The 94,521-nt window shown below is 69.6% G+C and carries 89 protein-coding genes, 4 tRNA genes, 1 rRNA gene and 2 riboswitches (1 of these 96 only partly in view); of the genes, 56 read left to right on the forward strand and 38 right to left on the reverse strand.

Features of this window, described 5'->3' with window-relative positions; genetic code table 11:
• The 4 genes from G9U51_RS07390 to G9U51_RS07405 form a co-directional block, all read right to left on the reverse strand.
• Positions 1-675, reverse strand: the 5' portion of a protein-coding gene (locus tag G9U51_RS07390) for a HelD family protein (RefSeq protein ID WP_166195424.1). Its footprint begins 1,419 nt before the window's first position; 675 of the gene's 2,094 nt are visible here — the first part of the coding sequence; the start codon lies at positions 673-675; its stop codon lies off the left edge, out of view.
• A 340-nt stretch (positions 676-1,015) separates the two neighbouring features.
• Positions 1,016-2,503: a S1C family serine protease gene (locus G9U51_RS07395; RefSeq protein WP_235945668.1), complete on the reverse strand. Its 1,488-nt coding sequence runs from the start codon at positions 2,501-2,503 to the stop codon at positions 1,016-1,018.
• 34 nt (positions 2,504-2,537) lie between these two features.
• Positions 2,538-4,094 carry a sensor histidine kinase gene (locus G9U51_RS07400; RefSeq protein ID WP_166195430.1) on the reverse strand — a complete coding sequence of 519 codons (1,557 nt, stop codon included), beginning with the start codon at positions 4,092-4,094 and terminating at the stop codon, positions 2,538-2,540.
• Positions 4,094-4,786: a response regulator transcription factor gene (locus tag G9U51_RS07405; protein WP_166195433.1), complete on the reverse strand. Its 693-nt coding sequence runs from the start codon at positions 4,784-4,786 to the stop codon at positions 4,094-4,096. Before G9U51_RS07405 ends, G9U51_RS07400 begins: the two co-directional genes overlap by 1 nt.
• 82 nt (positions 4,787-4,868) lie before the next feature.
• Here G9U51_RS07405 and G9U51_RS07410 point away from each other — a divergent pair, with 82 nt between their 5' ends.
• Positions 4,869-5,291, forward strand: a complete 423-nt coding sequence (locus G9U51_RS07410) for a MarR family transcriptional regulator (RefSeq protein WP_235945670.1) — start codon at positions 4,869-4,871, stop codon at positions 5,289-5,291.
• Positions 5,288-6,577 (forward strand): MFS transporter, encoded by a 1,290-nt coding sequence (locus G9U51_RS07415; RefSeq protein WP_166195436.1) that lies wholly within the window; start codon positions 5,288-5,290, stop codon positions 6,575-6,577. The genes G9U51_RS07410 and G9U51_RS07415 overlap by 4 nt, the downstream gene beginning before the upstream one ends.
• Positions 6,578-6,749: 172 nt before the next feature.
• On the opposite strand, the gene pepN is transcribed toward G9U51_RS07415, so the two are convergent.
• Together pepN and serC are read right to left on the reverse strand one after the other, a co-directional pair.
• Positions 6,750-9,344 (reverse strand): aminopeptidase N, encoded by a 2,595-nt coding sequence (gene pepN / locus G9U51_RS07420; protein WP_166195439.1) that lies wholly within the window; start codon positions 9,342-9,344, stop codon positions 6,750-6,752.
• A 44-nt stretch (positions 9,345-9,388) separates the two neighbouring features.
• Positions 9,389-10,477, reverse strand: a complete 1,089-nt coding sequence (gene serC / locus G9U51_RS07425; protein ID WP_166195706.1) for a phosphoserine transaminase — start codon at positions 10,475-10,477, stop codon at positions 9,389-9,391.
• A 49-nt stretch (positions 10,478-10,526) separates the two neighbouring features.
• Between serC and pdxH the strand changes: the two genes are divergently transcribed.
• The 4 genes from pdxH (at position 10,527) to G9U51_RS07445 (ending at position 15,654) form a co-directional block, all read left to right on the forward strand.
• Positions 10,527-11,204, forward strand: coding sequence for a pyridoxamine 5'-phosphate oxidase (gene pdxH, locus G9U51_RS07430; RefSeq protein ID WP_166195442.1), 678 nt, complete (start codon positions 10,527-10,529; stop codon positions 11,202-11,204).
• A gap of 558 nt (positions 11,205-11,762) precedes the next feature.
• Positions 11,763-12,461, forward strand: coding sequence for a metal-dependent transcriptional regulator (locus G9U51_RS07435; RefSeq protein ID WP_166195445.1), 699 nt, complete (start codon positions 11,763-11,765; stop codon positions 12,459-12,461).
• A gap of 129 nt (positions 12,462-12,590) precedes the next feature.
• Positions 12,591-12,763: riboswitch (cyclic di-AMP (ydaO/yuaA leader) on the forward strand.
• A gap of 2 nt (positions 12,764-12,765) precedes the next feature.
• The gene (locus G9U51_RS17800; protein ID WP_328823366.1) at positions 12,766-13,644 is read left to right on the forward strand and encodes a C40 family peptidase; all 879 of its coding nucleotides are present in this window, start codon (positions 12,766-12,768) and stop codon (positions 13,642-13,644) included.
• 108 nt (positions 13,645-13,752) lie between these two features.
• Positions 13,753-15,654, forward strand: coding sequence for a potassium transporter Kup (locus G9U51_RS07445; RefSeq protein ID WP_166195448.1), 1,902 nt, complete (start codon positions 13,753-13,755; stop codon positions 15,652-15,654).
• Between the two features lie 178 nt (positions 15,655-15,832).
• Here G9U51_RS07445 and G9U51_RS07450 read toward each other — a convergent pair whose 3' ends face one another.
• The 6 genes from G9U51_RS07450 to G9U51_RS07475 form a co-directional block, all read right to left on the reverse strand.
• Positions 15,833-16,141 (reverse strand): EthD family reductase, encoded by a 309-nt coding sequence (locus tag G9U51_RS07450; RefSeq protein ID WP_166195451.1) that lies wholly within the window; start codon positions 16,139-16,141, stop codon positions 15,833-15,835.
• Positions 16,142-16,215: 74 nt separating this feature from the next.
• Positions 16,216-18,024, reverse strand: coding sequence for an IucA/IucC family protein (locus G9U51_RS07455; RefSeq protein ID WP_166195455.1), 1,809 nt, complete (start codon positions 18,022-18,024; stop codon positions 16,216-16,218).
• Positions 18,021-18,587 (reverse strand): GNAT family N-acetyltransferase, encoded by a 567-nt coding sequence (locus G9U51_RS07460; RefSeq protein WP_166195458.1) that lies wholly within the window; start codon positions 18,585-18,587, stop codon positions 18,021-18,023. Before G9U51_RS07460 ends, G9U51_RS07455 begins: the two co-directional genes overlap by 4 nt.
• The gene (locus G9U51_RS07465) at positions 18,587-19,876 is read right to left on the reverse strand and encodes a lysine N(6)-hydroxylase/L-ornithine N(5)-oxygenase family protein (RefSeq protein ID WP_166195461.1); all 1,290 of its coding nucleotides are present in this window, start codon (positions 19,874-19,876) and stop codon (positions 18,587-18,589) included. The genes G9U51_RS07460 and G9U51_RS07465 overlap by 1 nt, the downstream gene beginning before the upstream one ends.
• A 10-nt stretch (positions 19,877-19,886) precedes the next feature.
• Complete coding sequence (locus G9U51_RS07470) at positions 19,887-21,338, reverse strand: pyridoxal phosphate-dependent decarboxylase family protein (RefSeq protein WP_166195464.1); 1,452 nt, start codon at positions 21,336-21,338, stop codon at positions 19,887-19,889.
• A gap of 161 nt (positions 21,339-21,499) precedes the next feature.
• Positions 21,500-22,270: a carbon-nitrogen hydrolase family protein gene (locus tag G9U51_RS07475; protein WP_166195467.1), complete on the reverse strand. Its 771-nt coding sequence runs from the start codon at positions 22,268-22,270 to the stop codon at positions 21,500-21,502.
• 133 nt (positions 22,271-22,403) lie between these two features.
• On the opposite strand from G9U51_RS07475, the gene G9U51_RS07480 reads away from it, so the two are divergent.
• Complete coding sequence (locus G9U51_RS07480; RefSeq protein ID WP_166195471.1) at positions 22,404-23,135, forward strand: PIG-L deacetylase family protein; 732 nt, start codon at positions 22,404-22,406, stop codon at positions 23,133-23,135.
• 52 nt (positions 23,136-23,187) lie between these two features.
• Here G9U51_RS07480 and G9U51_RS07485 read toward each other — a convergent pair whose 3' ends face one another.
• Positions 23,188-23,943 (reverse strand): SDR family oxidoreductase, encoded by a 756-nt coding sequence (locus G9U51_RS07485; protein ID WP_166195474.1) that lies wholly within the window; start codon positions 23,941-23,943, stop codon positions 23,188-23,190.
• 64 nt (positions 23,944-24,007) lie between these two features.
• On the opposite strand from G9U51_RS07485, the gene G9U51_RS07490 reads away from it, so the two are divergent.
• Positions 24,008-24,703, forward strand: a complete 696-nt coding sequence (locus G9U51_RS07490) for a TetR/AcrR family transcriptional regulator (protein WP_166195477.1) — start codon at positions 24,008-24,010, stop codon at positions 24,701-24,703.
• Between the two features lie 141 nt (positions 24,704-24,844).
• Positions 24,845-25,924: a protein kinase family protein gene (locus G9U51_RS07495; protein ID WP_166195480.1), complete on the forward strand. Its 1,080-nt coding sequence runs from the start codon at positions 24,845-24,847 to the stop codon at positions 25,922-25,924.
• A 60-nt stretch (positions 25,925-25,984) separates the two neighbouring features.
• On the opposite strand, the gene G9U51_RS07500 is transcribed toward G9U51_RS07495, so the two are convergent.
• The 4 genes from G9U51_RS07500 to G9U51_RS07515 form a co-directional block, all read right to left on the reverse strand.
• Positions 25,985-26,344: a hypothetical protein gene (locus tag G9U51_RS07500; RefSeq protein ID WP_166195482.1), complete on the reverse strand. Its 360-nt coding sequence runs from the start codon at positions 26,342-26,344 to the stop codon at positions 25,985-25,987.
• A 27-nt stretch (positions 26,345-26,371) separates the two neighbouring features.
• Positions 26,372-26,444, reverse strand: a tRNA-Arg gene (locus G9U51_RS07505).
• 41 nt (positions 26,445-26,485) lie between these two features.
• Positions 26,486-27,079: a GNAT family N-acetyltransferase gene (locus G9U51_RS07510; RefSeq protein WP_166195485.1), complete on the reverse strand. Its 594-nt coding sequence runs from the start codon at positions 27,077-27,079 to the stop codon at positions 26,486-26,488.
• Between the two features lie 58 nt (positions 27,080-27,137).
• Positions 27,138-28,388 (reverse strand): PTS transporter subunit EIIC, encoded by a 1,251-nt coding sequence (locus G9U51_RS07515; RefSeq protein ID WP_166195489.1) that lies wholly within the window; start codon positions 28,386-28,388, stop codon positions 27,138-27,140.
• A gap of 81 nt (positions 28,389-28,469) precedes the next feature.
• Here G9U51_RS07515 and G9U51_RS07520 point away from each other — a divergent pair, with 81 nt between their 5' ends.
• A complete protein-coding gene (locus G9U51_RS07520; RefSeq protein WP_166195492.1) occupies positions 28,470-28,700 on the forward strand; it encodes a glucose PTS transporter subunit EIIB in 231 nt (76 codons plus the stop codon).
• The gene (locus G9U51_RS07525) at positions 28,700-29,140 is read left to right on the forward strand and encodes a PTS sugar transporter subunit IIA (RefSeq protein ID WP_166195495.1); all 441 of its coding nucleotides are present in this window, start codon (positions 28,700-28,702) and stop codon (positions 29,138-29,140) included. Before G9U51_RS07520 ends, G9U51_RS07525 begins: the two co-directional genes overlap by 1 nt.
• 66 nt (positions 29,141-29,206) lie before the next feature.
• On the opposite strand, the gene G9U51_RS07530 is transcribed toward G9U51_RS07525, so the two are convergent.
• From G9U51_RS07530 to G9U51_RS07540, 3 genes are all read right to left on the reverse strand, one after another.
• Positions 29,207-29,860, reverse strand: a complete 654-nt coding sequence (locus G9U51_RS07530) for a DUF305 domain-containing protein (protein ID WP_166195498.1) — start codon at positions 29,858-29,860, stop codon at positions 29,207-29,209.
• A 55-nt stretch (positions 29,861-29,915) separates the two neighbouring features.
• Positions 29,916-30,944 (reverse strand): sensor histidine kinase, encoded by a 1,029-nt coding sequence (locus G9U51_RS07535; RefSeq protein ID WP_166195501.1) that lies wholly within the window; start codon positions 30,942-30,944, stop codon positions 29,916-29,918.
• Between the two features lie 149 nt (positions 30,945-31,093).
• On the reverse strand, positions 31,094-31,774 hold the full coding sequence (locus tag G9U51_RS07540; RefSeq protein WP_166195504.1) for a response regulator transcription factor: 681 nt from the start codon (positions 31,772-31,774) through the stop codon (positions 31,094-31,096).
• Positions 31,775-31,967: 193 nt separating this feature from the next.
• Between G9U51_RS07540 and G9U51_RS07545 the strand changes: the two genes are divergently transcribed.
• The 4 genes from G9U51_RS07545 (at position 31,968) to G9U51_RS07560 (ending at position 39,167) form a co-directional block, all read left to right on the forward strand.
• Positions 31,968-33,365: an AI-2E family transporter gene (locus G9U51_RS07545; protein WP_166195507.1), complete on the forward strand. Its 1,398-nt coding sequence runs from the start codon at positions 31,968-31,970 to the stop codon at positions 33,363-33,365.
• Between the two features lie 104 nt (positions 33,366-33,469).
• Positions 33,470-35,128: a substrate-binding and VWA domain-containing protein gene (locus tag G9U51_RS07550; protein WP_166195510.1), complete on the forward strand. Its 1,659-nt coding sequence runs from the start codon at positions 33,470-33,472 to the stop codon at positions 35,126-35,128.
• A gap of 9 nt (positions 35,129-35,137) precedes the next feature.
• A complete protein-coding gene (locus tag G9U51_RS07555) occupies positions 35,138-38,887 on the forward strand; it encodes an AAA family ATPase (protein WP_166195513.1) in 3,750 nt (1,249 codons plus the stop codon).
• On the forward strand, positions 38,874-39,167 hold the full coding sequence (locus G9U51_RS07560; RefSeq protein WP_166195516.1) for a hypothetical protein: 294 nt from the start codon (positions 38,874-38,876) through the stop codon (positions 39,165-39,167). Before G9U51_RS07555 ends, G9U51_RS07560 begins: the two co-directional genes overlap by 14 nt.
• A gap of 337 nt (positions 39,168-39,504) precedes the next feature.
• Here the strand turns inward: G9U51_RS07560 and G9U51_RS07565 are convergent, their stop codons facing one another.
• The 6 genes from G9U51_RS07565 to G9U51_RS07590 all read right to left on the reverse strand — a co-directional run bounded on the left by G9U51_RS07565 (position 39,505) and on the right by G9U51_RS07590 (position 44,116).
• Positions 39,505-39,876 carry an MscL family protein gene (locus G9U51_RS07565; RefSeq protein WP_166195519.1) on the reverse strand — a complete coding sequence of 124 codons (372 nt, stop codon included), beginning with the start codon at positions 39,874-39,876 and terminating at the stop codon, positions 39,505-39,507.
• Positions 39,877-39,976: 100 nt separating this feature from the next.
• Entirely contained in the window at positions 39,977-40,663 is a 687-nt protein-coding gene (locus G9U51_RS07570) for an SAF domain-containing protein (RefSeq protein ID WP_166195522.1), read from the reverse strand.
• A 30-nt stretch (positions 40,664-40,693) separates the two neighbouring features.
• The gene (locus G9U51_RS07575) at positions 40,694-41,515 is read right to left on the reverse strand and encodes an S-methyl-5'-thioadenosine phosphorylase (RefSeq protein WP_166195525.1); all 822 of its coding nucleotides are present in this window, start codon (positions 41,513-41,515) and stop codon (positions 40,694-40,696) included.
• Positions 41,516-41,613: 98 nt separating this feature from the next.
• Positions 41,614-41,931 carry an FmdB family zinc ribbon protein gene (locus G9U51_RS07580; RefSeq protein WP_166195528.1) on the reverse strand — a complete coding sequence of 106 codons (318 nt, stop codon included), beginning with the start codon at positions 41,929-41,931 and terminating at the stop codon, positions 41,614-41,616.
• Positions 41,932-41,942: 11 nt separating this feature from the next.
• On the reverse strand, positions 41,943-43,514 hold the full coding sequence (locus tag G9U51_RS07585) for a potassium/proton antiporter (RefSeq protein ID WP_166195531.1): 1,572 nt from the start codon (positions 43,512-43,514) through the stop codon (positions 41,943-41,945).
• Between the two features lie 32 nt (positions 43,515-43,546).
• Entirely contained in the window at positions 43,547-44,116 is a 570-nt protein-coding gene (locus tag G9U51_RS07590) for a 5-formyltetrahydrofolate cyclo-ligase (protein ID WP_166195534.1), read from the reverse strand.
• A gap of 71 nt (positions 44,117-44,187) precedes the next feature.
• Between G9U51_RS07590 and galU the strand changes: the two genes are divergently transcribed.
• From galU to G9U51_RS07645, 11 genes are all read left to right on the forward strand, one after another.
• The gene (galU, locus tag G9U51_RS07595) at positions 44,188-45,135 is read left to right on the forward strand and encodes a UTP--glucose-1-phosphate uridylyltransferase GalU (protein WP_166195537.1); all 948 of its coding nucleotides are present in this window, start codon (positions 44,188-44,190) and stop codon (positions 45,133-45,135) included.
• A complete protein-coding gene (locus G9U51_RS07600; protein ID WP_328823368.1) occupies positions 45,101-46,348 on the forward strand; it encodes a molybdopterin molybdotransferase MoeA in 1,248 nt (415 codons plus the stop codon). The genes galU and G9U51_RS07600 overlap by 35 nt, the downstream gene beginning before the upstream one ends.
• 44 nt (positions 46,349-46,392) lie before the next feature.
• Positions 46,393-46,824, forward strand: coding sequence for a cyclic pyranopterin monophosphate synthase MoaC (moaC, locus tag G9U51_RS07605; RefSeq protein WP_235945673.1), 432 nt, complete (start codon positions 46,393-46,395; stop codon positions 46,822-46,824).
• A complete protein-coding gene (locus G9U51_RS07610) occupies positions 46,817-47,311 on the forward strand; it encodes a MogA/MoaB family molybdenum cofactor biosynthesis protein (protein WP_166195544.1) in 495 nt (164 codons plus the stop codon). Before moaC ends, G9U51_RS07610 begins: the two co-directional genes overlap by 8 nt.
• Positions 47,308-47,919 (forward strand): GNAT family N-acetyltransferase, encoded by a 612-nt coding sequence (locus tag G9U51_RS07615; RefSeq protein ID WP_166195547.1) that lies wholly within the window; start codon positions 47,308-47,310, stop codon positions 47,917-47,919. Before G9U51_RS07610 ends, G9U51_RS07615 begins: the two co-directional genes overlap by 4 nt.
• A 182-nt stretch (positions 47,920-48,101) precedes the next feature.
• Complete coding sequence (locus tag G9U51_RS07620) at positions 48,102-49,430, forward strand: hypothetical protein (RefSeq protein ID WP_166195551.1); 1,329 nt, start codon at positions 48,102-48,104, stop codon at positions 49,428-49,430.
• A gap of 105 nt (positions 49,431-49,535) precedes the next feature.
• A tRNA-Ala gene (locus G9U51_RS07625) sits at positions 49,536-49,608 on the forward strand.
• Positions 49,609-49,859: 251 nt separating this feature from the next.
• On the forward strand, positions 49,860-50,552 hold the full coding sequence (locus G9U51_RS07630; RefSeq protein WP_166195554.1) for a DUF4396 domain-containing protein: 693 nt from the start codon (positions 49,860-49,862) through the stop codon (positions 50,550-50,552).
• 149 nt (positions 50,553-50,701) lie between these two features.
• Positions 50,702-51,232, forward strand: coding sequence for an inorganic diphosphatase (locus tag G9U51_RS07635; protein WP_166195557.1), 531 nt, complete (start codon positions 50,702-50,704; stop codon positions 51,230-51,232).
• Between the two features lie 44 nt (positions 51,233-51,276).
• A complete protein-coding gene (locus G9U51_RS07640) occupies positions 51,277-51,711 on the forward strand; it encodes a PH domain-containing protein (RefSeq protein WP_166195712.1) in 435 nt (144 codons plus the stop codon).
• Positions 51,708-53,246, forward strand: a complete 1,539-nt coding sequence (locus G9U51_RS07645) for a PH domain-containing protein (protein ID WP_166195560.1) — start codon at positions 51,708-51,710, stop codon at positions 53,244-53,246. Before G9U51_RS07640 ends, G9U51_RS07645 begins: the two co-directional genes overlap by 4 nt.
• A gap of 235 nt (positions 53,247-53,481) precedes the next feature.
• Here G9U51_RS07645 and G9U51_RS07650 read toward each other — a convergent pair whose 3' ends face one another.
• Positions 53,482-55,104: a dolichyl-phosphate-mannose--protein mannosyltransferase gene (locus tag G9U51_RS07650; protein WP_328823369.1), complete on the reverse strand. Its 1,623-nt coding sequence runs from the start codon at positions 55,102-55,104 to the stop codon at positions 53,482-53,484.
• Positions 55,105-55,141: 37 nt separating this feature from the next.
• On the opposite strand from G9U51_RS07650, the gene rsmI reads away from it, so the two are divergent.
• The 4 genes from rsmI (at position 55,142) to G9U51_RS07670 (ending at position 57,599) form a co-directional block, all read left to right on the forward strand.
• Positions 55,142-55,972: a 16S rRNA (cytidine(1402)-2'-O)-methyltransferase gene (gene rsmI / locus G9U51_RS07655; protein WP_166195567.1), complete on the forward strand. Its 831-nt coding sequence runs from the start codon at positions 55,142-55,144 to the stop codon at positions 55,970-55,972.
• Positions 55,973-56,067: 95 nt separating this feature from the next.
• A complete protein-coding gene (locus G9U51_RS07660; RefSeq protein WP_166195570.1) occupies positions 56,068-56,667 on the forward strand; it encodes a DUF4126 domain-containing protein in 600 nt (199 codons plus the stop codon).
• 302 nt (positions 56,668-56,969) lie between these two features.
• Entirely contained in the window at positions 56,970-57,347 is a 378-nt protein-coding gene (locus G9U51_RS07665; RefSeq protein WP_166195573.1) for a hypothetical protein, read from the forward strand.
• A gap of 30 nt (positions 57,348-57,377) precedes the next feature.
• Entirely contained in the window at positions 57,378-57,599 is a 222-nt protein-coding gene (locus G9U51_RS07670) for a type II toxin-antitoxin system Phd/YefM family antitoxin (protein ID WP_166195576.1), read from the forward strand.
• A gap of 59 nt (positions 57,600-57,658) precedes the next feature.
• On the opposite strand, the gene G9U51_RS07675 is transcribed toward G9U51_RS07670, so the two are convergent.
• The gene (locus tag G9U51_RS07675; protein ID WP_166195580.1) at positions 57,659-58,432 is read right to left on the reverse strand and encodes a S41 family peptidase; all 774 of its coding nucleotides are present in this window, start codon (positions 58,430-58,432) and stop codon (positions 57,659-57,661) included.
• A 55-nt stretch (positions 58,433-58,487) separates the two neighbouring features.
• On the opposite strand from G9U51_RS07675, the gene G9U51_RS07680 reads away from it, so the two are divergent.
• The 3 genes from G9U51_RS07680 (at position 58,488) to G9U51_RS07690 (ending at position 61,670) form a co-directional block, all read left to right on the forward strand.
• The gene (locus G9U51_RS07680; protein WP_166195582.1) at positions 58,488-58,964 is read left to right on the forward strand and encodes a winged helix-turn-helix domain-containing protein; all 477 of its coding nucleotides are present in this window, start codon (positions 58,488-58,490) and stop codon (positions 58,962-58,964) included.
• 66 nt (positions 58,965-59,030) lie between these two features.
• Positions 59,031-60,818 (forward strand): methionine--tRNA ligase, encoded by a 1,788-nt coding sequence (gene metG / locus G9U51_RS07685; RefSeq protein ID WP_166195585.1) that lies wholly within the window; start codon positions 59,031-59,033, stop codon positions 60,816-60,818.
• Complete coding sequence (locus G9U51_RS07690; RefSeq protein ID WP_166195588.1) at positions 60,819-61,670, forward strand: TatD family hydrolase; 852 nt, start codon at positions 60,819-60,821, stop codon at positions 61,668-61,670. It begins immediately after the preceding gene.
• A gap of 237 nt (positions 61,671-61,907) precedes the next feature.
• Here G9U51_RS07690 and G9U51_RS17805 read toward each other — a convergent pair whose 3' ends face one another.
• On the reverse strand, positions 61,908-62,210 hold the full coding sequence (locus tag G9U51_RS17805) for a hypothetical protein (RefSeq protein WP_328823370.1): 303 nt from the start codon (positions 62,208-62,210) through the stop codon (positions 61,908-61,910).
• On the opposite strand from G9U51_RS17805, the gene G9U51_RS17810 reads away from it, so the two are divergent.
• The 4 genes from G9U51_RS17810 to G9U51_RS07710 are packed head-to-tail and all read left to right on the forward strand — an operon-like array spanning position 62,200 to position 66,365.
• The gene (locus tag G9U51_RS17810) at positions 62,200-62,757 is read left to right on the forward strand and encodes a resuscitation-promoting factor (protein WP_328823371.1); all 558 of its coding nucleotides are present in this window, start codon (positions 62,200-62,202) and stop codon (positions 62,755-62,757) included. The two genes, G9U51_RS17805 and G9U51_RS17810, sit on opposite strands and share 11 nt — an antisense overlap.
• A gap of 31 nt (positions 62,758-62,788) precedes the next feature.
• Positions 62,789-63,640 carry a 16S rRNA (adenine(1518)-N(6)/adenine(1519)-N(6))-dimethyltransferase RsmA gene (gene rsmA / locus G9U51_RS07700; RefSeq protein ID WP_207948120.1) on the forward strand — a complete coding sequence of 284 codons (852 nt, stop codon included), beginning with the start codon at positions 62,789-62,791 and terminating at the stop codon, positions 63,638-63,640.
• 10 nt (positions 63,641-63,650) lie between these two features.
• Positions 63,651-64,556, forward strand: coding sequence for a 4-(cytidine 5'-diphospho)-2-C-methyl-D-erythritol kinase (locus G9U51_RS07705; protein WP_166195593.1), 906 nt, complete (start codon positions 63,651-63,653; stop codon positions 64,554-64,556).
• A 3-nt stretch (positions 64,557-64,559) separates the two neighbouring features.
• The gene (locus G9U51_RS07710) at positions 64,560-66,365 is read left to right on the forward strand and encodes an ABC-F family ATP-binding cassette domain-containing protein (protein ID WP_166195596.1); all 1,806 of its coding nucleotides are present in this window, start codon (positions 64,560-64,562) and stop codon (positions 66,363-66,365) included.
• 209 nt (positions 66,366-66,574) lie between these two features.
• On the opposite strand, the gene G9U51_RS07715 is transcribed toward G9U51_RS07710, so the two are convergent.
• A complete protein-coding gene (locus G9U51_RS07715) occupies positions 66,575-67,099 on the reverse strand; it encodes a MarR family winged helix-turn-helix transcriptional regulator (RefSeq protein ID WP_166195599.1) in 525 nt (174 codons plus the stop codon).
• Positions 67,100-67,175: 76 nt separating this feature from the next.
• Here G9U51_RS07715 and G9U51_RS07720 point away from each other — a divergent pair, with 76 nt between their 5' ends.
• Both G9U51_RS07720 and G9U51_RS07725 read left to right on the forward strand, forming a co-directional pair.
• Positions 67,176-67,976: a methyltransferase domain-containing protein gene (locus G9U51_RS07720; protein ID WP_328823372.1), complete on the forward strand. Its 801-nt coding sequence runs from the start codon at positions 67,176-67,178 to the stop codon at positions 67,974-67,976.
• Positions 67,973-68,332 (forward strand): VOC family protein, encoded by a 360-nt coding sequence (locus G9U51_RS07725; protein WP_166195605.1) that lies wholly within the window; start codon positions 67,973-67,975, stop codon positions 68,330-68,332. The genes G9U51_RS07720 and G9U51_RS07725 overlap by 4 nt, the downstream gene beginning before the upstream one ends.
• A gap of 1 nt (position 68,333) precedes the next feature.
• Here the strand turns inward: G9U51_RS07725 and G9U51_RS07730 are convergent, their stop codons facing one another.
• The gene (locus G9U51_RS07730) at positions 68,334-69,005 is read right to left on the reverse strand and encodes a TetR/AcrR family transcriptional regulator (protein ID WP_166195608.1); all 672 of its coding nucleotides are present in this window, start codon (positions 69,003-69,005) and stop codon (positions 68,334-68,336) included.
• A gap of 145 nt (positions 69,006-69,150) precedes the next feature.
• On the opposite strand from G9U51_RS07730, the gene G9U51_RS07735 reads away from it, so the two are divergent.
• The 5 genes from G9U51_RS07735 to G9U51_RS07755 all read left to right on the forward strand — a co-directional run bounded on the left by G9U51_RS07735 (position 69,151) and on the right by G9U51_RS07755 (position 74,494).
• A tRNA-Gln gene (locus G9U51_RS07735) sits at positions 69,151-69,229 on the forward strand.
• A gap of 340 nt (positions 69,230-69,569) precedes the next feature.
• Complete coding sequence (locus G9U51_RS07740) at positions 69,570-70,772, forward strand: hypothetical protein (RefSeq protein WP_166195612.1); 1,203 nt, start codon at positions 69,570-69,572, stop codon at positions 70,770-70,772.
• A gap of 380 nt (positions 70,773-71,152) precedes the next feature.
• Positions 71,153-72,619 carry a bifunctional UDP-N-acetylglucosamine diphosphorylase/glucosamine-1-phosphate N-acetyltransferase GlmU gene (glmU, locus tag G9U51_RS07745; RefSeq protein ID WP_328823373.1) on the forward strand — a complete coding sequence of 489 codons (1,467 nt, stop codon included), beginning with the start codon at positions 71,153-71,155 and terminating at the stop codon, positions 72,617-72,619.
• A complete protein-coding gene (locus G9U51_RS07750) occupies positions 72,616-73,596 on the forward strand; it encodes a ribose-phosphate diphosphokinase (protein WP_166195619.1) in 981 nt (326 codons plus the stop codon). The genes glmU and G9U51_RS07750 overlap by 4 nt, the downstream gene beginning before the upstream one ends.
• Positions 73,597-73,783: 187 nt before the next feature.
• Positions 73,784-74,494, forward strand: coding sequence for a 50S ribosomal protein L25/general stress protein Ctc (locus G9U51_RS07755; RefSeq protein ID WP_166195622.1), 711 nt, complete (start codon positions 73,784-73,786; stop codon positions 74,492-74,494).
• A gap of 66 nt (positions 74,495-74,560) precedes the next feature.
• On the opposite strand, the gene G9U51_RS07760 is transcribed toward G9U51_RS07755, so the two are convergent.
• Positions 74,561-75,220, reverse strand: coding sequence for a hypothetical protein (locus G9U51_RS07760; protein WP_166195625.1), 660 nt, complete (start codon positions 75,218-75,220; stop codon positions 74,561-74,563).
• A 130-nt stretch (positions 75,221-75,350) separates the two neighbouring features.
• On the opposite strand from G9U51_RS07760, the gene pth reads away from it, so the two are divergent.
• The 8 genes from pth to G9U51_RS07800 all read left to right on the forward strand — a co-directional run bounded on the left by pth (position 75,351) and on the right by G9U51_RS07800 (position 84,661).
• Positions 75,351-75,938 carry an aminoacyl-tRNA hydrolase gene (gene pth / locus G9U51_RS07765; RefSeq protein WP_407941427.1) on the forward strand — a complete coding sequence of 196 codons (588 nt, stop codon included), beginning with the start codon at positions 75,351-75,353 and terminating at the stop codon, positions 75,936-75,938.
• A 123-nt stretch (positions 75,939-76,061) separates the two neighbouring features.
• The gene (locus G9U51_RS07770; RefSeq protein WP_166195628.1) at positions 76,062-76,961 is read left to right on the forward strand and encodes an aminoglycoside phosphotransferase family protein; all 900 of its coding nucleotides are present in this window, start codon (positions 76,062-76,064) and stop codon (positions 76,959-76,961) included.
• Positions 76,962-77,080: 119 nt separating this feature from the next.
• On the forward strand, positions 77,081-80,686 hold the full coding sequence (gene mfd, locus G9U51_RS07775; RefSeq protein WP_166195631.1) for a transcription-repair coupling factor: 3,606 nt from the start codon (positions 77,081-77,083) through the stop codon (positions 80,684-80,686).
• 87 nt (positions 80,687-80,773) lie between these two features.
• Positions 80,774-81,298: a peptidylprolyl isomerase gene (locus tag G9U51_RS07780; protein WP_166195634.1), complete on the forward strand. Its 525-nt coding sequence runs from the start codon at positions 80,774-80,776 to the stop codon at positions 81,296-81,298.
• A 7-nt stretch (positions 81,299-81,305) separates the two neighbouring features.
• Positions 81,306-82,250, forward strand: coding sequence for a MazG family protein (locus G9U51_RS07785; protein ID WP_166195637.1), 945 nt, complete (start codon positions 81,306-81,308; stop codon positions 82,248-82,250).
• 82 nt (positions 82,251-82,332) lie between these two features.
• The gene (gene eno, locus G9U51_RS07790) at positions 82,333-83,613 is read left to right on the forward strand and encodes a phosphopyruvate hydratase (protein WP_166195640.1); all 1,281 of its coding nucleotides are present in this window, start codon (positions 82,333-82,335) and stop codon (positions 83,611-83,613) included.
• 17 nt (positions 83,614-83,630) lie between these two features.
• Complete coding sequence (locus G9U51_RS07795) at positions 83,631-84,161, forward strand: FtsB family cell division protein (RefSeq protein WP_166195643.1); 531 nt, start codon at positions 83,631-83,633, stop codon at positions 84,159-84,161.
• Positions 84,158-84,661, forward strand: coding sequence for a DUF501 domain-containing protein (locus G9U51_RS07800; RefSeq protein WP_328823375.1), 504 nt, complete (start codon positions 84,158-84,160; stop codon positions 84,659-84,661). Before G9U51_RS07795 ends, G9U51_RS07800 begins: the two co-directional genes overlap by 4 nt.
• Positions 84,662-84,668: 7 nt before the next feature.
• Here G9U51_RS07800 and G9U51_RS07805 read toward each other — a convergent pair whose 3' ends face one another.
• The 3 genes from G9U51_RS07805 to G9U51_RS07815 are packed head-to-tail and all read right to left on the reverse strand — an operon-like array spanning position 84,669 to position 88,490.
• On the reverse strand, positions 84,669-86,474 hold the full coding sequence (locus G9U51_RS07805; RefSeq protein WP_166195648.1) for an ATP-binding cassette domain-containing protein: 1,806 nt from the start codon (positions 86,472-86,474) through the stop codon (positions 84,669-84,671).
• Positions 86,471-87,346, reverse strand: a complete 876-nt coding sequence (locus tag G9U51_RS07810) for an ABC transporter permease (protein WP_166195650.1) — start codon at positions 87,344-87,346, stop codon at positions 86,471-86,473. Before G9U51_RS07810 ends, G9U51_RS07805 begins: the two co-directional genes overlap by 4 nt.
• Before the next feature lies 1 nt (position 87,347).
• Positions 87,348-88,490, reverse strand: coding sequence for an LLM class flavin-dependent oxidoreductase (locus tag G9U51_RS07815; protein ID WP_166195652.1), 1,143 nt, complete (start codon positions 88,488-88,490; stop codon positions 87,348-87,350).
• A 70-nt stretch (positions 88,491-88,560) separates the two neighbouring features.
• A riboswitch (SAM riboswitch) is annotated at positions 88,561-88,673 on the reverse strand.
• 158 nt (positions 88,674-88,831) lie between these two features.
• On the opposite strand from G9U51_RS07815, the gene G9U51_RS07820 reads away from it, so the two are divergent.
• The 3 genes from G9U51_RS07820 (at position 88,832) to G9U51_RS07830 (ending at position 91,017) form a co-directional block, all read left to right on the forward strand.
• Complete coding sequence (locus G9U51_RS07820) at positions 88,832-89,788, forward strand: Ppx/GppA phosphatase family protein (protein ID WP_166195654.1); 957 nt, start codon at positions 88,832-88,834, stop codon at positions 89,786-89,788.
• 95 nt (positions 89,789-89,883) lie between these two features.
• Positions 89,884-89,957: transfer RNA gene (locus G9U51_RS07825), tRNA-Leu, on the forward strand.
• Between the two features lie 94 nt (positions 89,958-90,051).
• Positions 90,052-91,017, forward strand: a complete 966-nt coding sequence (locus G9U51_RS07830) for a Bax inhibitor-1/YccA family protein (RefSeq protein WP_166195656.1) — start codon at positions 90,052-90,054, stop codon at positions 91,015-91,017.
• A gap of 81 nt (positions 91,018-91,098) precedes the next feature.
• On the opposite strand, the gene G9U51_RS07835 is transcribed toward G9U51_RS07830, so the two are convergent.
• The 3 genes from G9U51_RS07835 to G9U51_RS07845 form a co-directional block, all read right to left on the reverse strand.
• The gene (locus tag G9U51_RS07835) at positions 91,099-91,338 is read right to left on the reverse strand and encodes a hypothetical protein (protein WP_166195658.1); all 240 of its coding nucleotides are present in this window, start codon (positions 91,336-91,338) and stop codon (positions 91,099-91,101) included.
• 32 nt (positions 91,339-91,370) lie between these two features.
• The gene (locus G9U51_RS07840) at positions 91,371-92,594 is read right to left on the reverse strand and encodes an acetyl-CoA C-acetyltransferase (RefSeq protein WP_166195660.1); all 1,224 of its coding nucleotides are present in this window, start codon (positions 92,592-92,594) and stop codon (positions 91,371-91,373) included.
• A 110-nt stretch (positions 92,595-92,704) separates the two neighbouring features.
• Positions 92,705-93,787, reverse strand: a complete 1,083-nt coding sequence (locus G9U51_RS07845; protein WP_166195662.1) for an SGNH/GDSL hydrolase family protein — start codon at positions 93,785-93,787, stop codon at positions 92,705-92,707.
• 609 nt (positions 93,788-94,396) lie between these two features.
• Between G9U51_RS07845 and G9U51_RS07850 the strand changes: the two genes are divergently transcribed.
• A 16S ribosomal RNA gene (locus G9U51_RS07850) occupies positions 94,397-94,521 on the forward strand; the annotation flags it as partial.

A 94,521-nucleotide genomic window follows, 5' to 3' on the forward strand; every position in this document is an offset into this window, starting at 1 on the left:
CCAGGCCGCCCGGTGCAACCCCACCGCGGTCTTGCCCGTGCCCGGCGCCCCCTGCACGCACACGGTGAGGCCCACATCGGAGCGGACGATCTCGTCCTGCTCGGGCTGGATCGTGGCGACGATGTCGCGCATCGGGCCGGTGCGCGGGCGCTCGATCTCGGCGGCCAGCACCCCACTGGCGGTCTCTGGCTCGGCCGGGTCCTGCAGGTGCTCGTCCTCGATGGCGGTGAGCTGGCCGTGGTCGACGCCGAACCGCCGGCGCAGCGTGACCCCCATCGGCTCGGCGTGCGAGGCGCGATAGAAGGCCGTCGACACCGGGGCGCGCCAGTCAATGACGACCGGGTTGCCGTCGCTGTCGCCGATATGCCGGCGGCCGAGGTACCAGCGCTCGGCGTCGGTGGTGTCGATGCGGCCGAAGAAGAGCGTGGTGCTGGGGTCGTCCTGCAGCGCGGCCACGCGGGCGGCCAGCACCGCGGTGAGCACCCCGACCGAGTCGGCATCGCTCGCGCGGGAGGCGTCGAGCGAGGCGGCAGCGGTGCGCATGCGTGCGAGTTCGGCGCGGGCACGGGCGAGATAGGCCTGCTCGGCGGCGAGATCGGGCGGATTGTTGGAGGGGGCGGCGGTGGAGCCGGCGGCGGTGGAGCCGGCGGCGTCGGGGGCGGTGGTGGCGGGCATGACGAAGGGCGCCTTTCCGACCGGCGATGAAGAGGGGGAAGGGCGACGTTACCGGCGGGGAGACCGGCATACCAAATCGGCGGGGCCGACCCAGCCGGTCCGGGCATCGGGTCCTCAGGCACGGACGCCGGCGGTGCGATGCGTCAGGGTCCGCACGGGAGACGCCGTGAGTGCCCCGAGGCGCGGACGCCCGCCATACGCACCTCAGCGTCCGCGGATGATGGCACGGGAGAACGAGCGGGGGCCCGCGCCCCGTCACTGGCGCGGGCCCCCTTCACCCCGTCCGGGTCGTCGTCGCGGAGGAAGGGAGGGAGGGCGACGACCCGTGGCTCACGATGCGCTAGGAATTTGCCTTCCCGAGCTGCACCGTGAGGTTGGTGCGCTTCCCGTCACGGATGACGGTCAGCACGACTGAATCGCCCGCGGTCTTGGCGCGGACATAGCCGACGAGGGCGTCGGCGTTGATCACCGGGCGGTTGTCGGCGGCGACGACCGCGTCGCCCACCTTGACGCCGGCCTGGGCGGCACCGGAACCGGGGTTGACCGTGCGCACGATCGCGGCGGCCTCGGTCGCGTCCCCGATCTTGGCGGTGCCGTCGGACACCTGCACGCCGAGGAGGGCGTGCTGCACCTTGCCGCTCTTGATGAGCTGGCCGGTGATGGACTGAACGACGGACACAGGGATAGCAAACCCGATGCCGATGTTGCCCGACTGCGAAGAACCTGTGGATTGCCCGAGAGTGGCGATCGCGGAGTTGATCCCGATCAGCCGGCCGCTGCCATCGACGAGAGCACCACCGGAGTTGCCGGGGTTGATCGCGGCGCTGGTCTGGATCGCGTTGGTGGTGGACGACTGCTCGCCCGCACCGCCGCCGCTGCCCTGCCCCTGGGTGGTGACCGGGCGATTCAGCGCACTGACGATGCCGGTCGTCACCGTGCCGGCGAAGCCGAGCGGGTTGCCGACCGCCATCACTGGCTGGCCGACCACGAGCTTCTCGTCGCTGCCGAGCGCGACGGGGGTGAGGTCGGCGGGCGGCTTCTCAAGGCGGATCACCGCGAGGTCGGTGCCGGGGTCGGTGCCGACGATCTTGGCGGTGTAGGACAGGTTGTTCGCCAGGGTCACGGTGATCTTGGCGTTCTTCATCGCCGCGACGACGTGGTTGTTGGTCGCGATATTGCCCTGCTTGTCCAGGATCACGCCCGACCCTTGCGCCTCGCCGGAGGCCGTGCCCGAGCTGCCGTCCACCGCGATCGCCACGACGCTCGGCGTGACCTTGTTGGCGGTCGCCGACCAGTTGACCGTGCCCGCGTCGGCGAAATCGGCCGGATTGGCGGTCACCACATTGGTCTGGTTGGTGACCGAACTGCTGCCACCGTCGTCGCGCGTCGCCGCGTAGGTGCCGCCGCTGGCGAGCAGCGCGGCGAGCAAGGCGGTCACCGGAAGCGCCACCCAGCCCGGACCGCGTCGCTGCTTGGTCTGCGCCGGAGCGCTGGACAGTGCCTGGCCGCCGTGCTGAGGTGGGGCGCCCTGCTGTGCCTGACCCGAGGGAGCCGCCCACGGGCTGCCGTATGCCGGCTGCTGCGGCTGACCGTGCTGCTGCCCGAACCGCTGGCCGTAGGCCGGTTGCGGCGCGCCCTCGCCGTAGCGCTGACCCGGCTGGCCGCCATACGGCTGCTGCGAGTGCACGCCGGGGTCGCCCTGCGTCGGGATCACACCGGTGTCGCCCTGACGCGGGATCGACCCGGTGTCACCCGGGCGGGCGATGGGTTCGGTGCGCTCCGGGCCGCGGTCGCGGTCCGGCTGAGCGGGGCGGTCCGAGTCGGACAAGGTCGGTCGCTTTCGTCGGAGGGTCGATCGAGCTCTAGTCAATGCCGTGGCGCTGGCCGATGACTTGCGCATCACTGTGTGTCGCCTGTGGATCCTCGGGCGGCTCGTCCGTCAGCAGCGGCATCACCAAGTGGAACGTCGCGCCACCCCCGGATGTTTCCCGCACCGCGACCCGGCCGTCGTGAGCGCTCACGATGGCCTCCACAATCGCCAGGCCGAGGCCGCTGCCGCCGGTCGAGCTGTTGCGCGAGGCGTCCGAGCGGAAGAACCGCTCGAAGATCCGGGTGCGCAATTGCTCTGGCACACCGGGGCCGTGGTCGCGCACGTCGATCACGGCCGAGCCGCCAGCGCGCCCGACGGCCAGATCGATCGGCGAACCCGCGGGCGTGTAGCGGATCGCATTCGCCACCAGGTTGGTGAGCACCTGGCGCAGTCGCGGCTCGTCGCCGGCGACCATCACCGGCCGCACCGGCCCGTCGGTGCCGAGCAGCCGGATCGAGCGGTCGGGAGCAAGGGCGCGCGCGTCCTGCACGGTGTCGGCGGCGAGCACCGTGAGGTCCACGGGCTGGAACGGCCGGTCGGCATCCGGGACGTCGGCGGCGATGCGCGGATCCAGGCGGGTGAGCAGCAGCAGGTTCTCGACCATCTGACCCATCCGGGCCGCTTCGTCCTCCACGCGACGCATCGCCGAGGCGATGTCTTCCGGCTTGGAGACCGCGCCCTGGCGGAAGAGTTCGGCATACCCCCGGACGGTGGCGAGGGGAGTGCGCAACTCGTGCGAGGCGTCCGCGACGAACTGGCGCATCCGCTCCTCAGACTCTTCGCGCACGGCGAAGGAGTCCTCGATCCGGCCGAGCATCACGTTGAGCGAGTTGGCGAGGCTGCTCACCTCGTCCTGGCTGTCCGGCTCGGGGATGCGACGGGTGAGGTCGCCGTCGGCGATGGTGCGCGCGGTGTCCTCGATCTCGGTGAGGGGGCGGAAGGCGCGGCGCACGAGATACCAGCCGAGGATCGCCGACAGCGCGAGGGCGCTCGCGCCCGCGAATCCGACCACGAGGATCAGTCGCTTGACGATGTCATCGACCCGTTCGAGTGAGGCCGCGACGGCGTATGGCGTGCCGCTGCGCGCGTCGATGCCTTCCACGACCATCCAGCGGGTATCGCTGGCCACCGACTTCACGATCACGGTGCGACCGTCGAGGCGACGCGCCTCCTGCGCCGACAGGGGCGGCCAGGCCGGCACGTCCTTGGCGGCCTGCGGCATGACGTAGTCCTGGGCCGGCGAGCTCTTGCCGCGCAGCCGGACGATATAGGTCTCGCCGGCGACGATATTGGGCGCACCGGCGGTCGGCAGGCTGGTGCGGTCGTGGGTCTCCTCGGCGATCGCGGCGGCGACCAGTTGAGGTTTGGCGGCCTGCAGCTCCAGCAGTTGGCGCTGCATGAGGAACTGGCGCAACTGCACGGTTGCCACCACGCCAGTCACGCCGATCGCTGCCATCACGAGCAGCACGAGCACCGCGGCCAGCCGCATCCGCAGGGATGCGTTGCGCAGGCGCCGGGCCCGGTGGGCGAGCGCGGCGAGTGCTGGCATCAGTCCCTGGGGGCGCGCAACACGTATCCCACACCGCGCTTGGTGTGGATCAGCGGCGTCTCACCGGTGTCCACCTTGCGGCGCAGGTAGGAGATATAGCTCTCGACGATCCCGGCCTCGCCGCGGAAGTCGTAATCCCAGACGTGGTCGAGGATCTGCGCCTTGGACAACACGCGCCCTTGGTTGTCCATCAGATAGCGCAGCAGCTTGAACTCGGTGGGGGACACGTCAACCACCCTGCCTGCTTTGCGCACCTCGTGCGAGTCCTCGTCGAGCTCGAGATCGGCGACTCGCAGGGTCGAGTCGTTCGCCTCGGCCGCGTGCGTGCGGCGCAGGACCGCGCGGATGCGGGCGACGACCTCCTCGAGGCTGAACGGCTTGGTGACATAGTCGTCGCCGCCGACGGTGAGGCCTTTGACCTTGTCGTCCACCGCGTCACGCGCGGTGAGGAACAGGATCGGCACCTCGTGACCGTTCGCGCGCAGGCGACGGGTGACGGTGAACCCGTCCATGTCCGGCAGCATGACGTCCATCACCGCGAGGTCGAGGTGGGAGCGGGAGGCAAGGGAGAGCGCCTCGTTGCCGGTCGCGGCGGTGTGCACCTCGAAGCCGGCGAACTTCAGGCTCGTCGCGAGCAACTCGCGGATGTTGGTCTCGTCCTCCACGACCAGGAGGCTGGCTTCGGAAGTCATGAGGTGATCATCATGGCGTTCGCTGGACGTTTCCTGGGAACAGCGGAATGCTTAGCCAAGGTAATGAGTTATGCTAAGCACCATGCTTCCCGCCGATCGCCGCGCCCTGGCTGCCGAATTGCGGATGGTCTGCATGCGCATCTCGCGCCGCGCGCGTTTCGAGAATGTCGACCAGATCGCGCCGCACCAGTTCTCCGTGCTCGCCAAATTGGAGGCCGGAGCGATGACCCCGCGCCAGCTCGCGGACGCCGAGTGCGTCAGCGCGCCCTCGATGACGCGCACGCTCAACTGCTTGAGCGACAAGGGATTCGTCAGCCGCGCGGAAGACCGCGACGACCGGCGCAAGACCTGGATCCAGCTGACCAAGGAGGGGCAGAAGATCGTGCGGGCAACCCGCCGTTCACGCGATGAGTGGATGGAGCAGCGCATCGATGCGCTGACCGAGCAGGAGTGCGCGGTGCTCGCGCAGGCCGCGGAGATCCTGGGCCGGGTGGTCGCGAGGTGAGTCCCACCTTCGCCTCCCTCTCGATCTACAACTACCGGGTCTATGCCGCCGGCGCGATCGTCTCCAATGTCGGCACCTGGATGGGCCGGGTCGCCCAGGACTGGCTGGTCCTCACCGAGCTGACCTCGCACGACTCGACCGCGCTCGGCATCGTGACCGGTCTGCAGTTCGCCCCCGTCGTGCTGCTTGCGCCGTATGCCGGGAGCCTCACCGACCGCTTGCCCAAGCGGCGGCTGCTCTACCTCACCCAGTCGGCGCTCGCGCTGACCTCGGCGATCCTCGCCCTGCTGGTGCTCACCCACACCGCGCAGCTATGGCATGTCTACGCGCTCGCGCTGGCCCAGGGTGTCGCGACGGCACTGGACAATCCCACCCGGCAGGCCTTCGTCTCCGAGATGGTGCCGCAGGACAAGCTCACCAATGCCGTCGGTCTCAACAGCGCGTCCTTCAACGCCGGCCGGCTCATCGGCCCGGCGGTGGCCGGTCTGCTGATCGCGGCCATTGGCACCGGGTGGACCCTGGTGGCCAACACCATTTCCTTCGTGGGTGTGCTCGTCGCCCTGAAGATGATGCGCGGCAACGAACTGCGCCCAGCACCGCGAGCCACCGGCCGGGGCGGCGTGCGCGCCGGCCTGGCCTACGTGCGCGGGCGACCGGACATCATGCTGCTCATGGCGATCGTGTTCATGCTCGGCACCTTCGGCATGAACTTCCAGATCACCATCGCGCTGATGTCCACGGCCGTCTTCCACGAAGGTGCCGAGGCCTACGGCCTGCTCGGTTCGGTCATGGCGATCGGCTCGCTGTCGGCGGCGTTGATGACCGCTCGCCGGCCCCGTCCACGTCTGCGGATCCTGCTCACAGCGCTCGTGGGGTTCACGATCGCTTCGGCGGCCGCAGCGCTCGCCCCGGCATACTGGCTGTTCGGGCTTCTGTTGATCCCGACCGGCCTGGCTGCGATGACCGTGATGACCACCGCCAACTCCAGCGTGCAGTTGTCGGTCGACCCGGTGATGCGCGGTCGGGTGATGGCGCTCTATATGGCGATCTTCATGGGCGGCACGCCGCTCGGTGCACCGCTCATCGGCTGGATCGGTTCGGCCTGGGGACCGCGATGGACGATTCTGGTTGGTTCGATCGCGACCGGTCTGACCGCGATCGCTGCGATCCTCTATCTCATGCGCAGCAAGGATCTGGCCGTGCGGCTCGAGCGGCACCCATGGCACCTGCAGGTGCTCCCACGCCGCGAAGCCGCCGACGCCATCACGCCGGAGCGCGTCGCCTGATGGACCCCGCTCGTCTCACCCTCGAGGGGGCCCGCTGATGTCACCGCGCACGCGGCGCTGGCTGACGCTGGGCGCCCTCGCGCTCTTTCTGGTCATCGCGGTCGTCGCCGCCATCCTCCGCTAAGCGGCTAGGTTTCGCCGCCCGAGCGGCTACTTTTCGTCGCTCGAGCGGCTAGTTTTCGCCGCCCGAGCGGGCAGCTTTCGCCTGGGCGCGCAGCGCGCGCTGGGCGTCGTCCAGCTGCAGCGCGATCTCGCGGCGCAGCGCCTCGGGCAGGGAAGGATCCTCGGCGAGCTGCCCCACCTGGCGCAGGAAGGGGTGGCTGTCCACGTCGCCCTCCGCCAGATCGGGCGCGGGCATCGCGCGCACATATCGCTCGGCCATCGACTGGGGGTAGCGCGTCCACACCTCCCTCAGCATCGCCAGATAGGCCTCGCCGAAGTCCGCGATCCTTGCTCCCGAACGCGCGAAACCGGCGAGCAGGGCGCGCTGGGTGTCATTGCTCAGCTGCTCCTCGCCGAACATCCGCGCCCACACGGCCTCCCGCGAGGCCGGCGTGGGCCGGCCGGATCGGGCCGACAGTGCCTCGGTGCGACCGCGCATGCTGTCGTCCGCGCGCAGCAACTCCTCGATCTGCTCATCGGTCCAGGCGTCGCGCGCCACCAGCGACTGCGCCGCGCGCCACCGCAGGTCGAGGTTGCCGCCCAGTGCCGGTGCTGTGCCGGTCGCGATCGTCGCGAGCACGTCGCGCAGGGCGTCCGTGTGTTCGCCGATCAGTGCGCATGCGGTCGCCCACGCGCGCTGTTGCTCGGACCCTTCGTCCGCCTGCTCGTATGCCGCCCGCGCCGCACCTGCCGCTCGCGCCGCCTGGCGATCGCGTTCTGCCGCAGGCAAATACGACCCCAGACCCTCGGCGATGAAGCTGCCCAAAGACTCCAGGATCATCGGGTGCTGCTCCAGCGGCGCCTGAGCGCAGAACGCGTCGACGAAGGTCACAAAGGACTGTTCGGCGTCGACGCATTCGTTCCACAGCGAGGACCACACCACCGCTCGCGTCAGCGGATTCGGCAGCGAAGAGCCATGTGCCACAAAGGTTTCGCGCGAACGATCGTCGAGGCGCACCAGGCCATAGTCGAGATCGCCGTCGTTGACGACGACCAGGTCGACGGCCGATTCGATCGGCACCTCGACCGCATCGTCGCTGAAGGTGACCGGCACCGTCGCCGTCGCGGTGAGCGCACCGTCGCGGACGGCATACAGCCCGAGATCGAGCCGGTGCGGGCGCAGGATCGAGCGGCCCGTGATCCGATCGGTGCACTGCTGAGTGAGGGTCAGCGAGGGGTTTCGACGCGGGGCTCGCTCGCTCGCCCCTTGCTCAACCACCGAGGGGAGCGGGGTGAGCACCGAGGGCGAGCTGGTGTGCAGCCAGTCCTGAGCCCACGACGCCAGGTCGACGTCGGTGACCTGCTGCAGCGCGGCCAGCAGGTCGGCGAAGGTCGCGGTGCCGAAGGCGTGCGCGGAGAAATAGGACCGCGCCGCCGCGAAGAAGGCGTCGCGCCCGATCAGTTCCTGCAGCGCACGCAACACCGACGCGCCCTTGGCGTAGGTGATGCCGTCGAAATTCTGCCGGGCAGCTTCCAGGTCGGCGATATCGGCGACCACGGGGTGGGTCGACGGTGAGCGGTCGTAGTGATAGGCAAAAGCCTTGCGGCTCAACGCGAATTGCAGCATCGAGCTGTCGAACGGCGTGACCTCCTGGGTGACCTGGTAGCCCATCAGGTCGGCGAACGACTCCTTCAGCCACAGGTCGTCCCACCACTTCATCGTGACCAGATCGCCGAACCACATGTGCGCCATCTCGTGCAGGATCACGCTCGCGCGCGCAGTGCGCTGCCGCAGCGTTGCCTCGCCACGCACCAGATAGGCCTCGTTGAAGGTGACCAGACCGGGGTTCTCCATCGCGCCGATGTTGTATTCGGGCAGGAAGATCTGGTCGTACTTGCCCCACGGATAGGGCGTCCCGAAGTGCTCGTCGTAGAAGTCCAGCCCCGCCCGGGTCGTCTCCCAGATCTCCTCCACGGCGAGATAGGGCACCTGCGACCGGCGACACAGCAGGGCAAGTGGCACGACCTGGTCACCGCTGCGCCATTCGTCCTCGACCAGGTGGTACGGCCCGGCTGCCAGGGCCATCAGGTAGGTCGAAAACCGTTGCGTCCCAGCGAAACTCACCGTCATACTGTGCTCGCCCTCGGTCCGCCCGGTCTCGGGAGCATTCGCCCGCACCACCCAGTCCTTCGGGGCGGTCACCACCAGGTCGAAGCTCGCCTTGAGGTCGGGCTGCTCGAAGCAGGCGAAGATCCGGCGCGCCTCGGTCGGCTCGTTGTGCGTGTACAGGTAGACCTCGTCGGTGTCGGGGTCGAAGAAGCGGTGCAGCCCGTCGCCGGAACGGCTGTAGCGACATTTCGCGCTGACCGACACGACATTCTCCGCACCACCGATTCGCAAGTCGGACAACGGGATTCGCGCACCGTCATACTCGCTCACATCGGCAGGGACGCCGTTGATCGTCAGTCCCAGCAGCTCCTCGGCCGCGAGGTCGAGCCAGGTCTGGCCGGACGCACTCGTGAAGCGCACGGTGGTGCGTGAGACGAAGGTGGGCACACGCAGCTGCTCGGCATTGCCCAGGTCGAGGACGATCCGGTAGGAGACGTCCGCGATATCGGCGCCGCGGGCGGCGCACTCCGCGCGCGTCAGGTTGAGGGTGCTCACGGCCGTCGAGTGAATCACGTCACAGCGGCCACCGCCCGCGCGGGTCAGCTGAGCAGGTGGTCGATGCAGCGGGTCAGCGCGGTCACGTCCTCGGGGTCCACGGCCGGGTACATTCCGATCCGCAGCTGGTTGCGACCGAGTTTGCGATAGGGCTCGGTGTCAACGATTCCATTGGCGCGCAACGACTTTGCCAGCCATGCCGCATCGACGGTGTCGTCGAAGTCGATCGTGCCGACGACCGGTGACCGGTCAGCCGGTTCGCTCACGAACGGCCGGGCGTATGCCGACCGCTCAGCCCAGCCGTACAACCGCGAGCTGGAGTCGGCGGAGCGGGCGGCGCATCCCGCGAGCCCACCGCTCGCATGCATCCACTCCAGTTGGGCCTCGAGCAAACCCAAGGTGGCGATCGCCGGGGTGTTGATGGTCTGGTGCTTGCGGGAGTTGTCGATCGCGAGTTGCAGGTTGAGGCTGTCCGGGATCCAGCGGTCGCCGCTCGCCAGCCGGCCGGCGCGTTCGATCGCGGCGGGGGAGAGCAGCGCGATCCACAGTCCGCCGTCGGAGGCGAAGGACTTCTGCGGTGCGAAGTAGTAGGCGTCCACCTGGGTGAGGTCGATCGGCATACCTCCTGCTGCGGAGGTCGCGTCGATGATGGTGAGACCACCGGGGATGCGTTCGATCGGCACGGCGACGCCGGTGGACGTCTCGTTCTGCGGGGTGGCGAAGACGTCGACGCCGTCCTCGGCCTGCAGGGCTGCACTCGCGCCCGGCGCCGCCTCTCGCACCGAGGGATCGCGCAGGAAGGGTGCACGTGCGGCGGCCGCGGCGAACTTGCCGCCGAACTCGCCGAAGACCGCGTGCTGGGAGCGGCGCTCGATGAGCGAGCACACCGCGACATCCCAGAAGGTGCTCGACCCGCCGAGGCCGAGAACGACCTCGTAGCCCTCCGGCAGTTCGAACAGCTCAGCGATGCTCTCTTGCACCCGCTGCACCAGGCCCAGCACCGGAGCCTGGCGGTGACTCGTGCCGAGCACCCCGGGATTGAGCGCGGCCAGATGCTCGACCTGGTCGGCGCGCACCTTCGACGGGCCGCTGCCGAAGCGACCGTCACGCGGCTTCAACTCATCGGGGATCATCGGGACACCAGTCACGCCGAGCAGTCTGCCAGCGGCCTAGGTTGGCACCATGGAGCAGTTCACGCGTCGGGACTACGCCGGCGAGGGAATCACCGGGCCGGTGCCGTCGACGCCCTGGGCCTGGGTGCAGCAGTGGGTCGACGACGCGCGCCGGGCTGGGCGGGAGCGGGCCGATGTGCCCGAGCCGGACAGCCTGTCCGTCGCCACAGTCGACCCCGATGGGCGGCCGTCGGTGCGCACGGTGCTGCTGCGCCGCCTCGACCCGCAAGGCCCCGGCTTCTTTACCAACCTGCACTCGCGCAAGGGCCAGGCCCTGCGCGCGCACCCGCAGGCGGCCGCGACGCTCACCTGGCCGGCGATCTACCGCGCGATCCGCTTCGAAGGCGTCGCCCAGGAGCTCGACCGCGAGGAGGTGCGGGCGTATTTCGACTCCCGGCCGTGGGGGTCACGGGTCGGGGCGTGGGCCTCGGAGCAGTCCGCGCCGATCACCGACCGCGGCGAGCTCGAAGCGCGGGTCGCCGAGCTCGAGCAGCGCTGGCCGGACCGCGGTCAGGCCGACGACGTGCCGCTGCCGGACTTCTGGGGCGGTTATCTCTTGCACTGTGACCGGGTGGAGTTGTGGGCCGGTCGGCGCAGCCGCCTGCACGACCGGGTGGTGTGGACGCGCGACAGCCCGGGACCCCTGGACGAGGACGGCGCCTGGGAGCACCGGCTACTTCAGCCGTAAATGTGCTTGCGGGTTCCTCGCCGTGCGACCTAGCGTGCTGGGTACACGAGAAAGGAGGTGGTCCGACAGATGATTTCTCAACGGACGCGTGAGGTGGTTGCGCGCTAGCGCGACTCGTTCAACGTCGGCCATTTTCGTGGCGGACTCGGGACGATCGCGGTGGTGAATCCAACGCACACCGCCGCAGCCCGTGGGAGCGCGCATCGTCCAGCGCGCACCCGGCGATAAGCCGGAGCCCACGGGCTGTTCCATGCCCGCGGCCGAGTCGCGAACACCCGGGCGCCGGCATACGGGGGAGAGACGTCGGCATCCGGGGAGACCGGCATACGGGCAAAGAAAAAGCGACCGGCACGCCAAGGGGAGCGTGCCGGTCGCGGGCCCCGGAGGGGGCCGAGGTCAAGCCGGGGGTCAAGGGGGTAGCCCCCCGACTGACATAACCATTAAACGTCACTCCGACCCGATTCGTCTCCCCCTCGGGCCGATCAATTTCGTCGTGTCGCGCGCCGCCGTCGATCGCGGATGCGCACGCTGTCCGGTGGAGGTGGCAGGCTGTCCCCTGTGAGTGACCTGATCGACACGACGGAGATGTACCTGCGCACGGTCTTCGACCTTGAAGAAGAGGGCATCCCGCCGCTGCGCGCCCGCATCGCCGAGCGGCTCGGCCACTCCGGTCCCACCGTTTCCCAGACGGTCGCGCGGATGGAGCGCGACGGCCTGCTGACGCTCGAGGCGGACCGCAGCCTGAAGCTCACCGAGCACGGGCGCACTCTCGCGACCCGCGTCATGCGCAAGCACCGCATCGCCGAACGGTTGCTGGTCGACGTTATCGGCCTGGAGCTGGAATATGTCCACGACGAGGCCTGCCGCTGGGAACACGTGATGAGCGAGCGGGTCGAGCGCAAGATCCTGTCGATGCTGCAGGAGCACCGCGTGTCGCCCTTCGGCAACCCGATCCCGGGCCTGGACGAGCTCGGTGACGACGCACCGGTGCTGCGCTTCCGCGACGGGGTCGTGCCGCTCACCGAGTTCGCGCAGGACACCGAGGAGGCCGCGGTGGTGCGGCGCATCGGCGAGCCCGCGCAGGCCGAGCACGACACCCTGGCCGTGCTCACCGGTGGTGGTGTCACGCCCGGCTCACCGGTCACCGTCCGCCGCGATGGTGATCGCATCGAGGTGACCGCGGCGAGCGGCGAGGGCGCGGTCTCCCTGCCGCTCGATGTCGCCTCGCACGTCTTCGTCGGCTTGCCGGACAACTGACCGGCCGTATGCCGGGGCTCGGCGGTCGCTCACCTGCCTGAGGACGCACTCATCTTCGGTGTGTACCGTGGCCGGCGGCCGGTCGCCCCCGACCGCGCCCCGGACGTCGTCGCCTAGTCCTGCCCGGCGTCCTGGCAAGCACAGATCCGCACGGCAGGAGCGGGGGACCCAACCTTCGGTCGACCACGGTCGGCCTTGGGGCGAAGTCCGCGAGCGCCACTTCCCCGACGGTGGCGCCCGAGGACCGGGTAGACCCCTCACCCGAGCCCGACAGCTCACCTCGTAGGCGTAAGAGAGGTATGACGTGTCGTTGTTTTCATCGCGCGGTCGCCATCGGGCGCCGGGCAAGTTCTCCCTGACCCTTTCCACCTCCGCGAAGGCCACCCTCGGCCTCGCGGCGGCCGGTGGCATCGCTGCCACCGCCACTGCTCCGAGCGCCGGTGCGGCCGGTGTGGCCACGCTCAGCCCGGTGCGGGCCTCGGCCGCGACGCCGTCGGACGCGGTGCGCACGCCCGCCGCCGGTGTCGTGCTGGCCAATCTCGCGACTGCGCAGCCGCAGCTGTCCACGGTGGAAGCGCATCCGCTGGTCGTCACCCCGCGCCCGGCGCGCGACCAGTCGGCCGCGACCTCGCGCTCGAGCGTCCGCCCCGCGGCGAACGCCCGTCCTGCCACGACCAACCGTCCGGCGGCGCGCGAGCGCTCGGCGACGACCGCCCGTCCGGCGCACGCCGCCAGCTCGACCCGATCCGGTGAGGGCCGCACCTCGCGGGTGCGCTCCAACCCGGCGCCCGCAGCGGCACCGGCACCCGCGCCGAAGCCCGCGCCGAAGCCCGCGCCGGCTCCGTCGGCGGGCGGCATCGTCGGCATCGCGATGCAGTACCTCGGCGTGCCCTATGTCTACGGCGGCACCACCCCGGCCGGGTTCGACTGCTCCGGCCTGATCCAGTACGTCTACCGCCAGGCCGGGATCTCGGTCCCGCGCACGGCGACCGCGCAGTACTACGCCGCGACCAAGGTCTCCACCCCGCAGCCGGGCGACCTGGTGTTCTTCGGCAGCTCCAGCTATGTCAGCCACATCGGCATCTACGCCGGCAACGGCCGGATGATCGCCGCGCCCTACCCGGGCCAGGCGGTGCGCTTGCAGCAGATCTGGGAGACCCCGATCGGTTACGGCCGGTTCTGATCGGCCCCGCCCGTTGACGAGGCCCGCGCCTGCTCGCCAGGCGCGGGCCTCGTTGTCGGCCTTCGCACTGCGGACCGGGTCAACGGCAGCCACCGCGGAGGGAGCACAATGTCGCGCGTGACTGACACCGACCATCGCAGCCAGAGTCTGCGCACGTTGATGCTCGGCGCGCTCGGTGTCGTGTATGGCGACATCGGCACCAGCCCGCTGTACGCCCTGCAGACCGTCTTCAGCATCGACCACGGCGACGTCAAGCCCACCGAGGCGGATGTCTTCGGGGTGATCTCGATGGTCTTCTGGTCGGTCACCGTCATCGTGTCGATCAAATATGTCGTCTTCATCCTGCGGGCCGACAACGACGGCGAGGGCGGGATCATGGCGCTCGCCCACCTCACCCGCAAGGGACTCAAACCCGGCGGCCGCCGCTACGCGCTCACCCTGGTGCTCGGCGTCCTCGGCGCGTCGCTGTTCTACGGCGACAGCGTCATCACCCCATCCATCTCGGTGCTGTCGGCCGTCGAAGGTGTCTCGGTGTCGGCCCCTGGCCTCGAGCATTGGGTGCTGCCGATCGGCATCGTGATCATCACCGCCCTCTTCGCCACCCAGCGGTTCGGCACGCATGTGGTGGGCCGGGCCTTCGGACCGGTGATGGTGCTGTGGTTCCTGACTCTCGCCGCGCTCGGCATACCGCATATCGCGCGCGACCCGCAGATCCTGCGCGGGCTCTCACCGACCTACGCGATCGCCTTCGTGGTGAGCAATCCGCTCATCGCGTTCGTCGCGATGGGCGCGGTCGTGCTGACGATCACCGGCGCCGAGGCGCTGTATGCCGACATGGGTCACTTCGGGCGATCGCCGATCCGGTCCGCGTGGTTCTTCATGGTGTTCCCGAGCCTGACGATCAACTACCTCGGGCAGGCGGCGCTGATCCTGCGTGACCCGAGGGCGATCGACAACCCGTTCTACCGGCTCGCGCCGTCGTGGGGGCAGTGGCCGCTGGTCGTGCTTGCCACCTGCGCGACGGTGATCGCCTCGCAGGCGGTGATCTCCGGTGCGTTCTCGGTGACCCGGCAGGCGGAGCGGCTGGGCTTCCTCCCACGGCTCACCGTGCGGCAGACCTCCGAGCACTCCGGCGGCCAGATCTACCTGCCGGCGGTGAACTGGATCATCTTCGCCACCGTGATCACGCTGATGGTGAGCTTCCGTTCCTCCTCGAAGCTGGCGACGGCATACGGCTTGGCGGTGACCGGGACCTTCCTGTTCTCGACCTCGCTGTTCCTCGTCTTCGCCGAATCGGCGTGGCGCTGGGCGCGCTGGAAGGTGGTGCTGGTCGGGTTGCTCTTCCTGCCGCTGGAGCTGACCTTCTTCATCGCCAATGTCACCAAGATCGGGCACGGCGGCTGGCTGCCGCTGGTGATCGCGGTGATCGTCGGCACCGTGATGTTCACCTGGAAGCGTGGTCAGACGATCGTCACCAAGCGGCGGCAGGAGCTGGAGGGCCCGCTGCAGCCCTTCCTCGACGAATTGCGCAGCGACCCGCCGATGCGCGTGCCGGGCACGGCCGTCTTCCTGCACCCGAACAAGCAGACCGCGCCGCTCGCGCTGCGCGAGAACGCGTCCTTCAACAAGGTGATCCACCAGAACGTGCTCATCGTCTCCACGGTGTCGGAGAATGTGCCCTTCGTGCGCGACGAGGACCGGATCGAGGTCGACGACCTCGGCGACCCGTGGGACCAGGTCACCCACATCACCTTGCATTTCGGCTTCAAGGAAGACCAGGACGTGCCGGCCGGGTTGCGGTTGGCGCAGGAGGCCGGCGTCGAATTCGACCCGGTCGAGATCTACTACTTCCTGTCGCGGATCGCGGTGCAGACCAGCCGGGACGACTCCATGCCGGCGTGGCGCAAGCGCATCTTCGTCGGCATGGCGCACAACGCCGCGACGCCGGTGCAGTACTTCCGGCTGCCCGAGGACCGCACCGTCGTGATGGGCGCCAACGTCCTGCTCTGACCGTCCCCTTTTCGTCGGTTGAGCAAGCTTCCCTCGGTGGTTGAGCAAGCTTCCCTCGGTGGTTGAGCAAGCGAGCGAGGAACGAGCGAGCGCGTCGAAACCAGGCGCCCCTCCGCTGGTTGAGCAAGTGAGCGAGGAACGAGCGAGCGCGTCGAAACCACCCCCCGCCATACCCTCCTCAGCGCGCCGGGTTGAGCTCCCCGAAGTCCATGTCCACGCCCGCCTGGGCGAAATTGCGCAGGTCGCGAGCGACCGCCTTGCCCTCGTCGGTGCCCATGTCAGCGAGCGCGTCTTCCTTTGTCTCCCAACACAATTGGGCGATGACGAAGTGCGGCGGCTGCGACCCGTCGAGCGTCTCGCAGCGCTGCCAGCTGGCCGTGACCAGCCTGGGGAATTTCGCGGCGAGCGGCAGGTGCACCTGCTCGTAGTGGCTGAGGAAGGCCTCGGGGTCCTGCGGGTGGGCGTAGCTCACGGTCAGCTGGTACATCGGGCTCCTTCGTCGGTATGCCGGGGCTGTCGCTCCCCGAACCTAGCGCTCTGCCCGATCGTCTCGAGCGGGACTCACCGTCCGGCGGAGACGGGCGAGACGGCGGAGACGGGGGCGTGGGCGGCGAGCGGGTTGTCGAGCGTACCGAGCAGTTGCAGCGCGCCGGCCGGATCGGCCAGGTCCACCATCTGGCGGTTGTCGCGCAGCTGCAACCGGTTGAGGCAGGAGAGCGGGAACTGCGCAGCGAACAGGTCGTAGCGATCGGCGAGCTCGGGGTGGGCCGCCTGATAGTCAGCGACGACGTCCGCGACCGTGCGCCAGAAGTCGTCCCACGGCAGCACTCCGTCCGCGTTCAGCAATGCGGCGAGGTGTCGGAAGAAGCAGTCGAAGACATCGGTGAAGATCGACAGCGCCTGCAGGTCGGACGGAACCTGCGCGCGCACCCGCTCGGCCTCGGTCGGGAGGTGCGTGTCCGGCCGCATCACGACGATCTCCTCCGCCAGGTCCTTGAGGATCACGCGCTCGACGTTCCCTTGGTGCAGCACCAGGATCACGTTCTCGCCGTGCGGCATGAAGGCCAGCCCGTAGCGATAGAGCGCGTGCAGCAGGGGCTGCAGGTAGGCGTCCAGATAGCTCCGCAGCCAGGTGGTGGGTGCCACCCCCGCGTGGGCGATGAGCGCCGCGGCATACGACTGCCCGTCCGGGTCCCGGTGCAGCAGGGCGGCCATCGTCGCGAGGCGGCGGTCCGGCTCGAGGAGCGGGACGGGGCTTTCCCGCCAAAGGGCGGCGAGCATCTTGCGGTAGGGCGACCCCGCCGGCGTCGCCGCTTCGTAAGCCTCGGGGTGATAGCCGATCGCGGCGCGCTCGCGGATCAGCAGCGCACCGGTCGCGCGCAGCGTCGCATCGCTCGCGAACAGGTCGGCGAGCCAGTCGTTGATCGCCGGCGTCGCCGCCATGTAGGCGGCGGACAACCCGCGCACGAACCCCATATTCACTACGGAGACAGCGGTTTTGACGTAATGCCGGTCCTGTCGGGTGCGGTTGAAGAAGGTGCGCACCGACTGTTGGGCCTGATAGACGTCGCGGCTCTCGCCCAGTGGCACCAGCCGATCCTGGGCGATATCGGCGGCGAAGGTGATGGACAGGCGGTTCCACCATTGCCAGGGATGGACCGGGATCAGCAGGTAGTCGTCCGGGTCCAGTCCGCGATCGCGCAGGTCGGCGTCGAACTGTTCGCGCTGGGGGCCGAGTTCGGCGCGCAGGAAGTCCGCGTAGGTCGTATCGCGGCAACTGCTGAAGTCGGCGTGCGATCGGTGCGCGGCGAGCCAGATCAGCCGGACGTCGCGCGCGGCCTCGGGTGCGAAGGCCTGCGACTCGTGGGCTCCGAAGCCGATGCGGCCACTGTTGGCGACGAAACAGGGGTGCCCCGCGAGCATGGCGGCCTCCACCGTTTGGAAATCGGCAGTGACCAGGTCAGCCGCGCTCGGTTGCGGCAACGACAGCTTGAAGGACAACGACGACAGCGTCGAGGAGATCTCCTCCAGGTAGGCCGGCAGCATGTCGGGGCCGAGACCGAGCGCCTCGCGAAGGCCCAGCACAAACCCGACGGCATCGAGCCGGCCGCCGTCGCAGGTGATGCTGCCGGGGTCGATCTGCCAGTGCCGCAACGGCATTCGCCGTGCGGCGAAGCGGTATGCCGGGGTGCCGTCGTCGCTGGTGACCGTGAACCACCCCGGTGCGTCGGGGTCGGGTGCGGGCTCGATCAGGCGTTCGTGGGCGAACTCGCACAGGGCCTTGGCAAGCAGGATCCGGTTGGCGGCATCCCACGCGTCGGGGCGGTAGTGCGCCGCGGCCGCACTCGGAGGGCTGGGATAGGGATTCATCGATGGCCTTTGTCGGTCTGGGTGGTCGGGCGGAACTGGTCACGAGTGCAGAAGCTCAGCAGGGCTTGTTTGTCCGGCAGGTCGATCCGGGCCGCGGGGCGGAAGCCGACCGCGGCGTTCACTGCCTGCACGGCCAGGTTGCGGACGTCGGGCTCGACGACCACCCGCCGCACCGACGGGTCCTCGAACAGCCAGGTCAGCACTGCCGACAGCACCGACCGGGTGAAGCCGTGCCGCGGGTGCTGCGTCGGCGCGCACAGGAAGTGCATGCCGATGTCGCCGGGCAGGGCGGCATACCGGCCGGCGAGCTCGACCCGCGCGGGGTCGTACCGTTCGGCGAGGAAGCAGGGGAGGCCGTCGACGAAACCCAGCACGGCGGTCCGGTGCGGGTGGGCCACGATGTCCCCGTAGGTCTCCCGCACCTGTGACAAGGTCGCCTCCCTCATTTGCCAGTAGCGCGCCTTGGGATGGGTGACCCACTCGTGCAGGAGCGGCCCGTCGGTCACCGGGTCGACCGTGCGGACGGCGAAGACCCCGAGGTCGTCGCAGTAGACGGGGCGCATCAGCCGACCCCCGCAGGCGTGCCGAACTCCTGGAAGGCGATGGACTTCTCGATCGGGTAGACCTCCCGGCCGAGCACCTCGCGCAGGATGCAGGAATTGCGGTAGGCGCCCATGCCGAGGTCCGGCGAGGTGACGCTGTGCACGTGATCCCCGCCGTTTTGCAGGAAGATCGGCGCCGCACCGTCGTCGATGCGGTAGGTCCGGTCGACCGCAGGCCGGTGGTGGGCATCGAAGCGGATCCGGTCGCGGACCGAGGCGAGGCAGCCGGGCAGGGCATGGTCGTAACCGGTGGCCAGCACCAGGCCCTCGGTGTCCAAGGTGAACTCTCGCCCTTGTTCGCACTGCGTCAGCCCCAAGGTGTAGGTGCTGCTCTGGTCATCGAAGCGCAGGCTCTCCAGCGCCGTGTTGGTGAGCAGCCGCGTGGGCGCGCCGCCGTGCACCGAATGCTCGTAGAGCCGGTCGAAGATCTCGTTGATCAGCGAGGCATTGATCCCCTTGGACAGGCTCTTTTGCTGGGCGGTGAGCGCGTAGCGGGTGTCCTCGGGAAGCTCGCTGAAATAGTCGACATAGTCCGGCGAGGTGAGTTCCAGGGTCAGCTTGGTGTACTCCAGCGGGAAGAACCGAGGCGAGCGGGTGACCCAGGTGAGGTGATAACCGGCCTCGTCGATATCGCCGAGAAGGTCGGCGTAGATCTCCGCGGCGCTCTGCCCGCTGCCGACGACGGTGATGGTCTCCTTCTCCCGCAACACCTCTCGGTGGGCGAGGTAGTCGCTGTTATGAAGAGCGTCGCCGCCCACGGCGCGCGCACAGGCCGGCAGGAAGGGCGCGCCGCCGGTGCCGACCACTAGCGCCCGAGCGTGGTGAACCACGGTTTCGCCCGCGGCGCGGGAGGTGACAGCGTAAGCGCGGCGAGACCCGTCATACTCCACCGAGACGACCTCGTGACCACAGCGCACCGACTCCAGTTGCTCGGCGGCCCAGCGGCAGTAGTCGTTGTATTCGCGACGCAGGGGGAAGAAGCTCTCCCGGATGTAGAAGGAGTAGAGGCGCCCCCGCTGCTTGAGGTAGCTGAGGAAGGACAGGGGCGAGGTGGGATCGGCCAGGCTCACCAGGTCGGCGAGGAAGGGCGTTTGCAAGGTGGCGCCGTCGAGCATCATGCCCGGATGCCAGTCGAACGACGGCTTGCGTTCGAGGAAGAGCGCGTCCAGGTCATCCAGGGGTGCCGCCAGACACGCGAGGCCGAGATTGAACGGGCCGAGGCCGATGCCGATCAGGTCGTAGGTCTTCATCGCTCTCCCCTCAGACCGCGATCGTGCGCGGCAGCCGCTGGACGGTGTCGGCGCAGTGATGGGCGATGCGCTCGACGACGGCACCGATGTCGCCGGTGGTGGTGTGCGGATTCAGCACGGTGAACTTCAGCCACTCCTCGCCGTCGATGGTGGTGCTCGCAATCACCGCGCAGCGTTCGCGAGCCAGCAACTCACGGGCTGCGAGGTTGGCCGAATCACATTGTGCCGCAGAAAGATTCGGGTCTGTGTAGCGGAACACGACGGTGCTGAGATCAGTCGGCGCTGCGACCTCGAAGCGCGCATCCGCGCGCAGCTGCTCGTGCGCCTGGTGGGCCAGCTCGATGACCGCGTCGAAGAGATCACCGATCGCGTCGGCACCCGTCACCCGCAGCGCCAGCCACAGCTTCAGCGCGTCGAACCGCCGCGTGGTCTGCAGGCTCTTGTCGACCTGATTCGGTATGCCGTCCCGCGTCATCCGCTCCGGGTTCAAGTAGTCCGCGTGGTGACGAACCATCAGCCGCCCGTCCCGCACGAGCAGGGCGCTCGCAGCGACCGGCAGGAAGTAGGACTTGTGGAAGTCGACCGTCACCGAGGTGGCCCGTTCGATGCCCGCGAGCAGATCGCGCCGGGTGCGGGAGACGAGCAGGCCGCCGCCATACGCCGCGTCGACGTGCAGCCACAGATCGCGCTCGGCGCACAGGTCAGCGACGGCGCTCAAGGGGTCGATGACGCCGAAGTCGGTGGTGCCCGCGGTGGCGACGACAGCCATCGGCGTGAGGCGGGCGGAGGCCAGCCGGGCCAGGGCGATGCGCAAGGAGAACAGGTTGAGGCGCCGCTCGCGGTCGACCGGGATCGGCACGACGGCATCGGCGGGCAGGCCGAGCAGGTGGGCCGCCGTGCGGATGCTGAAGTGGCTGTCCACCGAGGTGAGGATGCGCAGGTCGGCGAGCCGGGCTCCCTGGCGCACCGCGTGTTCGCGGGCGAGGAAGAGAGCGTGCAGATTGGAGGCGGTGCCGCCGCTGGTGAAGATGCCGTCGGCGGACGGGTCCCAGCCGACCCGGCCGGCGGTCCAGGCGATCAGCCGGCGTTCGATCAGGGTGCCGCCCGCGCTCTGATCCCAGGTGTCGAGTGAGGAGTTGACCGCCGAGGCGATCGCGTCCGCGGCGACCGCTTCGATCAGCACGGGGCAGTTCAGGTGGGCCAGATAGCGCGAGTGGTGAAACCAGGTGGCATGGCGCACGTAGAGATCGTCGACTTCGGCGAGCGCCTCGGCGAGGTCGAACAGCGGGCGGTCGAGGTCGACCGCGTCGATGCGTGGGGCGAGGTCGGCGGGAGTTGCCTCGGTGCAGGGATGTTGCGCTGCGGCGAAGGCGTCGCAGAGCACCGCACTGGTGTCGCTGAGGGCGGTGGCGTAGGCCTGCCGGGTGTCGGTCGTCAGTAGGGCGGGTGGTGTCGAAGTCATCGCGTCCTCGAGTGCGTAGTTAGGTGAGGCTTACCTAACTACGCGATCCGAGGGTTCGTCAACTCGGCCGGTGGCTCGCAACGGGAGGGGGCGACCGCGACGGGCTGTCGGATGTTCAGCGGCGCGAACGAGTGAAAACGACTGTCCGCCAACGGAATTCGTTACGAGTCGCCGAACGGGATGCGCTCGCGGGCGGTGGCGACGGTGTCAGCGTCGACGGTCCAGGTGATCGTGGTCGGTTCGTGTCCGGCGCGGACGCGGGCGCGACCGAAGGGGTCGACGATCACGCTGTTGCCGATGCCGAGCGGTGCCGCGCCCTGCGGCTCGGACCATGCTTGAGCGGCGGCGACCAGCCAGGCCTGCGCGTCCAGCGCGCGGGCGCGGGTGAGCACATCCCATTGCTCGGCCTTGCCCGGTCCCTCGCCCCAGCAGGCGGGCACGATCACGACCTCGGCACCGCGCTTGGCCAGCGCCCGGAACTGGTCGGCGAAGCGGATGTCGTAGCAGGTGGCAAGCCCGACGGTCAGGTCACCAAGGTCGAAGGTGACGATCTCGTCACCGGGTGCGACGATCTCGGACTCGCGCGATCCATACGCGTCGTAGAGGTGAATCTTGTTGTAGGACAACTCGATTCCCGGGCCGGTGACGAGGAGCGTGTTGTGCACCCGACCGTCTTCCGCCGGCGTGAACATGCCGACCACGACGGTGAGGTCGGACCCGCGAGCTGCTTCGCGGACGGTGCTCGCGAACGGACCGTCGAGCGGCTGAGCGGCATCGGCGAAGCCACGGCGGAAGCTGCGCATCGACGCCTCGGGAAACACCAGCAGATCGGTGCCCGCGGGCGCCTCGGCGATTGCGCCGGTGATCTGCGCGAGGTTCGCCTCGACCTCCTCGGTCGCGGTGAGCTGCACAGCGGTGACGGACAAGGTCATGGTTCGCGTCGCCTTCCGAGTCGCGGGTGGTCTCACCGCCCATCCTGCCCGGGTGCGGTGACAGCGGGAGGTGAGCGGGCCGGCATACCGGATCGTGGTAGGCATGGGTGAGGTCCGCGAGAGGAGCCCATCGATGTCCCTGCCCCTGCTGCCCGACGACAACTGGTCGCGCGTGCTGTGCATCGTCGCCCATCCGGACGACCTCGAATACGGCACGTCCGCGGCGGTCGCGACCTGGACCAAACGGGGTGTCGAGGTGGCTTACGTGCTGCTGACCTCGGGCGAGGCGGGGATGCAGTTGCCGCCCGAGGAGGTCGGCCCGATGCGGGCAGCTGAGCAGCGTAAGGCCTGCGAAACCGTTGGGGTGCAACAGCTTTCGGTGCTGAACCATCCGGACGGGATGCTCCAGCCAGGCCTTGAGCTGCGGCGCGATGTGGCGCGGGCGGTGCGTGAGTTCCGCCCGGACGCGGTCGTGACGGCGAACTTCGACCTCGAGGCGTATGGCGGGCTGAACCAAGCCGATCACCGCGCCGCGGGTCTGTCGGTCATCGACGGGGTGCGCGACGCCGACAACACCTGGGTGTTTCGCGAGCTGGCCGATGCCGGACTGCCGAAATGGCACACGCGCTGGATCCTGGTCGCCGGGCACCCGGACGCGACCCATGCGGTGGCGGTCGATCGGGCCGCGGTCGAGGCGAGCGTCGCGTCGCTGCGCAGCCACCAGGCCTATCTCGCCGACCTGCCCGGGCACCCCGATCCGGGGCAGATGATTCCGGGGATCCTGCGCTCGGGCGGGGAGGCCGCGGGGGAGGAGTATGCCGTGTGCTTCCGCGCCTACGACCTCGGCGAGCCCCTCCGCCCATGAACCCGGCACCATCCGTCGGCGCCGGGTTCAGCGCGGGACATCCGACGGGGGATCAACGGGTGGTGTAGCCACCGTTGGCGAAGATCGTCTGACCGGTGATCCACCAGCCGTCGGTCGCCAGGAAGGTGACGATCGGCGCGATGTCCTCGATCTTCGTGAGCTGATTGCCCATGGCCTGCGACTTGTGGAACTCGACGCGTTCCGGCGTCTCCTGGCCGTAGAAGAACGGTGTGTCCATCGGCCCCGGTGCGACGGCGGTGACCGAGATGCCGCGCGGCGCGAATTCCTTGGCAGCCGCGCGAGTGAAGTGTTCCACGGGACTCTTGCCACCGGCATACGTCGAATAACCGTCGGTGAAGGCCGCGAGCAGGGAGGTGACGATGGTGATGATCTTGCCGTCGTCGGCGAGCTGCCTGCCGGCCTCCTTGATGAAGAAGTACGCAGCCTTGGCGTTGATGTCGAACATCGAGTCGTAGTCGTCCTCGCTGGTGTCCGCGATCGGCTTACGCAGCACTTTGCCGACCGTGTTGACCGCGACGTCGATCGGTCCGAGAGCGTCGGCGGCATTCGCGAACAGTTCGGCGACCGTATCCGGCCGGGTCAGGTCACCGGTGAGGACGACGCCTTTGCCGCCCGCGGCCTCAACCGCTGCGAGCGTCTCCTCGGCCTGCGGCCGGGTGGACGGGGAGTTGTAGTGAATCGCGACATTCGCGCCAGCCTCGGCGGCCCGACGGCTGATCAGGCCGCCGAGGTTCTTGGCGCCGGCGGCGACGAGCACGTTCTTGCCCTGGAGGGTGTGCGTGGTCATGAGAAGCCTTCCGTGTAGCGGGAGAATGGATCGCTATATCAACGATATGCCCTAATGTAGCAGCATGACACAGGTCCCGCACGCTGATACACGGACCCGCTTGCTGGATGCCGCGGCTGATCTCGTCGCCTCGGCGCCCGGCGAGGAGATTTCGCTGCGTGCGGTGTGCGACCAGGTCGGGGTGAAGATGCCGACGCTGTACCACTTTTTCGGGAGCAAGCAGGGCCTGCTCGATGCCGTGGTGGTCCGCGGGTTCGAGCTCTACCTCGCCCAGAAATCGGCGCAGGAATCGTCGGGCGATCCGATCCAGGACCTGCGGGTGGGTTGGGATACCCATGTCGCCTTCGGAGTGGAGAACCCCGGCTTCTACACCCTGATGTACGGCAAGGTGCGCCCGGGCCAGGTGAGCGAGGGGCAGTCGCGCGCGAGCGAGACGCTCCTCGCTTTGACGCGCGCCGCTGCGGACCAGGGCCGGCTGATCGTGCCGGCTGATCAGGCCGCCGCGCACGTGCTGGTCACCAACATCGGCGTGACCCTGCGGCAGGTCGTCCTGGCCACGCCGGACCCGCAACTGTCCGCGGCCGTGCGAGAGAGCACGATCGCGGCCATCACCGGAACGGCGCAGAGCGGGCTGCCCGAGGACGACCGCGTCGGCATCCACCGCGTGCTTGAGTATGCCGTCGCCCGGCCGGACGTTCTCGGCGAGGCAGAGACGCAACTACTGACCCAGTGGCTGCGCCGACTCGCTGCGCATCCCTGAGGCTCCCCCCGAGCCGGTCCGCACTGCTCGCGCATCCCAGAGAGTGCCGCGAACTAGGGCGTGAGCTGGATGGGGACGATGGCGGCTGCTCAGACGTATGGCGGGCGCCCGGGGTCGAGCCCGGCCTGTCAGGCTGGCCGGGTGGACGACACGACGAGGACCACCATCGAGCAGGCGTCGACCGCCTTGGGCGAGCCCCTCACAGTGATAGGAGCGCCGCTGCCGACCAGCGATCGCAACCAGGTGATTCGTGCGCAGGCCCGAGGCCGGACCGTGATCGTCAAGCGGAATCTCACGCAGGACCCCTTTGCGAGCGGACGTGAGTCGAGCGCGCTGCTCGCGTTGAACTCCATCGACCCCGGCTGTGCACCAAGAGTTTTGGCGGAGGGCGACGGTTTGCTGGTCCTCGAGGATCTCGGCGACGGCGGCAATGTCGCGGATGCGTTGACGGGCGAGGATGCCGCCGCTGCAGAAGCCGCCGTCCGAGCGTGGGCTGCCGGACTCGGGCGCTTTCACGTCGCGGGGCGGGCGGCCGCCAGCCTGTTCGAGGACGAGATGATGCGCCGCACAGGCACTTCCAGCGCGTACATGGACGCCCAACTGGAGGAGGCGGCTGCAGCGTGGGTCGGCCTAGCAGCGGACCTGGGGGTGCACACCGAGAGATCCACGTTCGATGACCTCGCCAGCCTGACGACTCGCTTTCGCACCGACCTGTCGACCTTGTCCGCGGGAGACATGTGTCCGGACAACAACCTGCTCGTCGATGGGCGGGTCGTGATGATCGACCTGGAGTTCGCCACCATCAGACATCTCGCGTGGGATGTGGCCTATCTCCAGGTTCCGTGGCCGTCGTGCTGGTGCGCGTGGACCTTGCCGGACGGCCTGACGCGTGCCGCCCTCGCGGCGTGGCAGGCGAGCGCGGCGTCCCTGCTCGGCGACATCGCTGCGGATGACCTTCGACATGACCTCCGCCTCGCCGCTGACGGCTGGCGATGGTTGAGCAGCTATTGGCTCCTGGAGCAACTCGCCGGACCTCCGCGACCTGCGCGCCCGGAGCGCCCCTCGCCGCGTCATCAGGACCGCATCGTCCACTCGCTGCGGGCTGCCGCCACGTCGCCATTGCTTCCGTCGTTACGCGAGGTCGCCGCGGACCTTGCGGCGGCCGTCGAGCAGCGCTTCAACGCACAGCCACTCGGCTACCCACGAGCCTTGGCAAAATAGAGGTCCCCCCGCGGCCCCCTCGTCGTCGGCGGGTCTGCTCATCGAGGCCGGCGCCGAGCACTAGAGGTCGATCATGCGTTCGCGAGCCGACGCATCCTCGGCTCCGCCATAACGCAGGATCGCGTGCGCCGGGCGCGCGGGGAAGGCGCGCACGTCGGGCTCGACGACCTGCCACAGTCGGTCGGCGTCCGGTCCATAGAGGTAGATCACGGCTTCGCCGTCGCCGAACTCGTTGCCGTCCAGCTCTCCGGCGTTGGCCGCCTCGACCTTGGCCTCGAGCACGTCCTCCAGTTTGAAGAGCGCCTCACGCTCGCTGTCCGACCCGAACTCGCCCGACAGCTCGTAGTGGATCATCACGGCGTGCTGAGGCGACGGCGGGACGTCCGAGCCGCCCCCGCGCAGCTTCTTGAACCAGTTCATCGGCGGGTCCTCTCCGCTCGGAGCACGTGCCCCCGGGCTGATTCGAACAGCCGACACCCGCTTTAGGAGAGCGGTGCTCTATCCCCTGAGCTACGAGGGCGGGGAGCGTATGCCGGGTCGCGGCATGTCGCGCGGATCAGTCTAGTTGCCCGGGCGGCCTGCACCGGAGCGCAGGTCGAGGGCGTGCAACACCATGTCGAACCGGCGTGTCTCGTCCGGAGCGACGAAGTCGCGCAGGCGGCCGTACTCCACGAAGCCCTCGGACAGATAGAGCCGCTCGGCGCGGGTGTTGTCGCCACGGAAGTCCAGGGTGAGCACTTCGATGCCCGCCGTCCGGGCTGAGTCGACCAGCGCCCGGAGGAGTCGCCGGCCGACGCCCTGGCCGGCGAATTCCGTTGCCACAGCGAGCTTTTCGAGGTCCGCGTGCGGCCGGTGGGTCGGCCGGGCATAGCGCCGCCAATAGCCGAAGCCCGCAACGGACTCACCGGCTGAGGCAACGACGGCAGCAGCCTCGGCCGACCCGGCCGTCACCAGCTCGGTGAGCAAGGAGCGCACCTCCGCGGCGGCCGGCGGCGCCGTCCACCCGAGCGCGGCGTCGGCGAGCACCAACTCGCCCAGCATCGCGGTGAGCCCGTCGACGAGCGCGTCCGTAACGTCGTCGGCGCCCAGCACCCGCGTCGTCATCTCCGGCAAGTGGTCGCGATAGCCGCCGGAGTCCTCTACTCCGGGTGTCATGGTGCGACGGAGGGGCGGTGGTCGCGATAGCCGCCGGAGTCCTCTACTACGGGTGTCGTCACGGCGTGGTGTCGGGCGCCAGCGTGTCCTCGCCCTCGGCCTCGCGGCCCGGGGTGCGCAGGTTCCACTTGCGGATGGCGAACCGGAAGACCACGTAGTAGAGCACGGCATACCCGAGCCCGATCACGATGAGCCACAACGGTTTTGTCGCGATGCCGAAGTTCAGCACATAGTCGAACAACCCGGCCGAGAAGTTGAACCCGTCGCGGATGCCGAGCGCGTTGCACAGCGCGATCGAGGTGCCGGTGAGCACGGCGTGGATGACGTACAGCGGCCAGGCGACGAACATGAACGCGAACTCCAGCGGCTCGGTGACACCGGTGAGGAAGGAGCACAGCGCCGCCGAACCCATCAGGCCGCCGACGACCTTCTTCTGGTCGGGGCGGGCCTCCTGCCAGATCGCCAGCGCCGCGGCCGGCAGCGCGAACATCATGATCGGGAAGAAGCCGGTCATGAATGAGCCCGCGCTCGGGTCGTGCGCGGCGAACCGGGCGATATCGCCCTGCACCGTCTTGCCGCCCGCGCCCTGGTAGCTGCCGAGCTGGAACCACGGCACCGAGTTGAGGATGTGGTGCAAACCGGTGGGGATGAGCAGCCGGTTGGCGGTGCCGTAAATGAACCCGCCGACCACGTCGTTGTGCGACACCCAGGTCGACAGCGCCTGCAGACCGGCGGCAAAAGCCTTGTAACAGAAGGCCGTCACGACCGACAGCAGCAGCGTCGCGAACGCGGTGAGGATCGGCACCAGCCGTCGGCCACCGAAGAACGCGAGGTATGGCGGGAGCTTGGTGCGGTGGAAACGTTCCCAGAGCTTGGCGGCGATCAACCCGGACAGCACACCGCCGAGCACGCCGTAGTCGATCATCGGCGGCTTCCCGGTGGGATCGGGCTTGGTGCCGAGCACGAGCGGCGACATGGCGTTGCCAACATTCTTGAAGACGAGATAACCGACCACCGCGGCGAGCGCGGTCGAGCCGTCGGCCTTCTTCGCCATACCGATGGCGACGCCGCCGGCGAACAGCAGCGGCAGGTTGTCGAAGAGCGCGCCACCGCCCGCGGCGATGACCGGCGCGACCTTGGTCCAGCCCAGGCCGTCCTTGCCGAGCACGTCGTCGGCGCCGAGCCGCAGCAGCAGACCGGCCACCGGCAGCGCGGCGATCGGCAGCATCAGGCTGCGACCGAATTTCTGCAGTGACGCCATACCGCGACGCTGCTTGGGCGCCGCGGCTGCGGCTGCACTGGTGCTCATCTGGGCCCCTTCCCTGGGCGATCGTGCGATCGTGGGCGAGGATTGTCCCGTCATACGGACATGTCAAGGAAGGAGCCACCCATGAACAAGGCCGAACAGATCGTCGCCGGGCTCGGCGGCGCCGAGAACATCGAGGACATCGAGGCGTGCATCACCCGGTTGCGCACCGAGGTCTCCGACGGCTCGAAGGTCGACCAGGCGGCGCTCAAGGCGGCGGGTGCGCACGGCGTCGTCGTGCAGGGTTCGGTCGTCCAGGTCGTCGTCGGGCCGGAGGCCGACACCCTCGCCGAGGACATCCAGGACCTGTTGTGATGCGGGTGCTCGCGCCGTCCGCCGGCGAGATCATGGCGCTCGCGGACGTGCCCGACCCGGTCTTCGCCGCCGAGATGGTCGGCGCCGGGCTGGCGATCACGCCCGGTCCCGAGCAGCAGGTCGCTGTGGCTCCGATCGCCGGCACCGTGGTCAAGGCGATGCCGCACGCGTATGTCGTCGCCGGTCCCGACGGTGCGGTGCTGGTGCACCTCGGCATCGACACGGTCAAGCTCGACGGTGCCGGTTTCGAGGTGCTGGTGGCCGAGAAGTCCGAGATCGCCGAAGGTCAGGAGTGCGTCCGTTGGACGCCGGGAGATATTGCGGCACAAGGACTTTCGCAGCTCGTGCTGGTCTGCGCCCTGGACACACCGGCCGGTTCGGTGTCAGCCGAGCACGCCGGCGAGCGCGTCGAGCAAGGAGCCGAGCTCTTCACGATCTGATCGGCGTCCGCTGTGTCCGCAGCACCGCGCGACCCATCGCGCGCATCTGCGGACACAGGGCCCGTCTCACGGGGTCGCGGAGGCAGTGCCGAGCAGGCGGTTCATCTCCCGGATCTCCTTGTCCTGCGCGGTGACGATGGAGCTGGCGAGCTTCTTCACCTGTGGGTCGGATGTAGTGCCGAGCACCGACTTCGCCATCCGGATCGCGCCCTGGTGGTGCTGCACCATCATCTGCAGCCACATCCGGTCGAAGGCCGGGCCCTGGGCGGCCTCGAGTTGCTTCATCTGCGCGTCGGTCATCATCCCGTCGCCGTGGTTCATGCCGGACATCCCGGTCGATGAGGGCTGCGGTGCCTTCCAGGCGCGCAGCCAACCCTGCATCTGAGCGATCTCCGGACCCTGCGCCTTCTTGATGCGGGTGGCCAGGTCGCGCACCTTCGGCGACGCCCCCGATCGGCCGAGGGCCAGGTCGGCCATCGTGACCGCCTGCTGGTGGTGGGGGATCATCATCTGCGCGAACATCACATCGCCTTGCCGCCCGCTCGCCGCGGACGAGCCGCTCGCCGCGGACGAGTCGGAGCCGGGCATCGAGCCGGAGCTCGTCATCGCGCCGTGGTTCATGCCGGACATCCCCGACCCGCCGCTCGAGGAACTGCCGCACCCCGTCACGAGCGCAGCGAGCAGGACGGTGGGCAGGGCCGTGAGCAGTCGACGGTTCATGGGCACCAGCCTGCGCGATGATCTCGGCGGTCAACACCGACGAATCATGGAGATCTCATGGAGATCGCGGCAGGCTGAGCACGAACCTCGCGCCCTCACCGGGTCCGTCGCTGGTCGCGGTCAGGCTGCCACCGTGCGCGTGCGCGATCGAGCGGCTGATCGACAGTCCGATGCCGCTGCCGCCGTGCGCCGAGTCCCGGGCGGCGTCGGTGCGATAGAACCGCTCGAAGACATGCGGCAGTTGCTCGGCAGCGATGCCGTCGCCCGTATCGGCGACCGACAGACGCACCTCCCGGTCGTCCCCGTCGACAGTCACGGTGATCGTGTCGCCTGCTCCCGTATGCCGGACCGCGTTGTCCAGCAGGTTGGTCAGCACCTGTTCGATGCGCGCAGGATCGACCCACACCGGCTGGGGTTGCGGTGTGTCGACCACGATCCGCTCGGCGCCTTCGCGGGGTAGCTCACCCACCGATCGAGCCAGCTCAGCTAGGTCGATCTGCTTGCGGCGCAACGGGATTCGCTCGTCTTCCAAGGACACCGTGCGGATGTCCTCGGTCAGCCGGGTGAGCCGGTCGAGTTGGCGCTGCAGCACCGCGAAGGTCTCCGCATCGGCCGGGATGACGCCGTCCTCGAGGCCCTCGAGATGCGCCTGCAGCGTGCTGATCGGCGTGCGCAGTTCGTGCCCGAGGTCGGCGAGCATCCGTCGTCGCGTCTCCTCGGTCGCGGCCAGCTGCCCCGACATCGAGTTGAACGCCGTCGCCATCGCTCGCGCCTCGGCCGGGCCGTGGGTCTCGTCGATCAGCGGCGCCGGCCGGCCGCGTGCGACGACCGTCGCCGCGGTGCCTGCCGCCTCGAGCGACCGAGTCACTCGTCGCGACACCCACCACGACAGCGGCACCGCCACGACCAGTGCGGCGAGGGCGGCCATGCTGAGCGTCACCCAGCCGGTCGAGACGAAGGCTTCTTCGACATGACGCACCGTCGAGGGCTGGGTCTCACCGGCCCGCGCCAGATGCTGATGGAACAGCCGCGGTGCCACGACCAGCGCGACCCCGCCGCCGGCGACGGCCGACACAACCAGCACGCAGCCGATCGCGGTCAGCAGCCAGACGGCCAGCGAGACGGGGGAGCGCCCACCCGCGCCGCCGGCGCCGCGTCGGAGGCCGGCGCCGCGTCGGAGGCCGGCGCCGCGTCGGATACCGCCGCCGCGCCGGCCGCCAGCATTACGCCCCGTCACGGCCGGCCCATCCGATACCCGACGCCACGCACGGTCGCGATCACCTCGCGGCCGAGCTTGGCCCGCAGGTGCGCCACATGGGTGTCGACCAGGTGCTCGTCGCCGCCCCAGCCCGCACCCCACACCGCGTCGATCAGCGCCCGCCGGTCGAACGCCCGCCGGGGCTGCGCCGCCAGGGTGGCCAGCACGTCAAATTCGGTGCGGGTGAGCGGGATCGACCGGCCCTCCAGCAACACCTCGTGCGCCTCGAGGTCGAGGCGCAACCGGCCGACCTGTTGCACGACCGGCTCGGTCGTCGCCGTGCGGGGCCGCCGCAGCAGCACACCGATCCGCGCAACCAGCTCCCGCACGCTGAACGGCTTGGTGACATAGTCGTCCGCGCCCACCGACAGCCCGATCAAGGTGTCCACCTCCTCGGTGCGGGCTGTGAGCATCAACACATACGCGTCGCTGAAGGTGCGCAGCTGACGGCATACCTCGATTCCGTCGAGGCCGGGCAGGCCGAGATCGAGCACGACGACGTCCGGGGTGAAGGCCCGCGCCGCCTCGAGAGCCGCCAGCCCGTCGTGCGCCAACTGCACCGTGTACCCCGCCCGATCGAGGTAGTTGCCGACCATTCCGGCGAGCGCCACCTCGTCGTCCACGACCAGCACACGAGAGGGCGAGATGGGCGTCATACCGCCATTATCTCGGGCCCGGCCACCCCCCTTTGGGGTGCTTGCGATGGAGATTGGATGGAGTTTGCCGAGGTTGCCCGGATCGCTTAGGGTCGCGGCCGCACCTGCGTCAACTACGGTCACAGGGCATTGCCAGCACATACCGTCACGGGGCACAGCCGCGTATGCCGCCCGAGGGGAGCGTTCCGCACCGATGAGGACCAAGGCCTGGGACCGACTGAAGCACTTGCGTCATCGGTCCGACAGTCCGCAGCCGCCTGGGCCGGACGACCCGCAGGTGGAAGCCGACCCGTCGGCCGACACCCGACCGAAGGCGAAGGGGCCGACCTCCACCGTCGGCTCCGGCGTCGCGCGCGCCCGCACCGAGAACCGCGGTCTGGACCGTGCTCAGATCATCAGCCACGGGCTGCGGTGGACCTCGACCTGGTCGCTGCGGTTCATCTTCGTCGCGGTCGCCACCTGGCTGCTGCTCAAGGTGCTGGCCGAGATCTGGCCGGCGCTGCTGCCGATCTTCCTCGCGCTGGTGATTTCGACCGTGCTGTGGCCGCCGGCTCGCTGGCTGCGCAACAAGGGGGTGCCGCCGACGCTGGCCGCGGTGCTCGCGATGCTGCTGGCCTTCGTGGTGATCGGCGGCATCGTCGCCGCGATGGCTCCGACCGTCGGCAACCAGTGGCCGGAGCTGACTCAGAAGTCGGTCGACGGCGTGCAGAAGATCCAGGAATGGCTGGAAGGCCCGCCCTTCCACGTGCGCCCCGACCAGATCGACCACGCGGTCTCCTCGATCACCGCCAAGCTGCAGGCCTCCGGCAACCGGATCGCCGAAGGCGTCTTCTCCGGTGTCACCATCGCCGGCCGGGTGCTGCTCAACACGGTCATCGCGCTGATCCTGACCTTCTTGTTCATCAAGGACGGCCCGCGCTTCCTGCCCTGGCTGCGGATCGTCACCGGCCGCGGCACCGGCGCGCATTTCACCGAGGCGCTGTCGCGGGTCTGGCTGACGCTGTCCGGCTTCATCCGCACGCAGGCGATCGTGAGCGCGGTCGACTCCTTCATGATCGGCCTCGGCCTGGTGATCTTGCGGGTGCCGCTGGCCGCACCGCTGGCGGTGCTGACCTTCTTCGGTGGTTTCATCCCGATCGTCGGTGCCTTCGTCGCGGGCACGCTCGCGGTGCTGGTCGCCCTCGTCACCAAGGGCGTCACCACCGCGCTGATCGTGCTGATCATCATCGTGTTCGTCCAGCAGGTCGAAGGGCACGTGCTGCAGCCGCTGCTGCAGAGCCGCTCGATGTCGCTGCACCCGGCGCTCGTGCTGCTGTCGATCGCCCTCGGTGGCGACCTGTTCGGCATCGTCGGCGCGTTCTTCGCGGTGCCGGTCACGGCGACGGTCGCGGTGGTCTTCCGCTACCTCGGTGAACAGATCGACCTGCGCACCGGCGACGTCAAGGCTGCCGACCTCGAACAGCTCACGCCGGAGGGCAAATACGCCGCCGAGCAGGGCGAGAAGCATGGCCGCGAACTCTCCCAGCGGGCCGAGGACAAGGACCTGGCGGACGCCGACGGGCAAGGCATCGCCGAGGAGAACCTCATCTAGTCCGTATGCCGACGCCCGCTCGCCGCACGCTCCGGCGAGCGGGCGAGCGGGAGTCGGTGAAAACCGGCATACGGCCGGAAACCCGTGGGTAACATCGAACGATCATGGCTACCCCAACGCCCGCCGTTCGCGCCGCTCTGCGCCGCCGCCGCATCGCGGCCGGTGCCGGACTCGGCGCGCTGCTGCTCGCCACGGCGGGCGGCACGACCGCGATGGTCGGCTCGGTGCAGGCCGCACCGACCTGCACCGCACCGCGCAATGTCACCGTCGCGACCACCGACGAGATGTACGACCTCGTCTTCGCCCAGGCCCGCAAGGTGGAGAACCAGCGCACGGTCTGCGTGCACTACGACGTGCGCAATATCCCCTCCTCCACCGTCGACCTGCAGCTGAAAACCGGCGCGCCCGAGGCGCCGGACATCTGGATCCCCGACGCCAGCTTGTGGGTCAACGACGTGAGCTCCAAGCTCGGCGACGGGTGGGTCAACGTCATCGGCACCGTCGCGACCTCGCCGGTCGTCCTCGGGGTGCCGACCGCACTCAAGGGCGACCCGCTCGCCAAGCCGGTCGACACCTGGGCCAACATGCTCGCCCGCGGTGGACTGCTCACCGTGCAGGACCCGGGCTCGACCTCCAGCGCCCTCACCACCATGCAGGCCGCCAACAACACCTCGCTCGACCACGACAAGCGCACCAAGCTGCTGCGTTCGGTGCTGCAACTGTCGCGCGGGACCATGTCGATGACCACCCTTAGCCAGCGGGCGACACAAGGGCCTGGGCTCGCGCGGATCTTCCCGCTCAGCGAGCAGCAGCTCATCGCCTACGACCGGTCGGCCAAGACCCCGCTCGACACACTGGTGCCGGCCCAGGGTGCGACCCAGATGGACTATCCCTATGTCACGACGGTCAAGGCCGATCCGGTGCCGGCCCCGGCGGCCCGGGCGCTGTACTCCGCGCTGACCTCGCCGGACGGCACCCAGGCACTCACCAAGGCCGGCTTCCGCACTCCGGCTCGCGACGGCCGGGCCCCGGCATACCCGAGTGGCTCGCCGCTGGGACGCGACCTGAAGCTTGTCCCGCCGATCTCGGTCAAGCAGACCGTCGCCTCCTACAAGGCCTGGGTCGACCTGGCGCGCGATGCGCGGATGCTCGTGCTGATCGACGTGTCCGGGTCGATGAGCACGCCGGTCAACGCCGGCTCGACCCGGATCGACCTGCTGGTCGGCACCGCGGTCGGAGCGCTCGGCGCACTGCCGCCGACGACCCAGCTCGGCGCGTGGGCGTTCTCCACCAACCTGCAAGGCAAGGGCAAGGACTGGGTGCCGCTGTCCAACGGCATCAACACGATCGGCGGCACCCCGGCCGGCCTCAAATATCGCGACCAGCTGACCGCCACCGCTAAGACGCTGCCGAAATATGTCGCGCGCAATGGCGACACGGCGCTCTACGACACGATCTGGGCGGCCTACCAGTACTCCACCAAGACCTATGACAACAACTACGTCAACTCGGTGGTGGTGCTGACCGACGGCACCAACGACGACCCGGGTGGCGGCCTCGACCTCAAGGGCCTGATCGCCAACCTCAAGAAGCAATACCGCGCCGACCGGCCGGTGAAGATCGTGACGATCGCGATGGGCACCGACACCGACCCCACCGCGCTGAAGCAGATCGCCACCTCCACCGACGGGTTGTCCTACACCACGCGTGATCCGAGCGAAATCACGAGCGTGTTCGTCGATGCCTTCCTGCAGCGCAACTAATCTGGTTCGGTGAGTTCGGATCCGCGCCCCCCGTCGTCCGATCAGCCCCCGCAGGAGGTCACCGACCCGGTGACCGCGGCCGTGCGCGGCTGGCAGTCCGTGCTCCAGGAACGCACCGGCCCCAACACCATGCTCTGGTATGCCGGACGCGGGCGGGCTCTCGATCTGGACCTCGCCCACCCGGCCGGCCTCGCGCGACTGTTCTCCACCGGGCGCGCCCGGTTGTCCGATCTCGCCCGCAACGAGGCGACCTATGGTCCGGCCGCTCAGCGGGCCGCCGACCTGGCCCGGCGAGCGGCGACCGACCGGGAGCGGCTCGGGGTGGACAACCTGTTCCTGGTCTTCGGGACCGCGCGGTGGAACTTCCGGGGCGGGGCCACCCGTGCCGCGGCACCGGTGCTGCTGCGCCGGGCCGCGCTGGTGTCACCGGGCTGGCACTCGGACGATCTTGAGCTGCGGCTCGACCCGCAGGTCTTCCTCAACCCGGTGCTGGTCGCCTCGCTCACCGAAAGTGGTGTCTACCTGCCGGTCGAGGACATCGAGGCGCGTGCCGGGCTGGGCCGCAGCGGTGACGTGCGTGGAGCGCTCGGCCTGGTCGCGCAGGCGTGCGCGGGTGTGCCGGGGTTCGAGCTCGACACCCGGCAGTTCCTCGAGGTGCTCACCCACCACAAGCTCGCCCTGGTCACCGACCTGGCCGCCCAGCCGGCGCTGACCGCGCACCCGGTGCTCGCGGCCTTCGCCGGTGACCCGGCCGCGACCGAGCTCGTGCAGACGCCACCGCCACCCTTCGACGAACCGTCCTTGGACGACGAGGTCGTCGCCCTCGACCTCGACCGCGACCAGCAGCAGGTGGTCGAGGCGGTCCGCGCCGGAGCGCACCTGGTGCTCGACGGGGCGCCGGGCACCGGCAAGACCCAGACCGTGGTCGGGGTGGCCGCGGCCCTCGCCGCCGACGGGCGCCGCACCCTCGTGGTGCCAGGCTCGGCCAGCGCCGCCCGCGAGATCGCGCGCCGGCTGCGGGCCGCCGGGCTGGACGATCTGGCCGTCGACGCGCGGGCCGGGCGGGTCGATCCACGCCGCCTGCTGGCCGATCTCGTCGACGAGGTCGACGCGGCGACCACCGAGGGCGGGGCGGCCGAGGTGACCGCCGCTCCCAACGGGCTGGCGTCGGCTCGCTCCGACCTGGCCGCACACCACGCGTCGTTGCACGCCCCGACCGCCTTCGGGGTGACCCTCGACGAGGCACAAAGCCAGGTCACCCGGCTGGCCTCCCGTCGTCCGGCACCACGGTCGCGGGTGCGGCTGACCGGCGCCGAGCTCGCCGGCATGTCCCCGGCTCGACGCGACCAGCTCATCGACCAGATCGAGCGGGTGGCGCGGGACGGAGCCTGGACCACCGGGGAACGTGCCGACCCCTGGTATGGCGCCGCGGTCGTCGGGGAGCAGCAGCGCACCCGGGTGGCAGATCTGGTGAGTCGCCTCGCGGAGGGAGGGCTCTCGGCATACCGCAGGGAGTCGGCAGCGCTCCTCGACGAGGTCGGGCTGCCGCCCGCGACCAGCCTGCGCGAGGAAGGCGACCGGCTGGAGCTGCTCGAGCGGGTGCGCGCGACCCTGGAGGTCTTCCGGCCCGACGTCTTCGGCACCACCTTGCCCGACATGGTCACCGCGACCGCGGGCCGCAGTGAGCGCAAGGAGCAGCGGCTCGGTGTGTTCGAGCGGCGCCGGCTGGTCGGCGAGGCGCACGCCCTCTTGCGCCCCGGCCCACGCCCGAGTGATGTGCACGGTGTCCTCGTGCGCGCCGCCGCTCAGCGCGAGCAGTGGCGCGAGATCGCCGGCAAGGGAGCGCGGCCGGCCACGGCGGCCGGACTCGGTGCCGCGCGCGAACGGCACGACCGACTGCGCGACGACCTGGACTGGCTGGGCGGCATCCTGCAAGACACCGCCGACGGGGGTGACCTGCTCGACCTCGACTTCGATGACCTGCAAGAGCGACTCGACCAGCTTGCCGCGACCAGCGACCGGCTCGCGGTGCTGCCGCGGGTGGCGAGTGGTCTGGAGCAGGTGCGCGCTGCCGGGCTCGGCCCGCTCGTCGACGACCTCGCGCGCCGCCGGGTGCGGCCCGAAGAGGTGCGCGGAGAAGCCGAATTCGTTTGGTGGACATCGGTTTTGGCCGAAGTCGAGCGCACCGACAAGGGGTATGGCGGCCACGACGGCGCCCAGCTGCGCGACACCGCCGACGCCTACCGCCGCCTCGACGCCGAGCAGATGCGCCGGGGTGCGGCGCGGGTGCGCGAGTCGGTGCGGCGGCACGTCCGGCAGATCGCCGGTGACCTGCCCGACCAGGTGGCGGCGTTGCGCGCCCACGCCACCTCGCCTCGCCCCGACCTGCACGCCGCGATCACCGATGCCCCCGAGCTTGTGCTGGCCCTGCGGCCGATCTGGTTGATGGGTCCGGCCGCGGTGCCGATGCTCATTCCGCCCGGCATGTGGTTCGACCTCACCGTGATCGACGACGCCTCGGTGCAGTCCGCGGCCTTCGCGGTGCCGGCGATCAGCCGAGCCGGGCAGGTGCTCGTCGTCGGCGACCGTCACCAGGTCGCCCCTGCGGGAGGAGCGGCCCGTTCGATCCTCGAGGAGGCCGCGCGCACCTTGCCCCGGCATACCTTGACCACGCACTACCGGTCCTATGACGAGCGGCTGGTCGGCTTCGCGTCGGCCCGGCTGTATGACGGGACGGTGCGTTCCCTGCCGGGCCCGCAGCGTGAGCCGGCGATCCGAGTGGACGTCGTGCCCGGGGCCGAGGTGGCCGAGCGGGTCGCCCGGATGGTGCTCGATGAGGTGGAGCGCGGGTTTGCCCCGGCGGTGATCTGTCTCGAACCGGAATGCTGCGCGCCGGTCGAGGCGGCGCTGCGCGCGCTGGGCCGGCCGTTGCCCAAGGTGGAGGTCCGCGCCGTCGATGACGCCGCCGGGTTGCAGCGCGATGTCGTCATCGTCTGTGCCGGGGCGCCGGATGGCAGCCTCGGCTCGCTGGCTCGGGACGGCGGTGACCGGCGGCTGCACACCGCGACCTCACGGGCCCGGAAGCGCAGCATCGTGGTGTCGCCGTGGAGTGTCGATGACCTCGACCCGACCCGCGCTCGGGCGCGGGGAGCGATCTTCCTGCGCGATTACCTGAGGTATGCCGGTGCCGGCGCCGCTGGTCATGCATCGGCCGGTGGGGTGGATGCCGGCGCGGCAGGCTCTGCTGGAGCACGCGGCCTCGCCGGGACGCAGGGATTTGCTGGGGCACGCGGCCTCGCCGGCGGCGGCTCGGCCGAGGCGAGGAGTTCCGCACCCGGCGGCCCACGGCGCCCGGGCCGGCGGCGGCGCACCGCGTCGACCGGCAGTGTGCTCGACGAGCCGTTGCTGCCGACCACCACCGATGAGCTGCCGGTGCCGCCCTTGGTGGCCGAACTTGCCGAACGGTTGCGCCACGACGGGATCGGCACGCGCACCAATGTCGGGCTCAGCCGCACCCGGATCGACCTGGTGCTGGACGACCCGCACCGTCCGGGCGAGGCGAAGGTCGCGGTGATCACCGACAGCCGACCTCTCAGCGAGGCGACCCGGGACCGCGAACGCCTGACCATCGACCGGCTGGAAGGCATGGGTTGGCAGGTGGAGCGGGTGTGGTCGCGCGATCTGTTCCGCGACCCGGCGCGTGAAGTCGCGCGTTTGCAGCACGCGGCCTATACCAAGGATGTCGATGGCCGAGGCTGAACGCCGACGCAGGCATCGGCGGGTGGTGCGGCCGGCGACCGGCAGCCGCGACGCACCAGCGCCGCGACCGGACGCGCCCGAGTTGGGATCCGACGCATCCGCGTCGAGGCCGGATACACCCGCAGCGCGTGGTCAGGTCGAGGAGCGGGCCGCGTCGACGCGTGGTGTCGCGGCCGGTCGTGGCAACGATGCGGCGTCGCGGGATGAGGAGGACTTCCGCTCGACCTCCGACCGCGGCGACACCTGGTGGCAGGAGCAACGCCCACCGCACTGGGAATGACGCTTCGGCCGTGGCGCACCAAAAGTCTCCACAATGGCGAGGTTGTCAGCGGGATCCGGGAGTTTCGGGCTGCGTGGCGCACCAAAAGTCTCCACAATGGCGAGGTTGTCAGCGGGATCCGGGAGTTTCGGGCTGCAGGCGCACCAAAAGTCTCCACAATGGCGAGGTTGTCAGCGGGATCCGGGAGTTTCGGGCTGCAGGCGCACCAAAAGTCTCCACAATGGCGAGGTTTCGCGGCAGGTCGGCCCGGAGGCAGACCGCGTATGTATGACGAACGGGCCGGACACCCGAAGGTGCCCGGCCCGTCCGGTGGCGGTTCGACGAACCGCGAGGTGAATCAGATCTGCGGGCGACCGCCACGCACGAGGGCGTCGCGGATCTCGGCGAGCAGGTCGAGCTCGGTCGGGGTCTCGCCGTCCTCGGTCTTGGGGCCGAAGCGCTCCTGTGCCTTGGTGTAGGGCACGATGACCGCGAAGTAGACGACGGCGGCCAGGATGATGAAGGCGATCAGCGCGGTGATGAAGGCACCCACGTGGATGCCGCCGGGGGTCCAGCCGGAGAAGTTGGGGGTCCCGCCGGCCTTGCCGACCAGGTCCATGATGAGGGTGACCATGGCTTCGACAACCTTGCCGAACGCACCCGCGATAACAACCGCGACTGCCAACTCGACGAGGTTGCCCTGCATGAGGAACTTCTTGAAGCCCGACACGTACTGCTCCTAATGATGAGGGGGCGTGAGCGGTGCGACCATAGCGAAGTTTCGGGTGAGTAGGAAAACCGAAACGCGCAGTGGCGCTGAAAACGGTGTGCTAACGAGACCCATGTGCGACCACCACCAGCCCCGAACCGAGGGCGCTGGCAGCCGCCACCGCCCGAGCGAAATCGCCGGCTGCACCGCGCGGCAGGGCGGCCACGACGACGGGAGCCTCGGTCCGCGATCGGTCCTGCTGACCCGGCGCTATGCCGGTCACGGTCACCAGCCGCGCACCCTGCAGCACCAGCGTGGCGCCCTGCGCGTCGTAGACATCGACGCGGTCGCCGGCTCGCAGGAGCGCGGCCATGGCGGGATCGGCAAGCGGCACAGTGGCCGCAACCTCTGTCGTGGAAACCGAAGACCAGTTCGATGCACTCGCGGTGCCACCCGTGAGCGGTGCGCCCGCAGGCAGGTCCACGGTCGTGACTTGCCCGAGCACCTGAGCGGTGGTGGCCGCGCTCGTGATGCCCGATGTCGCAGGCCAGGCGACCGTGCGCAGGTCCGCGGCGGTGATCCGGTGTCCTGCTGGCAGCGCTGAGCGGGTGACGGCGACCGGGACGGTCGGTGGAGGCGGCGGCCGGAACTGCTGCCATCCGACGAGTGCGGCCAGTGTGAACAACACCACGCTGACCCGGCGCCGGACCCGCGCCCGCCGCCAGGCGGCCTGCCGCCCAGGACCCCGCAGCTTCGCAGGCAACAGCGCCTGCGGCCGCACGGCGGTGGTCCCCGCAGAGCCGGTCATCGCACCACCCTCCTCAGGAGCGAGCCGAGCTCATGGCAGCGCGAACGGAAGCTGGAGGCCATCGAGCGCTCGGCGGCAACTGCAGTCGGCGGTGGCGTCGTCCTGGGGTGGTGGCATGGCCCCGATGACCTCGCCGAGCCAGGACTTCAGCGCGTCGATGGAGCGGCCGAAGGTGCGCATCACCTCGGCATGGGTGACACCGGCCTCACCCTCGACACCGGCGTCGTGGTCGGTGACCACGCACATCGTGGTGAGGCACATCGCGAGCTCGCGGGCGATCGAGGCCTCCGGCATACCGGTCATGCCGACGACCGCCCAGCCGGCGGCCTGGTGCCATTGCGATTCGGCGCGCGAGGAGAACCGCGGACCGTTGATGACCACCAAGGTGCCCCGGTCGACGACCTGTAGTTGCGGCGACGGTGTGCCGAGGACCGCGGCGCGCCCGCGCGGGCAGTAGGGATCGGCAAAGCCGACATGCACGACCGGCCCAGGCTCGTCATACACGGTGTGCGGGCGACCGGAGGTGCGGTCGACCACCTGGTCGGGCACGACGATGGTGCCGGGTGTCAGTTCCGGGCGCAGCGAGCCCACGGCGCACGGTGCGAGCACCTGGCGGACGCCGACCGAGCGCAACGCCCAGAGGTTGGCGCGGTAGTTGATGCGATGCGGTGGATAGCGGTGCCCCTGGCCGTGCCGGGCCAGGAAGGCGACCTGTCGCCCCGCCACCGTGCCGATCTGCAGGTCGTCGCTCGGCGCGCCGAACGGGGTGTCCACCGAGACCGTGCGCGGGTCATCGAGGAAGGAGTAGAAGCCCGAGCCGCCGATGACGCCGAGATCCGCGAGATCGTCCATGGACGCGAGACTAACCAGGCCGTATGTCGGCCCGCGAGCCCGCGTTCACCGCACTGTGGACAACAGGTGCTAGGCCTTGCGCCGGGCTGGGGAAAACCTCAGGAGGCGGAGGGTTCGGCCTTCTTGGGGGTGGTCGAGGCCTTGCTGTCGGAGGATTTCGTCTCGGCGGGTTTCGCGTCGGATGAGGTCTTCTCCGAGGGCTTCTTCGCACTGTCGGTGGACGCCGAGGAGCCCGAGGAGCTCCGGCTGTCGGTGCGGTAGAAGCCGGAGCCCTTGAACACCACGCCGACCGAATTGAAGACCTTGCGCAGGTGGCCGCCGCATTCGGGGCACTGGGTCAGGGCGTTGTCGGAGAAGGACTGGACGATCTCGAAGGAGTGTCCGCAGTCCTTGCAGGCGTAGGCATAGGTGGGCACGGAGAAGGATTCTACGTATGCCGTGGAGGTGGGGCGATCGACCGGTCGATGCGGGTGCCGTGGCGGCGCCAGCCGGCCATCCGGCCTTCGTCACTCACCGCCCGGATGCGCCGTATGACGTCGGCTCGGTGGGTTTCGGTGGTCACGATGAGGAACCGGTCGCCGCGGTGCAGCACGGTCCGGCGGGTCGGCACCATGGTGTGGCCTTCGCGCACCACGAGGGTGACGTCGGCGTCGCGGGGCAGCCGCAGCTCTTGCACCTCGACGCCGTGCAACTGGCTCGAGGTGCCGACGCGCACCAACAGCACCTCGGCGCGCAATTCCTCCAGGGGCGTGGATTCGAGTTCGACGTCGAGGGTGTGCGATTCGTCGACCACGCCGAGCCGGCGGGCGACCCAGGGCAGCGTCGGCGCCTGCACCAGCGTGAAGACCACGACGAGCACGAACACCAGGTCGAAGATCCATTCGGTGTTGCGGGTGCCGAGGGTGAGCGGCACGGTCGCCAGCACGACGGGCACGGCGCCGCGCAGGCCGGCCCAGGACAAGAAGATGCGCTCGCGCCAGCGGATGCCGAACCACGGCACCGACACCAGCACCGACAGCGGCCGGGCGAGCAGCAACAGCACCGTGCCGATCACCAGGGCCGGCACGATCTGGTGCACCAGCCGGGTCGGTGAGGCGAGCAGGCCGAGCAGCACGAAGAGCCCGATCTGGGCCAGCCACCCGAGGGCCTGGGCGAAGCCGCGCACCGCCTGCCGGTGCGGCAGGTGCAAATTGCCGAGGACCAGCGCGGATAGGTAGGTCGCGATGAACCCGCTGGTGTGCGCGAGGTCGGCGACGGCATACGCCAGGACCGGTATGGCGAGCACGCCGATCGAGAACAGACCGGAGGAGCCGGAGGCGACCCGCTTGATGACCCGCCCCACGGCATACCCGAGGACCAGGCCGATGGCGGCGCCCCCGGCGAGTTCGAGGACGGCGAAGGCGGCCACCTGCCACCAGGGGTGTGGCGCGCCATCGGGGGCGGCCTGTTCGGCGAGGGCGAGCACGAGCAGCACGACCGGTGCGTCGTTGAACCCGGACTCGGCCTCGAGCAGGCCGGTGATCCGCGACGGCAACGGCACCCGGCGCAGCACCGAGAAGACCGCGGCGGCGTCGGTGGAGGAAGTGATCGCACCGAGCAGCAGCGCGACGGTCCACGACAGGCCGAGCAGGTAGTGCGCGGCCACGCCGACGACGGCGACCGACACGAGCACACCGACCGTGGACAACACGATGGCCGGCGCGACCGAGCGGCGGATCGCCGACCACTGGGTGGTGAGACCGCCTTCGGCGAGGATCAGCACCAGCGCGGTGTACCCGAGCACCTGGGTGAGCACCGCGTCGGAGAACCTCAGCCCGAAGCCGGACTCGCCCACCACCAACCCCAGGCCGAGGTAGATCAGCAGCGTCGGCAGCCCGGACCGGTTGGCCAGGCGGACCGCGGCGACGGCGATGAGCAGCACGATGCTGCCGATGAGCAGCGAGGTGGTGAGGTCCTCGGGGGTGAATCCCGAGACCGACGCGAGGGCGGGAGGGGTCATGCCGTTCCTCTCGCCGCAGGGTTGGGTGCGGCTTAGTCTCCCAATCCGCGCAAGGGCAGCGCGCGCACACCCGCCGACGGGGTCAGCACCGCACCCACCGGCCGGTCGTGCGGCTCGTGCGGCACCGCGTCCAGCACCTCGTCGTCGAAGACCAGCGCGATCACGTCGGCGCCCTCGGTGCTGCGGCGAAGCGCCCGGTCGTAGCAGCCGCCGCCCTTGCCGATCCGGTGCCCGTCGCGGTCCACGGCCATCGCCGGGGTGAGGATCAGCCGGGCGCGCGCGATCGCGTCCAGCCCGAGGTCGGTGTCCGGGTCGTCCACCGAATGCCACGACAGGTCCAGGTCGTCCAGGGTCGTCGGGTGCAGCACCGTCCAGCCGCGCTCGCGCAGCAGTTGGGTGGCGCGCTCGACCGGGGGTTCGCTCGGCAAGGGGTCATAGGTCGCCGCCACGCCGGGGGGCGTATGCCGGGCGTCCAGGTGGGCCGCCAGCGCGGTCGCGATCGCCTCGGCCGCCTGCTCGCGCTGCTGGCGGGTCCAGGCGTCGCGGCGGGCCCGCCGGCCGGCGCGCAACCGGGCGCGCAGCTCGTCCTTGTCGTTGGTCACACGGCACAGTGTGCTCTGGCGCACGAGGCTATGGCGCCGCGCGGTCAGACCGACCCATTAGCCTTCGGTCCATGACGAGCCCTCGCCACGACCGAGTCACCAAGGCCGTGATTCCCGCTGCCGGCCTCGGCACCCGCTTCCTCCCCGCGTCGAAGGCGATCCCCAAGGAGATGCTGCCGGTCGTCGACAAGCCGGCGATCCAATATGTTGTCGAGGAGGCCAGCCGGGCCGGGATCGACGACGTGCTGATGATCACCGGGCGCAACAAGGCCGCCCTGGAGGACCATTTCGACCGGCACTGGGAGCTCGAGGCGGCCCTGGAGCGCAAGGGCGACGAACACAAGCTGCACCGGGTCCGCAAGTCCGCCGACCTCGGCAATGTCCACTTCGTGCGCCAGGGCGAGCCGCTCGGCCTCGGTCACGCGGTGCTGATGGCCCGGGCGCACGTCGGCGACGCGCCCTTCGCGGTGCTGCTCGGCGACGACCTGATCGATGAGCGTGACCACCTGCTGGAGCGGATGATCCAGGCCCGCGAGCAGCACGGCGGATCGGTCGTCGCCCTGCTGGAGGTGCCGGCCGACCAGATCCACCTCTACGGCTGCGCGGCGGTGGAGCCGATCGAGGGCGAGACCGATGTGGTGCGGGTGACCTCGATGGTCGAAAAGCCCGACGCCGCCGACGCGCCCAGCAATCTGGCGGTGATCGGCCGCTATGTGCTGGACCCGTCGATCTTCGACGTGCTGGCCGAGACCAAGCCGGGGCGCGGCGGTGAAATCCAGCTGACCGACGCCTTGCTGGAGCGCGCTGCGTCGACCGAGCCCGGTGGTGGCGTGGTCGGTGTGAAGTTCACCGGCAAGCGTTATGACACCGGTGACCGGCTTGACTATCTCAAGGCGGTCGTCCGCCTCGGCGTGCGCCATCGCGATATCGGCGACGACTTCCGCTCCTGGCTGATCGAGTGGGCCGAGTCCGAAGAAGGCCGCGGTGAAGACGGCGAGCAACGGCATCTGCGGCACTGACCTGCTCACGCCGGCGGACTACACGGCGCGGTTGCTCGCTGCGGTCGAACCCCTGGCGCCGGTGCGCGTGCCGGTCGGCCAGGTCGCGGACTGGCTCGGTCGCGTGCTCGCCGAGGACGTGCGCGCCGAAGTGGCGGTGCCGGCCTTCGATAATTCCGCGATGGATGGGTATGCCGTCCGCGCGGACGACCTGACGAATCCGCCGGCCACGCTGCCCGTCGTGGGTGACATCCCGGCGGGCGACACCCGGGCACACCGGCTGGGCGTCGGTGAGGCCCTGCGGATCATGACCGGGGCGGCGCTGCCGGCGGGTGCGGACGCGGTTGTGCAGGTCGAGTTCACCGACGGTGGCGCCCAGCAGGTGCGCATCGACCGGGCGGTCGGCGCCGGCACGGCGGTGCGCCGGGCGGGCAGCGACCTGCGGCCGGGTGACCCGGTCGTGCCCGCGGGAGTGCGCGCGGACGCCCGGCATACGGCCGCGATCGTCTCCTGCGGGGTGCGGGAGGTGACGGTGCATCCGGTCCCGCGGGTGGCGGTGATCAGCACCGGTGACGAGCTGCGCGCGCCCGGTGAGGTGTTGGAGCCCGGGCAGATCGTCGACTCCAACGGCCCCATGCTGGCTGCGCTGGTGCGCCAAGCCGGTTTCGAGGTGGCGCGGGTGCAGCGGATCGGCGACACCGCGCAGGATGTGCGCGCGGCGCTCGCGGATCTAGCCGGAGTGGACGCGATCATCACCAGCGGCGGGGTGAGCGCTGGCGCGTTCGAGCCGCTGAAGGCGGCCTTCGGAGCCGGGTCGGAGGTGACCTTCAGCTCGGTGGCGATGCAACCGGGCAAGCCGCAGGGTTTCGGGGTCGTCGACGGTCGGCCGCTGTTTGCGCTGCCGGGCAATCCGGCGAGTTCGTTCGTGTCCTTCGTGCTCTTCGCGGCGCCGGTGCTGCGGCGAATGGCGGGGCGGGACAGCGCGATTCGCACCACGATGGCGCGCGCGGCCGAGACCTGGCGGACCTCGCCGGGGCGGATGCAGGTGGCTCGGGTGACCGTCGACCGGCGCCACCCTGGCGACCTTGAGGTGCGGCCGGCCGGTGGTGCGAGCTCGCACCTGACCGGTGGACTCGCTGGCGCCGACGCGCTGGCATTGGTGCCTGCGGAGACCGACCAGGTCGCGGTGGGGGACCGGCTCGGCATCATCGACTTGGAGGGGGAATTCTGTTGAATGACAAGGGTTTGACGCACGTCCGCGCAGATGGCACAGCTCACATGGTCGACGTCTCGGCCAAGCCGGTGACCGCGCGCAGCGCGTCCGCGCGGGGCAGCGTGCTGGTGTCTCCGGCCGTGATCGAGGCGCTCGGCGCCGGCTCCGTGCCCAAGGGCGACGCGCTCGCGGTGGCGCGGGTGGCCGGCATACAGGCGGCGAAACGCACGCCTGAGCTGGTGCCGCTGGCGCATCCCGTCGCGGTGCACGCAGTGGAGGTCGACCTCGTCGTGCAGGCGAACCGGGTCGACATCAGTGCCACCGTGCGCACCGCCGATCGCACCGGCATCGAGATGGAGGCGCTCACCTGCGTGACCGTCGCCGCGCTGACGCTGGTCGACATGGTCAAGGCGATCGACAAGCACACCCGCATCACCGACATCCGGGTCAGCGCCAAATCCGGAGGCCGGTCGGGGGACTGGACCGAAGATGCCTAGCGCAGTCGTCATCACCTGCTCGACCCGCGCGGCTGCCGGGACGTATGCCGACCGCTCCGGTCCGGTGGCCGTGGAAGCGTTGCGGCACATGGGAGTCGAGGTCGGCGAACCGGTCGTGGTGCCGGACGGACCGGAGGTCGAGCAGGCGCTGCGCGCGGCGCTCGCGACCGGCCCCGACCTCATCGTCACCTCGGGGGGCACCGGTCTGGCACCGACCGACGCGACGCCGGAAGCCACCCGAGCGGTCCTCGACCGCGAGGCCCCGGGCATCGCCGAGGCGATTCGAGCGCGAGGTATGGCGGCCGGCATACCGACCGCGGCGCTTTCGCGGGGATTGGCCGGGACCGCTGGGCGGACGCTGATCGTCAACCTGCCCGGCTCGACCGGCGGAGTGCGCGACGGCATGGCGGTGCTGGGCGAGATCCTGTCGCACGCGCTCGACCAACTGGCCGGGGGAGACCACGTCGCTGGGGAGCCCGGCGGGTGATCGACCGGCCCTGGCCGGTGGCGCTCGCGGGGGAGTGGCGTGGTCGGCGAATTGTGTTGCGGCCGTTGCGAGTTCACGCCGACCGACGAGAGTTCCTGTTGTTGCGGCAGGACAACGCGGCCTGGAACGGCCCGTGGGACTCCAGCACGCCCAACCGGGCGGCCAAGAGCATGTCGTTCGCGCAGTTGGTGCGGCGGCAGGACGAGGAGGCCAAGGCCGGGCGGCTGCTGCCCTTCGCCCTGGAGGTCGACGGCGCGCTGGCCGGGCAGGTGCACCTGTCCGGGATCTCTCGGGGTGCGCTGCTGTCCGGTGCGCTCGGCTATTGGATCGCCGAATCCCTTGCGGGACAAGGGATCACGCCGTATGCCGTGGCGCTCGTCAACGACCATGCCTTCGGGCCGCTGGGGCTGCACCGGGTCGAGGTCAACGTGCGCCCGGACAACACGGCCAGCCTGCGGGTGGTGGCCAAGTTGCGGATGCGCGACGAGGGGGTGCGGCGCGCCTATCTGCACGTCGACGGGCGCTGGCACGACCACCGCAGCTTCGCGCTGACGGTCGAGGATCTGGCGGGTCGGACTGCGGTGGAACGGCTTTCACGCTTCGTCTGAACGACACCCCGGCGGCGACGAGGATCTCGCAGTGGGGTGGTTATCGTGCTCCCTTTGAACGACACGTCGACCAGGTCGAGGACTTGCCGGAGCCGCTGCGGTGGAACGGCTTTCACGCTCCGTTTGAACGACACACCGGCAACGTCCGCCGGGGCTGTGCTACGCGCACGTACGGTCGTCTCGTGCCGACCACCTTGCTGTTCCTGCTCATCGTGGCGATCTGGGCTGCCTACTTGGTCCAGCACTGGATCCGCCGACGTGACGCGCTCGCGACCGCCCGGTCAGTCGACCGGTTCTCGGAGTCGATGCGCGTGCTGTCCCGGCGTGACCCGCTGCCTCAGGGCGTGGCGCCGATGGCGTCGACGGGTCCCGCCCGGCCGGGTGCGCCGCAGGTGTCGGTCAAGGCCCAGCGCACCTCGCTGCGAGCCGGTCAACCAGTGGTGGGAGAGCCCATGTCCAACGAGACCGAACCGGTGAAGACCTCCTCGGGGTTCAAACTGGCCGCCAAGCTCGTCGGCGGCCCGAAGGCCGGTCCGGCGTCTTCGCGTGGCTCGTCAGGCGGCTCAAAGCCTGGCGCGAAGGTCGGCTCAACGGGCGGCTCAAAGCCTGGCGCGAAGGTCGCCTCCGCGGGCGGCTCGAAGCTTGGCGCGAAGGTCGGCTCGGCGGGCGGCTCGTCGGCTGCGGCGGCGCGGGCCCGCAGCGCAGCCTCGTCGTCGGCTGCCGCCACCCGCGGCATCGCCTCGACCGTGGGGTCCGTCGCTCGCACGGCCGGCCACCGCTTCGCCCAACTGAGCGACCGCCAGGTGCGGGGTCTCAGCCTGCTGGTGTCGCTGGCCTTCCTGCTGGTGTCGCTGGTGTTCGTCGCGGTCGGTGGGCCGTGGTGGCTGCTGGTCGCGGCCGTGCTCGAAGTGGCCGGTGTGGTCGCCTGGTTGCGCCGTTCCGCCCTCGCCGAAGCGTCAGTAAATCCTCGCGAAACGTCAGTAAATCCTCGCGAAACGTCACGAAAGTCTCGCGAAGCGTCAGTTGTTCGTCGCGAGACGTCAGCAAATCCTCGCGAAACGTCAGTTGTTCGTCGCGAGACGTCACTCGCGACCGCCGAGCAGGCTCAGCGACCGCGGGCTGAGCGGCCGCGGGCTGAGCGCGCCGAGCGACCGCGCGAGCGGGCCACAGTCCACGCCGAGCCGCGCCGTGTCGTGCGCACCGAGCAGGTCGCTGCCGCGCCGAGTGACGTGGTGTTCGACAACCAGCCCGCACCGGTTCAGCCGGTGGCTGCCGAGGTGCAGCAGGTCGAGGAGGCGCCGCCCAGCGCATCCGCGTCGGTCGATGGTTGGCAGCCCGTCGCGGTGCCGCCGCCCACCTACACGCTTAAGGCCAAGGCGCCGGACCGCGAGTTCGAGCCGGCAGCGGTGACTCCGGCATACGCCGACACGCCGGTCGAGGACCTCCCGTTCGACGGCCTGGCGCTCGATGAGGAACTCGAGGAGTTGCCGTCGGTCTACCGGGCCGGCTGAGCCAGCGGAGCACCGCGAAGGGCGCCCCTCCCGGGCGCCCTTCGCGCTGTCCGGCGGCCGATTCGAAACGGTGGCCGGAGGGGTGTTAGTCTCTACCTCGCTCTAGGGGCTGTGGCGCAGTTGGTAGCGCGTCTCGTTCGCAATGAGAAGGTCAGGGGTTCGAATCCCCTCAGCTCCACCCAACCCGAAGTCCCGCAACGCCATCCGGCGCGGCGGGACTTTTGTCGTTTCGCCGGTTGCGTAAGGGACGAGGACCGCATCGAAACCAGCTGCCGTGGGATCGTGGTTTCGACGCGCGAGCTCGTTCCTCGCTCGCTTGCTCAACCAGCGAAGGGGTGGCGAGCTCGTTCCTCGCCTGTCAGTGTGGCCACCCGGTATACCCCTAGGGGGTATTTGACAGTGGCGCGTTGCGCGGGTCACGATGGCGGTATGACGTCCGCCCACGAACACACCGACCATGGCATGAGCGCCCACGCCGGCCACGACATGTCCGGGCACCACGACATGTCCGGGTCCGCGCTGAACTCGATGGCGGCCAGCGCAACCCTGCACTGCCTCGTGGGTTGTGCGATCGGCGAAATCGCCGGGCTGATCATCGGCACCGCCGCCGGATGGTCCAACCTGCCCACGACGGTCCTATCGATCGCGCTGGCCTTCGTCTTCGGCTTCGCGCTGTCGTCGCTGCCGCTGCTCAAGGCCGGCCTCGGCCTCGGCGCCGCACTCAGTGTTGTGGTCGCGGCGGACACCTTGTCGATCGCGACCATGGAGATCGTCGACAACCTGGTCATGCTTGTCATCCCCGGCGCGATGAACGCCGGTGTGGTCAACGCGATCTTCTGGATCAGTATGGCGATCGCGCTCACCGTGGCGTTCTTCGCCGCCTATCCGGTCAACCGCTACCTGCTGCGGCGCGGCAAAGGGCACGCGCTCACCCACGAATATCACTCGGCGAGCAAGGACGCACAGGGCGCACGGCGCTTCATCCCCGACCCGCCCGCGCCTGTGCTCGCAGCGGTGATCGCCGCCTTCATGCTCGGCGGCCTGCTGGTCTCCGCCGCCGACGACCTCGGCATCGGCAGTGGTCACCCGAATGCCACTGCGGTGGCACCATCGAGGTCATGAAGGTCCAGCTCACCCGCGTGTATGCCGCTGTGCAACCAGACGATCCACCGCGCCTGCGGGTCGCCGCGGTCAAGGACGCCTGACCAGGGGAGCGAGCCGCGCCGGTAGGCTCGCGAGGCGAGCACACGTCATACGAGATGGAGAAAACGTTGACCGACTACAACGTCGCGTTCGATGCCGGTGACGTCGACGGAGGCGTCATCAATGTCGTCGTCGAGATCCCGACCGGCAGCAACCACAAGATCGAGTGGGACCGTGAGCACGCGGTCATGCGCCTCGACCGGGTCGAGCCGAAGATCTTCGCCAAGCCGACCAACTACGGTTTCATCCCGCAGACCCTTGACGAGGACGGCGACGAGCTCGACGCGCTGGTCATCACCGCCGACCCGCTGCCGATGGGAATCGTGTTGCAGGCCAAGGTGATTGGCGTGATGAAGTTCGTCGACGATGGTGAGGTCGACGACAAGATCGTCTGCGTGCCGACCGACGACCGCGACTCCGGCGACGCGATCCAGACCATGGCCGACGTGCCCGCCCAGCTCATCAAGCAGTTGGAGTTCCACTTCAACAACTACAAGGCGCTGAAGAAGCCGGGCTCCACGAAGGTCGAGCACTGGGGCGACGCCGCGGAGGCGACCGACGTCATCCGCGAGTCGATCGCTCGGTGGCAGCAGAAGTAGTCCTGCGCGAGCCGGCCCATCGGGTCGCCCGCCGCGCGGTGACAATGTGGCGGGTGAGCTATGCCATCCAAGGCCTCGTGCTGGTCGGAATCGCTTGTGCCGCATGGGTTTTCGACTGGTTGGACGATCCGTGGCGGTGGCTCGCGGTCGTCGTCGCCCTGCTCGATCTGGTGCTCGGCGTCTTCGTGATTCCGGTATGGCGGTATCGCGTCCACCGCTGGGAGCTCACCGATCGGGCCGTCTATACCCAGACCGGCTGGTTCAACCAGGAGCGCCGCGTCGCGCCGCTCAACCGGGTGCAGACCGTCGACACCGACCGTGGACCGATCGCCCAGCTCTTCGGGCTGACGACCGTGCAGGTCACGACGGCATCGGCCAAAGGCGCCCTGCGGATCGAAGGTCTCGACCGGGCCACCGCTGAGCGATTGGTGGATGAGCTCACCACTCAGGCAGCGCTCGACGAGGGTGACGCGACGTGAGTTCGCCTGCGGCGCAAAGCGATTGGCGTCGCCTCGACTCGCGGATGGTGCTGATCCACCCGGTCCGCGAAGTCATCCGATTCCTGCCCGCGCTCGTCGGTCTGCTCTTCGCCGGCGGCCAGGTCGGCCAACATTGGTATGGCGCGTTGGGCGCCGTGGTGCCGATCGCACTGGGCGTCGCGCGGTGGTTTACGACGCGTTACCGCTTCACCGCCCAGCAAGTGCAACTGCGGCGTGGGCTGGTCAACAAGACCGAACTGTCGGCGCCCCTTGATCGGGTGCGCTCGGTCGATGTCACCGCGACGCTGCTGCATCGCGCGCTCGGCCTGGCCGTGGTCAAGATCGGCACCGGCGCCGCGAACAGCAACGACGGATCGGTCATCCTCGACGGGCTGTCCGCCAAACAGGCAGCCGCTTTGCGCCGCGACCTCCTGCACCGAGTGGACGCGGAACGCGTTGCGGCGCAAGGGGATTCGCCCACCACCGACGTGAACGGACAGGCGCGGGAAGCTGCCAAGGCCGCGCGGCCGGCATACGTCGAAGCACCCGACGAGGTCCTCTACACGATGCGGCCGGCGTGGTTCGCGCTCGCGCCGCTGGCGCCGGCCGGATTCATCACCGCGCTGGCGCTGCTCGGTGTCGGCGCGCAGGTCATCAGCCAGGCGGGCATCGACCTCACCGAGAACGGCGCAGTGCGCGACGGCGTCGACCTGGCGCGCGGGTTCGGCGTGATGGTCGTCGTTGCCGTCGCGGTCGTTGCGGGGCTGGCGTTCATCGTGATCGTGGCGTTGATCGGCTCGGTGCTGACGTGGTTCGGCTTCCGGCTCAGCCGCGACCCGGGCGGGCGCACCTTCCACGTCAGCCGGGGTCTGCTCACGACCCGCAACACCTCGATGGAGGCGCGCCGGCTGCGCGGGGTCGAACTGCACGAACCCATCCCGATGCGGTGGGCGCGCGCCGCGAGCCTGTCCGCGATCACCACCGGCGTCGCGGGCAAGAAGTCGCAGGACAGCTCCAGCCTCACCCCGCCGTCGCCGCGGGTGGTCGTCGCTCGCACGGCCGACGCGATCCTCGGGGCGCGGGGCGTGCTCGACATCCCGATCGCGGGGCACGGTCCGGTCGCCGCCCGCCGCCGCTACACCCGCGCGTTGCTCGGTTGGATCGCGCTGACCGCGCTCGCGTCCGTGCCCCTCGTCGCGCTCGACCTCCTGCCGTATGCCGGGGTCGCGGCCGTCGGCCTTCTCGTCCTAGCCCTCCTGCTCGGTCGCAGCCGGGCGGCTGCGCTGGGGCACGCGCTGACCGACCGGTTCCTGATCGGTCGGTCGGGTGCGGTGGATCGGGAGACCTTCGTCGTGGAGCGGACGGCTGCGGTGGCGGTGACCTATCGGCAGACGTTCTTCCAGCGCCGCGCCGGGGTGGCGACGGTGCTGCTCGCCACCGCCGCGGGGGACCAGGAGTACGCCGTGTTGGATGTGCCGGCGGAGGCCGGGGCGGTGCTGTTCACCGAGCTGTTGGACACGGTCCGCACGCACTGACACAGCCCCACACCCGTCGTAGGGCGAAGCGGTCGCTATAACCGCCGGATTCCCCTACTACCGCTGTAGACAGCCTCGACATCGGTAGTAATCCGAAGCGGTCGCTATAACCGCCGGATTCCTCTACTACCGCTGTAGACAGCCTCGACATCGGTAGTAATCCGAAGCGGTCGCGATAGCCGCCGGATTCCTCTACTACGGGTGTAGGGAGCGCCCCGGGCAGAGCGGGGGCTCGCTAGATCCAGCTCGGGAACCACATCCGCCACTGCCAGTGGCTGTAGGGGATGAGCTGGGCGGTGTAGATCGGCCAGAAGAAGATGAACATCGCCACCGCCGCCGTGGTGAAGACACCCACCGCGATCGTCCCGACCCGCCGTCGCGCCCGACTCGCAGAGCGCGAGCCGAGAACGAGCCCGCACACGAAGACGACGCCGAGCACGACATACGGGGAGAAGGCCACCGAGTAGAAGGTGAAGATCGTGCGCTGCTGGTAGGTGAACCACGGCAGCCAGCCGGCCGCAATGCCACCGAGGATGGCCGCGGCGCGCCAGTCGCGATGCAGCAACCACTGGAAGAGCAACACGGCCAGCGCGATGGTGCCGGCCCACCAGATGAGCGGGGTGCCGAGCGAGGTGATCGCCTTGGAGCACTGCGCGACCGTGCAGCCGGCCTGCCCGCGGTTGGAGCCTTCGTAGAAGAACGACGTCGGCCGCGTCTGCAGCATCCAGGACCACGGGTTGGACATGTAGTCGTGCGGGGAGGTGATGCCGACGGCGGCGTCATACATCTGGATGTGGTACTGCCACAGCGACCGCAGCGAGTCGGGCAGCCAGGCGAAGGTCGAGCTCGTCGGCGACAGGCCGGGCTTGCCGTCGGCCGGGTTGAGGCTGGCCCAGGTGCGGTCGTAGGCGTCGGTCGAGCGGAACCAGCCGATCCAGGTCGCGAGGTAGACCACCACCGCGGTCGGCACCATCGCGACCATGGCGAACAGCGCGTCCTTGAGGAAGGTTGCGCCGACCCAGTGGCGGGTGCCGACGGCGCGGCGGGCGCCGAGGTCCCACCACACGCTCATCAGCCCGAAGACCACCAAGAAGTAGCCGCCGGACCATTTCACCCCGCAGTCCAGGCCGATCATCACGCCGGCAACCCAGCGCCACGGCCGCAATCCGAGCCATGGGGCGCGCTGGCCGGTCCAGGTGCCGGCGGCTTTCATCGCGGCGACCTTGTCGGCGAGGATCCGGCGTGAACGGTCGCGGTCGGCCAGCAGCGCGACGAAGGCCGCCAGCGCGAAGAACATCACCATCACATCGAGGATCCCGGTGCGCGACATGACGAACTCGGCGCCTTCGAAGCACAGCAGCAGCGATGCCAGGGTGGCCAGCACCGGCGAGCGGAAAAGGTGCCACGCGGCCCGGCCGACCAGGTAGATCGCGAGCGTGCCGACGAGCGCGACGGCGAACCGCCAGCCGAAGCTGCTGTCGATGCCGAAGAGGCGTTCGCCACCGCCGATCAGCCATTTGCCGAGGGGCGGGTGCACGACGAAGTCGGCCTCGGTGCCCCACACACCCTGCGTTGCGTGCCCCATCGTGAACAGCGAGTCGGCCGATTTCGCCTGGTCGACCGCGGACGTCGGCTTCATCTCGTAGCCGAAGAGCGTCATCGCCCAGCCCTGCTTGACGTAATAGGTCTCGTCGAAGATCAGCTGGTGCGGGCGGCCGAGCTGCCAGAAGCGCATGATCCCGCCGATGACGGTGACGATCGCGGGGCCGAGCCAGCCCCACAGCTTCTCCTGCGCGGTGCGCGGCCGGCCGAGCAGTCGACGGCGCAGGGCCGTGCGCTCGGCGAGCTCGGAAGACACGTCGTGAGGGTAACCGACGACGCCTACAGTGACGCCCATGCCCGAAGGTGTGCTCGTCCTCGCTGCTACGCCCATCGGCGATCCCGCGGACGCCCCACCGCGCCTCGCGCGCGAGCTCGCCGGCGTCGACGTGATCGCCGCGGAGGACACCCGCCGGTTGCGCCGCCTCGCCGACGCGCTCGAGGTATCGCTGCCGCCGTCGGTGGTCAGCTATCACGAACACAACGAGGCCTCCCGCACCCCGGAGCTGGTCGCCCGGGTCGCGCGCGGCGAGCGCGTCGTGCTGGTCACCGACGCGGGGATGCCGTCGGTGTCCGACCCGGGGTATCGGCTGGTCACCGCGTGCGTCGACAAGGGGCTGCGGGTCACCTGCGTGCCGGGGCCGTCAGCTGTGTTGATGGCGCTCGCGGTGTCGGGGCTGCCGGTGGACCGGTTCTGCTTCGAGGGTTTCCTGCCGCGCAAGGCGGGGGAGCGGTCCCGTCGCCTGGCCGCCCTCGTCGACGAACCGCGCACGATGGTCTTCTTCGAGGCGCCGCACCGGCTGGCCGAGATGCTCTCGGCCCTCGCCTCCGCGTTCGGTGACGATCGCTCGGCCGCCGTATGCCGTGAGCTCACCAAGACCTACGAAGAGGTCCGCCGTGGCCCGCTCGCCGACCTCGCCGAGTGGGCGGTGGACGGCGCGCGCGGCGAGATCACGGTGGTGGTCGCTGGGGCTCCGGCGGTCCGGCATACGGCGGCCGACCTGTTGCCGGAGGTGCTCGCGCGCGTGGCCGACGGTGAGCGACTCAAGGACGTCTGCGCCGACGTCTCGTCCTCGACCGGTGTCTCCAAGAAGGCGTTGTATGACGCCGCCCTCGCCGCCCGCTGAGATGTCGCGCCCGCCCGGTTCCGGGGCCGAGGCCGCACCTCGGTGCACACTGTGGGGTGGTCCGACCGGGCCGAGTGACCCGAAAGGTGGCCAGCATGTTCGCAGCGTTGACCGGGGCGGGGTTGTCCGCCGCGGCTGGGCTGAACGCCTACGTGCCGTTCCTCATCGTCGCGTTGATCTCGCGGTTTACCGATGTGATCAACCTGCCGTCGTCCTTCCAGTGGATCGAGAACCCCTGGGTGATCGGCGCCTCGGTGGTGTTGCTGGCGCTTGAGGTGGTGCTCGACAAGATCCCCGGTGTGGACTCGGTCAACGACATCGTCGGCACGGCGGTGCGACCGACCATCGGTGGCGTGGTGGCTGCGGCCACGACCGCGCCGAACGCGCTGGACAACTCGACCTTCATGCACGACAACCCCTGGATCGCGGGCATCGGCGGTGCGCTCATCGCTGGGGTCGTGCACGCCGGGAAGGCCACGGTGCGCCCGGCGATCAATATCGCCAGCCTCGGCGTCGGCGCGCCGATCGTGTCGGCGTCGGAGGATGTCACCTCGGTCGGGCTGAGCTTCGTGGCGATCTTCCTGCCGATCCTGGTGATCATCGGGTTGGTGCTGCTCGCGTGGGCGATCTTCGCGATCCTGCGGCGGGCGCGGCGCTTCGCCCGGTGCCGACAGCGCGCCGAACTCGCCACCTAGCGCGGCGTGGCCTGCGGACTCGGATGCCGTCGGCCCACTCGCAGGCACCCCGGCCACTCGCATGCGCTGACGTCACTTGCATGCGCTGACCACGGCATGCGAGTGCCTTTGCCGCATGCGGGTGCGCTCAGCGCTTGCAAGTGGCGCGGCGGCATACGACTGGCACCGCCTTTTACATCTGGCACCGCATGCCGTGCCAGATGTAACACCGCCAGACCAGACGTGCACCCTCGTGCCAGACGTGCACCGCCGTGCCGGATGTACAGCCCTGCGCCGGATCGGTCGGTGCCTAGGATTTCGGCATGACCCAGCGCCCGATGCCGCCACCGCGGACCTCGGGTGCCGGTGCCCACCGCAAACTGCTGCGCCTCCAACTCGCGGTGGGCGTCATCGTGCTCGCCATCGTTGCGGCCGGCCTCACCTGGTGGTGGAACAGCCAGCAGCAGCAACGCAACTGGCTGATGACCTACGGCTCGGTCCAACAGAGCACCACCAAGGACGGCCGCACACAACTCACCGTCGGCTATCAGGCCGGCGGCAGGCGGCATACCGTCACCGGCGACGTCGACCCGGCGGCGTTCGCCTTCGGCGGGCGCACGGTGTGGGTCTGTTATGCCGTCGACGACCCGGCCACCGCACGCCTGCGCCTCCCCACCGACCCTCTCTGCGAACAGCGCTGACCGCTGAGGGCTTTCGGGCAGACTTGCTGGATGGAAGCGCATTCGGTCCGGTCGGCGAAAGCCCACCTCTCGCGGCTCCTGCACGACGTCGAGGCGGGGCGGGAGGTGACGATCCTGCGCGGAAAGCGTCCCGTCGCACGGATCGTGCCGATCGCCGAAGCACAGCGGCGGCGGTTCGGACAGATGAAGTTCTCGGTGCCCGATGACTTCGACGCGCCGATCCCTGACGAGGAGTTGGCGCGCTGGCAGTGAGGCATCCCCGCGATGCCGAGTGCTCTTGAGATGAGCGCGCCGGCAGTGCTTATGCGGGGCTAGAACGAGCGCAATGCGGTGTCGAGGGCCAACTCGGCCGAGCAGGGGATATCCGGCTGGACACCGACGCCTTCCCAGTTGATGCCGGTGAACACACTGACGAATCGGCCGGTCGGGATCTGCGCCACCAAGCCGTCGTCGAGCGGGAAGTGGTCGACCGGATGGGCGCCGCCACCCGTCACCTCGCCGACCACGATCGCGCGGCCGGCCGCCTGCAGGACATAGGCGAGGTCCTCGCCGCCGGAGAACGTGCGGTGACTCGTCAACACCGAGACCGGCATCGTCAGCTGCGGATCGGCAGGGCTGATCCACTGCTCCACCGGGGCCGCGTCGCGCTTCTCGAAGCGCCCGACCAGCACCGGTGTGGCACCCAGCAGATGCCCTTCCAATGCGGCGACGACGTCGGTGTCGCCACCACCGCACGCGCGCAGATCGATGATCAGCCGTTCTGCTCCCGCCACCTCAGCGGCGGCCGATCGCACCGCGGCTTCGTCGTCGGGAAACACCGGAGCGATCGAGAGTATGGCGGTCGGTCCCGTCCACGTGACTGCGAAAGCTCCTGTGGGGTCGGCGGATTCGCGAGGGAGGTGCCGTATGCCGAGGTGCCCGTCCGGCGCCACGGAACGGATCACCTCGTTCGCTGCGGCCAGGTCCGGCAGGGCAGCGTCGACCCGGGTCGCGACGCCACGGATGGCATCGGCATACCCCGGCGCGAGATCGGCGAGGACGTAATGCTCGGCGACGAGATCGGCGAAGCGTTGAGCGATCGACATACCGCCAGTGCAGTCGCTCTTGACAGAAGAGTCCAACGCTCTTGACGCTTTCGGCATGACGACCCATCAGGTCCGTCCCGGCGAGCAGAGCGCGTCACTGCAGCACCCGATGCGGCACCGCCTGCTGCTCGCCCTGCCCGACGAGGGTGGCGTGATCAGCGAACTGGCTCGCATCCTGCAGACCCACAAGGGCAATGTCGCCCACCATCTGGCAGTCCTCGAACGGGTCGGACTGGTCGAGCGGGCTGGCACCCGGACCGGTCGCGGCGGCACCCGCATCATCTGGCGGCGCACCTTCGACCAGCTCGCCTTCGAGGGCGACCGCGAGGCGACCGACGGCATGCTCGGCGCGGTGCGCGACGGCGTGCTCGCCGACGAAACGGCTCTGCTGGACCTGCGTCACCTGCGCTTGCGGCCCGAGGATGCCGAGCGAATCGCGCTGCAACTCAAGGGATTCGTCGACGGACTGCGACCTGCGCCGAAGGGCAGCCCGTCGTATGGCGTGCTGGTCGGTGTCTACCGCGCGCACTAAGGCGAGCGGACGCATGGTGGGAATCGGTGCGAAGGGGAGCGGGCGGCATACCTAGGATGAGCAGCCATGAAGATCCTGTCCGCTGTCGCCTGGCCGTACACGAACGGCCCCCGGCATATCGGCCACGTCGCCGGTTTCGGGGTGCCCTCCGATGTGTTCAGCCGCTACATGCGGATGGCCGGCCACGACGTGCTCATGGTGAGCGGCACCGACGAGCACGGCACGCCGATCCTGGTGCTGGCCGACCAGGAGGGGTTGCCGGTCCAGGACGTCGTCGACAAATACAACGCGGTGATCGCCCAGGACCTCACCGACCTCGGGCTGTCCTACGACCTGTTCACCCGCACGACGACCCGCAACCACTATGCGGTCGTGCAGGAGATGTTCCGGCAGATCCGCGACAACGGGTACCTGATCGAGCAGTCCACGATGACCGCGATCAGCGCCAAGACCGGCCGCACGCTGCCCGACCGCTACATCGAGGGCACCTGCCCGATCTGCGGTTTCCCCGAGGCGCGCGGCGACCAGTGCGACAACTGCGGCAACCAGCTCGACCCCACCGACCTGATCAACCCGGTGAGCAAGGTCGACGGCCTGCCGCCGAAATTCGCCCAGTCCCAACACTTTTTCCTCGATCTGCCCGCCCTCGCGAGCGCCCTGCAGGCCTGGCTGGACGAGGTGGACGCGGCCGGCACCTGGCGCCCGGGCGTCATCAACTTCGCCAAGAACATCGCCAAGGACATGCACCCGCGCGCGATGACCCGCGACATCGACTGGGGCATCCCGATCCCGGTCGAGGGCTGGGAGGGCAAGCGCTTCTACGTCTGGTTCGACGCGGTGATCGGCTACTTGTCCGCCGCGATCGAGTGGGCCCGGCGCCTCGGCGAGCCGGAGAAGTGGCGCGACTGGTGGAACAACCCCGCCCTGCGCTCCTACTACTTCCAGGGCAAGGACAATGTCACCTTCCACGCCCAGATCTGGCCGGCCGAGCTGCTCGGCTACATGGGCAAGGGCGACAAGGGCGGCGAGCCCGGGAGGTATGGCGAGCTGCAGCTGCCGACCGAGGTCGTCGCCTCCGGCTTCCTCAACCTGGGGTCGGGTCAGTTCTCCACCAGCCGCGGCAACGTGATCTACGTGCAAGACGTCATCGCCCGGTATGGCGCCGACGCGATCCGCTATTTCATCTGCGCAGCGGGGCCGGAGACCCAGGACGCGCCCTTCACTTGGGAGGACTTCGTCCAGCGCAACAACGCTGAGCTGGTCGGTGCGTGGGGCAACCTGGTCAACCGCACCGCGGCGATGATCGCCAAGAACTTCGGCGAAATCCCTTCTGCCACAAGGCTGGAGCCGATCGACGAGGAGCTGCTGGCCGCCATACGGCAGGGGTTCACCACGGTCGGTGACTTGCTCGAGCGGCAGCGGCAGAAGGCCGCCATCGCCGAGGTGATGCGGCTGGTGCGCGAGGCCAACAAGTACGTCACCGACACCGAGCCCTTCCGGCTCAAGGGCGACGACCAGCGCGACCGGCTGGCGACCGTGCTGCACACGCTCGCCCAGGCGGTGCAGGACCTGAACACGATGATGGCGCCGTTCTTGCCGCACTCGGCCAACCAGGTGGCGGCCCTGCTCGGGCACGAGGGCGAGTTCATGCCGATGCCGCGGCTGGAGCAGGTGCGCGACCTCGACGACGAGTCGCGCGCCTACCCGATCATCACCGGCGACTACTCGGCCACGCCGCGGTGGGAGTCGACGCCGGTGCGGGTCGGCACGCCGGTCGCCAAGCCCACGCCGATCTTCACCAAGCTCGACGCCAAGACGGTCGTCGCCGAAGAGAACGCCCGGCTGGGCCGGTAGATGGCGCACGAGACCGGATCGCACAGCAGCCCGCCGCCCGCGCCGGCGCCGCTGCCGATCCCGGTCGCCGACAACCACACCCATCTCGACATCTCCCGCGAGGGCCAGGAGCCGGTCGACGTGCGGGCCACGATCGAGGCGGCCAAGGCGGTCGGGGTGACCCGGATGGTGCAGGTCGGCTGCGACCTGCCGGGCGTGGAGTTCACCATGCGCGCGATCGAGGAGCACCCCGAGCTGGTGGGCGGCATCGCGATCCACCCCAACGAGGCGCCCAAGCACGCCGAGCGCGGTGACCTCGACCAAGCGCTCGCCACGATCGAGAGGTATGCCGGGCATCCGCGCGTGCGGGCTATCGGTGAAACCGGCCTTGACTATTTCCGCACCGGCCCGGAAGGCGTTGCGGCTCAACAGGATTCGTTCCGCTGGCATATCGACCTGGCCAAGCGCGTCGGCAAAGCACTGCAGATCCACGACCGCGAGGCGCATGACGACGTGTTGCGCCTGCTGCGGGAGGAGGGGGCGCCGGACGCGGTAGTGCTGCATTGCTTCTCGGGCGATGCGGCGATGGCGAGCGAGTGCGTCGACCGGGGCTACTACCTGAGCTTCGCGGGCACGGTGACCTTCAAGAACGCTCGCGGCCTGCGCGATGCACTCGCGGTGACTCCGCTGGAGCGGATCCTGGTCGAGACGGACGCGCCATACCTCACCCCGTCGCCCTTCCGTGGCGCGCCGAATGCGCCCTACCTGGTGCCGGTGACGGTGCGGCTGATGGCCGACGTGCTGAACGTCGACGTGCCCTCGCTCTGCGCGGCGATCGCGGCCAACACGGAGCGGGTTTACGGCAACTGGTGAGCGCCCTGAGCGTTGTTACCGATCCGTTGCGGGCGCATCGTTGCCTCGGGCCGATTTGACTGATAGTGGATCGTCCGCCACGGTAGTGCAGTTCAACCCGCCGGCAGGACCATGGCGGATGCGCTCCCCGGTCGCCCCGCTCGGCGGCCCGCGGACTCGGCCGGTGACGGCGGTCCCACCGGCGACAGCGACCCCGGACGCTGCGACGACGCGCGTCCACGCCTGTCGCGGGGCAGTTCAGACCCCTGGAGTCCCCTTGCGTTTCGTTCGACCGACCTCGCTCGCCGTGGCGACCCTGTCCGCCGCCCTGTCGCTGACGGCCTGCGGCTCGAGTGGCAGCACCGGCGCCAACCAGCCCGCCCCGACGCCGACGAGCACGAGCCCCAGCACGACCTCGAGCACGAGCTCGACGCCGGCGCCAACGAGCAGCAGCACGACGTCGACCAAGCCGTCGCCCACCTCGGTGCGCCGCGCCGCGAAGCCGGCTGTCGGCCGTGACGCGGCCCGGCCCACCGCGACGACCCGCACCGTGGTCGTCACCCGCGATATCGCCTTCGCCACCCAGCGTCGGTCTGACGCCTCGATGGCCAAGGGCACCCGCAAGGTGCTGCGCTCCGGCGTGGCTGGTGCGGAGAAGCTGACGGTGCGGCAGTCGGTGCTCGGTGGCCGGGTGCTCGCGCGCACCGTCGTGCAACGCCAAGTCGTCAAGGCTCCGGTCGATCGCATCGTCGTCATCGGCACCAAGGCACCGGTCGCCGCCCCGCAGCCGACGCCCACCCCGACCCCCACGCCGACCCGGACCCCGACATCGTCCCCGACCCCGGCCCCCACCGGCGGGCTCGACCTGCGCCGGTCGGCCATGTGGGACCGGATCGCCCAGTGCGAGTCCGGCGGCAATTGGTCGATCAACACCGGCAACGGCTACTACGGCGGACTGCAGTTCGATGCCGGCACCTGGCTCGCCAACGGCGGCGGCCGGTTCGCCCCGCGCGCCGACCTGGCCAGCCGCGCTCAGCAGATCACCATCGCCAACCACCTCTACGACCAAGCCGGCCTCGGCCCCTGGGGTTGCGCAAGCGCCGCCTGACCGCAGGGAGTTACCTCCAGCGCTCTCTAGGATGGCCGCCGTGACTCTCCTCGGCGCGGCGCAGATCCGCGCATTGGCGACCGAACTCGGCATACGGCCGACCAAGTCCTGGGGGCAGAACTTCGTCGTCGACGCCAACACGGTCCGCAAGATCGTCCGCCTCGCAGAGGTCACCGGCGACGACCACGTCGTCGAAGTCGGTCCCGGCCTCGGCTCGCTCACCCTCGCGCTGCTGACCGAGACCGCATCGGTCACGGCTGTCGAGATCGACCCGGTGCTGGCCGCGCGGCTGCCGCGCACCATCGGTGAGTTCGACCCCGAGCACGCCGATCGCCTGCGGGTAGTCGCCGCGGATGCCCTGACGCTGCGCGAACTGCCCGACCCGCAACCGACCGCGCTCGTCGCCAACCTGCCCTACAACGTGTCGGTGCCGGTCGTCCTGTCCCTCCTCGAGCATTTCCCGTCGATCCGGCGCGTGCTCGTCATGGTGCAGTTGGAGGTCGCCGAGCGACTCGCCGCCGCTCCCGGCAGCAAGGCCTACGGAGTCCCGAGCGTCAAGGCCGCCTGGTATGCCGACGTCCGCCTGGCCGACCGTGTCGGCCGCACCGTCTTTTGGCCCGCCCCCAATGTCGACTCCGGCCTCGTCGCGATGACCCGCCGCCACCCTCCGGTGACGACGGCCACCCGGCGGGAGGTCTTCGCGTGCATCGACGCGGCCTTCGCCCAGCGCCGCAAGACCCTGCGCGCGGCGCTGGCCGGGTGGGCGGGATCGGCACCCGCCGCCGAGGAAGCCCTCCGCCGCGCCGGCATCGATCCCACCTGGCGAGGCGAACGGCTATCGGTGGAGCAGTTCGCCGCCATCGCGGCCGCACGCATTGCATAGGGTGGGCGACATGCAAGCGGTGACGGTGCGAGTGCCGGCGAAAGTCAACCTCGCCCTCACCGTCGGGCCACCCCGCGAAGACGGCTTCCACGGGCTCGCCACGATCTTCCACGCGGTCAACCTCACCGACGATGTCACCGTCGAGCCGGCATCGTCCTGGTCGTGCACGGTGACCGGCCCGGACGCCGCGCGCGTGCCGACCGACGACTCCAACCTCGCGGTCAAGGCAGCCAAGCGGCTGGCGCGATCCTTCCCCGAGATCGGCCCGATGCGCATCACGATCGACAAGTCGATCCCGGTCGCCGGCGGCATGGCCGGCGGTTCCGCCGACGCTGCGGCCACCCTCGTCGCGGTCGACGCGCTCTTCGATCTCGGCATCTCCCGCAAGCGCCTGCTCGGGTATGCCGCCCGCCTCGGCTCCGATGTCCCCTTCGCCCTCGTCGGTGGCACCGCGCTCGGCTCGGGCCGCGGCGAGGAGCTCGCACCGGTGCTCGGTGGCGGCAGTTACGAGTGGGTTTTCGCCCTCCAGCGCGAGGGTTTGTCCACCCCCCAGGTGTATGCCGAGTGCGATCGCCTCCGTGCCGACCGCGCGGTTCCCGTGCCGATGGTGAGCGAGGAGATGATGACGGCGCTGCGTGGCGGCGATGTGCACGCGCTCGCCGAGCATCTGCACAACGACCTGCAGGATGCCGCGATCGCGCTCCGGCCGACGCTGCGCGACACCCTCGAGACCGGCCTGGAGGAGGGGGCGCTCGCCGCCGTGGTGTCCGGCTCCGGGCCGACCTGCGCGTTCTTGTGCGAGAACCGCTCCGGTGCGCTCGATCTGATGGTCGCGCTCAACGCGGCCAAGGTCGCCGACGACATTGTCCGAGCCTCCGGGCCGCACCCCGGCGCCAAAGTCACCTCGCACGGGTAGGACATGGCCAATCTCACTGCGGCCGAACGCATTCCACTCGCGCTCGGCACCCAGCAACTGCTGCGCGATGTCTCCCTCGGAGTCGGCACCGGCGACCGCATCGGCATCGTCGGCCGCAACGGTGGCGGCAAGTCGACCCTGCTGCGGGTGCTCGCCGGCGTGCAGCCGGTCGACTCCGGGCGGATGACGCGCGTCGGCGGCCTGACCACCGGGCTGCTCACCCAGGACGACACCCTCGACCCGGCGGCCACCGTCGGTGCCGTCGTCCTCGGTCACCTGGACGAGCACGAGTGGGCCGGTGATGCCCGCATCCGCGACATCCTGCACGGTCTGCTCGGCGGACTGGACTTGGCGGGCGTCGGTGGCCATGGGCAGTCGATCGGTCCGCTCTCCGGTGGCGAACGCCGCCGAATTGCGTTGGCACGCTTGCTGATTGACGACCCCGCCCTGCTGCTGCTCGACGAGCCCACCAACCACCTCGACGTCGAAGGGGTGCAGTGGCTGGCGGACCATCTGGTGCAGCGTCGCAGCCGTCCGGACAACGCCTTCGTCGCCATCACCCACGACCGGTGGTTCCTCGACGCCGTGTCGACACTGACGTGGGAGGTGGTGGACGGCCGGGTGGAGCAATACGAGGGTGGCTACGCGGCATACGTGCTGGCCAAGAGCGAGCGCGACCGGATCGCGGCAGTGACCGAGGAACGCCGCACCAATCTGCTGCGCAAGGAGCTCGCCTGGCTGCGGCGCGGACCGCCAGCGCGCACGAGCAAGCCGAAGTTCCGGATCGAGGCTGCCAACGAGCTGATCCGGGGAGTGCCGGACCCACGCGACTCGGTCGAGCTGGTGCGCTTCGCGACCAGCCGGCTGGGCAAGGACGTCGTCGACCTGCTCGATGCGTCAATCACGTTGGGGGACAGGCAGATCCTCGACAAGCAGACCTGGCGGCTCGCACCGGGCGAACGCACCGGCATCGTCGGCGTCAACGGTGCCGGCAAGTCCACGGTGCTGCGCGCGATCGCCGGTCGCCAGGAGCTGAGCGCGGGCAAACGCAAGGAGGGCCGCACGGTCAAGCTCGCTTTCCTCACCCAGGAATTGCGCGAACTCGACCAGGTCGAGGGCCGCACGGTCATCGACGCGATCACCGACGTGCGGTCCTACATCATGCTCGACGGCAAGGAGACCTCGGCGAGCTCGCTGGCAAAACGGTTGGGGTTCAGCGGTTCTCGCCAGCAGGCGAGGGTGAGCGACCTGTCCGGTGGCGAGCGTCGGCGGCTGCAGTTCCTGCGGTTGCTGATGACCGAGCCCAATGTGCTGCTGCTCGATGAGCCGACCAACGACCTCGACATCGAGACGCTGACCTCGATGGAGGACGTGCTGGACGGTTGGGTCGGCACGCTCGTCGTGGTGTCGCACGACCGCTATCTGCTGGAGCGGATGTGCGATCGGCAGGTGGCCCTGCTCGGTGACGGCCGGTTGCGTGATCTGCCAGGCGGCGTGGAGCAGTACCTGCAGTTGCGCGCCGAGCAGGCGTCGTCGCGCGAGGCTGCGGCGACGAGTTCGAGCGCGGCGCCCGCGTCGGGCGCCGGCCGCTCGGCGGCGGAGGAACGCGAGGCGCGCAAGGAGCTGCAGCGGATCGAACGGTCGCTGAACCGGCTGGCGACGACCGAGCAACGGCTCCACGACCAGTTGGTAGAGGCCGCGCACGATCATCTCAAGGCTGCCGAGCTCGACGAGCAGCTGCGGGCCGTGCGGGCCGAGCGTGATGAGTTGGAGCTGGCCTGGCTGGAGGCAGCCGAAGTCCTCGAGTAGGCCACGGCCCGGCGTGTTTGCGTCAACGGGTGACCGCGACGCGCCGGGGGAAGGCGATGTGTCGGCGTGTTTGCGTCAACGGGTGACCGCGACGCGCCGGGGGAAGGCGATGTGTCGGCGCGTTTGCGTCAACGATTGACCGCGACGCGCCGGGGGAAGGCGATGTGTCGGCGTGTTTGCGTCAACGATTGACCGCGACGCGCCAGAGTTCAGGCGCGGGCCGGCGCGTCCTGGCCGGTTTCGACGGCGGTGAGCAACTGCCGCAACGCGATCGCCAGAGCATCCCGCTCGGCCGCGGGCAAGCCGTCGAGCAGCGCGCGCTCATGATCGAGCAGGTCGGCCATCGCCGCGTCGACCACGGTGCGCCCCTTGGCGGTGAGGCGCACCAGCACCCCGCGCCGGTCGGTCGGTGCGGGCCGGCGCTCGACATACCCGCGCTGAGCGAGTCGGTCGACCCGGTTGGTCATCGTGCCGCTGGTGACCAGGGTCGCCTGGCCGAGCGCGCCGGGGGAGAGCTCATAGGGACGGCCCTCGCGGCGCAGCGCGGACAGGACGTCGAACTCCCAGCTCTCCAGGTCGTGCGCGGCGAAGGTCGTGCCGCGGGTGCGATCGAACTGGCGCGCCAGCCGGGAGATCCGTGAGAGCACGTGCATGGGCGCGACGTCGAGGTCGGGGCGCTCGCGATGCCACGCCTCGACGATGAGGTCCACCTCGTCGCGCGCCGCATCCGTCATGACGGCAGCATAGTTGACATCGAGTTTCTTGATGTCAAGATATAGATGTCTCGACGTCAAGATATTAGGAGCGGTCGTGCCGAGCTGGGACCCCACGCAATACGAACGGTTCGCCGACCATCGCACTCGCCCCTTCGTCGATCTCTTGGCGCGGGTGCGCACCGAGGCGCCGCGCACGGTGGTCGACCTCGGTTGTGGCAACGGTCTGGCCACGCTGCTGCTCGCTCAGCGATGGCCGCAGGCGCGCATCGTGGGCATCGACTCATCGGCCGCGATGTTGGCCCAGGCAGCCGCACACGACACCGCGAACCGCGTGGAGTGGGTGGAAGCCGATGTCTCCCAATGGAATCCGCGTGATCAGCGGCCCGATGTCATCGTCACCAACGCGACCCTGCAGTGGGTGCCCGATCACGAACCGCTGATCGAGCGGTGGGTGTCGGCACTGCCGCCCGGCGGCGCGTTCGCTATGCAGGTGCCCGGCAATTTCACCGCCCACTCGCACCGGATCATCCGGGAGGCCGTCGCCGACCACCCGCGCGCCGCCGACCTCAGCGGGCTGCTGCGCGCCGACCCCGTGCGCGACCCGGCGGGCTACGCCGGGGTGATCGGGCGGCATACGGCCGATGTCGACGCGTGGGAGACGACCTACCTGCAGCTGCTCGATCCCGTTGGGGCACAGGCGCATCCGGTGCTCGAATGGGTGAAGGGCACGGCACTGCGTCCGATTATCGAGGCGCTGACGCCGGAGGAGACCGAGTCCTTCCTCGACGACCTCGCGAGGCGACTCGACGCGGCATACCCCCGCAGGCCGTATGGCGTGCCGTTCCCCTTCCGGCGGGTGTTCGCCGTGGCGCACATCCCGGGTGATGCCCGATGACCGCGCTGGGGCTGCACCACGTGCAGATCGCTTGCCCGGCCGGCTCGGAAGAGGCATTGCGGGCCTTCTATGGCGGGGTGCTCGGCCTGCCCGAGATCCCGAAACCGCCCGCGCTGGCGGTGCGCGGCGGGTGCTGGTTCGCGGTCGGTGAGCAGGAATTGCACTGCGGGGTGGAGCAGGACTTCCGGCCGGCGTTGAAGGCGCATCCGTGTCTGCTCGTCGAGGATCTGGACGCGGTCGCCGCGCGGGTGCGGGAGGCCGGCGGTGAGGTGCGGCCGGAGGAGTCGATCCCCGGGGTGCGCCGCTTCCACACCGACGACCCGGTGGGCAATCGGCTGGAGATCCAGCAGGCGTGACTCAGGCCTCGGGCGTGGGCGCCGCCTCGTGCTCGATCTCGCGCTGGCGCTCCATCGACCGGGTCGGTCCGTTGATGCCGCTCAGGCCACGCCACAACAGGTCGAAAATCGCCTCGGTGAACTCCTCGGGCGGGTAGCGGTGGCGGCCGATCGCAATCCACCATTCGAGCGGCAGCGCCATCGAACCAATGATCAGCTGGGCATACATCTCCGAGCCGTCGTGCGGGGCACCGACGACGTCCATCATCTGCTCGACGTTTTCCTGGGCGAACGCGTTGAGTCCTGCGACCAGCTCACCGAGCACGCCGTCGGCATACCAGCTCGCCGGGTCGCGGTGGAGCAGGAGGAAGCCTGACGGCTGAGCCGTGACGAACTCCATCACGCCGACGATCGAGGCGCGCAGGCGGGCGCGCGGCGTGGCGTCGTGGGCGGCGGCGTTGGCGCTGATGAAGCTGATCAGGTCGGCGCCGGCGCGCCGCATGACCTCCTCGTACATGCCGTCCTTGCCGCCGAAGTGTTCGTAGATCAGCGGCTTGGTGACGCCGGCGCGCGCGGCGAGGTCCTCCACGGTGGCGCCGTCGCGGCCGCGCTCGGCAAAGACCTCGCGCCCAACCTCGAGCAGTTGCTCGCGACGGTTGGCGGCGGACATCCGCCGGCGTGGGGTCGTGCTCATCGGCAGTTGCTCCATGTGATCGATCAATTCGGCGCCAGTCTGCCGGTCAGCCTATGCTTTCAGTTGCAGGTCGTCGCCGCATTGGCCATATCCTGCATGTCGCCCGATCACCCCGGCCAGCGGCCGTCGGCGTGACGTGGCGCCTTCCCCGGTTGCTCTGCTGGCAGGGGCCGCCTGACTTTGAATCAGGATTAGCGACGTTGGTTCGATTCCAACCCGGGGAGCTTTTGCCGTATGCCGGCGCCGGGCGCGTGCCGCTCGGGCGCGGCCTTCAGCATGTGCCCGGTCCGGGCCCGGGAAGTCGACATCGTGGAGACTTTCGCGGCCGGGTTCGCGCCGTCTGGCCCGTCGGCGGCGCGACTCTGGACATTGTGGAGACTTTCGCGGCCGGGACGGCGTCCAGGAAGCCGGTTGCGTCGGAAATCTCGACATCGTGGAGACTTTCGCGGCTGGGTGCGCGCTGTGTGGCCGGTCGGCGGCGCGAATCTGGACATCGTGGAGACTTTCCGGTCCGGCTCCGCGCCGACGCCGCCCCCTAGCGAGCACATCTGATTCGATGCGCACATGTTGCTGGTTGTCGAGGCTGCGCAGCCCGAGGTGGTCGGACGCCTGACCGACGCCGGTGTCGTCGAGGCTTCAGTGGGTCCGACTTCACCCGACGGCTGGACAGCGGCATGGCTCGAAGCCCCAGGCGATGCCGTGCTGGACATTCACCGCCCGATGGTGCAGATCGATGAGCTCGAGCGCGGCCCGCAGGTGACCGTTCGCGACGGTGAGGGCACCACCTGGATCGTCGGGCCGGACGACGCCGGGCACGCCGTGACACAGGCAGCCGAGGGTTTGGCTGGGATGTTCGCCATACCGGATCGCATGGCCGAGATCGCGGCGCTCTTGCACGAAGAGGACGCCGACAACCTTGTCGCCGACCTCGCTGAATTGCTCCCACTCCCAGAATTGATGGTGGAGCCCGAACCGGAGCGTGCCGTCATCCTTTCGCGGTTGGATCGCGAGACGGCACGGATGGCCGCAGCGATCACCGGTCCAGCGTGGCTGCTCGACCTCGGTGCGGGCTGGCTCGCGACCGTGCCCAGCCAGGGGCGCAGTGCTGAGGCCGCAGCAGCGTCGTCAGTCAACGCGCGCCGCCGTGATCACACCCTGGTTCTCTGGCGCTCGCGGCAAACAAGCGGTGTCGACGTGTGGCGACGCGGGCGCATCGAGGCGGGTTGGCTCTGGAACGACCCATGGGTTCATCTGGGGGTGGATGAGCCGTCGGCGGAGAGCGCCGCGAGTGGTGCCCTGGTGGCCGCTGCGGCTTCGGCCGACGTCCACCAGCCCAGCCTCAGGGCTCTCCTGCGGATGAGGCAGCCCGACAGCGATCCGCTGCCGGATCTGATCGCGGTGCTTGGCTTGCCCCACGCCGCCATGGCCGTTCTCGATGGCGTTCATGGAGAGCTTCCAGACGCTGAACGCGTGCCTGCGATGACAGCGCCCCAAGCCTGGTGGGCCGCGATGTCGAGGCCGCGTCAGCTCTCGGGTGCACGGCGCGTGATGTATGCCGGTTACGCCGTCGGGACTGCCCTTGCCGCCCTTGTCTGCGTGCTGATGACGATCTTTAGCGTCGCGGTGCTGGCCACGGGTGGCGATTTCGTCGACCAGCAGGGCACCACGATGAGCGACTGGATGTCGGCTGGCGTCTTCGCGGTGCTCAGCGCGATCCTGATTCCCACGGCCCGGTTCCGGTTCAGGACGTTACGGAACCGGTCGTGAAGCTCCGCGAAGCCCGTCCCTGCCGTGCCGTCGCAGGACGGGCGATCCCGGACGTCACAGCGCGCACCTGTGACGTCCGTGTATGCCGTGGTGCGAGCGACCCCGGCTCGGGCGCCCATCCGAGCGGTGAGTTTGCGGTCCGGCGGCGGAGCGGGCGCACCACCACACCCGTAGTAGAGGAAATCGGCGGCGATAACGACCGCTCCCCGACAGCGAGATCGCGGCGGCAATAACCGCCGGATCGCTCTACTACGGATGTAGGTAGTTCCCGGCACGTTGGTTCAGCAGCAACCGCCCACCCGCGACGGTGAATGGTCGATGTCCTACCGGTAGCATTCCGGTCGGTCCTGCCCGCGAGCACAAGCCAGGAGCGTGAACGCGTGAGCCCGAAACCCTCCGCGGTAATCGTGCTATCAGCCGGCGACGGCACCCGCATGAAGTCCTCCCTCAACAAGGCCCTCCACCGCATCGGTGGGCGCACCCTCGTCGGTCACGCGGTGGCTGCCGCGGCCGGCACCGGCGCCACCCATGTCGCGGTCGTCGTGCGGGCCCAGAAGGAGCAGGTCGCTGAGGCCGCACGGGTCGTGCTGCCCGAGGTCGTCGTCGCCGAACAGGACGATGTCTATGGCACCGGTCGGGCGGCCGAGTGTGGCCTGCTCGCCCTGCCGGACAACCTGACCGGCACCGTGCTGGTCACCACCGGCGACACTCCGCTGCTGTCCAGCACGACCCTGCTCGACCTCACCGCGCACCACGAGTCCACCGGCAGTGCGGTCACCGTGATCACCGGCATCCTGCCGGACGCCACCGGCTACGGACGGATCGTGCGCGGGCCGTCCGGTGACGTCGAAGCGATCGTCGAGCACAAGCAGGCGACCGAAGAACAGCGACGGATCACCGAGTTCAACTCCGGCCTCTTCGCGTTCGACGCCGGTCTCCTGCGCGATGCCCTCGCGGGTCTCGGCGTCAACGCAGCGGCGGGGGAGAAGTACCTCACCGATGTCGTGGAAATCGCTGTCGCACAAGGCAAACGCGTGCAGGGCTATGTCCTCGACGACCTCTGGCAGACCGAGGGCGTCAACGACAAGGCACAGCTCGCCCGCCTTGGCCACGAGCTCAACCGCCGCACCCTCGACACGCTCATGCGCGAGCAGGGCGCGATCGTGATCGACCCCGCCACGACCTGGGTCGATGTTGACGTCACCGTCGGTCGCGACACCGTCATCGAGCCCGGCTGTCAGCTCCGCGGCGCGACCACCATCGGTGCCGACTGCGTCATCGGCCCCGACTCCACGATCAAGGATTGCGAGATCCGCGACGGCGCGAGCGTCATCCGCACCCACGCCGAGCTCGCGGTGATCGGCGAGAAGGCGACGGTGGGCCCGTTCGCTTACCTGCGCCCGGGCAGTGAACTCGGGCAGGGCGCCAAGATCGGCACCTACGTCGAGACCAAGAACGCCCAGCTCGGCGCCGGCGCCAAGGTGCCCCACCTCAGCTACATCGGCGACGCCACCATCGGCGAAGGCACCAACATCGGAGCCGCGAGCGTCACCGTCAATTACGACGGGGTCAACAAGCACCGCACCACCATCGGGGCGCACTGCCGAATGGGCAGCGACAACATGTATGTCGCCCCGGTCACCGTCGGCGACGGCGCCGGCTCGGGTGCCGGGGCGATCATCCGCAAGGACGTGCCGCCCGGTGCGCTTGCGATATCCGTTGCGCCACAACGCAATATCGAGGGTTGGGTGGTCGACAAGCGGCCCGGAACGCGACAGGCGGAGGCCGCCGAAGCGGCAGCCCGGCATACCGACGAGGCAAGCGCGGAAGGGCGAAACGACGCATGACCGGCATGAAGCTGACCACGGAGAAGAACCTCATGGTCTTCTCCGGCCGGGCCCACCCGGCGCTGGCGCAGGCCGTCGCCGACGGGCTGGGCACGACGCTGGTGCCGACCGAGGCGCGCGACTTCGCCAACACCGAGACCTACGTGCGCTTCGAGGAGTCGGTGCGCGGCTGCGACGCCTTCGTCATCCAGAGCCACACCGCGCCGATCAACCACTGGATCATGGAGCACCTGATCATGGTCGACGCGCTCAAGCGCGCCTCGGCCAAGCGGATCACCGTGGTCACGCCGTTCTACGGCTACGCCCGGCAGGACAAGAAGTCGCGCGGCCGCGAGCCGATCAGCGCGCGCCTGATGGCCGACATGTTCAAGACCGCGGGGGCCGACCGGCTGATGGCGGTCGACCTGCACACCGACCAGATCCAGGGCTTCTTCGACGGCCCGGTGGACCACCTGCAGGCCCTGCCGATCCTCGCCGACTACGTGCGCGAGAAGTATGCCGGTCACGACCTGGCCGTGGTCTCACCCGACGCCGGGCGCATCAAGGTGGCCGAGTCCTGGTCCAAACGCCTCGACGGGGCGCCGCTGGCCTTCATCCACAAGACCCGCGATGTCACCCGCCCCAACCAGAGCGTGGCCAACCGGGTCATCGGCCGCGTCGACGGCCGCCTCTGCGTCCTGGTCGACGACATGATCGACAGCGGCGGCACCATCTGCAATGCGGCCGATGCGTTGATGGCGGACGGCGCGGCCGGGGTGATCATCGCCGCGACGCATCCGATCTTCTCCGGCCCGGCCGTCGATCGGCTGCGTGATTCGGTCGCGCAGGAGGTCATCGTCACCGACACCCTCCCCATCCCGGCCGAGAAGCATTTCGACAAGCTCACCGCCCTGTCGATCGCGCCGTTGCTGTCCGAGGCGATTCAGCAGATCTTCGAGGATGGCTCGGTCACCTCGATGTTCGACACCGTCGTCTGAGTCTCGATTTGGGCACGGCCGGGACCGGCCCATAGACTGGTCGGCGTTGCCTCGGCGAGGGACGCCATACGGCCGTCCGTGATCGACGTGGCGGATGCCGCTCTCGCGGCCCGTCCAGATGCGTCCGTGTCGTGTCCCACGCTGAGGCGAGCAGACCTCTGCACGACCATCCGAAGGACGAATTCCCATGGCTGCCAACGAAATCCGTCTCGACGCCGAGGCTCGCACCGAGTTCGGCAAGGGTGCGGCTCGCCGCATCCGTCGCGACCACAAGATCCCCGCGGTCCTCTACGGTCACGGCACCGACCCGGTGCACCTGACCCTCCCGGGCCACGAGACCATGCTCGCGCTGAAGAACCCGAACGCGATCCTCACGATCGTGCTTGAGGGCGGCGAGAACCTCGCGCTCGCCAAGGACGTGCAGCGCGACCCGATCAAGCCGGTCATCGACCACGTCGACCTGGTCATCGTCCGCCGCGGCGAGAAGGTCACCGTCGACGTGGTGGTCCACGTCGAGGGCGAGGCCGCGCCGGAGACCAACGTCATCGTCGAGAACGGCACCCTGTCGGTCGAGGCCGACGCCATGAGCATCCCCGAGTCGCTCACCGTCTCGGTCGAGGGCCTGGAGGCCGGTTCGCAGGTCCTGGCCAAGGATGTCGAGCTGCCGAGCGGTGTCTCCCTGGCCGCCGACGAGGAACTGCTCGTCGTCAACGTCACCCAGCAGATCTCCGAGGAGGAGATGGAGGCCGAGCTCGCCGAGGCCGAGGCCGAGGCCGGCATCGAGCACGAGGAGTCCGACGAGGAGGCCGCCGAGCGCGAGGCCGCCGAGGGCGAAGAGGGCGAGGGCGACGGCGAGTCCGAGGGCTCCGACGACGAGGGCGACTCCGACAAGGAGTGACCCACCCGCCATACGCCAAGAGGCCCGGAGTCGATCGACTCCGGGCCTCTTTGGTGGGTGCTGCCGTTACGCGCAGCTGAGGGACAGGTTCGACAGCGACAGGTCGTTGACGTTGTCGGCCGTCCCGCCCTGGGCCGGCACGGTGATCCAAAAATACAGCGGGCCGGAGACACCGGAGAAGGTCACCGTCTGGGTGCCGGCGAAGTAGTTCTTGTTCTGATTGGTCGAGCCCGGGTCGGTGACCGTGTACGTCGCCACCTGGGTGCCGGAGTTGGGCGTGTTGTCGCCGCCGACGCGCACGCTGAGGGTCGGGCTGGCGTAGCCGGCCGTGTAATAGATCGTCCGGTCGAACTTGAGCGTGTAGGAGCACGCTGCGTTCAGGGAGATCGTGGGGTTGTAGAAGCCGGTGGAGCAGTTGGCCGTCGGTGCGGCGGTGACGCCGAACGCGGTGCTCGTCCCGGAGGTGTAATAGCCGACCTTGTTCGAGGTGGCCCAGGTGCAGTTGGACGTGTACTGCCACCCGGTGCTGGTCGAGTTGGTGCCCGAGCCGCGCACCACCGTGCCGGTCGGCGAGCCCAGATTCATCTGCGCGGAGGGACAACTCGCCGCGCAGCCGCTCGCGGCGTATGCCGGAGCCGTGGCCCCGACGACGAGCGCCGGGACGGCCCACGCGGCGCCTTGCACCACCCGTCGACGGCGGATCTGAGTGGCTTGCTCGGTCGGCATGTGGGGCCTTTCGGTCTCATCCGGGAGGGACCGGTTTATTTTCACCAGTCCAGGGCAGCCGCAAGTATAGGAAGGCGCACCGGAGCAGCGGTGGGCACCCGCGGGCGGAGGGGCGGCATACTGGCTGCTCGTGAACCCCTGGCTGATCGTCGGACTCGGCAACCCCGGGCCGCAGTACGCCGGCCATCGGCACAATGTCGGCGCGATGGTCATCGACGAACTGGCCGATCGTGCCGGCGTGGCGTTGCGGGCGCACAAGGCCAAGGCGCTGGCTGCGTCGGTGCGGCTGCAGACCCCGGCCGGTGGGATCGGGCCGCAGGCGATCATCGCCCGCCCGACGACCTTCATGAATGTCTCGGGTCCGCCGGTGCAGTCGCTGATGGCGTTCTTCAAGGTGCCGCTCGAGCAGGTCGTGGTCGTGCACGACGAACTCGACATCGACTTTGGTGCGTTGCGGCTCAAGCGTGGCGGTGGCGAGGGGGGACACAACGGGCTGCGCTCGATCAGCGCCTCGGTCGGCAGCAAGGACTACCTGCGGGTGCGGGTCGGGATCGGTCGGCCGCCCGGCCGGATGGACGCGGCGTCCTTCGTGCTCAAGGACTTCAATCCGGCTGAACGCAAGGAGTTGCCGCTGCTGCTCAGCGAGGCCGCGGATGCCGTGGAGTTGCTCGTCGATCGTGGCCTGACCGATGCGCAGAATCTGGTCCACTCCCGCTGACGTTTCGCGAGGCATGAGTGACGTTTCGCGAGGATCTAGTGACGTTTCGCGAGGATCTGGTGACGTTTCGCGGGGGAGAAATGCGCTGGCGGGACAAGGGAGTGCGGCGCTAGCGTCCGCGGCGTGCACGACAACGAAGAGCGCGCCACCGTCGAGATCGTCCGCGGCCTGATCGCCGACCAGTTCCCCACGTATGCCGACCGGCCGGTCACCTTGGTGCCGCAGGAGGGCACCGACCATGTGCTCTTCCGGGTCGGGGAGGAGTTGCTGGCGCGCCTGCCGAAGATCGAGGGCGCGGTCGGGCAGGCCGAGGTGGACGCGCAGTGGATGCCGCGGTTGGCGCCGCACCTGCCGTGCAAGGTGCCGCAAACGGTCGCGCTCGGCCGGCCGGGCGAGGGTTATCCGTGGCCGTGGTCGCTCGTCACCTGGATCGACGGTGACACGCTCGGCGCCGACGAGGGTGCCGACCCCGCGGTCGCCGAGGAGCTCGCGGCCTTCGCCCGGGCGCTGCATCGCATCGACACCACCGGCGCCCCACGCAAGCAGCCGGGTGAGCGCGGCAGCCACATTGCCGACCTCGCCGATGTCGGTCACCGTGCTATCGCAACGCTGACAGCCTTCGGAGACAACGGTTTTGACCTCGAGGCAGCCGCACACCTCTGGCAGCGCATCGTCACCACCCCGCGCTGGGACGGTGAGCCGTCCTGGGTGCACGGTGACCTGATGCCCGGCAACCTGATCGTGCGTGACGGCCACCTGGCGGGCGTCATCGATTTCCTCCGCCTCGGCGTGGGCGACCCCGCGCCCGACGCGGGAGCCGCCTGGTGGACCTTCACCGGCACCGCGCGGGCGGCATACAAGAAGGCCCTCGGCTTCGACCACGCAACGCTGCTGCGCGGCGCCGGGTGGGCGCTGCTGCCGGCGCTGACCGGCCTCGACTACTACCGCGAGCGCTGGCCGGCCTTCGCCGAGAGCGCACAGGGCACCATCCGCGAGCTGCTCGCCGACCCTGACCTTGCCTGAGCCCCCGGGGAGAATCCGCGCGAGAACCTGCTGTTCGCGCGCGCTCCGAGCTGCAGGAACTCACGCGCCGCAGACCCTGTCGGACCGCCCGCCTAAACTGGTCCCCACCCCCGGGTCGTATGCCGACTCGGGGCCTTCGTGCTGTCCCCTCACCCCCGAGGACCCCCGTGAGCCTGCAACCTCTGCTCGACCGGATCGCCCGCAACGAGGCGGTCGGTCGGGTGCTCGGCCAGGTCGGCGCCGCCAACCTCGTCGACATCGCCGCCGCTCCCGGCCTGCGCGCGCCGCTGGCCGGTCTCATCAGCGCGAAGGTGCCGGTGCTGCTCGTCACCGCGACCGGTCGCGAGGCCGGTGACCTGGTCGCCGCGCTGCGGTCCTTCGTGCCGGAAGCCGGGGTCGCGGAATTCCCGAGCTGGGAGACCCTGCCGCACGAGCGCCTCAGCCCCCGCTCGGACACCGTCGGCCGACGGCTCGCGGTGCTGCGCCGGCTCGCCCATCCCGACGCCGAGGACGTCACCCACGGCCCGATCCGGGTGCTTGTCGCGAGCGTGCGCGCCCTCATGCAGCCGATCGCGCGCGGGCTCGGGGAGCTCAGCCCGGTCGCGCTGACCCAGGGGCAGCAGGCGCGACTGGAGGAGGTCGTCGAGGCGCTCGCCGGCGCGGCATACACCCGGACCGACCTGGTCGAGCGGCGAGGCGAGTTCGCCGTGCGCGGCGGCATCCTGGACGTCTTCCCGCCGACCGAGCAGCACCCGATCCGGGTCGACTTCTTCGGCGACGAGGTCGAGGAGATCCGCTTCTTCAAGGTCGCCGACCAGCGCTCGACCGAGATCGCCGAGCACGGCCTGTGGGCACCGCCGTGCCGCGAATTGCTGCTGACCGACGCCGTCCGGGAGCGCGCTCGCGTCCTGGCCGACCAGCTGCCCGGCGTGAGCGACCTGCTGCACAAGGTCGCCGACGGGATCGCGGTCGAGGGCATGGAGTCCCTGTCGCCCCTCCTGCTCGCCGGAGGTGAGCACGGCATGCAGACGCTGCTCGACGTGCTGCCCGCACGCACCCATGTCGTGCTGTCCGACCCCGAGCGCGTCCGCACGCGCGCGCACGACCTGGTCGCGACGAGTGCGGAATTCCTCGACGCCAGCTGGGCGAATGCCGCCGCCGGCGCGCAGGTGCCGGTCGATCTGCAAAGCGTGCTCGGCACCGCGTCCTATTGGTCCCTCCTCGAGCTGCGTGACCACGCACTCGAGCACGGCCTGGCCTGGTGGTCGATGAGTTCCTTCGCCACCGACGAGGAGCTCACCGAGTTCTCCGAGGACGAGCTGCCCGGCGAACGCGTGACAATCCGCACCGAGGAGGTGCCGGCATACCGCGGTGACACCGATGAACTCGTGACCGACCTGAAGCGTTGGGGCGCAGCGGGATTCGCCGCCCAGATCGTCACCGAGGGGCCTGGTCTCGGCCAGCGCGTCGCCGAACTTCTCGGCGAACATGAGGTGCGGGTCGCCGCCGGCCTCGAGCCCGGCGCCGTCACCCTCGGGGTCGGATCGATCGGCCCGGGTTATGCGCTCGCCGACGACAAGCTGGTCGTGCTCGCCGAGTCCGATCTCACCGGCGCAGCCACCCAGGGCACCGGCTCGACGCGGGACATGCGACGTATGCCGTCGCGGCGGCGCAATGTCGTCGATCCGTTGCAGCTCAAGTCTGGTGACTTCGTCGTGCACGAGCAGCACGGTGTCGGCAAGTTCGTCGAGATGATGCAGCGCACCGTGCAGGGCGCCACCCGCGAATACCTCGTGCTCGAATATGCCGCGTCCAAGCGTGGCCAGCCCGGCGACCGGCTCTTCGTGCCGACCGACCAGCTCGACCAGGTCACCCGCTACGTCGGCGCGGAGACTCCGACGCTCAACAAGATGGGCGGATCCGACTGGCAGCAAACGAAATCCAGGGCTCGACGCCATGTCCGCCAGATCGCCGCCGAGCTGATCCGGCTCTACTCCGCCCGGATGGCGACGCCCGGTCACCCCTTCCCGGCCGACACTCCCTGGCAGCGCGAACTCGAGGACGCCTTCGCCTATATCGAGACCCCCGACCAGCTGTCGTCGATCGACGAGGTCAAGGCCGATATGGAAAAGCCGGTGCCGATGGACCGGCTGATCTGCGGTGACGTGGGTTATGGCAAGACCGAGATCGCGGTGCGTGCGGCGTTCAAGGCGATCCAGGACGGCAAGCAGGTCGCGGTGCTCGTGCCCACGACCCTGCTCGTGAAGCAGCACTTCACGACCTTCTCCGAGAGGTATGCCGGATTCCCCGTCACGGTCAAGGCGCTCTCTCGCTTCCAGACCGACCGTGAAGCACGCGAGGTGCTTGACGGATTGGCTTCGGGCACAGTCGATTTGGTGATCGGCACGCACCGCCTGCTGGGCTCGGAGGTGCGTTTCAAGGACCTCGGCCTGGTCGTGGTGGACGAGGAGCAGCGCTTCGGTGTGGAGCACAAGGAGCAGCTGAAGGCGATGCGAACCGCGGTCGACGTGCTCGCGATGTCGGCCACGCCCATCCCGCGCACGCTCGAGATGGCGGTGACCGGCATCCGCGAAATGTCTACTCTCGCAACGCCTCCCGAGGAACGCCACCCGGTGCTGACCTTCGTCGGCGGCTACGAGGAGAAGCAGGTCGCGGCCGCCATACGGCGTGAACTCATGCGCGAGGGCCAGGTCTTCTTCGTGCACAACAAGGTCAACTCGATCGAGCGCACCGCCGCACGGTTGCGCGAGCTGGTGCCCGAGGCGCGGATCGCGACCGCGCACGGCAAGATGCCCGAGCACCGGTTGGAGGAGGTCGTGGTCGACTTCTGGGAGCGGCGCTCAGACGTGCTGGTCTGCACCACGATCGTCGAGACCGGGCTGGACATCTCCAATGCCAACACCCTCATCGTGGACCGGGCCGATGTGCTCGGTCTGTCCCAGCTGCACCAGCTGCGCGGACGGGTCGGCCGCGGCCGCGAACGGGCCTATGCCTACTTCCTGTTCCCGCCGGACAAGCCGCTGACCGAGACCGCCCACGACCGGCTGCAGACGATCGCCAGCCACACCGACCTCGGCTCCGGCATGCAGGTCGCGATGAAGGACCTGGAGATCCGCGGCGCCGGCAACCTGCTCGGCGGCGAACAGTCCGGTCACATCCAGGGCGTCGGCTTCGACCTCTACGTGCGGATGGTCGGCGAGGCGGTGGCCGACTTCCGCGGCGACGGCGAGGAGAAGGCGCCGGCCGAGGTCAAGATCGACCTGCCGGTCGACGCGCACCTGCCGCACGATTACGTGCCGGGGGAGCGGCTGCGTCTGGAGGCCTACAAGAAGCTCGCCACCGTGCTGGACGAGCAGCAGCTGGCCGAGATCATCGAGGAGCTCACCGACCGGTATGGCGAGCCGCCCGAGCCGGTGCAGCACCTGCTGGAAGTGGCGCGCCTGCGGGTGCTCGCCCGCCAGGCCGGCATCTCCGACATCGGCGCACAGGGCAAGTTCGTCCGGTTCGGCCCGGTGGAATTGCTGGAGTCCCAGCAGATCCGGCTCACCCGGCTCTATCGCGGCGCGCAGCTCAAGCCGGTGCAGCGCACGATCCTGGTGCCGGCGCCGATGACGGCGGTCGTCGGTGGCAAGCCGCTGCGCAACACCGAAGTGCTGCAGTGGGCCGGGCAGTTCCTGCGCACGATGTTCCTCGACCCCCGCTGACCCGCTGCGGCGCGGGCAGGCGGGGTGAGCGGTCCGGCATACCGGCTGGCATGATGAAGCCGCACGATCCCCCGAAAGGACGAACGCGTGAAGTTCACCCGACGACCGCTGGCCGCCGCGACGGTGCTGGCCGGCACGTTGGCCCTCACCGGCTGCGGCAGCAACAGTGTCTTCAATGACGGCGGCGTCGCCGCGAGCTACAAGGACACGACGGTGACGACCACCGAGGTGAGCGACGCCGTTGCCGATATCGCCAAGGCCGCGCCGGACTCGCAGTTCGATGGCCAGTCGGCCGTCGTCTACATGGTGCTCGGTCCCGAGCTGGACAAGCTGGCGCAGAAATACGGCAAGGCCGTCTCCACCCAGCAGGCGCGCGCGCTCTTTCCCAAGAACATGACGCCGAGCGACGCCGCGGTCCGCACCGCCAAGGGCAGCCTGGAGTTCACCAGCCTGCGGGGCGTCGAGGCGGCCCAGACCGACCTGATCAACCTGATCCAGAAGTCCGACGTGAAGATGAACCCGCGCTACGGCACCTGGGTCAAGGGCAAGGGCCCGGCGGCCGAGCCGGTCAACTGGATCGCCCCCTCCGCTGCCGACGCGCCGACGGGCTGACCGGCCGGTGGGCGACCTCACGCTGTTGGTCGCGTCGCCGCGGGTGGCCGCCGGCTTGCTGAGCCGCGACGCCTGGCGCGCGCTCGAGGCCGCCGGCACCGTGCTCGCCCGGCACGGCGACGATCCCCTGCCGCAGGCCGTGGCGACGGCGGGCATCGCGCTCGAGACGCTCGACCTGCCGCCGGCCGCCCTGGCGCGTGCCCTCGCCGACCGCGCGGCGAGCTGCGATGTCGTCTGGCTGACCTCGCCCGACGCCGACCCCGGGCTGACCGACGCGCTGGCCGGCCAGCTCACCGCCGCCGACGAGCCGCCGACCGTCGAGGTGCTCGTCGGCTCCTGGGACCAGCCCGGCGCGCGATTGCTCGACGCGGTCACCGTGATGGACGTGCTGCGCTCGCCCGGCGGTTGCCCCTGGGACGCCGACCAGACCCACGACAGCCTGACCAAGTATTTGCTCGAGGAAGCCCACGAGACGGTCGAGGCGATCGAGTCCGGCGACCGCGCCCACCTGCGCGAAGAGCTCGGCGATGTGCTGCTGCAGGTGCTCTTCCACGCCCGCATCGCCGCCGACGACGCCGACGACCCGTGGGACATCGACGACGTGGCCGCCGAGCTCGTCGCGAAGCTGCTGCGCCGCCACCCGCATGTCTTCGGCGACGGCGACGCAACAACACCCGCCGAGGTCGAGGCTTCGTGGGAGCGGATCAAGGCGGACGAAAAGCCCGCGCGCGATCGCGACGACCTGCTCGCCGGCATACCGATCTCGTTGTCCTCCTTGCTGATCGCCGACAAGGTCCTCTCCCGTATGGCGCGTGCCGGCCGGGTGCCCGACCTCACCGGTGACGACCTCGGCACCCGCCTGCTGGCGCTGGTCGCCGCGGCGCGCGAGCGGGGCGAGTCGGCCGACGCCTTGCTGCGTGCCGAGGTGCGCCGGGTCGCCGCGTCTCGATAACGCGCGTCGGTACTCGGGGGTATGCCGAGCCGCCGTTAGGGTTGAGGCGTTCCGTGCCCGCACAGTGCGCCAGGAGTTCACGTTGGCAACCATCGAAGCCATCCACGCTCGCGAGATCCTCGACTCGCGCGGCAACCCCACGGTCGAGGTGGAGGTGTTGCTCGACGACGGTGCCACGGCCCGTGCGGCGGTGCCATCGGGTGCGTCCACCGGCCAGTTCGAGGCGGTCGAGCGCCGCGACGGCGACAAGAAGCGCTACCTCGGCAAGGGCGTCGAGGACGCCGTCGACGCGGTCATCGAGGAGATCGGGCCGGAGTTGCTCGGTTATGACGCGGACGAGCAGCGGCTGATCGACGCCGCGATGATCGAGCTCGACGGCACCGACAACAAGGGCAAGCTGGGCGCCAACGCGATCCTCGGTGTGTCGCTCGCGGTGGCCAAGGCCGCCGCCGAGTCGGCCGAGCTGCCGCTCTTCCGGTATGTCGGTGGCCCCAACGCGCACGTCCTGCCGGTGCCGATGATGAACATCCTCAACGGCGGCGCGCACGCCGACTCCAATGTCGACATCCAGGAGTTCATGATCGCGCCGATCGGTGCGAGCAGCTTCCGCGAGGCGGTGCGGATGGGCGCGGAGGTCTACCACGCGCTGAAGAAGGTGCTGCAGGACAAGAAGCTGTCGACCGGTCTCGGCGACGAGGGCGGCTTCGCACCCAACCTCGAGTCCAACCGGGCCGCGCTCGACCTGATCCTCGAGGCGATCAAGGCCGCGGGCTACCGGCCCGGCAAGGATGTCGCGCTCGCCCTCGACGTCGCCGCCAGCGAGTTCGGCGACAAGAAGGGCTACCAGTTCGAGGGCAAGAAGCGCTCTTCGAAGGAGATGACCGACTACTACGCCGACCTGGTCGCCAACTACCCGCTCGTCTCGATCGAGGACCCGCTCGACGAGGAGGACTGGGAGGGCTGGCAGGCCATCACCGAGCAACTCGGCGACAAGGTCCAGCTCGTCGGCGACGACCTGTTCGTCACCAACCCGCAGCGGCTGCAGCGCGGCATCGACACCGACACCGCCAACGCTCTGCTGGTCAAGGTCAACCAGATCGGCTCGCTCACCGAGACCCTCGACGCGGTCGACCTCGCACACCGCAATGGCTACCGCTGCATGATGAGCCACCGCTCCGGTGAGACCGAGGACGTCACGATCGCCGACCTGGCCGTCGCGACCAACTGCGGTCAGATCAAGACCGGTGCGCCGGCCCGCTCGGACCGGGTCGCCAAGTACAACCAGTTGCTGCGCATCGAGGAGGAACTCGACGACGCCGGTGTGTATGCCGGTGCCGCCGCCTTCCCGCGCTTCAGCAACTAACCGAGGGAGATCGCCCGATGCCACGCGACGCGCGCTCGACCGCCCGGAATCGTCCCGCCGCCCGCAAGGGACCGGCTGGCCGTCCGTCCGGCCGGTCGGCATCGGGCGCCTCCTCGCGGCCGCCGCGCCGCAGCAGCAGCACCCCCGCGGCCGCCGGCCGTGCCCGCGCGCGCAGTCCCCGCTCCATGCGCCGGATGACGGTGCTGGGCGTGTTGCTGGTCTTCCTGGCCGTGCTGATCACCCCGACCCTGCGCAGCTATCTGGCGCAGCGCAGCCAGCTGTCGGATCTGCAGCAGCAGGTCGCCAGCCAGCAAAAGAGCGTCGGTGACCTGCGCGCGCAAAAGGACCGCTGGAGCGACCCGGCATACGTCCGGCAGCAGGCGCAAAGCCGGCTCGGCTTCGTCAAACCGGGGCAAACGCTCAAGGTGATCGTCGACCCCAATGGCACGGTGCGGTCGACGACGACCGACAGCGGCATCCGCAAGTCCTCGCAGCCCTGGTACGGCCAGGTGTGGCAGTCGGTCGTGCAGACCGGCGCGAAGAAGTGAGCGCGGTCGATCCGGCCGACCTCGACGTCGTCGCACGACAGCTGGGTCGCGAGCCGCGCGGCGTGGTCGAGGTGGCGCACCGGTGCCCGTGCGGTTGCCCCGATGTGGTGCGCACCCTGCCGCGACTGCCGGACGGGACGCCGTTCCCGACGACCTTCTATGCCACCTGCCCGCGGCTGACCGGTGCGATCAGCACGCTGGAGTCGCAGGGCGTGATGCGGGAGATGACCGAGGAACTCGCTCGTGACCCCGACCTCGCCGCGGCCTATCGGGCCGCGCACGAGGACTATCTCGCCCGGCGTGCCGGGCTCGGCGAGGTGCCCGAGATCGACGGCATCTCCGCCGGAGGTATGCCGGACCGGGTCAAGTGCCTGCACGTCCTGGTCGCCCACTCGCTCGCGGTCGGGCCGGGCGTGAATCCGTTGGGGGACAAGGCTCTTGCGATGTTGCCACAGTGGTGGGCCGACGGCTGCTGCGCCCCGACCGAGCCAGCCGGCTGACCACTGGTCAGGTCAGCAAGCCCGAGGCCACGATGTCCTGGAAGCGAACCTGCTTGGGGATGACCTTGTCGGCATACAACCGGTCGGCAAGTCTTTGTTCGCTGGCCACGTGGTTCGCGCTGATCGGAACGAGGTCGCTGGACCGTTGCGGGATCGCTGCCTGCGCGATCGTCAGGGGTAGTCGCGATTCGGCCGACCAGGCCCGGGCGTACTGCTGCTGGTGAGTTGCACCCCAGACATAAGCCCGTCGTAGGCGCTGCAGGAAATCGCGAATGGCGGCGGCACGGGCGGAGTCGCCGAGCGCGTCGGTGGAGGCGAGCTCGAAGTTGAGCCCGAATTCATCGGGCGGCCCTCCCGCGATCGCGCGGGCACCCGCCTGAAGCTGCTGAGTGATGAAGGGCTCCCACACCACCCAGGCGGCGACCTCCCCGCGAGTGAACGCCGCAGCGCCGTCGGCGGGCGGCAGGAAGACCAGCGAAACGTCGTTCGGCCCAAGGCCGCTGCGATGCAGCGCGTTCAACAACAGTCCGTGCGCTGAGCTGCCCTTGGGGACCGACACCTTCCGGCCCCGCAGGTCCGTGATCGAGCGCACCGGGGAGTTCCGCGGCACGAGCACCGCGGAATCGCGCCGGTTGCGCAGGGCGATCGTGGCGACCGCGCGGAAGTTCGTTTGGGCTGCCGCACCGAAGATCGGCGGGGTTGCTCCGACGCCTCCGATGTCGACCTTGCTGGCGCCGAGCGCCTCGACGATGGCCGGGCCAAAACTGAACTGGGAGAACGAAATTCGGTATGGCAGCTGATGGAGCTGGCCGGATGCCTGCAACAGTGATCGCACGCCGTCGGTCTGCACCGCGACCCGCAAGGTTGCCCCGCGAGCGGAGCCGCCCTTCGCGATCGTCGCTGGCGCAGGCGCCCCAGAGTCCTCGGGACGTGCGGCTGCGACCAGACCCACGGTGGCCGCGGCCGTGCCGGCAAGGACGCCGCGCCGCGTCCACCGTGCCGTCTGGTCAGGCTGCTGGTGCGGACTGCCCTGGCCGGCAGCGGGATCCACCGCGCCGGCCGCCCCATCGGGCGACGCCCGTCCCGCTGGATCCTCGAGCGTGTCGAGCAAGGTCGTGACCACGGTGCGCACCGCGAGGGAGTCGGCCTCGCGGGGCCGCGGCAGGCTCACCGGAAGGTCGACCGCGACTCGGCCTCCGTCGAGCACCACGATGCGATCGGCCAAGCGCACAGCTTCGTTGACATCGTGGGTGACAAGCACGACGGCCGGCCGGTGATCGCGCCAGAGGTTGAGCACCAACTCGTGCGCCTCGGCGCGCGTGAACGCGTCGAGGGCACTGAACGGTTCGTCGAGCAGCAGCAGTTCCGGTGCGCCGACCAATGCCCGGGCCAGCGCGACGCGTTGCCGCTGGCCGCCGGACAGGGCTCGCGGCCAGGCGGCCCCACGGTCGCCGAGCCCGACCTCGGTGAGAGCGCGATGCACCTTCTCGTCGACGCGTTCTGGTCCGTCGGTGGCTGCGGGCAGCCCGAGGCGGACATTGGTCGCCACATCCCGCCACGGCAGGAGGCGGGCGTCCTGGAAGACGACCGCGGTGCGGGAGGCGCCGCGCAAGGTTCCGCTGTCGGGGTGATCGAGCCCCGCCATCAACCGCAACAGCGTCGACTTTCCGGCGCCGGACCGGCCAAGCACCGCTACGAATTCACCGGGCCGGACGAGCAGGTCGAGGCCGTCCAGAACGACCCGGCCACCGAGGAGCCGGCGCACTCCGTCGAGGCGCACCGCAGCGGGTCGGTCCGGCATACGGCTGCTCATGCTGCCCTCCCGCCCGAGGCGCGCCACCGCAGCGCGTAGCGCTCGAGCCAACGCACCACCGCGTCGGTCAGCAGACCGAGCACGGCATAGGTCAGCAAGCCCACGACGATGGTGTCGGTCTGCAGGAAGTCTCGGGCGTTGTTGATCATGAAGCCCAACCCGGAGGTCGCGCTCATCTGCTCCGCGACGATCAGCGCCAGCCACGCGAACGCGAGGGCTTGGCGCACCCCGACCAGCGCACCGGAGAGTGCGCCGGGCGCGATCACGTGTCGGATCCGTTGCCAGCGGCCAAGGCCCAGCGCATCGGCCAATTCGTAAAGGTCCGGGTCGATCGAGCGCAGTGCACCGACCAGGTTGAGGTAGAGCGGTACGCAGACGCCCAGCCCGACCAACAGGATCTTGGGCCACTCGCCGATGCCGAACCAGACGATGAACAACGGGACCAGACCCAGCAGCGGCAGGGTGCGCAGCATCTGCATCGGTGGGTCGATGGCCGCGTCACCGAGCCGGCTCAGGCCGACCGGAAGTGCCGCGGCGAGCGCGATCAGGGTGCCGAGGAGGAAGCCCAGCGCGGCACGCCGCAGCGAGGTGCCCAGGGCGTCCGCAAGAGTGCCGTCGGCGAGCAGCGAACCGACCTTCGCCGCGACCTGGGACGGCGCGGCCAGGGTGTGCGCCGGGAGCCAACCCAACGCGCTGGCCACCTGCCATACCGCGATCAGGGCGAGGGGAGTGAGCAGCCGATACTCCCAGGGCGCCGGCGGGTGATCGCTGCGAAGACCGCGCCCGCCTGCCGCTCGGGACTCGGGGTGCGTCGTGGGGCCGGTGGAGGCAGGCACCGCAGCGGTCCGGTCGAGCACATTCTCCGTCGTCATCTCAGGCCACCTTGTCTGCCGCAATGCCCGGTCCGCCCAGCAGGCCGCGGCGCTCGAGCTCGGGGCGTAGCCCTTCACCGACGTAGTAGGTCTCCTCCAAGTGCGGATAACCGGAGAGGATGAAGTGGTCCAGCCCGATCGCGTGGTACTCCTCGATCCGGTCGGCGACCTCGGCGTAGCTGCCGACCAGAGCCGTTCCGGCGCCGCCACGAACCAGCCCGACGCCCGCCCACAGGTTCGGCGAGACCACCAGCTGCCGGGTATCGCCCCCGTGCAAGGCAGTCATCCGCTGCTGACCTTCGGACTGGCTCTTGCGCTGTCGCTCCTGCGCATCGGCGATCCGTCCCGGGTCGAGCCCGGCCAGCAGCCGGTCTGCTTGGACCCACGCTTCCTCGGCAGTCGGACGGGCGATGACGTGCAGTCGGATCCCGTATTGCAGCTCGCGACCGTGCTGGGCGGCCGCTGCGCGCACCCGGTCCAGCTTCTCCGCGACGCCCGCCGGCGGTTCGCCCCAGGTCAGGTAAACGTCGCTGTGTTCGGCGGCAACCCGGATGGCGGCCGGAGAGGATCCACCGAAGAAGAAGGCGGGCCGCTCGGTCGGGTTCGGCAGCACCGCGTCCTCGACCCAGAGGTGCTCTCCGCGGTAGGTGACGCGTTCGCCCTCGAACAGCCGGCGCACGATGTGAAGGAACTCGCCGGTGCGCGCATAGCGCTGGTCCTTGGTCAGGCCGTCGCCGAACCGGCGCTGCTCGACGTCCTCACCGCCGGTGACCACATTGAGCAACAACCGGTTGCCGCTGAAGCGCTGGAAGGTCGCTGCCATCTGCGCGGCGAGGGTCGGGGCGATGAGTCCGGGCCGGAAGGCGACCAGGAACTTCAGTCGCTCGGTCACTTGCGCCAGGCCCGCGGTGGCGATCCAGGCGTCCTGGCAATCGCTGCTGGTCGGGGTCAGCGCAGCCTCGAAACCCTGCTGCTCGGCTGATCGGGCGATCTGCCCGAGGTAGGCAGGGGTGGGTTCGCGACGGGTGCCCGAAGCGGCCGGGCCGTCCGGTGTTCCCGACACCGCGCTCACGGCGTCGCCGAGGCTCAACTCGGAGCGGGAGTCGCCGGAGGTCGGCAGGAACCAGTGCAGGCGAACGGACATCAGCAAGAGCCTTTCTGCGGGCGGGTCAGAGCAAGGAACGACGAAAGATCTGTCGACAGCGCTCCTTGCGGGTTCGCACTTGCTCGGCCGCGTGGGCTGAGCCAGGTCATCACCCGGGGCACCCCGCCGCGATGGAGGGTTGCCGGTCAGCAAGCCGGGGCTGATGCGCTGACACTCAAGACCTAACCAGAACTTATGGAATCCATTAGCTCGTGATCAACTTGAGGTCTCGCGATGTGGACGAGGGCGGGGCCGCGCAGGGCGCCCGCTGCTGCTAGAGCTCGCCCCCACCAGCAGCGGCGCTGCCAGCGAGGTGGCAGTCGCGGATTAGAGTTCGGCGGGTGAGCACTCCAGGAACCGTCCGGGTCGGCGCGGTCGACTGCGGCACCAACTCGATCCGTCTGCTCGTCGCCGACATCTCCGGAGGCGAACTCACCGACGTCGTGCGGACGATGCGCATCGTGCGCCTGGGCCAGGGCGTCGACGAAACCGGCCGCATCGCGCCCGAAGCCATGCAGCGCACCCTCGAGGCCGCCGAGGACTATGCCCGCCAGTGCAAGGACCTCGGGGTCGACCGGGTCCGTTTCGTGGCGACCTCCGCCTCGCGTGATGCATCGAACGCGCAGGAGTTCATCGACGGGGTGCGAGGCGCGTTCGCTTATTTCGGCGCTTCACCTGAGGTGATCAGCGGGGATGAGGAGGCGACGCTCAGCTTCCGTGGCGCGACCGGCGACCTCGCGCGCGCGGGACACCAGCCGCCCTATCTCGTCGTCGACCTCGGCGGCGGTTCGACCGAATTCGTGCGTGGCACCGAGGCGGTCGAGGCGGCGCTGTCGGTCGACATCGGGTGTGTGCGGCTCACCGAGCGCCACCTGCGCTCTGACCCACCGACCCCGGAGCAGATCCGGGCGGCCACCGACGACATCAACGCCGCAATCGACCGCGCCGAGCAAGAGGTCGGCTTCGGCCCAGCGCGCACCATCGTCGGGCTGGCAGGCTCGATCACGACGATCACCGCACACGCGCTGGGGCTCACGGCATACGACGCGAAGGTCATCCACGGCACTCGACTGCCGGTGGCGCAGGTGATCGACGCGTGCACCGATCTGCTCGGCCGCACCCGCGAGCAGCGCGCCGCCCTCGGCTTCATGCATCCCGGCCGCGTCGACGTGATCGGCGCCGGCGCGCTCGTCTGGCGCACGATCGTCGACCGGGTCGCGCAGAGCGCCGGCATCACCCACACCGTCACCAACGAGAAGGACATCCTCGACGGCATTGCGTTGTCGCAGGTCCGCTGACGCGTCCCTGCGACAACGCCTGGACTTACCAACAGCAGGTACCGCAAGTCCGCTGACGCCCGGGCCGACCGCGCCGGACCGCGTACGCTGTCCGCGCCCTCGTAGCCCAATTGGCAGAGGCAGGCGACTTAAAATCGCCGCAGTGCGGGTTCGAACCCCGTCGAGGGCACGCGCGTCGCCTCGGGAGTGAACCGCCGGAGTCGTACGTTGAACTGCACGAAACGCTCCGCGCCCCGCGGGGCCAGGTCCTATGGAGGGGACACATGGCAAGCAACCCGGTCTTCGACCGGTTCGACAAGGACCTCGCACAGGGCAAATACGCCCAGTTCGGGCAGCCGCAGTACGGCCAGTACGGCACGGCTCAGCCCTACCAGCCGCCGCAGCGCGAGCCCTACCAATACTCCGGGCAGCAGTACGGCCAGCAGGTGCCGGGCTATGACCCGTATGCCGGCCAGCCGGGCCAGCCCGGTCCGCAGGGCTACGGACAGCCGGGTTACGGGCAGCCGGGGTATGCCGGCCCGCAGGGTTACGGCGCCCCCACCGGCACCGAGCCGGGTGCCCGACGGATGACGTTGGATGACGTCCTCACCAAGTCGCTCGTCCTGTTCGGCATCCTCATCGCTACTGGTGCCGCGGCGTGGTTCCTGACCAGCGGCAACCCCCGGCTGAGCCTGCCGCTCTGGCTCGGCGGCATGTTCGTCGGCATCGCGCTCGGCTTCGTCATCGCCTTCAAGAAGACGGTGTCGGTGCCGCTGATCCTCGCCTACGCGGTCGTCGAGGGTGTCTTCATCGGCGCGGCCAGCCAGTACTTCAACACCGTCTGGCCGGGCGTCGTCGCGCAGGCGGTGCTCGCCACCATGTGTGTTTTCGTGGCGATGTTCGCCGGCTGGAAGTTCGGCCTGGTCCGCGTCACCGACCGCACCCGCAAGATCTTCGGGCTGATGGTGATGGGCTACTTCCTGTTCGCCATGGTCAACCTGGTGCTGCAGTTCACCGGCGTCCTGGGCGGCTTCGGTTTCTTCAGCATGGGCATCTTCGGCATCGCGCTGTCGCTGCTGGGCGTCGCGCTCGCGTCCTACTCGATCGCGGTCGACTTCGACAGCATCCAGCGCGGCGTCTCGGCCGGCTTGCCCGAGAAGTACTCGTGGCTGATGGCGCACGGCCTGCTCGTCTCGGTGGTCTGGCTGTACATCGAACTGCTGCGCCTGTTCGCGCGGATGCGCAACTAGTCATCCACAACGTCTGATGGGTAACTAGTCAGACACAGCGAAGGGGGCGGGTCCACACCGGACCCGCCCCTTTCGTGTGGGCTACGCGAGTCCGCGTCTGAGGTCGGCGAGCAGCGCGCCCACATCGGTGTGTCCCGCCGCGCACGCATCCCAGGCGACGACCTGCAGTTGCCGTATGACGGCCTGCGGCCCCAGCTTCGGCAGCGCGACCCCTGGGCGCACCCGTGCTGCCAGGTCGGCGGCGACGGCATACACCTGGGGGAGACCCGACGACGCCCGGTCCAGCGGCAGCTCGTGCCACCGCTGGTCCAGGCGTCGCAATTCGGTCCGGACATCGTCCGGGCGGGGGTCGATCAGGACAGGCGCTCGTAGATGATCGCCATGCCCTGGCCACCGCCGACACACATGGTCTCCAGGCCGAAGGTGCCGTCGGTGGACTGCAGGCCGTTGAGCAGGGTGGTGGTGATGCGGGCGCCGGTCGAGCCGAAGGGGTGACCGAGCGCGATCGCGCCGCCGTGGACGTTGAGCTTGTCGAAGTCCATGCCGAGGTCGTCGGCGCTCGGCAGCACCTGCGCGGCGAAGGCCTCGTTGATCTCGTAGAGGTCCATGTCATTGATCGTCATGCCGGCGCGGGCGAGCGCCTGCTTGGACGCCTCGACCGGGCCGAGACCCATGATCTCCGGGGAGAGCGCGGAGACGCCGGTGGAGACCACGCGGGCGAGCGGGGTGAGACCGAGCTCCTTGGCCTTGGTGTCGCTCATGACGACCACTGCCGCGGCGCCGTCGTTGAGCGGGCAGCAGTTGCCGGCGGTCACGGTGCCGTTCTCCCGGAAGACCGGCTGCAGCTGCGACACCTTCTCCAACGTCACGCCGGCGCGTGGGCCGTCGTCCTTACTCACGGTGCTGCCGTCCGGCAGCGTCACCGGGGTGATCTCCCGCTCGAAGAAGCCGTCGGCAATCGCCTTCTCGGCGCGGTTCTGGCTGGAGACGCCCCACTCGTCCTGGCGCTGCCGGGAGATGCCGCGCGAGGTGGCGACGTTCTCGGCGGTCTGGCCCATCGCGATGTAGATGTCGGGCAACAGGCCCTGCTCGCGCGGGTCGGTCCAGGTGGTGTTGTCCTGGGCGATCTGCTCGGTGCGCTTGATCGCGTCGGCGAACTTCGGGTTCTGCCAGTCCGCCTTCGAACCGCCGGCGCCGGCGAAATCGGCATACCGCGAGACGCACTCAACGCCACCGGAGATGAAGACGTCACCTTCGCCGGCCTTGATCGCGTGGGCGGCCATCCGGATCGTCTGCACCGACGAGGCGCAGAAGCGGTTGACGGTCGCGGCCGGGACATGGTCAAGCCCGGACAGCACGGCGACGACGCGGGCCATGTTGCTGCCCTGCTCGGCCCACGGCTCCGCGCAGCCGAGGTAGAGGTCCTCGACCAGCGTCGGGTCGAGCCCGGGCACCTTGGCCAGCGCGGCCTGCACGATCTGAGCAGCGAGATCGTCGGGACGGATGTCCTTGAGCGATCCCTTGAAGGCGCGTCCGATCGGCGTGCGCGCGGTGGAGACGATGACTGCTTCGGGCATGGATCCTCCGTCGTCGGGCGAGGGCGCCGGTGATCGGCGCCACATCGAGGCGAGTCTACTGAGCGGTAAAGGCGGCACTGCTGGGTATGGCGTCCCGGCGGCCACCGTGCTTACGAGTCGGTGGTCGTGGCCGCCGAACTCGTCGCGGCCGCGGCCGGGCCGCCGGTGTTGTCCGGCCCGTCCGGATTGGGGCTTTGCGGAGGCGGCAGCGGCGTGCGGTGGCGGCGCAGCAACACCGCCCAGCGGCCACGCTGACCGCGCTCGTCGCCGGCGACGGCGGTCGCGCTGACCTCGGTGCCGGGGTCGCGAACCGCACGCATCGCGGCGACGGACACCGGCCCGATGCTCTCGCCGCGTCGGCGGTCGGGCGCGCGGCCGGTGTCGGCAGAGGTCTGACCCAGCGCGTCGAGGATCGAGGGGATGAGCGCGGACGCGGCCCGGGCATAGCCGGCCGCAGAAGGGTGGAAGCGGTCCTTGCTGAACATCACCGACGGTGTCTGCTGGAACTCGCGGCCGAGCAGGTCGCCCAGGGAGACGGTGCGGCCGCCCTGCTCGATCACGGCCACGGTCTGGGCGGCGGCCAGATCCCGTGACCAGCGGCGGGTGAGCAGTCGCAGCGGCTGGGGGACCGGCTCGATGACCCCGAGATCGGGGCAGGTGCCGACGACGACCTCGCAGTCGGCCTGGCGCAGCTGATCCACAGCCGCGGCGAGATGCCGGACCGAAGTGGCGCGCTGCACGCTCTTGGTCACGTCGTTGGCGCCGATCATGATGAGCGCGACATCGGGGTGCTCGACCAGCTGCAGGGCGGTCTCGACCTGGTCGCCGAGGTCGGGTGACACGGCGCCGACGGCGGCGACATTGGTGAGGTGCACCGGCCGGCCGAAGATCGCGGCGACCGCGGTGGCGACGATCGCGCCGACGGTCTGCTGTGGTTCGTCCACCCCCATGCCCTTGGCGGTGGAGTCGCCGATGACGAGGAACTCGATGGGCGGGCCCGGCGCGTGGCCGTAGGTGCCGGAGTCGTCCGGTGCGCCCTCGAAGGGCTGACCGACGATCCGACGTGCGACGGCTGCCTCGGCTTTGAGCAGCCCCCAGGTGCCGAGCCCGACACCCCCGAGGGCCGCTGCGCCGATGCCTCCGCCGAATGCTGCATGCGCGGCGATATTGCGCGCGCGACGAGCCCGTCCCATGGGGACTCCCTTCGCCTTCGGTGTTCGTCGATCCTCTCATCCGGTCCGGACAGCGCGCAGGCTGGCGGCCCAACAGTGAGCACCCGCCAAGAGAACGGGCGAGACGCCGCGTGCGTGCCGCCCGGTTGCGATGGTCACCAGCCCGGCACAGCCGGGGTCGGTATGCCGGATCGCTCCCCTTTCGGGCGCCGCCCGGACGCGCCCCCTGCGCCGCTGACCAGCGGATTTGGTGTCTGGCCCGGTCGTCCTCTAACGTTCTGCTCACCGCACGGCCGGGCGGCCCCCGCAGGGGGGAAGCGCGCCGAGGACGAGCGGACAACCTCGAGTTTGGCAGATCCGCAGTGACCTGCTAAGCTAGAGACTCGCTCGGAGCCAAGTGCGCGAGGAACATCGATCCCGATGGTCTGACGCCCAAGAGCCGAGCGGCCAACAATCAGTACGAGCCAACGACGCAGCTTCTGTGTCTGCGGACCGCACCTGATCGTTTCTTGAGAACTCAACAGCGTGTCGAGTGATTGATGCCAGATTTTTTGTTTGGTTGAGATTGTTCATTGTGAGCATTTTTTGTTCTCGATTCAATTTCGGCTGGGATTAAGTTTTTTTGTGGTTTTTTTGGAGAGTTTGATCCTGGCTCAGGACGAACGCTGGCGGCGTGCTTAACACATGCAAGTCGAACGATGAAGGACCAGCTTGCTGGTTTGGATTAGTGGCGAACGGGTGAGTAACACGTGAGT

Source organism: Metallococcus carri (assembly GCF_011440275.1).
In the GTDB taxonomy this organism is placed as follows: Bacteria; Actinomycetota; Actinomycetes; order Actinomycetales; family Dermatophilaceae; genus Metallococcus; species Metallococcus carri.

Bases quoted from the DNA above. Each gene is read 5' to 3' on its own strand.
- G9U51_RS07400 (WP_166195430.1), bottom strand. From the start codon at position 4,094: ATGCCAGCACTCGCCGCGCTCGCCCACCGGGCCCGGCGCCTGCGCAAC.
- G9U51_RS07405 (WP_166195433.1), bottom strand. From the start codon at position 4,786: ATGACTTCCGAAGCCAGCCTCCTGGTCGTGGAGGACGAGACCAACATC.
- G9U51_RS07410 (WP_235945670.1), top strand. From the start codon at position 4,869: ATGCTTCCCGCCGATCGCCGCGCCCTGGCTGCCGAATTGCGGATGGTC.
- serC (WP_166195706.1), bottom strand. From the start codon at position 10,477: ATGATCCCCGATGAGTTGAAGCCGCGTGACGGTCGCTTCGGCAGCGGC.
- pdxH (WP_166195442.1), top strand. From the start codon at position 10,527: ATGGAGCAGTTCACGCGTCGGGACTACGCCGGCGAGGGAATCACCGGG.
- G9U51_RS07445 (WP_166195448.1), top strand. From the start codon at position 13,753: ATGTCGCGCGTGACTGACACCGACCATCGCAGCCAGAGTCTGCGCACG.
- G9U51_RS07450 (WP_166195451.1), bottom strand. From the start codon at position 16,141: ATGTACCAGCTGACCGTGAGCTACGCCCACCCGCAGGACCCCGAGGCC.
- G9U51_RS07455 (WP_166195455.1), bottom strand. From the start codon at position 18,024: ATGAATCCCTATCCCAGCCCTCCGAGTGCGGCCGCGGCGCACTACCGC.
- G9U51_RS07460 (WP_166195458.1), bottom strand. From the start codon at position 18,587: ATGCGCCCCGTCTACTGCGACGACCTCGGGGTCTTCGCCGTCCGCACG.
- G9U51_RS07465 (WP_166195461.1), bottom strand. From the start codon at position 19,876: ATGAAGACCTACGACCTGATCGGCATCGGCCTCGGCCCGTTCAATCTC.
- G9U51_RS07470 (WP_166195464.1), bottom strand. From the start codon at position 21,338: ATGACTTCGACACCACCCGCCCTACTGACGACCGACACCCGGCAGGCC.
- G9U51_RS07475 (WP_166195467.1), bottom strand. From the start codon at position 22,270: ATGACCTTGTCCGTCACCGCTGTGCAGCTCACCGCGACCGAGGAGGTC.
- G9U51_RS07480 (WP_166195471.1), top strand. From the start codon at position 22,404: ATGTCCCTGCCCCTGCTGCCCGACGACAACTGGTCGCGCGTGCTGTGC.
- G9U51_RS07485 (WP_166195474.1), bottom strand. From the start codon at position 23,943: ATGACCACGCACACCCTCCAGGGCAAGAACGTGCTCGTCGCCGCCGGC.
- G9U51_RS07490 (WP_166195477.1), top strand. From the start codon at position 24,008: ATGACACAGGTCCCGCACGCTGATACACGGACCCGCTTGCTGGATGCC.
- G9U51_RS07500 (WP_166195482.1), bottom strand. From the start codon at position 26,344: ATGAACTGGTTCAAGAAGCTGCGCGGGGGCGGCTCGGACGTCCCGCCG.
- G9U51_RS07510 (WP_166195485.1), bottom strand. From the start codon at position 27,079: ATGACACCCGGAGTAGAGGACTCCGGCGGCTATCGCGACCACTTGCCG.
- G9U51_RS07515 (WP_166195489.1), bottom strand. From the start codon at position 28,388: ATGAGCACCAGTGCAGCCGCAGCCGCGGCGCCCAAGCAGCGTCGCGGT.
- G9U51_RS07520 (WP_166195492.1), top strand. From the start codon at position 28,470: ATGAACAAGGCCGAACAGATCGTCGCCGGGCTCGGCGGCGCCGAGAAC.
- G9U51_RS07525 (WP_166195495.1), top strand. From the start codon at position 28,700: ATGCGGGTGCTCGCGCCGTCCGCCGGCGAGATCATGGCGCTCGCGGAC.
- G9U51_RS07530 (WP_166195498.1), bottom strand. From the start codon at position 29,860: ATGAACCGTCGACTGCTCACGGCCCTGCCCACCGTCCTGCTCGCTGCG.
- G9U51_RS07540 (WP_166195504.1), bottom strand. From the start codon at position 31,774: ATGACGCCCATCTCGCCCTCTCGTGTGCTGGTCGTGGACGACGAGGTG.
- G9U51_RS07545 (WP_166195507.1), top strand. From the start codon at position 31,968: ATGAGGACCAAGGCCTGGGACCGACTGAAGCACTTGCGTCATCGGTCC.
- G9U51_RS07550 (WP_166195510.1), top strand. From the start codon at position 33,470: ATGGCTACCCCAACGCCCGCCGTTCGCGCCGCTCTGCGCCGCCGCCGC.
- G9U51_RS07560 (WP_166195516.1), top strand. From the start codon at position 38,874: ATGGCCGAGGCTGAACGCCGACGCAGGCATCGGCGGGTGGTGCGGCCG.
- G9U51_RS07570 (WP_166195522.1), bottom strand. From the start codon at position 40,663: ATGACCGGCTCTGCGGGGACCACCGCCGTGCGGCCGCAGGCGCTGTTG.
- G9U51_RS07575 (WP_166195525.1), bottom strand. From the start codon at position 41,515: ATGGACGATCTCGCGGATCTCGGCGTCATCGGCGGCTCGGGCTTCTAC.
- G9U51_RS07585 (WP_166195531.1), bottom strand. From the start codon at position 43,514: ATGACCCCTCCCGCCCTCGCGTCGGTCTCGGGATTCACCCCCGAGGAC.
- galU (WP_166195537.1), top strand. From the start codon at position 44,188: ATGACGAGCCCTCGCCACGACCGAGTCACCAAGGCCGTGATTCCCGCT.
- moaC (WP_235945673.1), top strand. From the start codon at position 46,393: ATGGTCGACGTCTCGGCCAAGCCGGTGACCGCGCGCAGCGCGTCCGCG.
- G9U51_RS07610 (WP_166195544.1), top strand. From the start codon at position 46,817: ATGCCTAGCGCAGTCGTCATCACCTGCTCGACCCGCGCGGCTGCCGGG.
- G9U51_RS07630 (WP_166195554.1), top strand. From the start codon at position 49,860: ATGACGTCCGCCCACGAACACACCGACCATGGCATGAGCGCCCACGCC.
- G9U51_RS07640 (WP_166195712.1), top strand. From the start codon at position 51,277: ATGTGGCGGGTGAGCTATGCCATCCAAGGCCTCGTGCTGGTCGGAATC.
- rsmI (WP_166195567.1), top strand. From the start codon at position 55,142: ATGCCCGAAGGTGTGCTCGTCCTCGCTGCTACGCCCATCGGCGATCCC.
- G9U51_RS07660 (WP_166195570.1), top strand. From the start codon at position 56,068: ATGTTCGCAGCGTTGACCGGGGCGGGGTTGTCCGCCGCGGCTGGGCTG.
- G9U51_RS07665 (WP_166195573.1), top strand. From the start codon at position 56,970: ATGACCCAGCGCCCGATGCCGCCACCGCGGACCTCGGGTGCCGGTGCC.
- G9U51_RS07670 (WP_166195576.1), top strand. From the start codon at position 57,378: ATGGAAGCGCATTCGGTCCGGTCGGCGAAAGCCCACCTCTCGCGGCTC.
- G9U51_RS07675 (WP_166195580.1), bottom strand. From the start codon at position 58,432: ATGTCGATCGCTCAACGCTTCGCCGATCTCGTCGCCGAGCATTACGTC.
- G9U51_RS07680 (WP_166195582.1), top strand. From the start codon at position 58,488: ATGACGACCCATCAGGTCCGTCCCGGCGAGCAGAGCGCGTCACTGCAG.
- metG (WP_166195585.1), top strand. From the start codon at position 59,031: ATGAAGATCCTGTCCGCTGTCGCCTGGCCGTACACGAACGGCCCCCGG.
- G9U51_RS07690 (WP_166195588.1), top strand. From the start codon at position 60,819: ATGGCGCACGAGACCGGATCGCACAGCAGCCCGCCGCCCGCGCCGGCG.
- rsmA (WP_207948120.1), top strand. From the start codon at position 62,789: ATGGCCGCCGTGACTCTCCTCGGCGCGGCGCAGATCCGCGCATTGGCG.
- G9U51_RS07705 (WP_166195593.1), top strand. From the start codon at position 63,651: ATGCAAGCGGTGACGGTGCGAGTGCCGGCGAAAGTCAACCTCGCCCTC.
- G9U51_RS07710 (WP_166195596.1), top strand. From the start codon at position 64,560: ATGGCCAATCTCACTGCGGCCGAACGCATTCCACTCGCGCTCGGCACC.
- G9U51_RS07715 (WP_166195599.1), bottom strand. From the start codon at position 67,099: ATGACGGATGCGGCGCGCGACGAGGTGGACCTCATCGTCGAGGCGTGG.
- G9U51_RS07725 (WP_166195605.1), top strand. From the start codon at position 67,973: ATGACCGCGCTGGGGCTGCACCACGTGCAGATCGCTTGCCCGGCCGGC.
- G9U51_RS07730 (WP_166195608.1), bottom strand. From the start codon at position 69,005: ATGAGCACGACCCCACGCCGGCGGATGTCCGCCGCCAACCGTCGCGAG.
- G9U51_RS07740 (WP_166195612.1), top strand. From the start codon at position 69,570: ATGTTGCTGGTTGTCGAGGCTGCGCAGCCCGAGGTGGTCGGACGCCTG.
- G9U51_RS07750 (WP_166195619.1), top strand. From the start codon at position 72,616: ATGACCGGCATGAAGCTGACCACGGAGAAGAACCTCATGGTCTTCTCC.
- G9U51_RS07755 (WP_166195622.1), top strand. From the start codon at position 73,784: ATGGCTGCCAACGAAATCCGTCTCGACGCCGAGGCTCGCACCGAGTTC.
- G9U51_RS07760 (WP_166195625.1), bottom strand. From the start codon at position 75,220: ATGCCGACCGAGCAAGCCACTCAGATCCGCCGTCGACGGGTGGTGCAA.
- mfd (WP_166195631.1), top strand. From the start codon at position 77,081: ATGCCGACTCGGGGCCTTCGTGCTGTCCCCTCACCCCCGAGGACCCCC.
- G9U51_RS07795 (WP_166195643.1), top strand. From the start codon at position 83,631: ATGCCACGCGACGCGCGCTCGACCGCCCGGAATCGTCCCGCCGCCCGC.
- G9U51_RS07805 (WP_166195648.1), bottom strand. From the start codon at position 86,474: ATGAGCAGCCGTATGCCGGACCGACCCGCTGCGGTGCGCCTCGACGGA.
- G9U51_RS07810 (WP_166195650.1), bottom strand. From the start codon at position 87,346: ATGACGACGGAGAATGTGCTCGACCGGACCGCTGCGGTGCCTGCCTCC.
- G9U51_RS07815 (WP_166195652.1), bottom strand. From the start codon at position 88,490: ATGTCCGTTCGCCTGCACTGGTTCCTGCCGACCTCCGGCGACTCCCGC.
- G9U51_RS07830 (WP_166195656.1), top strand. From the start codon at position 90,052: ATGGCAAGCAACCCGGTCTTCGACCGGTTCGACAAGGACCTCGCACAG.
- G9U51_RS07840 (WP_166195660.1), bottom strand. From the start codon at position 92,594: ATGCCCGAAGCAGTCATCGTCTCCACCGCGCGCACGCCGATCGGACGC.
- G9U51_RS07845 (WP_166195662.1), bottom strand. From the start codon at position 93,787: ATGGGACGGGCTCGTCGCGCGCGCAATATCGCCGCGCATGCAGCATTC.